This window comes from Mesorhizobium sp. WSM4821, from assembly GCF_055901555.1.
Window position 1 is genome coordinate 5326751 of the sequence record NZ_CM148371.1, and the last position, 109801, is coordinate 5436551.

At 63.5% G+C, this 109801-nt stretch carries 110 protein-coding genes, 2 tRNA genes and 2 pseudogenes (2 of these 114 cut by a window edge); 51 read left to right on the forward strand and 63 right to left on the reverse strand.

The window, feature by feature from the left end; translation table 11 throughout:
* The 3 genes from AC0NID_RS25975 to AC0NID_RS25985 form a co-directional block, all read right to left on the reverse strand.
* Positions 1 to 1058: the 5' portion of a serine hydrolase domain-containing protein gene (locus tag AC0NID_RS25975; protein ID WP_473458299.1), read on the reverse strand. It extends 16 nt beyond the left edge of the window; 1058 of the gene's 1074 nt are visible here — the first part of the coding sequence; its start codon is at positions 1056 to 1058; its stop codon lies beyond the left edge, outside the window.
* 69 nt (positions 1059 to 1127) lie between these two features.
* Complete coding sequence (gene ppx / locus AC0NID_RS25980) at positions 1128 to 2660, reverse strand: exopolyphosphatase (RefSeq protein ID WP_473458300.1); 1533 nt, start codon at positions 2658 to 2660, stop codon at positions 1128 to 1130.
* Positions 2660 to 4861 carry an RNA degradosome polyphosphate kinase gene (locus AC0NID_RS25985; protein ID WP_473458386.1) on the reverse strand — a complete coding sequence of 734 codons (2202 nt, stop codon included), beginning with the start codon at positions 4859 to 4861 and terminating at the stop codon, positions 2660 to 2662. Before AC0NID_RS25985 ends, ppx begins: the two co-directional genes overlap by 1 nt.
* 341 nt (positions 4862 to 5202) lie before the next feature.
* Between AC0NID_RS25985 and AC0NID_RS25990 the strand changes: the two genes are divergently transcribed.
* The gene (locus AC0NID_RS25990) at positions 5203 to 5448 is read left to right on the forward strand and encodes a zinc-finger domain-containing protein (RefSeq protein WP_145720512.1); all 246 of its coding nucleotides are present in this window, start codon (positions 5203 to 5205) and stop codon (positions 5446 to 5448) included.
* A 9-nt stretch (positions 5449 to 5457) separates the two neighbouring features.
* Positions 5458 to 6726: an FAD-dependent monooxygenase gene (locus AC0NID_RS25995; RefSeq protein ID WP_473458301.1), complete on the forward strand. Its 1269-nt coding sequence runs from the start codon at positions 5458 to 5460 to the stop codon at positions 6724 to 6726.
* Between the two features lie 143 nt (positions 6727 to 6869).
* Here the strand turns inward: AC0NID_RS25995 and AC0NID_RS26000 are convergent, their stop codons facing one another.
* From AC0NID_RS26000 to AC0NID_RS26015, 4 genes are all read right to left on the reverse strand, one after another.
* Entirely contained in the window at positions 6870 to 7673 is an 804-nt protein-coding gene (locus AC0NID_RS26000) for an amino acid ABC transporter ATP-binding protein (RefSeq protein WP_473458302.1), read from the reverse strand.
* A 21-nt stretch (positions 7674 to 7694) separates the two neighbouring features.
* Positions 7695 to 8852: an amino acid ABC transporter permease gene (locus AC0NID_RS26005; protein ID WP_473458303.1), complete on the reverse strand. Its 1158-nt coding sequence runs from the start codon at positions 8850 to 8852 to the stop codon at positions 7695 to 7697.
* 4 nt (positions 8853 to 8856) lie between these two features.
* A complete protein-coding gene (locus AC0NID_RS26010; protein WP_473458304.1) occupies positions 8857 to 10044 on the reverse strand; it encodes an amino acid ABC transporter permease in 1188 nt (395 codons plus the stop codon).
* A 63-nt stretch (positions 10045 to 10107) separates the two neighbouring features.
* Positions 10108 to 11136 (reverse strand): amino acid ABC transporter substrate-binding protein, encoded by a 1029-nt coding sequence (locus AC0NID_RS26015; protein ID WP_473458306.1) that lies wholly within the window; start codon positions 11134 to 11136, stop codon positions 10108 to 10110.
* 667 nt (positions 11137 to 11803) lie between these two features.
* Here AC0NID_RS26015 and AC0NID_RS26020 point away from each other — a divergent pair.
* Together AC0NID_RS26020 and AC0NID_RS26025 are read left to right on the forward strand one after the other, a co-directional pair.
* The gene (locus AC0NID_RS26020) at positions 11804 to 12970 is read left to right on the forward strand and encodes a cystathionine beta-lyase (RefSeq protein WP_473458308.1); all 1167 of its coding nucleotides are present in this window, start codon (positions 11804 to 11806) and stop codon (positions 12968 to 12970) included.
* 192 nt (positions 12971 to 13162) lie between these two features.
* Positions 13163 to 13552, forward strand: coding sequence for a YkvA family protein (locus AC0NID_RS26025; protein ID WP_473522338.1), 390 nt, complete (start codon positions 13163 to 13165; stop codon positions 13550 to 13552).
* A gap of 57 nt (positions 13553 to 13609) precedes the next feature.
* Here AC0NID_RS26025 and AC0NID_RS26030 read toward each other — a convergent pair.
* The 4 genes and pseudogenes from AC0NID_RS26030 to AC0NID_RS26045 all read right to left on the reverse strand — a co-directional run bounded on the left by AC0NID_RS26030 (position 13610) and on the right by AC0NID_RS26045 (position 16026).
* Positions 13610 to 14844: pseudogene (locus AC0NID_RS26030) on the reverse strand (anion transporter).
* A gap of 234 nt (positions 14845 to 15078) precedes the next feature.
* Positions 15079 to 15155, reverse strand: a tRNA-Arg gene (locus tag AC0NID_RS26035).
* 62 nt (positions 15156 to 15217) lie between these two features.
* Complete coding sequence (locus AC0NID_RS26040; protein ID WP_145720501.1) at positions 15218 to 15523, reverse strand: ETC complex I subunit; 306 nt, start codon at positions 15521 to 15523, stop codon at positions 15218 to 15220.
* 152 nt (positions 15524 to 15675) lie between these two features.
* Positions 15676 to 16026 carry a hypothetical protein gene (locus tag AC0NID_RS26045; protein ID WP_473458312.1) on the reverse strand — a complete coding sequence of 117 codons (351 nt, stop codon included), beginning with the start codon at positions 16024 to 16026 and terminating at the stop codon, positions 15676 to 15678.
* A 266-nt stretch (positions 16027 to 16292) separates the two neighbouring features.
* Between AC0NID_RS26045 and AC0NID_RS26050 the strand changes: the two genes are divergently transcribed.
* The 3 genes from AC0NID_RS26050 (at position 16293) to AC0NID_RS26060 (ending at position 18816) form a co-directional block, all read left to right on the forward strand.
* Entirely contained in the window at positions 16293 to 17447 is a 1155-nt protein-coding gene (locus AC0NID_RS26050; protein ID WP_473458314.1) for a multicopper oxidase domain-containing protein, read from the forward strand.
* Positions 17444 to 18631, forward strand: coding sequence for a ZIP family metal transporter (locus tag AC0NID_RS26055; protein WP_473458316.1), 1188 nt, complete (start codon positions 17444 to 17446; stop codon positions 18629 to 18631). Before AC0NID_RS26050 ends, AC0NID_RS26055 begins: the two co-directional genes overlap by 4 nt.
* A 108-nt stretch (positions 18632 to 18739) precedes the next feature.
* Positions 18740 to 18816: transfer RNA gene (locus tag AC0NID_RS26060), tRNA-Pro, on the forward strand.
* 651 nt (positions 18817 to 19467) lie between these two features.
* On the opposite strand, the gene hdaA is transcribed toward AC0NID_RS26060, so the two are convergent.
* Genes hdaA through AC0NID_RS26075 form a run of 3 tightly spaced genes read right to left on the reverse strand, consistent with a single transcriptional unit; the run spans position 19468 to position 21889 of the window.
* The gene (gene hdaA / locus AC0NID_RS26065; RefSeq protein ID WP_473458318.1) at positions 19468 to 20172 is read right to left on the reverse strand and encodes a DnaA regulatory inactivator HdaA; all 705 of its coding nucleotides are present in this window, start codon (positions 20170 to 20172) and stop codon (positions 19468 to 19470) included.
* 6 nt (positions 20173 to 20178) lie between these two features.
* Positions 20179 to 21360, reverse strand: coding sequence for an AI-2E family transporter (locus tag AC0NID_RS26070; RefSeq protein ID WP_473458319.1), 1182 nt, complete (start codon positions 21358 to 21360; stop codon positions 20179 to 20181).
* A complete protein-coding gene (locus tag AC0NID_RS26075; RefSeq protein ID WP_473458388.1) occupies positions 21332 to 21889 on the reverse strand; it encodes a CDP-alcohol phosphatidyltransferase family protein in 558 nt (185 codons plus the stop codon). Before AC0NID_RS26075 ends, AC0NID_RS26070 begins: the two co-directional genes overlap by 29 nt.
* A gap of 181 nt (positions 21890 to 22070) precedes the next feature.
* Here AC0NID_RS26075 and purM point away from each other — a divergent pair, with 181 nt between their 5' ends.
* From purM to AC0NID_RS26090, 3 genes are read left to right on the forward strand one after another with little or no spacing between them, the layout of a single operon-like run.
* A complete protein-coding gene (gene purM / locus AC0NID_RS26080) occupies positions 22071 to 23135 on the forward strand; it encodes a phosphoribosylformylglycinamidine cyclo-ligase (RefSeq protein ID WP_473458321.1) in 1065 nt (354 codons plus the stop codon).
* Positions 23132 to 23842 (forward strand): phosphoribosylglycinamide formyltransferase, encoded by a 711-nt coding sequence (gene purN, locus AC0NID_RS26085; protein ID WP_473458323.1) that lies wholly within the window; start codon positions 23132 to 23134, stop codon positions 23840 to 23842. The genes purM and purN overlap by 4 nt, the downstream gene beginning before the upstream one ends.
* A gap of 16 nt (positions 23843 to 23858) precedes the next feature.
* On the forward strand, positions 23859 to 24383 hold the full coding sequence (locus tag AC0NID_RS26090) for a SixA phosphatase family protein (RefSeq protein ID WP_473458325.1): 525 nt from the start codon (positions 23859 to 23861) through the stop codon (positions 24381 to 24383).
* Positions 24384 to 24456: 73 nt separating this feature from the next.
* Here the strand turns inward: AC0NID_RS26090 and AC0NID_RS26095 are convergent, their stop codons facing one another.
* The 8 genes and pseudogenes from AC0NID_RS26095 to AC0NID_RS26130 all read right to left on the reverse strand — a co-directional run bounded on the left by AC0NID_RS26095 (position 24457) and on the right by AC0NID_RS26130 (position 32113).
* Entirely contained in the window at positions 24457 to 24729 is a 273-nt protein-coding gene (locus AC0NID_RS26095) for a DUF680 domain-containing protein (protein ID WP_473458327.1), read from the reverse strand.
* 399 nt (positions 24730 to 25128) lie between these two features.
* Positions 25129 to 25827 (reverse strand): DUF2270 domain-containing protein, encoded by a 699-nt coding sequence (locus tag AC0NID_RS26100; protein WP_473458329.1) that lies wholly within the window; start codon positions 25825 to 25827, stop codon positions 25129 to 25131.
* A gap of 17 nt (positions 25828 to 25844) precedes the next feature.
* The gene (locus AC0NID_RS26105; protein WP_473458331.1) at positions 25845 to 27974 is read right to left on the reverse strand and encodes a molybdopterin-containing oxidoreductase family protein; all 2130 of its coding nucleotides are present in this window, start codon (positions 27972 to 27974) and stop codon (positions 25845 to 25847) included.
* 110 nt (positions 27975 to 28084) lie between these two features.
* Positions 28085 to 28804, reverse strand: coding sequence for a cytochrome c biogenesis CcdA family protein (locus AC0NID_RS26110; RefSeq protein WP_473458333.1), 720 nt, complete (start codon positions 28802 to 28804; stop codon positions 28085 to 28087).
* Between the two features lie 9 nt (positions 28805 to 28813).
* Positions 28814 to 29239, reverse strand: a complete 426-nt coding sequence (locus tag AC0NID_RS26115; RefSeq protein WP_473458335.1) for a thioredoxin family protein — start codon at positions 29237 to 29239, stop codon at positions 28814 to 28816.
* Positions 29240 to 29370: 131 nt separating this feature from the next.
* Positions 29371 to 29610, reverse strand: a pseudogene (locus AC0NID_RS26120) (molybdopterin oxidoreductase family protein); the annotation flags it as partial.
* 96 nt (positions 29611 to 29706) lie between these two features.
* Positions 29707 to 31584: an ABC-F family ATP-binding cassette domain-containing protein gene (locus tag AC0NID_RS26125; protein ID WP_473458337.1), complete on the reverse strand. Its 1878-nt coding sequence runs from the start codon at positions 31582 to 31584 to the stop codon at positions 29707 to 29709.
* A 355-nt stretch (positions 31585 to 31939) separates the two neighbouring features.
* Complete coding sequence (locus tag AC0NID_RS26130; protein WP_473458339.1) at positions 31940 to 32113, reverse strand: hypothetical protein; 174 nt, start codon at positions 32111 to 32113, stop codon at positions 31940 to 31942.
* Positions 32114 to 32249: 136 nt separating this feature from the next.
* Between AC0NID_RS26130 and AC0NID_RS26135 the strand changes: the two genes are divergently transcribed.
* The 3 genes from AC0NID_RS26135 to AC0NID_RS26145 all read left to right on the forward strand — a co-directional run bounded on the left by AC0NID_RS26135 (position 32250) and on the right by AC0NID_RS26145 (position 35060).
* Complete coding sequence (locus AC0NID_RS26135; RefSeq protein WP_473458341.1) at positions 32250 to 32420, forward strand: hypothetical protein; 171 nt, start codon at positions 32250 to 32252, stop codon at positions 32418 to 32420.
* 100 nt (positions 32421 to 32520) lie between these two features.
* Positions 32521 to 34602: an ATP-dependent helicase gene (locus AC0NID_RS26140; RefSeq protein ID WP_473458343.1), complete on the forward strand. Its 2082-nt coding sequence runs from the start codon at positions 32521 to 32523 to the stop codon at positions 34600 to 34602.
* A 155-nt stretch (positions 34603 to 34757) separates the two neighbouring features.
* Positions 34758 to 35060 (forward strand): DUF982 domain-containing protein, encoded by a 303-nt coding sequence (locus AC0NID_RS26145; protein WP_473458345.1) that lies wholly within the window; start codon positions 34758 to 34760, stop codon positions 35058 to 35060.
* Positions 35061 to 35164: 104 nt separating this feature from the next.
* Here the strand turns inward: AC0NID_RS26145 and AC0NID_RS26150 are convergent, their stop codons facing one another.
* A complete protein-coding gene (locus AC0NID_RS26150) occupies positions 35165 to 35677 on the reverse strand; it encodes a DinB family protein (protein ID WP_473458347.1) in 513 nt (170 codons plus the stop codon).
* 171 nt (positions 35678 to 35848) lie between these two features.
* Between AC0NID_RS26150 and AC0NID_RS26155 the strand changes: the two genes are divergently transcribed.
* The 3 genes from AC0NID_RS26155 (at position 35849) to ndk (ending at position 37761) form a co-directional block, all read left to right on the forward strand.
* Positions 35849 to 36541: a glutathione S-transferase family protein gene (locus AC0NID_RS26155; RefSeq protein ID WP_473458349.1), complete on the forward strand. Its 693-nt coding sequence runs from the start codon at positions 35849 to 35851 to the stop codon at positions 36539 to 36541.
* Between the two features lie 72 nt (positions 36542 to 36613).
* Entirely contained in the window at positions 36614 to 37249 is a 636-nt protein-coding gene (bluB, locus tag AC0NID_RS26160; protein WP_473458351.1) for a 5,6-dimethylbenzimidazole synthase, read from the forward strand.
* An 89-nt stretch (positions 37250 to 37338) separates the two neighbouring features.
* Positions 37339 to 37761, forward strand: coding sequence for a nucleoside-diphosphate kinase (ndk, locus tag AC0NID_RS26165; RefSeq protein ID WP_473458353.1), 423 nt, complete (start codon positions 37339 to 37341; stop codon positions 37759 to 37761).
* Between the two features lie 125 nt (positions 37762 to 37886).
* Here ndk and AC0NID_RS26170 read toward each other — a convergent pair whose 3' ends face one another.
* On the reverse strand, positions 37887 to 38654 hold the full coding sequence (locus tag AC0NID_RS26170; protein ID WP_473458355.1) for a YbaY family lipoprotein: 768 nt from the start codon (positions 38652 to 38654) through the stop codon (positions 37887 to 37889).
* A 356-nt stretch (positions 38655 to 39010) separates the two neighbouring features.
* Here AC0NID_RS26170 and AC0NID_RS26175 point away from each other — a divergent pair, with 356 nt between their 5' ends.
* From AC0NID_RS26175 to AC0NID_RS26190, 4 genes are read left to right on the forward strand one after another with little or no spacing between them, the layout of a single operon-like run.
* Complete coding sequence (locus tag AC0NID_RS26175) at positions 39011 to 39334, forward strand: BufA1 family periplasmic bufferin-type metallophore (RefSeq protein ID WP_473458357.1); 324 nt, start codon at positions 39011 to 39013, stop codon at positions 39332 to 39334.
* A gap of 33 nt (positions 39335 to 39367) precedes the next feature.
* Complete coding sequence (bufB, locus tag AC0NID_RS26180; RefSeq protein ID WP_473458359.1) at positions 39368 to 40285, forward strand: MNIO family bufferin maturase; 918 nt, start codon at positions 39368 to 39370, stop codon at positions 40283 to 40285.
* Positions 40272 to 41072 carry an HvfC/BufC N-terminal domain-containing protein gene (locus tag AC0NID_RS26185; protein ID WP_473458361.1) on the forward strand — a complete coding sequence of 267 codons (801 nt, stop codon included), beginning with the start codon at positions 40272 to 40274 and terminating at the stop codon, positions 41070 to 41072. The genes bufB and AC0NID_RS26185 overlap by 14 nt, the downstream gene beginning before the upstream one ends.
* Before the next feature lie 2 nt (positions 41073 to 41074).
* Positions 41075 to 41572 (forward strand): DoxX family protein, encoded by a 498-nt coding sequence (locus tag AC0NID_RS26190; RefSeq protein WP_473458363.1) that lies wholly within the window; start codon positions 41075 to 41077, stop codon positions 41570 to 41572.
* Between the two features lie 34 nt (positions 41573 to 41606).
* Here the strand turns inward: AC0NID_RS26190 and AC0NID_RS26195 are convergent, their stop codons facing one another.
* From AC0NID_RS26195 to AC0NID_RS26215, 5 genes are all read right to left on the reverse strand, one after another.
* Positions 41607 to 42095 carry a molybdenum cofactor biosynthesis protein MoaE gene (locus AC0NID_RS26195; protein WP_473458365.1) on the reverse strand — a complete coding sequence of 163 codons (489 nt, stop codon included), beginning with the start codon at positions 42093 to 42095 and terminating at the stop codon, positions 41607 to 41609.
* A gap of 1 nt (position 42096) precedes the next feature.
* Positions 42097 to 42354, reverse strand: coding sequence for a molybdopterin converting factor subunit 1 (gene moaD, locus AC0NID_RS26200; protein ID WP_473458367.1), 258 nt, complete (start codon positions 42352 to 42354; stop codon positions 42097 to 42099).
* A 1-nt stretch (position 42355) separates the two neighbouring features.
* On the reverse strand, positions 42356 to 42952 hold the full coding sequence (gene pgsA, locus AC0NID_RS26205; protein ID WP_145720476.1) for a CDP-diacylglycerol--glycerol-3-phosphate 3-phosphatidyltransferase: 597 nt from the start codon (positions 42950 to 42952) through the stop codon (positions 42356 to 42358).
* 98 nt (positions 42953 to 43050) lie between these two features.
* Positions 43051 to 45141 carry an excinuclease ABC subunit UvrC gene (gene uvrC, locus AC0NID_RS26210; protein ID WP_473458370.1) on the reverse strand — a complete coding sequence of 697 codons (2091 nt, stop codon included), beginning with the start codon at positions 45139 to 45141 and terminating at the stop codon, positions 43051 to 43053.
* The gene (locus tag AC0NID_RS26215; protein WP_473458372.1) at positions 45138 to 45914 is read right to left on the reverse strand and encodes an SDR family oxidoreductase; all 777 of its coding nucleotides are present in this window, start codon (positions 45912 to 45914) and stop codon (positions 45138 to 45140) included. The genes uvrC and AC0NID_RS26215 overlap by 4 nt, the downstream gene beginning before the upstream one ends.
* A gap of 408 nt (positions 45915 to 46322) precedes the next feature.
* On the opposite strand from AC0NID_RS26215, the gene AC0NID_RS26220 reads away from it, so the two are divergent.
* A complete protein-coding gene (locus AC0NID_RS26220; protein WP_473458374.1) occupies positions 46323 to 46979 on the forward strand; it encodes an outer membrane protein in 657 nt (218 codons plus the stop codon).
* Positions 46980 to 47066: 87 nt separating this feature from the next.
* Here AC0NID_RS26220 and AC0NID_RS26225 read toward each other — a convergent pair whose 3' ends face one another.
* On the reverse strand, positions 47067 to 47663 hold the full coding sequence (locus tag AC0NID_RS26225; RefSeq protein WP_473458376.1) for a glutathione S-transferase family protein: 597 nt from the start codon (positions 47661 to 47663) through the stop codon (positions 47067 to 47069).
* A 453-nt stretch (positions 47664 to 48116) separates the two neighbouring features.
* Between AC0NID_RS26225 and AC0NID_RS26230 the strand changes: the two genes are divergently transcribed.
* Positions 48117 to 48692: a hypothetical protein gene (locus AC0NID_RS26230; RefSeq protein ID WP_474033337.1), complete on the forward strand. Its 576-nt coding sequence runs from the start codon at positions 48117 to 48119 to the stop codon at positions 48690 to 48692.
* Positions 48693 to 49155: 463 nt separating this feature from the next.
* Here AC0NID_RS26230 and AC0NID_RS26235 read toward each other — a convergent pair whose 3' ends face one another.
* Both AC0NID_RS26235 and AC0NID_RS26240 read right to left on the reverse strand, forming a co-directional pair.
* Positions 49156 to 49335, reverse strand: coding sequence for a DinB family protein (locus AC0NID_RS26235; protein ID WP_473458382.1), 180 nt, complete (start codon positions 49333 to 49335; stop codon positions 49156 to 49158).
* A 7-nt stretch (positions 49336 to 49342) separates the two neighbouring features.
* Positions 49343 to 49672: a DinB family protein gene (locus AC0NID_RS26240; RefSeq protein ID WP_473458384.1), complete on the reverse strand. Its 330-nt coding sequence runs from the start codon at positions 49670 to 49672 to the stop codon at positions 49343 to 49345.
* 110 nt (positions 49673 to 49782) lie between these two features.
* Between AC0NID_RS26240 and AC0NID_RS26245 the strand changes: the two genes are divergently transcribed.
* Positions 49783 to 50373: a TetR/AcrR family transcriptional regulator gene (locus AC0NID_RS26245; protein ID WP_473458390.1), complete on the forward strand. Its 591-nt coding sequence runs from the start codon at positions 49783 to 49785 to the stop codon at positions 50371 to 50373.
* Positions 50374 to 50885: 512 nt separating this feature from the next.
* On the opposite strand, the gene AC0NID_RS26250 is transcribed toward AC0NID_RS26245, so the two are convergent.
* Positions 50886 to 51926, reverse strand: coding sequence for an IS110 family RNA-guided transposase (locus AC0NID_RS26250; RefSeq protein WP_473457474.1), 1041 nt, complete (start codon positions 51924 to 51926; stop codon positions 50886 to 50888).
* A 176-nt stretch (positions 51927 to 52102) separates the two neighbouring features.
* Here AC0NID_RS26250 and AC0NID_RS26255 point away from each other — a divergent pair, with 176 nt between their 5' ends.
* Positions 52103 to 53212: an IS110 family RNA-guided transposase gene (locus tag AC0NID_RS26255; protein ID WP_474033338.1), complete on the forward strand. Its 1110-nt coding sequence runs from the start codon at positions 52103 to 52105 to the stop codon at positions 53210 to 53212.
* Positions 53213 to 53542: 330 nt separating this feature from the next.
* Here AC0NID_RS26255 and AC0NID_RS26260 read toward each other — a convergent pair whose 3' ends face one another.
* From AC0NID_RS26260 to AC0NID_RS26300, 9 genes are all read right to left on the reverse strand, one after another.
* A complete protein-coding gene (locus tag AC0NID_RS26260; protein WP_145720468.1) occupies positions 53543 to 53995 on the reverse strand; it encodes a hypothetical protein in 453 nt (150 codons plus the stop codon).
* 130 nt (positions 53996 to 54125) lie between these two features.
* Positions 54126 to 54971, reverse strand: coding sequence for a 23S rRNA (adenine(2030)-N(6))-methyltransferase RlmJ (locus AC0NID_RS26265; RefSeq protein WP_473457471.1), 846 nt, complete (start codon positions 54969 to 54971; stop codon positions 54126 to 54128).
* Positions 54972 to 54974: 3 nt separating this feature from the next.
* On the reverse strand, positions 54975 to 55589 hold the full coding sequence (locus AC0NID_RS26270) for a hypothetical protein (protein WP_473457469.1): 615 nt from the start codon (positions 55587 to 55589) through the stop codon (positions 54975 to 54977).
* 155 nt (positions 55590 to 55744) lie between these two features.
* A complete protein-coding gene (locus AC0NID_RS26275) occupies positions 55745 to 56845 on the reverse strand; it encodes an ABC transporter ATP-binding protein (protein ID WP_473457467.1) in 1101 nt (366 codons plus the stop codon).
* A gap of 10 nt (positions 56846 to 56855) precedes the next feature.
* Complete coding sequence (locus AC0NID_RS26280; RefSeq protein ID WP_473457465.1) at positions 56856 to 57689, reverse strand: carbohydrate ABC transporter permease; 834 nt, start codon at positions 57687 to 57689, stop codon at positions 56856 to 56858.
* Positions 57690 to 57708: 19 nt separating this feature from the next.
* Positions 57709 to 58644, reverse strand: a complete 936-nt coding sequence (locus AC0NID_RS26285; protein WP_473457463.1) for a carbohydrate ABC transporter permease — start codon at positions 58642 to 58644, stop codon at positions 57709 to 57711.
* Between the two features lie 104 nt (positions 58645 to 58748).
* On the reverse strand, positions 58749 to 60008 hold the full coding sequence (locus tag AC0NID_RS26290) for an ABC transporter substrate-binding protein (protein ID WP_473457461.1): 1260 nt from the start codon (positions 60006 to 60008) through the stop codon (positions 58749 to 58751).
* 27 nt (positions 60009 to 60035) lie between these two features.
* Positions 60036 to 61211, reverse strand: a complete 1176-nt coding sequence (locus AC0NID_RS26295; RefSeq protein ID WP_473457459.1) for a PLP-dependent transferase — start codon at positions 61209 to 61211, stop codon at positions 60036 to 60038.
* A complete protein-coding gene (locus AC0NID_RS26300) occupies positions 61208 to 61948 on the reverse strand; it encodes a FadR/GntR family transcriptional regulator (RefSeq protein WP_473457457.1) in 741 nt (246 codons plus the stop codon). Before AC0NID_RS26300 ends, AC0NID_RS26295 begins: the two co-directional genes overlap by 4 nt.
* 708 nt (positions 61949 to 62656) lie before the next feature.
* Between AC0NID_RS26300 and AC0NID_RS26305 the strand changes: the two genes are divergently transcribed.
* Positions 62657 to 62962, forward strand: a complete 306-nt coding sequence (locus AC0NID_RS26305) for a hypothetical protein (protein WP_473457455.1) — start codon at positions 62657 to 62659, stop codon at positions 62960 to 62962.
* A gap of 111 nt (positions 62963 to 63073) precedes the next feature.
* Here the strand turns inward: AC0NID_RS26305 and AC0NID_RS26310 are convergent, their stop codons facing one another.
* A complete protein-coding gene (locus AC0NID_RS26310; protein WP_473457453.1) occupies positions 63074 to 63523 on the reverse strand; it encodes a DNA polymerase III subunit chi in 450 nt (149 codons plus the stop codon).
* A 19-nt stretch (positions 63524 to 63542) separates the two neighbouring features.
* Positions 63543 to 65054, reverse strand: a complete 1512-nt coding sequence (locus AC0NID_RS26315) for a leucyl aminopeptidase (RefSeq protein ID WP_473457451.1) — start codon at positions 65052 to 65054, stop codon at positions 63543 to 63545.
* Between the two features lie 233 nt (positions 65055 to 65287).
* On the opposite strand from AC0NID_RS26315, the gene AC0NID_RS26320 reads away from it, so the two are divergent.
* The 7 genes from AC0NID_RS26320 (at position 65288) to rsmA (ending at position 73473) form a co-directional block, all read left to right on the forward strand.
* The gene (locus AC0NID_RS26320) at positions 65288 to 65509 is read left to right on the forward strand and encodes a hypothetical protein (protein ID WP_473457449.1); all 222 of its coding nucleotides are present in this window, start codon (positions 65288 to 65290) and stop codon (positions 65507 to 65509) included.
* Positions 65510 to 65617: 108 nt separating this feature from the next.
* Entirely contained in the window at positions 65618 to 66820 is a 1203-nt protein-coding gene (lptF, locus tag AC0NID_RS26325) for an LPS export ABC transporter permease LptF (RefSeq protein ID WP_473457447.1), read from the forward strand.
* A gap of 16 nt (positions 66821 to 66836) precedes the next feature.
* Positions 66837 to 67919: an LPS export ABC transporter permease LptG gene (gene lptG / locus AC0NID_RS26330; RefSeq protein ID WP_473457446.1), complete on the forward strand. Its 1083-nt coding sequence runs from the start codon at positions 66837 to 66839 to the stop codon at positions 67917 to 67919.
* Positions 67919 to 70345: an LPS-assembly protein LptD gene (locus AC0NID_RS26335; RefSeq protein ID WP_473457444.1), complete on the forward strand. Its 2427-nt coding sequence runs from the start codon at positions 67919 to 67921 to the stop codon at positions 70343 to 70345. The genes lptG and AC0NID_RS26335 overlap by 1 nt, the downstream gene beginning before the upstream one ends.
* Positions 70346 to 70596: 251 nt before the next feature.
* Positions 70597 to 71532: a peptidylprolyl isomerase gene (locus AC0NID_RS26340; protein ID WP_473457443.1), complete on the forward strand. Its 936-nt coding sequence runs from the start codon at positions 70597 to 70599 to the stop codon at positions 71530 to 71532.
* Entirely contained in the window at positions 71529 to 72563 is a 1035-nt protein-coding gene (gene pdxA, locus AC0NID_RS26345; RefSeq protein WP_473457479.1) for a 4-hydroxythreonine-4-phosphate dehydrogenase PdxA, read from the forward strand. The genes AC0NID_RS26340 and pdxA overlap by 4 nt, the downstream gene beginning before the upstream one ends.
* A gap of 19 nt (positions 72564 to 72582) precedes the next feature.
* The gene (rsmA, locus tag AC0NID_RS26350; protein WP_473457442.1) at positions 72583 to 73473 is read left to right on the forward strand and encodes a 16S rRNA (adenine(1518)-N(6)/adenine(1519)-N(6))-dimethyltransferase RsmA; all 891 of its coding nucleotides are present in this window, start codon (positions 72583 to 72585) and stop codon (positions 73471 to 73473) included.
* On the opposite strand, the gene gmk is transcribed toward rsmA, so the two are convergent.
* The 7 genes from gmk to fabD all read right to left on the reverse strand — a co-directional run bounded on the left by gmk (position 73470) and on the right by fabD (position 80021).
* Positions 73470 to 74144: a guanylate kinase gene (gene gmk / locus AC0NID_RS26355; protein ID WP_473457441.1), complete on the reverse strand. Its 675-nt coding sequence runs from the start codon at positions 74142 to 74144 to the stop codon at positions 73470 to 73472. The genes rsmA and gmk overlap by 4 nt on opposite strands.
* A 5-nt stretch (positions 74145 to 74149) precedes the next feature.
* On the reverse strand, positions 74150 to 75040 hold the full coding sequence (locus tag AC0NID_RS26360) for a YicC/YloC family endoribonuclease (protein ID WP_473457440.1): 891 nt from the start codon (positions 75038 to 75040) through the stop codon (positions 74150 to 74152).
* A gap of 179 nt (positions 75041 to 75219) precedes the next feature.
* Positions 75220 to 76446 carry an endolytic transglycosylase MltG gene (gene mltG / locus AC0NID_RS26365; RefSeq protein WP_473457439.1) on the reverse strand — a complete coding sequence of 409 codons (1227 nt, stop codon included), beginning with the start codon at positions 76444 to 76446 and terminating at the stop codon, positions 75220 to 75222.
* A gap of 102 nt (positions 76447 to 76548) precedes the next feature.
* Positions 76549 to 77811, reverse strand: a complete 1263-nt coding sequence (fabF, locus tag AC0NID_RS26370; protein WP_473457438.1) for a beta-ketoacyl-ACP synthase II — start codon at positions 77809 to 77811, stop codon at positions 76549 to 76551.
* A gap of 34 nt (positions 77812 to 77845) precedes the next feature.
* Entirely contained in the window at positions 77846 to 78082 is a 237-nt protein-coding gene (locus tag AC0NID_RS26375; RefSeq protein ID WP_006203723.1) for an acyl carrier protein, read from the reverse strand.
* 189 nt (positions 78083 to 78271) lie between these two features.
* Complete coding sequence (gene fabG, locus AC0NID_RS26380) at positions 78272 to 79009, reverse strand: 3-oxoacyl-[acyl-carrier-protein] reductase (RefSeq protein ID WP_473457435.1); 738 nt, start codon at positions 79007 to 79009, stop codon at positions 78272 to 78274.
* A 58-nt stretch (positions 79010 to 79067) separates the two neighbouring features.
* Entirely contained in the window at positions 79068 to 80021 is a 954-nt protein-coding gene (gene fabD / locus AC0NID_RS26385; RefSeq protein WP_473457434.1) for an ACP S-malonyltransferase, read from the reverse strand.
* A 265-nt stretch (positions 80022 to 80286) separates the two neighbouring features.
* Between fabD and AC0NID_RS26390 the strand changes: the two genes are divergently transcribed.
* The 14 genes from AC0NID_RS26390 to AC0NID_RS26455 all read left to right on the forward strand — a co-directional run bounded on the left by AC0NID_RS26390 (position 80287) and on the right by AC0NID_RS26455 (position 94535).
* On the forward strand, positions 80287 to 82212 hold the full coding sequence (locus tag AC0NID_RS26390; RefSeq protein ID WP_473457433.1) for an LTA synthase family protein: 1926 nt from the start codon (positions 80287 to 80289) through the stop codon (positions 82210 to 82212).
* A gap of 303 nt (positions 82213 to 82515) precedes the next feature.
* Positions 82516 to 83010: a 30S ribosomal protein S6 gene (rpsF, locus tag AC0NID_RS26395; protein ID WP_473457432.1), complete on the forward strand. Its 495-nt coding sequence runs from the start codon at positions 82516 to 82518 to the stop codon at positions 83008 to 83010.
* Positions 83010 to 83258 (forward strand): 30S ribosomal protein S18, encoded by a 249-nt coding sequence (gene rpsR, locus AC0NID_RS26400; RefSeq protein WP_006203718.1) that lies wholly within the window; start codon positions 83010 to 83012, stop codon positions 83256 to 83258. The genes rpsF and rpsR overlap by 1 nt, the downstream gene beginning before the upstream one ends.
* 210 nt (positions 83259 to 83468) lie before the next feature.
* Positions 83469 to 84053, forward strand: a complete 585-nt coding sequence (gene rplI / locus AC0NID_RS26405) for a 50S ribosomal protein L9 (RefSeq protein WP_473457430.1) — start codon at positions 83469 to 83471, stop codon at positions 84051 to 84053.
* A gap of 175 nt (positions 84054 to 84228) precedes the next feature.
* A complete protein-coding gene (locus AC0NID_RS26410) occupies positions 84229 to 85518 on the forward strand; it encodes a class I SAM-dependent methyltransferase (protein ID WP_473457429.1) in 1290 nt (429 codons plus the stop codon).
* 83 nt (positions 85519 to 85601) lie between these two features.
* Positions 85602 to 85925 (forward strand): YnfA family protein, encoded by a 324-nt coding sequence (locus AC0NID_RS26415; RefSeq protein ID WP_473457428.1) that lies wholly within the window; start codon positions 85602 to 85604, stop codon positions 85923 to 85925.
* Positions 85926 to 85928: 3 nt separating this feature from the next.
* Positions 85929 to 86891, forward strand: coding sequence for a small ribosomal subunit Rsm22 family protein (locus tag AC0NID_RS26420; RefSeq protein WP_473457427.1), 963 nt, complete (start codon positions 85929 to 85931; stop codon positions 86889 to 86891).
* 249 nt (positions 86892 to 87140) lie between these two features.
* The gene (locus AC0NID_RS26425) at positions 87141 to 88631 is read left to right on the forward strand and encodes a replicative DNA helicase (protein WP_473457425.1); all 1491 of its coding nucleotides are present in this window, start codon (positions 87141 to 87143) and stop codon (positions 88629 to 88631) included.
* Positions 88632 to 88881: 250 nt separating this feature from the next.
* Complete coding sequence (radA, locus tag AC0NID_RS26430) at positions 88882 to 90285, forward strand: DNA repair protein RadA (RefSeq protein ID WP_473457424.1); 1404 nt, start codon at positions 88882 to 88884, stop codon at positions 90283 to 90285.
* Positions 90286 to 90332: 47 nt separating this feature from the next.
* A complete protein-coding gene (locus AC0NID_RS26435; RefSeq protein WP_473457423.1) occupies positions 90333 to 91007 on the forward strand; it encodes a CvpA family protein in 675 nt (224 codons plus the stop codon).
* A 78-nt stretch (positions 91008 to 91085) separates the two neighbouring features.
* Positions 91086 to 92555, forward strand: a complete 1470-nt coding sequence (gene purF / locus AC0NID_RS26440) for an amidophosphoribosyltransferase (protein ID WP_473457422.1) — start codon at positions 91086 to 91088, stop codon at positions 92553 to 92555.
* 220 nt (positions 92556 to 92775) lie between these two features.
* Positions 92776 to 93516 (forward strand): SDR family NAD(P)-dependent oxidoreductase, encoded by a 741-nt coding sequence (locus AC0NID_RS26445; RefSeq protein ID WP_473457421.1) that lies wholly within the window; start codon positions 92776 to 92778, stop codon positions 93514 to 93516.
* Between the two features lie 74 nt (positions 93517 to 93590).
* Positions 93591 to 94220, forward strand: a complete 630-nt coding sequence (locus AC0NID_RS26450; protein ID WP_473457420.1) for a hypothetical protein — start codon at positions 93591 to 93593, stop codon at positions 94218 to 94220.
* Positions 94221 to 94328: 108 nt separating this feature from the next.
* Positions 94329 to 94535, forward strand: coding sequence for a hypothetical protein (locus AC0NID_RS26455; protein ID WP_473457419.1), 207 nt, complete (start codon positions 94329 to 94331; stop codon positions 94533 to 94535).
* A 14-nt stretch (positions 94536 to 94549) separates the two neighbouring features.
* On the opposite strand, the gene AC0NID_RS26460 is transcribed toward AC0NID_RS26455, so the two are convergent.
* The 3 genes from AC0NID_RS26460 to AC0NID_RS26470 all read right to left on the reverse strand — a co-directional run bounded on the left by AC0NID_RS26460 (position 94550) and on the right by AC0NID_RS26470 (position 96557).
* A complete protein-coding gene (locus tag AC0NID_RS26460; RefSeq protein ID WP_473457418.1) occupies positions 94550 to 95056 on the reverse strand; it encodes an OsmC family protein in 507 nt (168 codons plus the stop codon).
* A gap of 142 nt (positions 95057 to 95198) precedes the next feature.
* Positions 95199 to 96233 carry a MerR family transcriptional regulator gene (locus AC0NID_RS26465; RefSeq protein WP_473457417.1) on the reverse strand — a complete coding sequence of 345 codons (1035 nt, stop codon included), beginning with the start codon at positions 96231 to 96233 and terminating at the stop codon, positions 95199 to 95201.
* 171 nt (positions 96234 to 96404) lie between these two features.
* A complete protein-coding gene (locus AC0NID_RS26470; RefSeq protein ID WP_473457416.1) occupies positions 96405 to 96557 on the reverse strand; it encodes a hypothetical protein in 153 nt (50 codons plus the stop codon).
* Positions 96558 to 96651: 94 nt separating this feature from the next.
* On the opposite strand from AC0NID_RS26470, the gene AC0NID_RS26475 reads away from it, so the two are divergent.
* Positions 96652 to 97536 (forward strand): DMT family transporter, encoded by an 885-nt coding sequence (locus tag AC0NID_RS26475; protein ID WP_473457415.1) that lies wholly within the window; start codon positions 96652 to 96654, stop codon positions 97534 to 97536.
* Positions 97537 to 97699: 163 nt separating this feature from the next.
* On the opposite strand, the gene AC0NID_RS26480 is transcribed toward AC0NID_RS26475, so the two are convergent.
* Positions 97700 to 98557, reverse strand: coding sequence for a LysR substrate-binding domain-containing protein (locus AC0NID_RS26480; protein ID WP_473457413.1), 858 nt, complete (start codon positions 98555 to 98557; stop codon positions 97700 to 97702).
* A gap of 106 nt (positions 98558 to 98663) precedes the next feature.
* Between AC0NID_RS26480 and AC0NID_RS26485 the strand changes: the two genes are divergently transcribed.
* Positions 98664 to 99071: a tautomerase family protein gene (locus AC0NID_RS26485; RefSeq protein ID WP_473457412.1), complete on the forward strand. Its 408-nt coding sequence runs from the start codon at positions 98664 to 98666 to the stop codon at positions 99069 to 99071.
* Positions 99072 to 99272: 201 nt separating this feature from the next.
* Complete coding sequence (locus AC0NID_RS26490; protein WP_473457410.1) at positions 99273 to 101495, forward strand: AMP-binding protein; 2223 nt, start codon at positions 99273 to 99275, stop codon at positions 101493 to 101495.
* A gap of 102 nt (positions 101496 to 101597) precedes the next feature.
* Here AC0NID_RS26490 and AC0NID_RS26495 read toward each other — a convergent pair whose 3' ends face one another.
* The 3 genes from AC0NID_RS26495 to AC0NID_RS26505 form a co-directional block, all read right to left on the reverse strand.
* On the reverse strand, positions 101598 to 101861 hold the full coding sequence (locus AC0NID_RS26495) for a hypothetical protein (RefSeq protein WP_473457409.1): 264 nt from the start codon (positions 101859 to 101861) through the stop codon (positions 101598 to 101600).
* A 163-nt stretch (positions 101862 to 102024) separates the two neighbouring features.
* Entirely contained in the window at positions 102025 to 102840 is an 816-nt protein-coding gene (gene pssA / locus AC0NID_RS26500) for a CDP-diacylglycerol--serine O-phosphatidyltransferase (protein WP_473457408.1), read from the reverse strand.
* Positions 102841 to 102843: 3 nt separating this feature from the next.
* Positions 102844 to 103542: a phosphatidylserine decarboxylase gene (locus tag AC0NID_RS26505; protein WP_473457407.1), complete on the reverse strand. Its 699-nt coding sequence runs from the start codon at positions 103540 to 103542 to the stop codon at positions 102844 to 102846.
* A gap of 221 nt (positions 103543 to 103763) precedes the next feature.
* On the opposite strand from AC0NID_RS26505, the gene AC0NID_RS26510 reads away from it, so the two are divergent.
* Positions 103764 to 104630 carry an SMP-30/gluconolactonase/LRE family protein gene (locus tag AC0NID_RS26510; RefSeq protein ID WP_473457406.1) on the forward strand — a complete coding sequence of 289 codons (867 nt, stop codon included), beginning with the start codon at positions 103764 to 103766 and terminating at the stop codon, positions 104628 to 104630.
* A gap of 3 nt (positions 104631 to 104633) precedes the next feature.
* Here the strand turns inward: AC0NID_RS26510 and AC0NID_RS26515 are convergent, their stop codons facing one another.
* The 4 genes from AC0NID_RS26515 to AC0NID_RS26530 all read right to left on the reverse strand — a co-directional run bounded on the left by AC0NID_RS26515 (position 104634) and on the right by AC0NID_RS26530 (position 108921).
* Entirely contained in the window at positions 104634 to 104981 is a 348-nt protein-coding gene (locus AC0NID_RS26515) for an antibiotic biosynthesis monooxygenase (protein ID WP_473457405.1), read from the reverse strand.
* Between the two features lie 109 nt (positions 104982 to 105090).
* Positions 105091 to 106977 (reverse strand): ABCB family ABC transporter ATP-binding protein/permease, encoded by a 1887-nt coding sequence (locus AC0NID_RS26520; RefSeq protein WP_473457403.1) that lies wholly within the window; start codon positions 106975 to 106977, stop codon positions 105091 to 105093.
* Between the two features lie 119 nt (positions 106978 to 107096).
* Positions 107097 to 107423, reverse strand: a complete 327-nt coding sequence (locus AC0NID_RS26525; RefSeq protein ID WP_473457402.1) for an ArsR/SmtB family transcription factor — start codon at positions 107421 to 107423, stop codon at positions 107097 to 107099.
* 85 nt (positions 107424 to 107508) lie between these two features.
* Entirely contained in the window at positions 107509 to 108921 is a 1413-nt protein-coding gene (locus AC0NID_RS26530; RefSeq protein WP_473457401.1) for a LysM peptidoglycan-binding domain-containing protein, read from the reverse strand.
* A 147-nt stretch (positions 108922 to 109068) separates the two neighbouring features.
* On the opposite strand from AC0NID_RS26530, the gene AC0NID_RS26535 reads away from it, so the two are divergent.
* Entirely contained in the window at positions 109069 to 109680 is a 612-nt protein-coding gene (locus AC0NID_RS26535; protein WP_473457400.1) for an LOG family protein, read from the forward strand.
* Positions 109681 to 109800: 120 nt separating this feature from the next.
* On the opposite strand, the gene AC0NID_RS26540 is transcribed toward AC0NID_RS26535, so the two are convergent.
* Position 109801, reverse strand: partial view of a PQQ-dependent sugar dehydrogenase gene (locus AC0NID_RS26540; protein ID WP_473457399.1) — a 1-nt sliver only. It continues 1352 nt past the right edge of the window; only 1 of the gene's 1353 nt is visible here; its start codon lies beyond the right edge, outside the window; its stop codon straddles the right edge of the window (only 1 of its three bases is visible, at position 109801).

The window sequence follows — 109801 nt, forward strand, 5'->3', positions numbered from 1 at the left end:
TTGGCCAGAATGATTTCGCGCCAGACGCGGGTCGGCGTCACCCAGGCATCCCAAGCATTGTAGTTGCCGGCATAGATCACGGCCGCGATGTCCGCATCGGGCATCAGCCAAAGCCGCTGTCCGCCATTGCCGAAGCCGGCATGCCATGGTTTGAGCGTGGCGAATGCGGGTGCCGGGGCATCGCCGATGAACCACAGCCGGCCATAGCCCAGACCATCCGGAGTCGAGGTCGCGGCTGTGAACGAATCCTCGATCCAGCCCTCCGACACGATCCTTCGCCCCTTCCACGAGCCCCTACGAAGAAGGAGCATGCCGATCTTCAGAAGGTCAGGGGCGGTCAGCCGCAATCCGGACGCGGCGGAAGCTACGCCGTCGCGACCGGCCGACCAGTGGAAACGGTCGATGCCGAGCGGTGTGAACAGCGCATCGCGGGCAAAGTCGGGAAGCGACTTGCCGCAGCCCCTTTCAATGACGGCGCCAACGAGGGCGACGCTGCCGCCGGAATACATCCAGCCTGTTCCGGGTTCGGCGACGATCGGGCGTTCGAGGATGAAGCGATAGCGATCGGGCGCGTTCTCCATCGCAATCTCGCTGTTTTCCGGATCGCTGTAGGGACGGTTTTCGTCCCACTCCATGCCGAGCGTCATCGTCAACGCATTTCCGATCGTGATCTTCGAGCGGGCAGCATCGGAGGTTAGGTCGGGATATTCCGGGAACTGGGCGAAGAGTGGCGCTTCGGGCGGCGGCACCAGCCCCTTGTCGAGCGCAATGCCGTAGAGCAGGCCGACGATGCTCTTCGTCACCGAACGGAGATCGTGCAGCGTGCCGGCGTCGAACGCGACCCGACCGATCTGGCGCCCCCATTCCTCATCATTGCCCTCGGCATAGTGCTGGAGGAACACCTCTTCAGAGCGGGCGGAGAGAACGACATGCAGGTCACGCAGCAAGCCGGACTCGATGCCGGCAACAAGCTTGCGGTGGATTGCAGGATCAAAACCGAGCGCCTTCGCTTTATCGCCGGTCGGGAATGACGACAGAGGCTCCTGTGCAATGGCCATAGATTTGACTCCGTGTTTGCCCCACCGTCACGAAACTTCAGGCGACAATCCGCCCCCGGGGCCGACTGCTCACTTCGCCGACACACTAAGGCCGCCCTCTACCTCCAGCACCAGCCGGCGATTGGTGACCCTCGCCAGTTGCGCCATGCGCCCGGCAGGCCGCTCGCCGTAAAGATCGGCCAGTGACGCCGGCAGCACCAGCGCTAGCACGCCATTGCCGCGATTCTCCCATCTCAGCCGCGGCATGACGCCCGGCATCGCCGCCGTCAACAGGTAGACGACGCGCATCACCGCGGCCAGCGCGCGGGCGCGCTCGAGGTAGCGCGGCGTCGCCAATCCCCGGATTTCCGGAGCGGCTTCATTGAACAGGCCCTCGTGGCGAAACAGACTGACAAGCGCCAGGAAGGCGCGCCCGGGATGGTCGACGCCGATGAAGGAGGCATGGGCGATGATGTTGAGCGACTGCTTGCCGCGATATTCGGGATGCGCGCGCCAGCCGATGTCGGCAAGCAGGCAGGCGGCCCGGCGATAGCGCGTCTCGTCGTCGGTCTCGTCGATGCCGAAGGCGGCAAAGGTCTTGCCCGTCCATTCGACAAGCTCCTGCGCGTGGGTGACCGAGCGCGAGCGAAGCCGGGCGAGTTCCTCCGCGGCCGAGATCAGCGGATCCGCCTTCTGCTCGGCGGCGTCGAGCAGCGAATAGAGAAAGCCTTCGCGCACGCCAAGCGCCGAGACGATGATCTTGGACGGCTGCATCGCCGCCATGATCTCCTGCAGCACGATGGCGCCATAAGGCAGCAGCGAGCGGCGGTTCTTCGAGACGCCTTCGATACCCCTCACCTTCTCGATCTCGCCCTTGGCCACCTGCTTGAGGAAATTCGCAGCGCTGTCGATGCCGATCTCGTAGTGGTGCATGACGCTTAGCGGATATCTGGTCATTTCCATGTGCAGCCGGGCGAGGTTTCGCCAAGTGCCGCCGACCGCATAGAACGGCCTGCCCCGCCCGCCTTTCAGGAGCTTTGCCCTTGCCAGTTCGTCGCGCGCTATCTTTGCCGCCTGGGGCAGTGAGTTCCTGGCCATGTCCTGCAGACGCAGGCCGCCCAACGGCAGCGTGATGCCGTCGCCGATCGCCTCGCCGTCGACGTCGACCAGTTCGAGGCTGCCGCCACCGAGGTCGCCGGCGATGCCGTTGGCCGGATGGAAGCCGGAAATGACGCCGAGCGCGGAATAATGCGCTTCCTGTCGTCCGCTCAGCACCTGGACTTCGGTCTTGAGCACGTCTTCGGCGCGGTGGATGAAATCGGGACCGTTGACCGCCTCACGGGCGGCGGCGGTCGCCAGCACATACATGTGCTCGGAGCCAGCCTGATCGGAGAGCGCGCGGAAACGGCGAAACTCCTCCATCGAGCGCGTCACCGCCCCGGGGTCGAGCTTTCCGGTCGAAACGATGCCGCGGCCGAGGCCAGCCAGCATCTTTTCATTGAACAGCGTGGTCGGCGAGCGCGCCAACCCCTCATAGACGACAAGGCGGATCGAGTTCGACCCGATGTCGATGATGGACAGCGGTCGGCGGTCCTGAAGCCGGCCCTGGGACGTTGAAATCATCAGCCGGACGCTGCGCCGTTTTTCTTGCGGCGCTTGAACTGCGCGATGCGCTTGGGCGCATGCGATTTCAGCGCATCACCCCGTCCCGAAAGGCTCGGATTGGTCATGAAATATTCCTGCGCGTTGAACGGTTCCTCGCCCTCCTCAAGCACGGCGCGCCGGGAGGTTCCGTCAGCCAATACGTCGAAACTTTGCTGGTTGTCCATGATGTTGCCCAGCATGATCTGGCCGAGGACCTGTTCATGCACAGTTGGATTGGTGATCGGCACCATGGTTTCGACACGGCGGTCGAGGTTGCGCGGCATCAGGTCGGCCGACGAGATGTAGACGACCGCCCCGTCCGAGGGCAGTCCATGGCCGTTGCCGAAACAATAGATGCGGCTGTGTTCGAGGAAGCGGCCAACGATCGACTTGACCCTTATGTTCTCCGACAGGCCGGGCACCTGGGGTCTCAGGCAGCAGATGCCGCGCACGACGAGATCGATCTCGACACCGGCGCGGCTGGCGTCATAGAGCGCGTCGATGATGATCGGATCGACCAGCGAATTCATCTTCATCCAGATGCGCGCCGGCCGTCCCTCGAGCGCGTGCGCAATCTCGTCCGAAATGTGCTTGAGAATGCGTTTGCGCAGCGTGAATGGCGATATGGCCAGCCGCATCTCCTCGGTCGGCTCGGCATAGCCGGTGATGAAGTTGAACAGCTGGGCGACATCGCGGGCGATCGTCGGATCGGTGGTGAAGAAGGACAGGTCGGTGTAGATGCGCGCGGTGACCGGGTGGTAGTTGCCGGTGCCCAGATGCACGTAGTTGCGCAGCTTGCCGTCCTCGCGCCGCACCACAAGCGACATTTTCGCGTGGGTCTTCAGTTCGAGGAAGCCGAACACGACCTGCACGCCGGCGCGCTCGAGGTCGCGCGCCCAGCGGATGTTGGCCTCCTCGTCGAAACGCGCCTTGAGCTCGACCAGCGCCGTCACCGACTTGCCGGCCTCCGCCGCGTCGACCAAAGCGCGTACGATCGGGCTGTCGTTCGAGGTGCGATAGAGCGTCTGCTTGATCGCCACCACTTCAGGGTCAGCCATGGCCTGGCGCAGGAACTGCACCACCACGTCGAAGGATTCATATGGGTGGTGAACGATGATGTCCTTCTCACGAATGGCGGCGAAACAGTCACCGCCATGCTCGCGGATGCGCTCGGGAAAGCGGGGATTGTAGGGCGTGAATTTGAGATCGTCGCGAGCGATGGCGACGATCTCGGAAATCTGGCTGAGCGCCAGGGGACCGGTGAGCACGCTGATGCGGCTCGACGAGACGCCAAGCTCACCGGCGACGAACTCGCGCAGTTCGGCCGGCATCAGCTTGTCGAATTCGATGCGGATGACCGAGCCGCGGCGGCGCCGCTTCAGCGCCGTCTCGAACAGGCGCACGAGATCCTCGGACTCCTCCTCGACCTCGATGTCACTGTCGCGGATGATGCGGAACGTGCCGGAGCCCTTGACCTCATAGCCGGGGAACAGCTTGCCGATATAGAGGCCGACCGCCTCTTCCAGCGGGATGAAGCGGACATGTTGCTTGCGGTCGGGCAGGCGGATGAAGCGCTTCAGCGCCACCGGCAGGCGCAGCAGCGCACTCATCTCCTCGCCATTCTTGCGATGGCGCAATTGCAGGGCCATCGAGAAGCCGAGATTGGGAATGAACGGAAACGGATGCGCCGGGTCGATCGACAGCGGCGTGAGCACCGGAAACACCTGTTCCTGGAAATGATCTTCAAGCCAGGCCTTCTCGTCCTTGGTCAGCGCATCGCGGGTGACGCTCTCGATGCCTTCCTTGTCTAGCAGCAGCATCAGCGCCGAAAGACTTTTCTGCTGGTCTTCCTGCAGACGCTCGACCTCGCGCAGCAACTGTTCCAGCTGTTGTTCGGGGGTGCGGCCGTCCGGGCTCTTCAGCGAGATGCCTTCGCGAACCTGGCCGGCGAGACCGGCGACGCGGACCATGAAGAACTCATCGAGATTGGCGGCCGATATCGACAGGAAGCGGACACGCTCGAGCAGCGGGTGATTGGCGTTCAGCGACTCCTCGAGGACGCGGCGGTTGAATTGCAACCAGGAAAACTCGCGGTTGACGAAGCGGTCCGGGTTGCCGCCTTCCGGGCTCGCCACCTCGACAGTGGTGAATTCGCTCTGCACTGGCTTTAGTTGGTTCATCATTCCTGCTCGTTCCCACCGCTACCGGCCAGAGCGCCACGCGCCCTTTCGGACGCGCAAGGGACGCGCGGCCCATTTTGAAGCTACTCATAATCCGTTCCGAAAACCCGATTTCGGTTTCCGGGCCTATGCCTTAACCGGCTTAACTTATCCTCTGACAGGCTTTTGCGACAGTTTCATTTCATCGATCTTGCAAAGAGAAGGGTTATGATCCAGATGCAGATAGAGACTGAAGCGCCGCGTGTCCTGCCGGATGCGCAAAGGACGCCGCGGAATTTCAATTTGCGCATGACCTCGAAAATGTCGATCTCGAGATCATGCCGGAGCTAAAGGAGAGGACGATGGCAGGCGGTTCCATTCCCCATTTCCAGAACGATGCGGGCTATCCGGCGATCGACATCGGCGTCAAGGAATTCATGTGCACCGGAGCCAACCCGCCTTTCGACCATCCGCACGTATTTCTCGACATGGGCGACGACAATGAAAAGGTCTGCCCCTACTGCTCGACGCTTTATCGCTATTCGCCAAAGCTGAAGGCGACGGAAACGCAGCCTGCCGGGTGCCTGTATATCGGCCAGGCCGCCTGACGCGCACGCATGGACGATACGCGGTCCCGGCAGGTCATCATCGCCGGAGCTGGCATTGCCGGGCTGACCGCGGCGCTGGCATTTTCCGAGCGCGGCTATCTGGTGCGGCTGTTCGAGCAGGCACAGCACCTCGAAGCGGCCGGCGCCGGCATCCAGCTCTCACCCAACGCAACGCGCATCCTTCGGCAACTCGGCGTGCTCGACCGGCTCCTGCCGGCGGCGGTGCGGCCGGAGGCGGTCGTGCTCAAAGACGCCGCCACGCTACGCGAGCTGGCGCGGGTACCGCTTGGCGAAGCAGCCGAAAGGCGCTGGCAGGCGTCCTATCTCGTCGCCCATCGGGCTGATCTGCAGGACGCGCTGATGGCGCGCCTTACGGAACAGCCCGACATCAGCTTCGTCACCGGCGCGCGCGTCGGCAGCATCGCCGCAGGACCGCGCCATATCACGGCAGCGGCCGAGATTGCCGGCAAGGCCGTCGAGACGAGCGGCTTTCTGCTGATCGGGGCCGACGGCGTCTGGTCGACGATCCGCGGCCTCGACCCTTCCGGCAAGAACAGGTCGGGCGGGAACGGGGTTTCCGCCGCTGGGCCGGTTTCGAGCCGGTTTTCGGGCGAGCTTGCCTGGCGCGCCACGATCGGCGCCGACAGCGCCGCGGGAGCGGCCTTTGCGGCGGTCGGCGCCGCCAGTTGCGTGACCGCCTTCCTGCATCCCGGCTTCCACCTCGTCGTCTATCCGGTCAGTGGCGGCACGGCGTTCAACCTTGTTGCCTTCACCAAGGGCGAGATCATCGCCGAGGGCTGGTCGGGCCACGCCGATCCCAACATCCTCACCAGCGCCATGCGGGGCACGGCGGCGGCGCTGGTCCGGCTTGCCGAGGATGCCGGCCCGTGGACCGCATGGCCGGTCCATACGGTCGACCAAAGGCAGCCGTGGACGACGCCCGCGGGCATCGCGCTGATCGGCGATGCGGCGCATGCGATGACGCCGTTTGCGGCACAGGGCGCGGCGATGGCGATCGAAGACGCCGCAACCCTCGCCGGCTTTGTCGCCGCCTCCCCCGCCGACCTCGCAGGCGCGCTTGCCGCCTGGGAAAAGATGCGGCGTCGGCGCGTTTCCCAAGTCGCCCGCCGCGGTGCCGTCAACCACCTCGCCTGGCACGCTTCCGGGCCTGTGGCGGCTGCCCGCAACCTGTTCCTGAAGCTGCGCTCGCCGGAAAAGCTCGCAGCGGATTTGGACTGGCTGTATGGCTGGCGGATGCCGGAAGTTGGCGTGCGATGATACGCTTGACAGGCCGGCAGGACAGAGGGCGCGCGAAGGAATGATACGTTAGCCGATAGCAGACGCGATCGCCGGCCGACAGCCCTGACGCAAGAGAGTCCGGCCGGATTTCGGCCGAGCGCTTTTCATTTGCGTGAGAGCGATCAGTGCAGGATTTGCGACAGGAACAGTTTCGTGCGCTCGTGGCGCGGATGGTCGAAGAATTCGGCCGGCGTATTCTGCTCGACGATCTGGCCCTGATCCATGAAGATCACCCGGTTGGCGACCTTGCGGGCAAAGCCCATTTCGTGGGTGACGCAGAGCATGGTCATCCCTTCTTCGGCGAGGCCAACCATCGTCTCCAGCACTTCCTTGATCATTTCCGGATCGAGCGCCGAGGTCGGCTCGTCGAACAGCATGATGCGTGGGTTCATGCACAGCGAGCGGGCGATGGCGACGCGCTGCTGCTGCCCGCCGGAAAGCTGGCCGGGATATTTGTTGGCCTGTTCCGGGATCTTGACGCGCGTGAGGAAGTGCATGGCGATTTCCTCGGCCTGCTTCTTCGGCGTCTTGCGCACCCAGATAGGCGCCAGCGTGCAGTTTTCCAGGATGGTCAGATGCGGGAACAGGTTGAAGTGCTGGAACACCATGCCGACCTCGCGGCGCACCTCGTCGATCTTCTTGAGATCGTTGGTCAATTCCTTGCCGTCGACGATGATCTTGCCCTTCTGGTGCTCTTCCAGCCGGTTGATACAGCGGATCATCGTCGATTTGCCGGAGCCCGACGGGCCGCAGATTACAATGCGTTCGCCGCGCATCACCTTCAGGTTGATGTCCTTCAGCACATGGAATTCGCCGTACCATTTGTGCATGGCGATGATGTCGATGGCGACATCGGTGGTGGAAACCTGCATCTTGGCGGCATTGACCTTGATCTCTTCCGCGCTGACTGCATTTTCTGTGGTCATGGAAGGTTCCCTTTTTTGTTCTTAGCGTTTGTAACTGGTGTCGAGCCGGCGTTCCGTGAACATCGAATAGCGCGACATACCGAAGCAGAACAGCCAGAAGACGAAGGCGGCGAACACCAGGCCGGACCTGGCCGTCTGCGCCGTCGCCCAGTTGGCGTCGGAGAAATTCTGTTTGACGATGCCCAGCAGGTCGAACATCGAGATAACGATGACCAGGCTGGTGTCCTTGAACATGCCGATGAAGGTGTTGACGATGCCGGGAATGACCAGCTTCAGCGCCTGCGGCATCACGACCAGCCCCATCTTCTGCCAGTACCCAAGGCCAAGCGAATCAGCACCTTCATACTGGCCCTTGGGGATTGCCTGCAGGCCGCCGCGTATTACTTCGGCCATGTAGGCAGCGGCAAACAGCGATACGCCGATCAGAGCCCTGAGAAACTTGTCGAAGCTGACGCCGGCCGGCAGGAACAGCGGCAGCATGACGCTGGCAAAGAACAGCACGGTGATCAGCGGGATGCCGCGCACCGTCTCGATGAAGATCACGCACAGCATCTTGACGATCGGCATCTTCGAGCGCCGGCCGAGCGCCAGCACGATACCGACCGGCAGCGACACGGCGATGCCGACGAAGGACAGGGTGAGCGTCACCAGCAGCCCGCCCCACAGCGAGGTTTCGACAAGCGGCAGGCCGAACATGCCTCCGACCAACAGGATGAAGGCCACGACCGGCAGCGCCCCAAAGAGAAGAATGGCGTTCAGCCCCTTGCGCGGCACCTTCGGGATGAGCAGCGGCACCAGAAGCGCCACGAACAGGATGGCGACCAGGATCGGCCGCCAGCGCTCCTCGATCGGATAGCGGCCGAACATGAACTGGCCGAACTTGGCGTTGACGAAGGCCCAGCAGGCGCCGGACCAGCCGTCCGGCTGGATGCCGCCTTGCGCCACCGTGGCGCAGACCGTGCGGTCCGGTCCCGTCCACTGGGCGTTGATGAAGGCCCAGTTGATCACCTGCGGCAGGATCATCGCGACCAGCACGATGCCGATGACGGTCAGGATGGTGTCGCCGGCCGAAGCGATCAGGTTCTTGCGCACCCAGGCGCCAAGCCCGCGCTCGCTTGGCGGCGCCGGCTCTGCCAGCGCCATTTCGACGCGGACGAAGGAAAGATCGTGTTCCTGCATGATCCTACCTCTCCACTAGAGCCATCCTGGCGTTGACCACGTTCATGACCGCCGAGGTCAGCAAGCTGAGCCCGAGATAGACTGCCATCATGATCACCACGCCCTCGACCGCCTGGCCGGTCTGGTTCAAAACCGTGCCGGCGGTTGCCGTCAGGTCCGGATAGCCGATGGCGATGGCGAGCGAGGAGTTCTTGGTCAGGTTGAGATACTGGCTGGTCAGCGGCGGAATGACGATGCGCATGGCTTGCGGAATGACGACGAGCCGCAGGATCGATCCCGCCCGCAACCCGAGTGCTGCGGCCGCCTCGGTCTGGCCTTTGCTGACGCCCCTGATGCCGGCGCGTACGATTTCGGCGATGAAGGCTGCCGTGTAGCAGGACAGCGCCAGATAGAGCGACAGGAACTCCGGCCTGACCTGGAAGCCGCCAACCAGATTGAACGTCGATTGCTTTGGATAATCGAAGCTCAGCGGGAAGCCGCTCAGCGCGTAGGCCAGCAGCGGCAGGCCGACGATCAGCGCCGCCGATGTCCAGAACACCGGGAATTGCTGGCCGGTCGCCATCTGCCGCTGTCGCGCCTTGCGGGCGACGAACCACGCCATGGCGATGCCGAGTAGCAGAGCAACCAGGATCAGCCAGGAGCCGTCGCCCCACACGGCGCGCGGAAAATAGAAGCCGCGCTGGTTGAGAAAGGAACCGAACGGCAAATAGATGCTCTCGCGTGGCGGCGGCAGCACGGCAAGCACGCCGGAATACCAAAAGAAGATGACCAGCAGCGGGGGGATATTGCGGAAGACTTCGACATAAACCATGCAGATCTTGCGGATCAGCCAGTTGTTCGAAAGCCGGCCGATGCCGATGATGAAGCCGATGATGGTCGCGGTGATAATGCCGGCGACAGCAACGATCACGGTGTTGATAAAGCCGACCAAAATAGCGCGGCCATAGGTCGAATCCGACGAATAGGCGATCGCGCTCTCACTGATGTCGAAGCCGGCGCGGCCGTTGAGAAAACCGAAGCCGGAAGCGATGCGCAGGCGCGTCAGATTGGCAACGACGTTGTGAGCGATCCACCAGACCGCCGCCACCAGCACGATGACGACCAGCACCTGGAAGACGATCCCGCGGATCTTCGGGTCGTTGATGAAGGAACCGCGGCTTGGCTCCTCGCGAAGAATTTCCTGCGATGCCATTCGACCATCCCCTGGAAAGAGAAACCGGAAGGCAGGACAGCTGCCTTCCGGATCACATTTCGATCAGCGGATCGGCGGAGCGTATTGCAGGCCGCCCTTGGTCCACAGCGCGTTGATGCCGCGCGCGATCTTCAACGGGCTGCCCGAACCGACATTGCGTTCGAACATTTCGCCGTAATTGCCGACGGCCTTGACGATGTTGACGACCCAGTCATTGGAAACGCCGAGATCGGTGCCGATCTTGGTGTCAGCCTCCTCGCCGAGCACGCGCTTGATCTCGGGATTGTCCGAGGCCTTCATCTCCTCGACATTGGCCTTGGTGATGCCGAGTTCCTCTGCCTGCAGCAGGGCGAAATAGGTCCACTTGACGATGTGGTACCACTGGTCGTCGCCCTGGCGCACGGCCGGTCCGAGCGGTTCCTTGGAGATGATCTCCGGCAGCACGACGTGGTCGGCCGGCGCGCCGAGCGTCAGGCGAATGCCGTAGAGGCCCGACTGGTCGGTGGTGTAGACGTCGCAGCGGCCAGCGTCATAGGCGGCGTTGACCTCTTCCAGCTTTTCGAAGACGACCGGGTTGTACTCCATCTTGTTCGACTTGAAATAGTCGGCAAGGTTGAGCTCGGTCGTGGTGCCGCTCTGCACGCAGACCGCCGCGCCCGAAAGCTGCAGCGCGGAATTCACGCCTGGCAGCTTCTTGGCGTTGATCATGAAACCCTGGCCGTCATAATAGGTGACGCCGACGAAATTCAGGCCGAGTGCCGTGTCGCGGTTGATGGTCCAGGTGGTGTTGCGCGACAGGATGTCGACCTCGCCGGACTGCAGCGCGGTGAACCGCTCCTTGGCGCTGAGCGGCGTGAACTTGACCTTGGTGCCATCGCCGAAGACGGCCGCCGCGACAGCGCGGCAGAAATCCGCATCGATGCCTTGCCAGTCACCCTTGTCGTCCGGCGCCGAGAAGCCGGCCAGACCGGTCGAGACGCCGCATTGGATGAAGCCCTTCGCCTTGACGTCGTCGAGCGTGGCCGCCGATGCGGCCGAAGCCATCAATCCAAACGCGGCGGCGCCCAGAATGCCGATTGCAATGTGTTTCATAACCCACAGACCCTTTTCTGTTTTTTTCAGGCGAACCTGACTTTTTTCCGTGTGAACGCAGCTTCCCGTTCCGGCCCATTCCCGGTACCCCGCATCGCAACCGACGCGCTGCCTCCCATTCACGGACTGCATCGAAGGCGATTATTCCAATGAGGTCAAGGAAAATGACCGAAACCGAAAGAGTTTGAAAACCAATTGCCGCAAATGCCTGAATTGCAGACAAACGCGCCTGGAAATTAGTCAGCAGTGCGAACAAAGCCGGCAAAGTCCGGTCAACGCAAAACGCGACCGGGCCTGCAAAATTTCGCCCTCGGCTTTACGCAGCGTTACTGACTTTCTCATGGAATGAATTGGTATGGCCCGCGCCTTTTACACGCCCCAGACGGCGCTCGCCAATGGATGCAAGGAACGCTTCAGCGGGGGAACAGCTGGAGTGCCACAGGGATCCGGCATCGATCAGGCAATCGGGCACACATGTTTTGCGGTCGCCTTTACAGCCCCATCGCCCGAGGGCGTGGGCGGCGCACCCTTCGATCGCTGACTACTTGGACCGGCCACTTGGAGTGATTTGGTCCATCCGAAGTCCGCCGGCTGGCGGGGCGCCGGCGGTTGCACGGTCAATGCCGCCGCACTATGGCTAGCGGTTTACGACAGGGCGAAGAGAGCAATGGCAAAAAACGACAGCGAGATGGGCATCAACACGCTGCTTGCCCATTCGGGCAACAATCCGCGCGACTATTTCGGCTTCGTCAATCCGCCCGTCGTGCATGCCTCGACCGTGCTTTATCCCAATGCGGCGACGATGGCTGCGCGCAGCCAGAAATACACTTACGGAACGCGCGGCACGCCGACCACCGACGCGCTGGCTCACGCGATCGACGCACTGGAAGGCTCGGCCGGCACGATCGTGGTGCCCTCGGGGCTGGCGGCGGTGACGGTGCCGCTGCTCGCCTTCATGTCGGCCGGCGACCATGTGCTGATCGTCGATTCCGTCTATCATCCGACGCGCAATTTCGCCGACACGATGCTGAAACGGCTGGGCGTCGAGGTCGAGTATTACGACCCCCATGCCGGCGCCGGGATCGCGGCGCTGATCAAGTCCAGCACCAGGGTCGTGTTCACCGAATCGCCGGCCTCCAACACGTTCGAGGTGCAGGACATACCGGCCATCGCCAAGGCCGCACATGCCGCCGGCGCGGTCGTCATGATGGACAACACCTGGGCGACGCCGCTCTACTTCCGTCCGCTCGACCACGGCGTCGACATCTCGATCCACGCGGCGACGAAATACCCGGCCGGCCATTCCGACGTGCTGCTCGGCACCGTGTCGGCCAACAAGGGCTGCTGGAAGCAGCTTTGCGAGACGTTCTACACGATGGGCTGCTGCCCCGGGCCCGACGACGTCTATCAGGTGCTGCGCGGCCTGCGCACGATGGGCGTGCGCTTGGACCATCATCAGCGCAGCGCGCTGGACATCGCCGGCTGGCTGGAGGGCCAGCCGGGCGTGGCGCGCGTGCTGCATCCCGCTCTCCCCAGCCATCCCGACCACGCTCTCTGGAAGCGCGACTTCTGCGGCTCGAGCGGCATTTTTTCGATTGTGCTCAAGGGCGGCAGCCAGAAACAGCAGCATGCCTTTCTCGACGCGCTCAAGATATTCGGGCTCGGCTATTCCTGGGGCGGCTATGAGAGCCTTGCCGTGCCGGTCTTCCTGGGCGACCGTGTCGTCGCCAAGGGTCCGTATGACGGCCCGCTCGTCCGCCTGCAGATCGGGCTCGAGGACGTCGAGGATTTGAAGGCCGATCTAGCGCGCGGCCTCGCCGCGGCGGCGGCTTGAGCGGCTTACCAAGCTGATTCGAAAAACCGGCATAGTGCTCTGAAAAGACTTGCGAAAAAGCAATTAAAAAAGTCATTTCAGTTGCTGACGGCCTCACCCTGATCGAACCCTGCCGGTGCTGCGTCTACCATGTTTCGGCCATCACCAACCGCCGCTCGAATGCCGGCGAATAATCTGTGCTAAAGTAACCTTATGAAAGCATGGCTGGAAACGGCAAGGAGCCGGGCGCGCGACATCAAGCTCGATATCGTCGCCCTGTGGTTCGCCGCGCGCGATCCTCGGGTGCCCTGGTCCGCGAAACTCGTGGCGGGGATGGTTGCCGCCTATGCGCTATCCCCAATCGACCTGATCCCGGATTTCATTCCGGTGCTCGGCTATCTCGATGACCTGATCATCGTACCGCTCGGCGTAATCCTGGCCATAAGGCTCGTTCCGCCGCCGCTGATGGGCGAGTTTCGAGCGCGGGCTGCCGCGCTCGAAACTCGCCCGCAAAGCAGGACTGGAATGTTCTTTATCGTGGCGCTCTGGCTGGCTTTGGCAGCTTTGCTGATCTGGGCATTCTGGCCTACTCCCTCCGAATAGTCCGATCAGGCTTCTCTGCGATCGAACTGCTCGAATGTTCCCTGAGAATCAACCACTTTATTGACTTGGCATGAAGCCTGCCAGCCATGCCGTCCCAGCAAAAAGCGTCACCAGCGTTAGCGGCAGGCCGACCTTGAAGAAGGCACCGAAAGACAGGGGTGTGCCGGAGACCGCGCGTGCTCGGCGACGATCAGATTGGCGACCGAGCCGAGCAGCGTGAAATTGCCGGCTAGCGTCGAGCTCATGGCGACGACCAGCCAGGCGCGTTCGGGGTCTTCTAGGCCGGGTATGAACGGCCGTAGCGCCAGCACGGCCGGAACGTTGCTCATGATGTTGGACAGCACCGCGGTGAAGCCGGACAGCCGCCACACATCGTCCAGCCCGAGGTCTTTTGCCGAGGCGACGATGTCGGGGGTCAGCAGCGTCTTCTCGGCGCCGGCGACGACGATGAACAGGCCGGCGAACATGAACAGCAGCGGTCCGTCGATCTCGCGGTAGATGCGCGCCGGCTTGATGGCGCGGGTCACCAGAAGAATGGCGCCGCCGATCAGCGCTGCCTTGGCGACCGGAAGCCCGGCGAAGAAGGCGATCGCCAGCCCGACGCAGACGACCACCGCTTTCAGCACCTGGCCCGGCAGCATGCGCCCGCGATAGACTTCGGGGCTGAGCTCGGCCTTGCGGGCGAATTCGGCCCGGTAGACGATGCGCACGATGACGATGACGGCGACGAGGCCGAACAGGGCCACCGGCGCCAGGGCTGCCGAGAAGGCCGGATAGGAAATCCCCGACAGCGCGCCGATGACCATGTTCTGCGGGTTGCCGGTGATGGTGGCGACGCTGCCGCAATTCGAGGCCGTGGCGGTAGCGATCAGGTAGGGAACCGGGTTGCGGTTGATGACGCGGGTAACGTGGACCACGATCGGCGCCATGACCAGGCAGATCGCGTCGTTGACCAGGAAGGCGGATAGCACGCCGGTCAGCAGAGTTACCATCATGAGCAGCATGAACGGCGCGTGCGCGTGCTCGATGGCGATGGCGCCGAGCGCACGGAAGGCGCCCGATACTTTCAGATGCGCGACCACGATCATCATGCCGAGCAGGAGCGTGATGGTGTCGAAATTGATGGCGCGGTAGGCGTCCTCCAGGCTGAGCGCGCCGATGGCGATCATCGCCGCGCCGCCGAGCAGCGCGATGCCTGCCCGGTCGAGGCGCAGGCCGGGGATCCTGCCGATGGCGACGCCGGCATAGGTCAGGATCAGGATCAGCAGCGCCGCCGCGCCCATCAATGTCATTCGTCGAAAAGCCCCATTCAGATCCGCCCTACCCCGACATCGGCGAATCCGCCAACGCCCTCCTTACTGCGGACATGGAATGAACGCAGGCACAAGAGATCCCGCGACCTCCGCGAAATCCTGTCTGCCGAGGTGTGCGGACGATCGGTAATACCGGAAAAAAGACACGGATTCGCGCGCCATGTCTCGGGTATAAACCGCAACCCATGTGTCCGGAACGGACCCTTGAATTACTGGCGATCCCGACAGGATTCGAACCTGTGACCATCGGCTTAGAAGGCCGGTGCTCTATCCAGCTGAGCTACGGGACCGCTGCGCCGACCCCAGGGGCCGGCGGAAACAATGCGCCGGGATCAGTTCCCGGCGTTGCCGGTCAATGTGTCCAGGGCGTCCTGCGGTCATAGCGGAAATTCTCCGCATAGGAAATCTGGCGGCGCTTGGTTTCCTTCGGCTCCTCGACACGGAAGGCCAGCCCCTCTTTCTCGGCATAGGCCACCGCCTCTTCCCTGGTGTCGAAGGTCAGCCTGATCTGGCTGCGCATGTCGCCCGAAGTGGTGTAGCCCATCAGCGGATCGATCTTCTTGCGCATCTCGGGATCGAATTCCAGCACCCAGTAGCCGGTCTTGGCCTTGCCGGACTGCATCGCGGTTTTGGCTGGGCTGAAAATGCGCGCGGACATGAACACCTCGTTGCTACGTGCGAGCGGCACCCGCCGCTTTTACTCCCGTCATTACTTCGCAATGCCGCCGGCGGCAAGGCCGATGCTCGCCGCGGCTTTTGGCACGGCGGGCCACCGACGATGATAGCATGGCGGTAGTGCGTGGCAGAAAATCAACGCCCCGCCATCAGCTTGAGCACTTTGCTATGGTCTGCATTTGGTGAGTCCAGCTTCAGATAGTCGTCATAGGTAATTCGGCCCGAAGCGATGCCACCGAGAAAGCGGCGGCAGTAGGTGGGGGCATAGTCGGCGATATTTCGATTGACGAGCTTTGCGTGTGCCACTTTCTGGCGCGAGCTCAGCCCGCGCTGGCGCGCTATGCAGTCGGCGATAAGCTTATGTGTTGTTTGCGGGCTATCGCGCATCTTCTCGTGCAGGTTATTCCAGGTCCCATAACTCATAGTGGTGCAGCCGGCCAAAACAATTGCCGAAACGGATACAGAAACTATGCTTTGTGAGATCACTGATTTTCTCCAATTGCGATGACACGAGACGATTTGACAGGGTGAAATCGAGAATCCATTGGGTGCGGCCAGCTATGATCCATTGAGACGAGCCACGCACGCGGACATCCAAGGGCTGAGAATTCCTCAACTCAAATGATCTCAGTCGATGAATCGTCAAGACCGTGACACGAGACAGGCATGCCTTGGCCGAAATTAAGCCATTGCTATATTTAACAGCTGACGCTATTCTCGGCCAAAAGAGTGAATTCGAGGACAATCTGAAAATGGTCGATGTCGGAGTATGGTTGCGCGATCGGATAAGCCGCCGTTCCATCCTTACGGGAAGTCTTGCCGCCGTGGGCGGCACGGCGATCGCTGCCCGCGGCGCGCTCGGTCAGTCCGCCCCGCATACCGGTCATGACACGGCGGCAGCCGGTCATGACACGGCGGCGGTGGCTGCCACCGATGCCGCACCTCAGCATATGAATGCGCATGGCGCGATGGTCACGGTCGGCGAGGTGGACAACGCCGCCAACGGCTTTGATCCGATCCCGATGCTGACGGACTGGGAGCGAGGGACGGTCTCGGCTCTGCCCAATGGACGCACGCTCAGGACGTTCGAGATGACGGCCGTCGACAAGACGATCGAAATCGCGCCGGGCGTCACCTTCCCCGCCTGGACGTATAACGGTCGCGTGCCCGGCCCGGCGCTGCGCGCCAAGGAAGGCGAGCGCATTCGCGTTGTCTTCAGGAACAACGGCTCGCATCCGCACTCGATGCATTTCCACGGCATCCATGCCGCCCGCATGGACGGAATTCCCGGCGCCGGGCTGGTCGATCCGGGTGCCGAGTTCGTCTACGAATTCGATGCCAGGCCCTTTGGCTGCCATCTCTATCACTGCCACGCCTTGCCGCTGAAGAGGCACATCCACAAGGGCATGTACGGCGCCTTTGTCATCGATCCGGACCCGGATCGCCATCCCGATCACGCGGAGATCGCCCGGTCACGGCTTCTCGACACGCCGGAGAATGCCGGCTGGCAGGAACTGGTGATGGTGATGAACGGGTTCGACACCAATTTCGACGAGGAGAACGAATTCTACGCCGCCAACACCATCGCCCATGCCTATGCGAAGACGCCGATCCGCATCGTGCGCGGCAAGCCGGTGCGCATCTATCTGGTCAATGTGCTGGAATTCGATCTCATCAATTCGTTTCACCTGCACGGAAATTTCTTCGACTATTTCGATCAGGGCACGACGCTGACGCCGACCTTGAAAACGGTCGACCTCATCATCCAGTGCCAGGCCCAGCGCGGCATCCTGGAATTCACCTTCGCCGAGCACGAACCGGGCCTCTACATGTTCCACGCCCACCAAAGCGAGTTCACCGAACTCGGCTGGATGGGGATGTTCGACGTCGTCGAGGCGCTGGCATGAACAAGATCGTCATCATCGGTTCGCCGGCAAGGTCACGCAACAACTGGCTGTGGATCGGCCTGCCTCTTGCCACACTCGCCATTGCGGTGGCGTGGATCATTGCCGTCAATCCGCTGCAGGGATTGTCGAATGGCGCTCCCGCCGTCGAGAAACTGACTTTCGAGCGTGTCGTGCTCGATACATCAGGCCTTCATCTGCTTGTCAGGGCCGGCGGTTCCGAGCCGATGACAATCGCCCAGGTCCAGGTCGACGGCGCCTACTGGCAATTCACCCAGGATCCGCCAGGCACCATCGCGCGCGCCTCCACGGCGTGGATCAATCTGCCCTTCCCCTGGGTTCTGGGCGAAACGCACACGGTCAACCTGGTAACCAACTCAGGCGTCACCTTCGAACACCTGATCGAAGTCGCGGTGCCGACCCCGACCGCCACCGCGGGACAGCTCAAGCTGCAGGGATTGGTCGGCATCATCGTCGGCGTGCTGCCCGTCGCCATCGGCCTGATGTTCTATCCGGCGCTGCGCGGTGTCGGGCAAAGCGGCATGAACTTCCTGCTGGCGCTGACCATCGGCCTGCTCGCCTTTCTGCTGGTCGACACGGTCGAAGAATCCTTCGAGCTGGTCGGAACGGCAGCCGCCGTATTCCAGGGGCCGGTCATGGTGGTGCTGGCGGGTCTGGCCAGCTTCCTTGTCCTGATGGCGATCGGACGGCGGCGCGGCACGCCGACAGGACTGGCGTTGGCCGGATATATCGCGCTCGGCATCGGCCTTCACAATCTCGGCGAAGGCCTTGCCATCGGCGCTGCCTTCGCGGCCGGCTCGGCAAGCCTCGGAACCTTCCTGGTGCTCGGCTTCGCCTTGCACAACATCACCGAAGGCATCGGCATTGCCGCCCCGATCCTGAAGGAGCGGCCACCGCTGTGGACGTTCGCCGGCTTGGTCCTGCTCGCCGGCGGGCCCGCCGTCCTCGGCATGTGGCTCGGCAGCCTCGCCTATGCGCCACAATGGTCGGCGCTAGCGCTTGCCATCGGCGCCGGCGCGATCCTGCAGGTCATCGTCGAGGTCGGTGCCTATCTGATGCGCCGCAACCAGAAGGGCATCGATGCCTTCTTCACACCGCCCGTCATGGGCGGCCTGGCGGCCGGCGTCGCCTTCATGTATGCGACGGCTGCCTTCATAAAGGTCTGACCGGACAGGAGTGCGGCGTTTCGCTCTCGGCCCGAGCCGGGTTTGTGCTGGTTTCGTCGTTTAAGGGGTTGCCTTCCAAAGCCCGGAACCCTATAGCCCGCAAGGACTCGGAGTGTAGCGCAGCCTGGTAGCGCATCTGGTTTGGGACCAGAGGGTCGGGAGTTCGAATCTCTCCACTCCGACCATCCATTCACCGGAAATCATCGGCCGTGCTGCCGGCGCAGCCGCGCCGGGCCACACCTGCGGCCGACGAAGCATGCCCCAGCGCGCGGCGGGCGAGCCCGGATTCCGCGCTGTCCGCCTAAAGGAGCGGACGTTCCTGCGCCGCTTTACGCCACCGGCCTCAAACCGACCGAGTATTGCCAGCACCTGCGCGTCGGCAAGGCACGCGAGATTCTGGAGCGACGACCCGGTCGATCGACCAGATCGCTTGGGATGTCGACTATGACGTCAAGCACGGGCGGGGGATCCTGTCGGTCGACCCGCACCAGATCGGGATTCCTGAGGACACTGCCGAAATCCAAGCCTTCGCGGGCCGCGGCTCAGCTCCCGCCGCCGGGCAGGGCCGCTCGTTCCACGCCAAAGGGCCTGCGGTAATCGCCCGGCACCAGGCCGGTTATCATATAGAACGTTGCGTGAAGGTAAGCTCGCCGGGAAGAGAACCCCAACCGCCCCGTCTCCCGGCGAGCCTACTACCTGATTTGATACGCAATCAGGACCGGGGTTAGCCGGCAAGGCTGACATTGCAAGACGGATGCCAGGATTATTTCCCGAAACGGGACACCGGCCGAGGCTTTTCCTATCTCCTTGTAGGAGAAGGTAAGTGCTTCCATCGTTTAAATCTCAAACTCGCCCTGGCCCTCATCCATGGCGCTGACGGTTTCGGCGGCGAGCACCCTCGTGATCGGCGTCTTGCGCTCCAGTGCCGTGCGGTCGAGCCGCTCCACCACCCGCATCGCGGTCGCCAGCGAGCGTTCGATGCGGCGCACCAGATATTGCACGACATGCGGCTCGACCTCGACCTGGCGGTCGGCGAACAGTTTTGTGATGACGCCGGCCAGAAGCAGATCGTCGGGCTCGTGGATTTCGACCGTCGCCGCCGCCTTCAGTCGCGAGGCGAGGTCCGGAAGCCTGACGCCCCAGGCGGACGGAAAGCGCCGCGCGGTCAAGAGCAAGGTCGAGCCGGCGCCGCGCACCGCATTGATCAGATGGAACAGCCCCTCTTCGTCGACAGGACCGGTATCGACATCGTCGATCAGGGCCGGTCGAGCGCCGATGCTCGCCATGCAGTCGCCGATGCGCCCGGCGTCGACCCCCACAGCGGCGGCGCGGGAGCGCCAGATCGAGGCCAGATGCGTCTTGCCCGAGCCTGCCGGGCCGGCGAGCACGACCACCGGCGACGGCCAGTCCGGCCAGCGATCGACCAGCGCCACCGCCTGGCTGTTGGTGCCGGAGACGACGAGCTCGTCGCGCGAATAGCCGGTGCCATGACCGAGGTCGAGCGGCAGTTGGCGCGGCGGGTCGATCTTGTTGCCTGGCATCCGTCATCAACCGCGCGGCTCGCCGCCCCCGCGGCGCGCCGGCAGCGGCGGCACCGGCTGGTCGACGTGGCCCTTGTAGAGCGGCGATTCGAGATAGCGGGCAATGGCAAAGCGCACCAGAACGGCGACCGCGGCAGAGGCCGGCACGGCGATCAGCAAGCCGACGAAGCCGAACAGCGCGCCAAATGCAAATAGCGAAAACATCAGCCACACCGGATGCAGGCCGACGCTTTTTCCCACCAGCCTCGGCTGCAGGATGTTGCCCTCGATGAACTGGCCGACGAAGAACACGCCGGCCACCGCCGCGACCATGGTCCAGTCCGGCCAGAACTGAACGAAGGCGACGCCGACGGCCAGCACCAGCCCGGTCAGCGAGCCGACATAGGGAATGAAGGAGATCAGCCCGGCGAACAGGCCGATGAGGATGGCGAAATTCAGCCCGGTCAGCGTCAGGCCGGTGGCATACATAGCGCCCAGAACCAGGCACAGCGTGCCCTGGCCGCGCACGAAGCCGGCGGTGGCGGTGTTGATGTCCTTGGCGATCGCCCTGACGGTCTGGACATAGTCGCGCGGCACCCAGCTGTCGACGATCGCCACCATGCGATCCCAGTCGAGCAGCATGTAGAAGGCGACGACGGGCGTAACGACGAACAGGCTGACCACCGACACCAGCGCCACGCCGGAGCTCCAGACCGAGGTGAACACCGTGGTCAGGAGACCGAAGCCGGAGGTCAGCAGCGAGTTCAACCCTTCGCGCAGGCCATTGGCGTCGACGCCGAATTTCTCTTCCAGCCATCTCGGGTCGAAGCTGGTGATCAGAGTCTGCAGCCGGGTCAGGTATTCCGGCAGCTTGCTGGCGAAATCGGCCATCTGCGTCGCCAGCACCGGAATGAGGATGACGAAGGCCAGCACCAGAACGACGATGAAGGCGATAAGGATGACCACCGTCGCCATGAGCCTGGACAGGCCGAGCCGCTCCAGCCGGTCGGCTACGGGATCGAGGAAATAGGCGAGCACCATGCCGGCCACGAACGGCAGCAGGATGCCGCTGAAGACATAAAGGAAGACCGCGAGGATGATGGCGCTGATCAGCCAGAAGCGGATCTGGCGACGGAACACCGCCGATGCCGCAGCCTCGGCTGCCGCGTCGATATCCTGATCAGTTGCCCGGTGTGGAGCCTTCGCCATAGCCGCTCATATGCCTCAGCCAAGCCACGAGATAGGCCGCGGCCGAAGCCACGGTCAAGACCCCGGACAGCAATATGAGCACCGGCCTGAGCGGGTCGAGATCGATGACGAGGGCCAGTTCACCCAGCACCACCGCCGCCAGCACGATCTGGATGGCGGTGTTGGCCTTCGACACGAACAGCGGCTTCATCTCGACCGGGTGGCCCATGACGGTGGACAAAAGCACGGCGCAGACGATCAGCGCATCGCGCGACACCATGGTGACGACCAGCCACAGCGGCAGCTCGCCGATGAAGCCCAGCACGACGAACACCGACACCAGCAGCAATTTGTCGGCCATCGGGTCGAGATAGGCGCCAAGCGCCGAAAACTGGTTGAAACGGCGGGCGATGAAGCCGTCGACGCCGTCGGAAATGCCGGCGATGAGGAAACCGGCGAAAGCCCAGTCCCAGCGCGCCTGCAACATGGCCAGCACCACGGCCGGCACCAGCACGAAACGCATAATCGTGATGATGTTGGGGATGGTCAAACGCATGTCCCGTCGCTTTTGTTTTGCTGATAGATGATGGAGATAGGAGGCGACGGCAAGTGGGAGCGACGCAGAAGCTGCCTGTCCACTCTTTTGTCGAGCCGAAAAGATCGGCATGCCTCCGTTATCCTTGCGAGGCGCGGCGGTTCATGCGAAGAGCCCCGGAAAGCAGGAACGAGTGATGGGCAAGCGCAAGAACGGGCTCACCTATGCCGAGGCGGGCGTCGACATCGATGCCGGCAATCTGATGGTCGAAAAGATCAAGCCGCTGGTGCGCGCGACGCGCCGGCCGGGCGCCGATGGCGAGATTGGCGGCTTCGGCGGCCTGTTCGACCTCAAGGCCGCCGGCTTCACCGACCCGGTGCTGGTCGCCGCCAATGACGGCGTCGGCACCAAGCTGAAGATCGCCATCGATGCGGGCAAGCACGACACGATCGGCATCGACCTCGTCGCCATGTGCGTCAACGACATCGTCGTGCAAGGCGCCGAGCCATTGTTCTTCCTCGACTATTTCGCCACCGGCAAGCTCGACCCCGACAGGGGTGCTTCGATCGTCGGCGGCATCGCCGAGGGCTGCCGCCAGGCCGGCTGCGCGCTGATCGGCGGCGAGACGGCGGAAATGCCCGGCATGTATCACGGCAAGGACTACGATCTTGCCGGCTTCGCCGTGGGCGCGGCCGAACGCGGCCAGTTGCTGCCGACCGACGACATCGTCGAGGGCGACGTGCTGTTGGGGCTGGCCTCGTCGGGCGTGCATTCGAACGGCTTTTCGCTGGTCCGCCGCATCGTCGCGACAAGCGGCCTTGCGTGGACCGACCCAGCGCCCTTCAACGATGAGGCTACATTGGCGGAAGCGCTGCTCGAGCCGACCCGCATCTACGTCAAGTCGATCCTCAAGGCGATCCGCGGCACGCATGGCATAAAGGCGCTGGCCCACATCACCGGCGGCGGCTTTCCCGAGAACATTCCGCGCGTGCTGCCGAAGGACTTTTCCGCCGAACTCGACCTCGACGCCATCGAGGTGCCGGCCGTATTCTCATGGCTGGCGAAGACCGGCGGCGTGGCGTCGCAAGAGATGATGCGCACCTTCAACTGCGGCGTCGGCATGATCCTCGCCGTCGCCTCCGGCCAGGCGGCGCAGGTCGCCGCCGTGCTGCAGGAGGCCGGGGAGACAGTGACGCCGATCGGCCGCATCGTGCCGCGCCGCGACGCCGGCGTCATTTATCGAGGCTCGATCGACCTATGAGCATGCGCAAACGCACCGTGGTGCTGATTTCGGGACGCGGCTCCAACATGACGGCGCTGATTGCCGCGGCCAGCAACCCGGACTATCCGGCCGAGATCGTCGGCGTCATTTCCGACCGGGCCAATGCCGCCGGTCTTGGAATCGCCGCGGCGCGCGGCATCGCCACCAAGGTGATTTCGCGGTCGGACTACACCAGCAAGGAAGCGCATGACGGGGCGATCGATGCGGCACTTGTCTCGTTCGGCGCCGAGATCGTGGCTCTGGCCGGTTACATGCGCATTCTCGGTGCGCGTTTTGTCGAGAAGTGGCTGGGACGGATGATCAACATCCACCCTGCCCTGTTGCCGGCCTTCAAGGGCCTCGACACCCATGCCCGCGTGCTGCGCGCCGGCACACGCATCCATGGCTGTACGGTGCATTTCGTCACCCTGGACATGGATGACGGCCCGATCATCGCTCAGGCCGCCGTGCCGGTGATGGTCGGCGACAATGAAGACACGCTCGCCGCCCGTGTGCTGAAGGCCGAGCACCGGCTCTATCCGCTGGCGCTCGGGCTGGTCGCCGAAGGCAAGGCGCGGATGGAAGGCGGCCGCACCGTGCTTGCCCGCTTCGCAGATGACGCCGACAACAGCACCTCCGTGGTCATGGCGCCCGATCCGCTACGCGAAGAGACAGACCTCGAGCATCTGGCGCGCATCACGCCCTGAGCGGGAGGAGGCTGGCATGGTGACAACGAAGCAACTCCTTCTTCTGCGTCATGCCAAGTCGAGCTGGGACTACCCTGACCTTATCGACTTCGACCGGCCGCTTTCGGGGCGCGGGCTGAAGGCCGCCCCGCTGGTCGGGCGCGAACTGGCCAGGCAGGGCTGGCTGCCGGATCTGGCGCTGGTGTCGCCGGCGCTGCGCAGCCGCGACACATGGCGGCTGGTCTCGGCGGAATTGCCGGCGCAAACGCCAGCCAAATTTGTCCAGGCGCTCTACGAGGCCAGTGCGGCAGACATTCTCGCCAAGGTACGGCAGGCAAAGGCGGCAACAAGCAGTCTTTTGGTGCTCGGCCATAATCCCGGCCTGGAGGAATTCGCACGCCGGCTTGCCGGCGCCGGATCGGATGCCGTAGCGCTCGAAAGGCTTGAAGAAAAACTCCCGACATCGGCCCTTGCCCGCTTCGTTTTCGACGGCAATTGGGCACGGCTCGCTCTCGGCGAGGCGCGGCTGACGCACTGCGTTCGGCCGAAGGATCTGCGCTAGGTTGTGACTTGATAGGCAAAGGCAAGAACGGCGGGCCAAGCCCGCCGCTCTTTGTGCTCCGGAGTTTGAGGACTTAGCGGCCCCAATTGCCCCGGCCAGATTGAGGCGCGACGGACGGGGCCGTACCGGACTGGGTCGTCGTCGCATCGGTGTTGACGGCGTTGTGCTCCGTCGGGAGCAGCTTGCGGATCGAACCCGTGAACGTGTTGTCGACGTTGTTGGCCTGGCCAGTGGCAACAGGCGCTGCCGGCTGGTTGACACCGTCCGAACCATAGTGGTCGCTGCCGGCAAAAGCGCTGCCCGTGGCAATGAGGATGGCGGCGGCGGTAAGAGCAATCTTGGTCATTTCAGGTACTCCAGTGTCTTCATATCTTCAGTATTCTGTCCGTCAGTAACGTGCCTTGGGAGGATTTCGCGTCGCTCGGACCGCCTCGAAGTGGGTTGGCGCTGCTGCGATTTCCAATCACGAAGATGTTCCGCGCGTACCCTGAACCGGGTGCTTGAAATCCGCTAAAAGGCTTCCTTCGCCACATTTTTTTGAATTCTTTTCAAATCGTTAGGAAAATATGCGCGTAGCGCTGCGCGCGCCTTGTACGAGCCGGCGTTCACCCTGTCCTAGCACGATGCGTCAACGGAAACGAACCGATCGGTTCGATTTCATCCGGCGGCCGGGCAGCGTTACCGCGCTTGCTGCGCTCGCGAGCCGGAAGCACGACCGGGCGTACCCACGTTTGGGTCCGATGCTCTAGACGTGCACCTCACCAAAGGAGAGTTCACCGTCGTCGCCAGCAGCCACGAAGGCCGTGGCCAGCAGCACGGCATAGAGGGCGGCGACCAGCGCGACGATGACCACGCCGGGAATAGGCCCCAGGGCAGCGCCGGCGACGGCCTCGCGCACCGAACCGACGAAGCCGATGCGGACCTCTTCGCTTAGAAGACTGGGAGTCGATAGTTTGAGGATCCAGGCCAGCAGCAGGATCAGCAGCATGTGGATGTAGTTTCGACGCAGCCGGCGCGCCAACGCCACTCGTTGCGAAATGAGGAATTTTGGAGCGCGCAGGCTTTCGCCGACGATCAACAGCCAATCGGACGCGAAGTCCGGCTGCGGCGAGAATATCTGGGCGAAATAGTGCCGTTCGAACTGGCGCACGCGGGCGCGGTAAAAGTCGAAGAAGCGATATCGCCGCGCCTCTATCCACAGCAGCAACAGGACCAACATCATGGCAAACAGCAGCACACCGTGATGCGCGCTGGCCGTCGAAAGCGAGACGGACAACATCGCCGCGACGACTGTTATCGCCCAATTGCTCGTCCGGTCCAGGCGGTCGCGCCACCCCGCCATGCGCAGAATCTCTGCTCGGTGAAAATGCGACATCGTGGTTACAAGTTCGCCGGATGAAAGCGTTCTTCCAATGGGTTCCGGCGCTGCCGATGCATCTGTCATCATCGCGCCTTCATCCGTCACGCAAAGACGTCTGGGTCGACATTGGCCGGCCGCAGCCAGACCTTGTTGTCGTGGAACGCAGCACCGCCATACGGCGCCGGGGCGTCGGCGCCGGTCAGAACGTTGATGCCCTCGCCGCGCTCGTGGGCGCTGTTCGGCCAGATGCCTTCGGCCACCACGACGCCGCGCTTGATGCCGTCGAACAGCCTTGCATGCAGCACGACCTCGCCGCGCGCATTGCCGATCTCGACGCGGTCGCCGTTGGCCAGCCCATAAGCTGCCGCGTCGTCCGGATGCAAAAGCAGTTCCGGTCGGCCCTCCTTGGCCCTCGACACCGGCGTCTCCGAAAAAGTCGAGTTGAGGAAATTGCGCGCCGGCGAGGTGGTCAGCCGGAACGGGTGCGCCTCGTCCGCCACCTCGATCAGGTCGACATGATCGGGAAACTCCGGCAGGCTCGCCACCGGCCCGAACAAGCCCATCCTTTTCGGCGGCCGGTTGGGCGCCGCCTGCCCGGTCCAGTCGGCGTGGAAGTGGAACTTCTTGTCGGCATGGCCGAAGCCAGTGATGAAATGTGCGGCCTCGAAATCGGGCTGCAGATCGACCCACTTGTCTTCCTTCAAACTGTCGAAACTGCCCAGCCCGCGCTTGCCCAGGATGATGTCGATGTGCTGCTTTTCGGTCAGGCCAAAGCCCGGCATGTCGGCGACGCCGAGCCGCTTGCCGAGTTCCTCGATCACAAAATGGTTGGTGCGCGGCCCTTCCGGCGGGTCGATCAGCTTCGGCCCCAGCGTGATATGCTGGTTGCCGCCGCCCTTGTAGATGTCGTCATGCTCGAGGAACATCGTCGCCGGCAGCACGACATCGGCGAGCTTCGCGGTGTCGGTCATGAATTGCTCGTGCACGCAGGAAAACAGGTCGTCGCGCAAAAAACCCTGTTTCACCAGCCGCTGTTCCGGCGCGACATTGACCGGATTGGTGTTCTGGATCAGCAGCGCCGTCACCGGCGGGCCGCCATAGAGCGCATCCGGCGCCCCGGTCAGCACCGGGCCGATGCGCGAATGGTCGAGATGGCGGATCGCAGGGTCACGCATACGCGTGCCTTCCAGCAGTTCCTGATTGAGCTTGAAGATGCCCGAATTGGAATGGAAGGCGCCGCCGCCCTCATACTGCCAGCAGCCGGTAACCACGGCGATCGAGGCCGCGGCATGCATGTTGACCGAGCCGTTGCGCTGGCGCGAGAAGCCGTAGCCGAGGCGGAAATAGGTTTTCCTAGTCGTGCCGACGAGGTGGGCGAAAGCCTCGATCTCGTCGACCGAAAGCCCGGTGATGTCAGCGGCCCATTGCGGGGTCCTCGTCTGAAGATGCGCTTCCAGACCGGGCGGGTCGTCGGTGTATTTTTCCAAATAGGCGCGGTCGGCCATGCCGTCCCGGAACAGCACATGCATCACCGCGCAGGCCAGCGCGCCGTCGGTGCCGGGCTTCAGCACCAGGCCGAGATCGGCCTGGTTCATCGTCGCGTTGTCGTATACGTCGATGACGACGATCCTGGCGCCGCGTTCCTTGCGCGCCTTGATCGCGTGGGTCATGACGTTGACCTGCGTGACCACGGCATTGGTGCCCCAGATCACCACGCAGTCGGACTTGGCCATCTCGCGCGGGTCGGGACCGCGCAGCGCGCCGGCGCCCATCATCCAGCCGGTCCAGGCCAGGTTGGTGCAGATTGAACTGAAGAAGCCGGAGTACTTTTTTGCGTGGCGCAGCCGCTCGATGCCGTCGCGCTGCACCAGCCCCATCGTGCCGGCATAGTAATAGGGCCAGACCGTCTCCGGGCCGTATTTTGCCTCGGCCGCGATGAACTTTTCGGCGACAAGGTCGAGTGCTGTCTCCCAGCTCGCTTCCTTCCAGGCGCCCTCGCCCTTGGCGCCGGCGCGGATCAATGGCTTCAGCAAGCGGTCGGGATGATGGACACGGTCGGCGTAACGGGCGACCTTGGCGCAGATGACGCCTGATGTATACGTATTGGCCTTGGCGCCATGGACGCGGCCGATGCGCTTGTCATCGAGCAGCTCGACCTCGAGCGCGCAGGTCGATGGGCAATCATGCGGACAGGCCGAATGGCCGATCCTGAGCTTGGCGTGCTGGTTCATGAGGGCAGTCTAGTCGGTTGCGAAAGCGGCGTGTAGGGCCAGATGCAGCGCTAACTTGCTTCTCCTTGCTAAGGCAAGCTGAAAATCTGGCGACCACCAGCGCGGAGCCGTTAGAACTGCGTCGTCAACGCCGTCAGCCACTCGGGCGAAGCGTTGACGAGTGCGGTTTCCAACGCCTTGTCGAACCCAGACAGAATCGCGGCGGCGGTCATTACCAGCAAGATGCCGAAGGCGACCTTCAGCCCGCTGCCGGCGCCGGCGATGTGGCTGCGCCAACTCAGCAAGGTCTCGCGGGACAGTAGTCCGAGGATCAGCAACGGCACGGCAGCACCGAGACCAAACAGGACCATGGTGACCCCAACCTGGCCAAGGTCTTGGCCCTGCGCTGCAAGGACGGAAGCGGCACCCAGAGTCGGGCCAACGCAAGGGCTCCACACCCCGCCGAGCAGCAGACCGACGCCGAACTGCCCCCAAAGGCCAACGGAGGAAAAGCCGCCAAACCGCTGCTCGACCCAGTTGCCGGCCGGGCCGGCCGCAAGCGCGATATGCGCCTGGAATGCCGGCACGATCAATATCGTGCCGAGGACGAGCATCAGAACTGCGGCGGCGCTGCGAAAGACACCGCCGTCAAGCCCGACCGAGAACCCGATCGTGGCGACGAAAAGCCCTATGGCCGTGAAGGATATGACAAGTCCTGCGGCCAGCGCGATGGGACCATAGCGATGCTGGCTGACGGCAGCACCGAGCACGACCGGGATCAGCGGCAGCACGCATGGCGACAGCGTCGACAGCACCCCGGCCAGGAACGAAAATATGAAGCCGAGTAGCATCGCCGCCGCTCAGATCGTTTTATCAAGCAATTGCTTGATGGCATCCGCCTCGGTCACGCCAACAAGGCGACCGACTTCCGTTGCGCCCTTGAAGGTGATCAGCGTGCTCTGCATCCGCGCACCAAGAGCCCGAACAACCTCTTTTTGGGAATCGAAATCGACTTCGAAAACGGCCAGGTTTGCGTGCTCGGGCGCAGGCAGCAACTGCCCGAGCACCCGCTTCTGCGCCTTGCAGGTCGGACACCAGCTGGCGGTGATCTCGACCAGGATCGGCTTGCCTGCCTTTTGCGCCTCTTCGAAGGCCTGCCGTGTGTAGGCCATGCGGCTGGCAGCCAGCGCCGCCGGAGCCGTGGCGAGGCCCGATATTGCGGTCAGGCCGATGAGGAAGGTGCGACGGTCTAGCATTTCTTGACTCCTGAAGGTGTCGGCGGGCAAGTAATCCCGCCATGGCGGACATGAGGATACGGTCCGTTGTTCGTGCCAGCGACGGCGAACGTTACAGGCTCGCGGTAATGTTACCGAGGCCGCCCTTCGCTTGTGTCCACGTGCATTCGACGCTGTCAGCAGCCATCAGGTGCTGACGCCAAGCGCACCAGTGGCTTCAGCAAGCGCTCGGGATGATGGACGCGGTCGGCGTAACGGGCGACCTTGGCGCCGATGACGGCTGATGTATACGTATTGGCCTTGGCGCCGTGGAGGAGGCCGATGCGCTTGTAATCGAGAAACTCGACTTCGAGTGCGCAGGTCGAGGGGCAATCATGCGGACAGGCAGAATGGCCGATTCCGTGGTGGGCGTGCAGGTTCATGAGGGCAAACTAGCCGCTTATGGCGGCCTCGTGTAGGGCCAGATGGCGCCCTCCCTTCTCACTTGTTGTTTTGGGAGAAGACAGAGGGCGCCGCCACTACTCCGCCGTGCCTTCCTCGTATTCCGCCGACATCGACAGCCATTTTTCCTCATGAGCAGCCAAAGTCTGGGCAAGCTGCGAGCGCTCCTTGGCCAGCCGCGTCGCCGTCGAGGGGTCCTTTTCATAGACCGCCGGATTGGCGAGCTCGTCCTCGATGCCGTCGATGCGCCTGCGGATGCGGTCCATCAGCGCTTCGGTGGCGCGGATCTCCTTGGCCAGCGGCTCCAAGGCGGCGCGGCGCGCCGCCGCATCGCGGCGGCGGTCGGCCTTCGAGGCTTTTTCCGCCTCGCGCCTGCCGCGGCGGTCGCCGGACACGCCGGTGACCAGCGTCTTGTAGTCATCGAGGTCGCCGTCATAGGGGTTGACCGCGCCGTCCTTGACCAGCCACAGCCGGTCGGCCGTCGCCTCGAGCAGATGGCGGTCGTGCGAGATCAGGATGACGGCGCCGGGAAATTCGTTCAGCGCATGGATCAGCGATTCGCGGCTGTCGATGTCGAGATGGTTGGTCGGCTCGTCGAGGATGAACAGGTTCGGCCCCTCGAAGGCCGACAGGCCCATCAACAGGCGCGCCTTCTCGCCGCCGGACAGGTCTTTGGCGGCAGTGTTCATCTTTTCGGTGGTGAGACCGAACTGGGCGACGCGGCCACGCACCTTCGATTCCGGCGCTTCAGGCATCAGACGGCGGACATGCTCATAGGCGTTTTCGTTCGGCCTGAGATCGTCGAGCTGATGCTGGGCGAAGATCGCCACCTTCAGGCCGGGCGCCACCGTCATGGTGCCGGTTTCCTGCTTCAGCCGGCCGGACAGCAATTTGGCGAAGGTCGACTTGCCGTTGCCGTTGGCGCCAAGCAGCGCGATGCGGTCGTCGGCATCGATGCGCAGCGTCATCTTCTTGAGGATCGGCTCGCCCTCGGTATAGCCGACATTGACGTTGTTGAGCGCAATGATCGGCGAGGCCACGGTCTTCACCGGCTCGGGAAAGGAGAACGGGCGCACCGTGTCGTTGACGATGGCGGCGATCGGCTTCATCCTTTCCAGCGCCTTGATGCGCGACTGCGCCTGCCTCGCCTTGGAAGCCTTGGCGCGGAAGCGCTCGACAAAGGATTCCATGTGCTTGCGCGCGGCTTCCTGCTTGACGCGGCCCTTCTCCTGCAGTTCGCGCTGCTCGGTGTATTGGCGTTCGAACTGGTCGTAGCCGCCGCGCCAGAAGGTCAGCTTCTTCTGGTCGAGATGGACGATCGAGTTGACGGCGCGGTTGAGCAGGTCGCGGTCGTGCGAGATCAGAAGAACCGTGTGCGGATATTTCGACACGTAGTTTTCCAGCCACAGCGTGCCTTCGAGGTCGAGATAGTTGGTCGGCTCGTCGAGCAGCAGAAGATCGGGCTCGGCAAACAGCACTGCCGCCAGCGCCACCCGCATGCGCCAGCCGCCGGAGAAAGACGAAGCCGGCCGCCGCTGCGCCTCATCGCCGAAGCCGAGGCCGGCGAGGATGGTGGCGGCACGCGACTCGGCCGAATGGGAGTCGATGTCGGCCAGCCGCATGTGGATGTCGGCGATGCGGTGCGGATCGGTCGCGGTCTTTTCCTCTTCGAGCAGTGCATTCCGCTCAATATCGGCCTTGAGCACGATCTCGATCAGCGGCTCCTCAGTGCCGGGCGCCTCCTGCGCCACCTGACCGATGCGCGTGTTCTTGGGCAGACTGATCGAGCCGGTCTCGGAGGCGAGATCGCCGGTGATCGCCTTGAACAAGGTGGTCTTGCCGGTACCGTTGCGGCCGACAAGCCCGGCCTTGCTGCCGGCCGGCAAGGTCAGCGAGGCATGGTCGAGAAGCAGGCGCCCGGCCATGCGGAGCGAAAGGTCGTTGATGATCAGCATGGTCGCGCTTTTGCACGGGACATCAACGCTTCGCAAGACCTTGAGCGCCGGTTGGCCCGATAAGGCATGAAAATGGCCGGCGGCGGATCGCCGGCGGCGCCGGATGAGAGGACCACCTACGGGATGGGGTCGGAACCTTGCCGCGACGGCGCAATGACCGCGCCTGCCGAGCAGCGACTTCCCGCATGCGAAAATTGCGCATTTGTAAGTTGATTGCTCGTGCAGGTCAGTCGTCCTCCACGATCGCACCATGACGCGGGGGGAAGACTCAGCTATGTCTAGGTGTGCGGCGGACCTGATACCCGCCTGGCCGGCGCTATAAGCTCTCCTCCCAAGCGGCGCCGGCCATTTTCCTTTACTGTGCCGGCGGCGTGTCGGATTGATCACCGCCTGACGTCGAGTTCGGCGCAGGGTCCACCTGCGTGTTTTGATCGGCCGAGCCAAGCGCCTTCGTCGGCGGGATGTTGTTGTCGCATGCCGCCACAGCCAAGGCTGCGGCTAAAGCCAGCAAGATTGAGAGCTTGTTCATCGCAACCTCCTGTCATCGGGGCAACGAGGCGGTGCCGATTTGGTTGCACGCTCAGGCCCCGCTCGGGCCTTTGGGGAGCGGGGAACAAAACGCGGCCTCTCCGGTTCCTCCATACCAAATTGGATTGGAGAAGATCATGATCCGTCTGCTCATAGCCGGGGCCGCCGTCTACGTGGCCTATCGCATAACCAGGGAAATCATCGACGAGGTCCCCGACGACTTCGATCCACTGCCGCTGCCGCCACCGGACGATCGTAAGCCGCTGCGGCGGCAGTCGGCGGCGATGGGCGTAGAGCCGCAGCGCTAGGTCGGGCTCATCGGCTGATGCGCGCTAGTAGTCGGATATTTCAGTAGCCCTCTCCCGTCGAAACCGTTGCGAACAAAGCGGAAACGATGCTTGATGGGCGATGAACCTCGCTGCCCGTGATTCGACCCTCCGGCCTGCCTATCTCGCAAAGCTGAATGCCGAGCAGTGCCTTGCCGTCGAACATGGCGACGGCAAGGTCGCCGGGCCGCTGCTGGTGATCGCCGGCGCCGGCTCCGGCAAGACCAGCACGCTGGCGCATCGCGTCGCACATCTGATCGTCAGGGGCGCTGATCCCAGGCGCATCCTTTTGATGACGTTTTCGCGGCGCGCCGCGGCGGAAATGGCCAAGCGCGTCGAGCGCATCGCCGGTGAGGTGCTGGGCCGGGACGCTTCCGTCATCACCGACGCGCTGAGCTGGGCCGGGACGTTCCACGGCATCGGCGCCAGGCTGTTGCGCGACTATGCCTTGGAGATCGGCCTTGACCCGGCCTTTACCATCCATGACCGCGAGGATTCGGCCGATTTGATGAACCTTATCAGGCACGAACTCGGCTTCTCTAAGACGCAGGGTCGGTTTCCGACCAAGGGCACTTGCCTGGCGATCTATTCGCGTGCCGTCAACGCGCAGGCACCGCTCGGCGAGGTTCTGGGTTCGGTGTTTCCCTGGTGCGCAGGCTGGGCCGAGCAGCTCAAGGCGCTGTTCGCCCGATATGTCGAGGCCAAGCAGGCGCAAAATGTGCTCGATTACGACGATCTGCTGCTCTACTGGGCGCAGATGGGGAGCGAGCCGGAGATCTCAGCGCATCTGGGTGGGCGATTCGACCATGTGCTGGTTGACGAATACCAGGACACCAACCGGCTGCAGGCCTCGATCCTCACGGCACTCAAGCCGGACGGATCCGGGCTGACGGTGGTCGGCGACGACGCGCAGTCGATCTATTCGTTTCGCGCGGCGGAAGTGCGCAACATCCTCGACTTCCCCAAACAGTTCGCGCGGCCGGCCGAGATCGTCATGCTGGAACGCAACTATCGCTCGACCGAGACCGTCCTGGCCGCCGCCAATGCGGTGATTGGCGAGGCCTCCGAGCGCTTTACCAAGAACCTCTGGTCGGAGCGCAAATCGGCCGAAAGGCCGAAGCTGGTCAGCGTCCGCGACGAGGCCGAGCAGGCGAGCTATGTCTGCCAGGCGATCCTGACCGAGCGCGAGGCCGGCACGGCGCTGAAGGCGCAGGCCGTGCTGTTCCGCGCCTCGCATCACAGCGGGCCGCTCGAGATCGAGCTGACGCGCCGCAACATCCCGTTCGTCAAGTTCGGCGGGCTTAAGTTCCTCGACGCCGCCCATGTCAAGGATGTGCTGGCGGTGCTGCGTTTCGCCGAAAACCCGCGCGACCGCGTCTCCGGTTTTCGCGTGCTGCAGCTTTTGCCCGGTATCGGCCCCTCGGCGGCTGCGCAGATTGTCGACACCATGTCGACGTCGCTCGACGAAACGATGGGACTGGTGCGCTACCGACCGCCGCAACGCGCCGCCGACGACTGGCCGGATTTTGTCTCGCTGTTCTCGCAGCTTCGCGCCGGATCGGGAAAATGGCCTGTTGATCTCGAACAGGTCAGGCTGTGGTACGAGCCGCATCTCGAGCGCATTCATCAGGACGCGACGACGCGCCGGGCCGATATTCTGCAACTCGAACAGATCGCCTCGGGCTATGCCTCGCGCGAGCGTTTCCTCACCGAGCTGACGCTCGATCCGCCGGATGCGACCAGCGATGAGGCCGGGCCGCCGCATCGCGACGAGGACTATCTGATCCTGTCGACCATCCATTCGGCCAAGGGCCAGGAATGGAAGAACGTCTTCGTGCTCAACACCGTCGACGGCTGCATCCCGATCGACCTCGGCGTCGGCTCGAAAGAGGATATCGACGAGGAGCGCCGCCTGCTCTACGTGGCGATGACGCGGGCCAAGGACGGCCTGCACCTGGTCATGCCGCAGCGCTTTTTCGTCCACGGCCAGGCGGCGCGCGGCGACCGCCATGTCTATGCCTCGCGCAGCCGCTTCATCCCGGCCTCGATCCTCGGCGCCTTCGAGCAAACCGCGTGGGCCAGTGTCCAGGCCAAGGACGATCCGCGCCGCCAGCCGCAGGTGCGCGTCGACCTCGGCGCCCGCATGCGCGACATGTGGAAATAGCCGCCTTTTCGGCACGGCGCTCATGCCACGGAACTTGGTGGCGACAATCAAATCCCGGCGCATGGAACCTGATGCCGCAATCCGCGTTTCTGGGCGTCCGATTCAGATCGGAGGGCGGCGTCCGCCGTCACCTCCGCCCAACTCGAGAGGCCAGAATGCACGATAAGACGTTCTTCACCCCGGTCGCCGTAACCGTCGGCGCCGGCCATAAGCGCATGATCGCTTCGCTCTTCGACATGCATGAGTTCCTGACCGAGTTCCCGCCATCACGGCGCCGCCTGAGCTATGGCGCGGCCGTGAAGGCCTGCGAGGCGGCACGTGCCGGCGAGGTCTCGCCCGAAGCGGCGCGCGATGCCTTGATCACTTTCGCGATGACGGCAGGCATTCTCTGGCCTTCGGCCCAGCCGGCGGTATCGGTCAAGCCTGTTGCCCGGGGCCGTGGCGGATACGCCGCCTGAGGCCTGACCAGGCTCCTTTGCGCCCATGACCGTCAAAGATGCGGTTCATCTTCGGCGAGTTTTCCGAACCTGCTTTCAATTCGATCACGATAGACGCGGATAAATCAGGCGAAGGGGCGCCCCTCTTCGCTGCGCTGGAACTGCGTCAGGTCGAGCGGCACCGAAGGCCGGCCAAGAATGGTCAGGATCGCGTGCGCCTGGCCGCGGTGATGGGTCTGGTGGTTGAAGAAATGATCGAGCGCCGGCGCCAGCCGCTGCGAGACGGTGCGCATATCGGAGACGGTCATGTAGGAGAAGCGGCCGGACAAGGCCTTCTCGCTCAAGCTCCCGATCCAGTCGATGATCCTTTTGTCTTCGGCCTCGCGCGCCAATCGCAAGCCCGGCAAGGCGCTGTGCAGGATCGTGTCGAGCCTCGCCGGTGCATCGCCCTCGCCGGTAAAGCGCCTCATCCAGATGCGATCGGCGGTCAAGATATGATTGAGCGTGCCCATCATCGAACCGAAGAAAGCGCCGACATTGCGGCCGAACTCGTCCTCGCCGAGATCGGCGACGGCATCGTAAATGCGGCTATTGGCCCATTGATTGTAGCCCGCAAACATCATGAAGTGTTGTTTCATCTTCTTCTCCCGGCCCGCGAAACCCGTTTCGGGTGCCTACCGCATCGGCCCGAACTACGCTGACCTTCGGTTCGGAAAAACACGATGCGCAGTTTCAAAAGTGCTAGAGCGTATTTTGTGCGTCCAAGCGGATGCACGTCGCTCTGGTAGACCGTAAGGAAGCCGCCGCCAATGACCATTCTGCTCTATGACCTCGTCGGACACGATGCCGCCCGTCCGTTCAGCCCGCATTGCTGGAAGGCGGCGATGGCGCTGGCCCACAAGGGGCTCGACATCTCGACCGTGCCGACACGTTTTCTCGAAGTGCCCACCGTCGAAGGTGGCGTTTCGAAACTCGTTCCGGTGATCCGCGACGGCGAGAAGGTGGTCGCCGATTCCTTCGCCATCGCGCTCTATCTCGACGAAGCCTATCCCGAGCGGCCGACATTGTTTTCCGGCGATGGCGGCAAGGCGATGGCGCGCTTTATCGAACGCTGGTCGCAACTGACCATCCATCCCTATGTCACCACGGCAGCAATCATGGACCTCCATGCCATGCAGGACGAGGCGAACGCCGCCTACTTCCGCCAGAACCGCGAGCAGCGCTTCGGCAAGAAACTGGAAGAGGTGGTGGCGGCACGCGACGCCGGCCTTGACGCCTTCCGCGCCTCGCTGGAACCGTTGCGCTCGATGCTCAGCTATCAGCCGTTCATCGGCGGCCAATCACCGCTATTTGCCGACTACATCGTCTTCGGCGCGCTGCAATGGGCGCGCATCGCCTCGCCCTACCAGTTGCTCGACGACAGCGATCTGGTGGCGCAATGGTTCGAGCGTTGCCTCGACCTGCATGACGGCCTCGGCCGCAAGGTGGCGGCGGCGGCATAGGGCAGTAAGGCAGCGCCCCCACTGCCCTACTCCCTTACCTCCCCACTCCCCTAGCAAAGGCATCACGATACCATGACGTCAGGCCCGGAATTCCCGGACGATTTTCGCGCCGAACTGGTCAACCTCTTCCGGTGGCGGCGGGACGTCAGGCGGTTCAAGCCGACGCCGCTCCCCGAAGGCGCGCTGGAGCGGCTGCTTGACGTCGCCAGCATTGCGCCTTCGGTCGGGCTGAGCCAGCCCTGGCGTTTCGTCATGGTCGAGAGTGCGCAGTGCCGCGCCGCCGTCAGGGCCTGCTTCGAGCGCTGCAATGCGGAGGCGCTCGCATCGTTCGGCCGCGAACGCGCCGCGCTCTATGCGCGCCTGAAGCTCGCCGGTCTGAACGAGGCGCCTTGTCAATTCGCGGTTTTCGCCGACCGCACGACAGAACAGGGGCATGGGCTCGGCCGCCTGACGATGCCCGCCACCATCGAATATTCGGCGGTGATGGCGATCCACACCTTTTGGCTGGCGGCGCGCGCCGAAGGAATAGGCATGGGCTGGGTCTCGATCCTGGATCCGGTCAAGATGGCGACGATCCTGGACGCGCCGCCCGAGTGGACGCTGATCGGCTATTTCTGCGTCGGCTACCCGTGTGAGGACCACAGCGTGCCGGAACTGGAACGGGAGGGCTGGGAGTTTCGGCGCCCGTCGACTGTGATTACGCGCTGACCGGGTCACAGCCTCCCCTTGGCAATGAGCCATACGGCTTGTATAGAGCCCGCCACCTTCAATTCCACTTTCATCACAAGGACGACCCCATGGCGCTCGAACGCACCTTTTCCATGATCAAGCCGGACGCGACCCGGCGCAACCTCACCGGCGCCATCACCCAGATGCTTGAAGAGGCCGGCCTGCGCGTCATCGCCTCGCGCCGGGTGTGGATGAGCCGCCGAGAGGCCGAAGGTTTCTATGCCGTGCACAAGGAGCGTCCGTTCTTCGGCGAGCTGGTCGACTCCATGTCGTCGGGCCCGAGCGTCGTGCAGGTGCTGGAAGGCGAGAACGCCATTGCCAAAAACCGCGACGTGATGGGCGCCACCAACCCGGTCAACGCCGCCGAAGGCACCATCCGCAAGGTGCATGCGCTGTCGATCGGCGAGAATTCGGTGCACGGCTCCGACGCGCCGGAGACCGCCGCGCAGGAAATCAAATACTGGTTCTCGGACACCGAGATCGTTGGCTGATCCGGTAATCCAGATCACCACGTCATATGTTAAAAGGCCGGCGCAATGCTGGCCTTTTCTCGTTGGGTCGATCCGGCACCAGACGCCGAAGCTCTGCAACCTGCGCATGAACCGGTTTTGAGCGATCAGCTCGCGGCGTTGAAGCGCAGGATGACGCGGCCGTCCTTGTCGGCAATGAGGAGCTTGCCGGCGTCGACGTGATACGATGCTGCCTTGGCCAGCGCCTCGAACAGCGCCTTTTCCTCGGCCATGATCTCGGGCGCGCAGGCCTTGAAGGTCGAGCCGATGTCAGAGATGGCGATCGTCGAACCATCGACTTTGGCGGTGGCGAAGTAGACGTTGCAAGGGCCGCTGCCGCCGGCCTTGCCGGCCTCGTCGATCCTGAACGTCGCCTGCGGCTCGGCGATCACACCAATGCCGTCGATATACTCGATCAGCCAGCTCTGCCCGAGCACCGGGGCGGCTGCCGGTTTCTCGCTCGACGTCACCATCTTCAGCATGATGGTTTGCGGCGCGTCGCTCAGCGGATCGACCTGATGGCGCGTATCGGAGACAAACAACAGTCTGTCGTCGACGGTGATGCGCGCCTGCAGCGCATAAGTCATGTCAGGCCGGATCACCTGGGGGTCGAAGCTGATCTCGAACTTGATCGGCACCTGGCCAGCTGGCGTCACCTTGCGCTCGCCGACGACAGCGGCCGGCGCGTCGGCCAGCGAGACATCGGCTAGCTGCACGGAAAGCACGGCGTTGGGCGGCAGCGCGATGCGCTCGCGATACATCACCTCGCCCCTCAGCGTCTTCTCAGCAGCGGTGGACAACCCAGGCATCACCAGCAAGCCGACGACCAGCGGCACGACACCGAAGATGAAGAACTCGGAGATCCTGTCCAGCATGATCCTGCTCCCTAGAGCCTGTTCCATCCCGACGAATCGGGATGGGGCTCTATCTATTTGTTTGAGCATGATCTTTTTCCGAAACCGGTTCGGGATCATGCCCTGGCGCCAAACTGGCCAGACGGTCTCGCAGGATTGCGGTGGTTCCGTGACGCCGGCACGGACTGTTCGCGCGGCGGCTTGCGGCCCTGTTGTCGGCCTGCTTGGCGTGACCCGGCACATCTTGCTCAAGCCAGACCCGAGCCGATCACGAAGTCGTGTTCCCAATCGGAGGTAACACAGCCAGCCTCCGGGCCGAACTGACCAACGCGCGCTTGAGGAATGGCGCGCTCAGCAACCCAATCGGAGGTGAAATCATGTCGACAAGATCAACCATAAGCGCGGCCTTTCTGGCCGGCGCCGTTGCCACGGCTCTTGCTTCTTTTGCGACGGCCGCGCCGCTGACCGAGGCAGAGGCCAAGGCGGCGATGGATGCCGGCAAGGAGAAGTGCTTTGGCGTCGCCCTGAAGGGGCAGAACGACTGCGCGGCAGGACCTGGCACCACCTGCCAAGGCACCTCGACCGTCGATTACCAGGGCAACGCCTGGAAGTTTGTCGACGGCGGCACCTGCACGACGATGGAACTGCCCGGTGACCGCAAGGGCTCGCCGACGGAACTGACCCGCGACATCCCTTCGTAAGCAATGCAACCTGCCGAGAAAGCGGAGGCGAAGATGAACGGACTGGTCCCACCATCCCGCGTGTCGAAAACCTCGCGCTTTCCGGCATACCCGGTCGACGGCCTTACCGGCACCAGTTTCAAGCATGAGCATCTACGCGCGATCCTTGGCGACGACGCAAAGGATCGGTTCTTCGAGGTTCACGCCGAAAACTATATGGGCGCCGGTGGCCCGCCGCACGATGCGCTGACCAGGATCCGCCGCGACTATCCCGTTTCACTGCACGGGGTGTGCATGTCGATCGGCGGACCGCGGCCGCTCGACAAAGCGCATCTCGATCGTTTCAAGGCGCTCGTCGACCGCTATGAGCCGGCGCTCGTTTCCGAGCATCTCGCTTGGTCGACCCACGACACCACCTATTACAACGACCTGCTTCCCCTGCCCTATACGCCGGCAACGGTTTCGCGCGTGGCGGATCACATCGACGAAGTGCAGGAGACGATCGGCCGCCCGATCCTGCTGGAGAATCCCTCGAGCTACGTGCTTTTCCCCGAATCGACGATCAGCGAGACGGGTTTCATCCGCGCGCTGGTGCGGCGTACCGGTTGCGGCTTGCTGCTCGACGTCAACAACGTTTTCGTTTCGGCCACCAATCGCGGCTATTCAGCCCTTTCCTACCTCGCGGATTTCCCGCTCGACCATGTCGGCGAAATCCATCTGGCAGGGCATTCCGAGCAGGAGGACGACGAGGGCGATCTGCTGCTGATCGACAGCCATGACGGCCCGGTCGCCGACGCGGTCTGGAAGCTCTTCGATATCGTCATCGGCCGATGCGGGCCACTGCCGACGCTGATCGAATGGGACAGCGACATTCCCGACTGGCCGGTGCTCAAGGCGGAGGCCGCCGCCGCCCAGGCGATCCTCGACCGCCATGCCGAAAGCTTGTTCGGAAAAGTCCATGCCGCGGAGTGATCTCCAGCCGGGCGATCCCGGCCGCCGGTTTGACTATGCCGCGGCGTTCACCGCCGGCCTGCTCGACCCTGACCGGGTCCCGCCCGACGCTGTCTCGGGGCCGAACGGCAAGGCTGCGGTCAAGCGATATGCCGTCTACCGCAACAACGTCACCGTCAGCCTGATCGATGCACTGACCGCCGCCTTCCCGGCGACGCTGCGCATCACCGGCCCGGACTTCTTTCGCGCGATGGCGCGCTTTCATGTTCGCGAAACACCACCGAACTCGCCACTTCTATTCGAATACGGCCGCGACTTTGCCGATTTCATCGGGCGCTACGAATACGCCCAGTCGATGCCCTGGCTGGCCGACGTGGCGCGCATCGAGCGGGCCTGGCTCGACGCCTATCATGCCGCCGACGCGGAACCGCTGGCGTCCGGAGCACTGGGGTCGATCCCGCCCGAACGACTGGCCGATACGGTGCTCGTGCCGCACCCGGCAACACGCGCCATACGCTCGCGCCATCCGGCCGTGACGATCTTCGCGGCAAACCGGAGCGACGGTCCTGTCGGACGGATCGAGGCGGACGGACCCGAAGATGCGCTGGTCACGCGGCCGGGGCTCGAAGTCTTCGTTCGCCACCTGCCGCCCGGCGGCGCGGTTTTTCTGGATCGTCTCATGGCGGGCGAGCCGCTCGGCGCGGCAGCCGCGGCAGCATTTGCAGAACGTGCCGAGTTCGATCTTTCCGCCAATATCGCCGGCCTGCTGCAAGCGGGCGCCTTCACAGCGGCACACCAGGGAGAGTGAGGATGACGAACCATGGGCGCAACGCGAGCACCGGGCCGCGAGGGATCGCCGCCCTTGCCGAAAGGGTGAACGCCGCCCTGCGCACGATTGCCACACCGTCGCTGACGCAGCTTGTCCTGCGCTGCGCGCTCGCGGTCCCGTTCTGGCGGTCCGGCATCAACAAATGGGACGGCTTTCTGCAGTTGAACGACGTCGCCGTGCTGCTTTTCAGCTCGGAGTTCAAGCTGCATCTGCCCGGCGGGCCTTACGCTTTTCCCGCACCTGGGCTGGTGGCGTTCGCCTCAGGGTCGGCGGAGATCCTGCTGCCAATTCTCCTGGTTCTCGGCCTGGCGACGCGACTGGCGGCATTCGGGATGCTCCTGATGACGCTGGTCATACAACTCACCGTGCCGGACGGCTGGCCGCTCCACTTCACCTGGGCGGCGATGGCGCTTGGCATCATGGCGTGGGGACCCGGCCGGATTGCGCTCGATCACTGGATCGGCAGCGACAAGGGCTGACGTGTTTCCTCGCCTCCGGCGGTGACGCGAAGCCTCAATTTGGTTTCGGCACGGCCTGCTTCCAGCGGCTTGCGGCCTCGTCGTCGGCCTCCTTGGCGTCGACCCAGCCGCCTTGCGAGCCGTCGGCATGGTGTTCCTTCTTCCAAAACGGCGCGCGCGATTTCAGGTAGTCCATCAGGAAGTTCGCCGCCTCGAACGCCGCCCGCCGGTGCGCGGAGGCCGCGATCACCAGCACGATGTTCTCGCCGGGCGCGATCCTGCCATGGCGATGGATGGCGGTGAGGCCCTGCAGCGGCCAACGGGCGACCGCTTCGGCGGCGATGCGGCCGATCTCGGCTTCCGCCATGCCGGGATAATGTTCGAGTTCGAGTGCTGCGAGTCTGCCCGCCTCGTCGCGACAGAGGCCCGAGAACGTCACCACGGCGCCGATGTCGGCGCGGCCCTGCGTCATCCTGGCGATCTCGGCGGCGACATCGAAATCCTCCGCCTGGATGCGCACGACAGGCACCACCGCGCCGGGCATTTCAGCCACCCGTCATCGGCGGGAATAGCGCAATCTCGCGGGCGCCGGCGATCTTTGCGCGATGCTCGACATGTTCCTGGTCGATGGCGACGCGGATCACATCGGGATATTGCAGCGCATGCTCGTATTCCTCGCCGCGCGATTTTAGCCAGCGCAGCAGGTCGGCCACGGTCTCGATGCCGGCGGGCAGCTCGACCTCCTCTTGCGGCTTGCCGATCCGCTCGCGCACCCAGGCGAAATAGATGAGCCGCGTCGACATGCTACTCGTCCATGATGTGCTTGAGGCCGGCGCGGAAATAGTCGTAACCGGTGTAGAGCGTCACCAAGGCGGCGATCCACAACAGCACCAGCCCGGTCTGCGTGGTCAGCGGGAATATCTTGTCGCCGGCGGGGCCCGCGAGCAGGAAGGCGATTGCGACCATCTGGATGGTGGTCTTCCACTTTGCCAGTTGCGTCACCGGCACCGAGACCTTCAGCGCCGCCAGATATTCGCGCAGGCCCGAAACCAGGATTTCGCGGCACAGGATGATGATCGCCGCCCACAGCGACCAGCCGGCGATGCCGGCATGGCGATCGGTGTCGGCGGCGAGCAGCAGCAGGCACGTGGCGACCAGCAGTTTGTCGGCGATCGGGTCGAGCATCTTGCCGATGTTGGAGGTCTGCTGCCAGGCGCGGGCCAGATAGCCGTCGAAATAATCGGTGATCGAGGCGAGTAGGAAAATGACCAGCGCCGACCAGCGGGCGAAGTCGCTCGACTTCAGATGTCCTTCGAGAAAAAAACACAGCACAACCAGCGGCACCGCGAGAATACGGGCGTAGGTGAGCATGTTGGGCAGGTTGAACGCGCGCTGGGCCATATTTTTGGGAACTCTCTCTGCCTGCGTACTCAAATCAGAAGCGAATGTGGGGGGTCAACAGGCGATAGTCGATGGACCAACCGAAAATAGCCGAATCATCAGCTCTCGTGAAAATGGTTGTAGACGAGTTTCGCCACCTGCTCGGAAATGCCGCCGACCTTGACCAAATCCTCGATCGCGGCGCGGCTGACCGCCTTGGCGGTGCCAAAATGCATGAGCAGCGCGCGCTTGCGACCCGGGCCGATGCCGCTGATCTCGTCGAGCGGGCTCTTGATCATCTCCTTCTTGCGGCGGGCGCGGTGCGATCCGATGGCGAAGCGGTGGACCTCGTCACGCAGCCGCTGGACGAAATAGAGCACCGGATCGCGAACGGGGAGCGAAAAGGAGTCCCTGCCCCTCACGAAGAAGCGTTCGCGGCCGGCGTCACGGTCCTGGCCCTTGGCGATGCCGATGGCCTCCACGCGGCCCTCGATGCCGAGATCGGCGAGGATTTTGCGCACCGCCGTCATCTGGCCCTGGCCGCCGTCGATGAGGATGACGTCTGGCCAGGCCGGGAAGCTGCCGGTGTCCTCGATATCGTCGCCCTGTTCGGCCAGGGTCGTGCCGTCTGCCGCATCTCCACTTTGCGGCACGTCGCCATGTTCCTTCAGCAGCCGCGAAAAACGCCGCTCCATCACCTCGCGCATCATGCCGAAATCGTCTCCCGGCGTGATCTCGGTCGAGCGGATGTTGAATTTGCGGTACTGATTCTTCACGAAACCTTCCGGCCCGGCGACAACCATGGCGCCGACGGCGTTCGTGCCCATGATGTGCGAGTTGTCGTATACCTCGATGCGCACCGGCGGCTTGTTCAGGCCGAAGGTCTCGGCAAAGCCGGCGAGCAGCCGCCCTTGCGTCGAGGTCTCGGCCAGCCGGCGGCCGAGCGCCTCGCGGGCATTCTGAAGTGCGTTGTCGGTCAGATCCTTCTTCTCGCCGCGCTGCGGCACCGAGATCGACACCTTGCGGCCGGCGCGGGTGGAGAGAGCCTCCGCCAGCAATTCCTGATCCTCGACGCCATGCGACAACAGGATGGCGCGCGGCGTCGGCTTGTCGTCATAGAACTGCGCCAGGAACGAGCCCAGCACTTCCGATCCCTCCAGCGCCGGATCGGCCTTGGGGAAATAGGCGCGGTTGCCCCAGTTCTGGCCGGTGCGGAAAAAGAACACCTGGATGCAGACCTGGCCGCCTTCCTGATGGATGGCGAAGACATCGGCCTCGTCGACGGTCTGCGGGTTGATGCCCTGGTGGCTCTGCACATGCGACAGAGCCGCCAGCCGGTCGCGATAGATCGCGGCCCGCTCGAAATCGAGGTTTTCCGATGCCTGCTGCATGGCGGCGGAGATTTCCGTTTTCACCTTCTGGCTGCGGCCGGACAGGAAGTCCTTGGCCTCGGCGACCAGTTCGGCATAATCGCCATGCGAGATTTCGCCGGTGCATGGGGCCGCGCAGCGCTTGATCTGGAACAGCAGGCAGGGCCGGGTGCGGTTCTCGTAGAAGGAGTTGGTGCAGCTCCTGAGCAGGAATGCACGCTGCAGCGAATTGATGGTGCGGCCGACGGCGCCGGCCGAGGCGAAGGGACCGAAATAGTCGCCCTTGCGCGACCGCGCGCCGCGATGCTTGTAGATGCCGGGCGAGACATGGTCGCCGGTCAGCAGAATATAGGGGAACGACTTGTCGTCCCGCATCAGAACATTGAATCGCGGCCGCAGGCGCTTGATAAGGTTGGCTTCCAGCAGCAGCGCTTCGATCTCGGTGCGGGTGACGACGAACTCCATCGTCGCCGTTTCGCGCACCATGCGGCCGATGCGGCTGGTGTGGAAACGGCCTTGCGCGTAGTTGGTCACGCGCTTCTTCAGGCTGCGCGCCTTGCCGACATAGAGCACGTCGCCGGCGGCATTCATCATGCGGTAGACGCCGGGCGCGTTGGGCAGCCGCTTGACCAGCGTCTGGATGACCTCGGCGCCAACCATGCCGTCGGCATCGCCGGCATGCGGCGTCCAGTCGATAGCCGTGAAGGCGACGTCCGGGCCACTGGGACTAAGAACTGAAGATTCGACGATCTCCTCCGCCGCCTCGTCCTCGAGGTCGACATCGGGGGGCAGGTCGTCGGCGGCGCCGCCTCGTTTGTGTTTCTGGTCCATGGAACTCATTCCACCATGCCTGTCACATCCGGCGTCTGCCATGCAAGGTGCTGGCCGCCGTCGAGCGCGATCATCTGGCCGGTGATCGAGCGCGCTCCCCAGAGATAGCGGATGGTGGCGCCGAATTCAGGCAATTCCGGGCCGCGCTTCAGGATCAGGCCGTCGACCTGCGCGGCAAAATCGCTGTCGTCCTGGCGCGCGCTCTTCAGCGTCGGCCCTGGACCGATGGCGTTGACGCGAATGCGGGGTCCCAGAGCCTGCGCCATCATCTGGGTCTGCGTCCACAATGTCGATTTCGACAGCGCATAAGAGAAATAGCGCGGCGTCGGGCGCCAGACGCGCTGGTCGATCATATTGACGATCAAGCCTTCCCGGCCTTCCGGCAGCGCGCGGGCGAATTCTTGCGCCAAAAGTGCCGGCGCCTTCACATGGACGGCGAAGTGATGGTCCCAGGCGAGCCAGTCGAAGTCCTGAACCGTGTCGTCCACGAACAGCGAGGCGTTGTTGACCAGCAGTGTAACGGGTCCGAGCGCGGCCTGGGCCTGGCCGACCAGGTCGCCGACCGTGGCCATGTCGGTCAGGTCGGCGGCGACCACGGCGGCGCGGCCATCCTTGCCAAAATAGCCGCCGTTGATCCGCACGGCCAACGCTTCCGCCTCGGCCCGCGAGCGGTTGCAATGGATGGCGACGGCAAAACCGTTCGCGGCAAGATCCTCGACGATCGCCTTGCCAATCCGCTTTCCCCCGCCCGTCACCAACGCCGTTCCAGCGGCCTTGCTCATCATGTCAATCCTCAATGGGCCTCGATTCCAGCCGCCGGCAAAATATGGCCGGCCAAGCGTTAAATGCCGTTCGCACGTTGGGCAGCATTGTGGCAAAGCGGCCGGATCGGTCTTTCGACGCTGGCCGGGACTCGGCCTGCCAGACCGCAATATAGGGCGCTGGACCCCTTGCTCCAAGCGATGTTCAGCGCGGCATGGCAAAGCCTCCTGACACCATCTGTTGCGCAGATGCAACGTCAAGGTTCGGCCTCATTCGTGCCAGGGAATGACCCAAGTTCAGGTTCGCTTCAGCCGCATTTTGACACGACATTTGGAACCGTTGAGCGCCAGACCCGTTTATCCCCCCGGCGGGTTGAGGGTGCTCGTGAAAAAGCAAGCCTGTGCCTGTGGCTTAAGGAGTAAAGAACAATGCAAGCCAATCTTAAATTTGCGCGACCGCTGGCGGTGGCGTTCGGGCTCTTCGCCCTCGGCGGAACCGCCTATGCTGCTGACGTGATCCAGGAAGAGCCGCCGGCACCTGCCCCGATCGCCGAACTTCCAGTGGCGTCCTGGGCCGGCCCCTATGCCGGTGTGAGCGTCGGCTACGGCTTCAGCGGCCATGCCGATGCCGAGGATATCGGCGTAGACGTCAGCACCGATGGATTCGTCGGCGGCCTCTTCGGCGGCTACCAGTGGCAGCAGGAGAACTTCGTGTACGGTGCTGAAGCCGATATCGGCTATAGCGGCATCGAGGGTGACGATGGTGACATCGAGGCCAAGGGCGGCGTCGAAGGCTCGCTGCGCGCCCGCCTCGGCTACGCCGTCACCCCGGAGATCCTGCTCTACGGCACCGCCGGCGGCGCGCTGAAGAACCAGGAGATGGAAGACCATTTGGCTGGTACCAGCGACAGCAACACCATGCTCGGCTGGACGGCCGGCGTCGGCACCGACATCAAGATCACCGACAATGTGTTCGGCCGTGTTGAATATCGTTACACCGACTTCGGCGACGAAGACTTCGGCAATATTGGCAAGGTCAAGTCCACCGACAACCGCGTCACCTTCGGCGTCGGTATGAAGTTCTAATTCGTCCAAGCCACGACACGAAAAAGCCGGGCCTCGCGCCCGGCTTTTTTTTGCGACCCCTTCCCGGGCCTGGCTGCGTCAACCAGCTCACGCCGGAACGCAGGGCTTCAGCTCCGGAAACTTCTCGTCGAAGCGCGCTGCCCAACGGACCAGCCGGCTGCGGCCCTTTTCCCATTTTCCGGCAAATCGCAGTGAGAGATAGCCAAGGCAAGCGCGCAGCGCCAGCTGGCCGGCGGTGACCTTCTTCGGCAGTTTTGGCGGATTGGCGTTGAGCATATCGAGCGCACCGGTGATCTTCGCCCACTGCCGGTCGAGCCACGGCTGGTAGACCATGTCTTCGGGGCGTGTACGCCGCTCATAGACCATCGACAGCGCGCAGTCGCAGATGCCGTCGGCCAGCGCCTCCAGCACTTCGGCCTCGAGGCGCTTGTCGGGATTGCGCGGAAACAGCGTGTTCTTCGACATGCGGTTGAGATGCTGGGTAATGGCACGGCTGTCGTGAATCGTGCGGCCGTCATCGAGCACCAGAACCGGGATCTTGCCGAGCGGATTGGCCCCGATCAGCTCGGCCGGCTTGTCTTCGGTTTTTACCGGCACGAGATCGACGGCGATGCCGGCATAAAGCGCAGCCATACGCACCTTGGAACTGTAGGGGGACGTTGAAGCGTAGAGCAGTCTGGGCATGATCGGGTTCCTGTTTGCCGACTATAGCGCCGCGCGTCCACTTGGACGTACAAAGGACGTTGCAGCACTCTGATCTTTGACGCGCGGCACTGTTGACTGGGCATGCCAGCATGATCAACAGCCACAAGCGGAAAAACCAGGCGCCACGGAGAACGGCTGTTTCCTCCGCGATCTTGAGGCGAATGAGCGGTACGGCGTTGCAGCCGCAAGAGAATCCGAACAGGCCGGACAGATGCAAACCTGATCAAACGCCGGCCTTGCGCCGAGGATTTCCTTCCAGGCACAAAGTAATATCCCACCGGACCTCGCCGTAACGGCGAAGTCCTGGGAGCTGCGAAAAGCTGTCTTCCCTCCGCCTCTGTTCTTGCCCGAGCACCGACCCTGAGGGCGAAGCATCCTGCCTCGACCGTTTTCGGCACTGTCCTCCGCGAGCGACGAAGACGCGATTACTTCTTGGCCTTCGCCTTTGCGGGCGCTGCCTTCGGCTTGGCCGCCGGCGCTGCTTTCTTCACTGCTGCAGAAGACTTCGCTGCCGCCGCCTTCGCTGCCGGTGCAGCCTTCTTTGCCGGTGCGGCTTTGGCCTTGGCAGGTGCTGCTTTCTTCGCTGCCGGCTTCGCCGCGGCCTTTGCAGCCGGCTTCTTGGCGGGTGCTGCTTTCGCCTTGCCGGGCGCAGCCTTGGCAGGTGCCGCCTTGGCCGGTGCCGCTTTCTTCACTGCCGGTTTTGCCGCGGCTTTCGCGGCCGGCTTCTTTGCCGGCGCTTTTGCCTTGGCCGCAGCGGCCTTCGGCTTGGCAGCAGATGCTGCCTTCTTCACAGCGGTCACTTTTGCTGGCGCTGCTTTTGCCTTGGCCACGGCGGCCTTGGGCTTGGCGGCAGGTGCCGCTTTCTTCACGGCGGTTGCGACCTTTGCCGCCGCCGCTTTTACCGGTGCCTTCTTTGCCGGTGCCTTTTTTGCCGGTGACTTGGATGCCGGCGCTTTGGATGACTGTTTAGCCATATCATGCCCCTTCCGTTGTGCCGACGGCCGTTAGTGGCCCGGCGTGCAATGCATATCTGACTCGCGCTTGTCTAGCCAGCGAAGCATCAGCATGAATTTTGCAGTTTAAGTTTTGGTTACAGCGATCGCGCGACCATGCTGCCGCCGCAAAAATCGACCGCGAATCTTCGCTCCTCGCGGCAAAGTTCTGACACGAGAATTCTGCGCACTCTATCTCGGCCGGTCTTCTCGTCAAGCTCAGGACTTTTTCGAGCGGCTCTGCGCTTCAACGCCCAATGCTCGTCGCGAAGATCAGCAAGAGCTGAGGCGTCTCCCAGTTCATCTTGTCCAGCACAACGAACTGCAGGCGAAGGCGAAAGCAATCGGATGAGCGCACCGCTGCACATCTTGCGCGAAGCGACGAACATGAGCTGATAGCTCGCATTTATGAAAAACAGGATATCGGCTCGACAGGCCCGGTCGAGCCGGCATCGCGAATCGAAAAAATCTTCGGCCCATCAGGCGCCGAGCGGCTCGTGCCGCATCTGCAGTCGGCGAGAAGGCTCGGCCCGGTGGAGATGGACGGCGAACGTATCCCATGGCGGGGTGATGGAGATCTGCGCCAGCATGCGCCCGACTTCACCACGATGATAGCTGCCGTGCAGAACGACGTGGGTCAGGATTTCCTGTCGTAACATCAATGCCTTATCCCCATCGGTGAAGACGAATGCGACGGGCTCGGGAAAGCAGCTGCGACGAAAAGGTTTCCAGATAGTCGAGGTACCAGCGATCGGTCGCCGTGACCGCCGTGCGTAATTCGCCGAGCGCCGGCGTCTCCTCGGTGTTGTCGGCGGAGTAGCCGTGACTTGCGCCAAGCAGGTGCGCCGAGAAAATCCGTGACACCACATGGCAGTGATTGACGAGCCGTATTGCGGCGTGCCGTTCCTTGTCGTGCACGCGCACGTCGAGGCTCGCGAGCTTCTCCAGCAGTTCGCCATTGGCCCAGGCCTGATAGGCAAAGAGGTCGCGAAGCAAGGAGAGAGCGCTGATAGTCGATGTCCTTCTTTTGAAAATGTGAGTATACTGCTTACATTTTCACGGGATGGGCGGGCGTGTCTACTCGCATTGCAAAATCGCGTCCGCGCATGCGCAAGCTGCCACGCCAGGCGCGCTCGATCGCGACAGTCGAAGCAATCATCGAAGCCGGTGCTCATATTCTGAGCGAGCTTGGGTGGGCCGGCTTCACCACCAACAAGGTGGCCGAGGCGGCCGGCGTCAGCATCGGCTCGCTCTATCAGTATTTCCCCGACAAGCTCGCATTGATCGAGGCGATCCGGCGCCGCCACTTCGATCACGTGCTGTCGGTCATCAGCGAAGCGGCAGCGGAGGAAAAGCCGCTCAAGCGATTCGCGCGCGAGCTGGTGCGCGGCATGATCGCGGCGCACAGCATCCACCCGAAGCTGCACCAGGTGCTGCTCGACGAGGCGCCGGGCGATCGCGGCTCGCGGGCCGCCCATGCCGCGTTCCAGTCGCGCTATCTCGACAACTACGCAGCCGCCGTGGCGCAGTATCGCAGACGCAGGAAAGACACCGAGACGGTCGCACGCGTGCTTTCCTCCGCGGTCGAGGGCGTGATCCACAATGCGGCTCGGCGAGGCATGCTGGAGGCACCAGAGTTGCAGAAACAACTGGTCGAGCTGATCTGCGCCTACCTGTCAGGCGTCAAATCGGTGTGAAGCTAGACGTCATGTTCCAGGGCTGAGATCGGTGGCCCGCCCTTTCGTGCGATTAAGAGACGAGGGTTGCTTCTCTATTCGGCGTGTTGAAGTCAAGCGCTTGTCGAGCTTTCCGCTTCGCCGGTGCAACGTCTTTCGCGGGGTCATGCTTCTCTGCGGGATCGGCGCTCGGCCGTCGCCTTGATGGGGATCAGAAGAATGAGGCGGAACAATCTCGGAAGCGTCCTGATCGTTTTGATGCGACCGGTACTGCAACCCTCGCGAACTCACCTCATTCATCGTCCCGCGAAGGACGCTCTTTCCACCCGGCTGGTGGAACCTTATGGGGTGATCCTTGTCACGCTCGCTCTGCGCTCATGTTTTCATCTCCGTGTTTGGCCGTCCCCGACCTGGTTTCGGCTCGGCCGGCGCGCGCAGTGGTCGGTCAAGGGTGGCCGAAGGTCAGCGCGCCGCGACTTGCCCTTGACGGGCCCACTGCGCGCGCCGGCAGGCTGCAATGGTCGGGCGCACAATCAGGCGGCCTTCGGCATGATGTCTTGTCGCGTCCAACGAAACTCTGTGCCGTCGCGCCACATGCGATGCATGATCACCGCCAGCCGGCGAGCCAATGCGACAATGGCCCTCTGTCGGCCGCGCCGCCTAGCGACATTCATCGCCCACGCCCTCAGCCACGACCATTTCGTCACGCGCGTTAGCAGGGTCTGCGCGGCTTCGTAAAGCAGCGTTCGCATCATGCCATCGCCGCAGCGGGAGATCCGGCCGATGCGGCGGCTTTCGCCCGACTCATGGAGCACCGGCGTCAGCCCCAAGATCTGTCCGACCGCCTTGGAGTTGCGGAAGCGGGCCGGAATGTCGATGGTCGCGGTATAGGCCAGCGCCACCACCGGACCGACGCCCGGTATCGTCGTCAGCCGCCGGCAGACCTCGTTATCCTGGACGATCGCCAGAAGCTTGCGGTGAAGCGCGGCAAAATTCTCGCGCAGCTTGCTGCGCGCCTCGAGCAGCGGCTCGACGATTTCGGCCAGATCGGGCATCCCTTCGGTGAGCTCGCGGATGCGGGGCTCGAACTTGACGGCGCCGACCATCCCAACCTTGAGACCGAAGTTGCGCAACAGCCCGCGGATGTCGTTTTCGATGGCGATCGCCTTATCCTGCAAGAGTTTGCGCGCCATCAGCAGGGCCCGGCGCTTCTGGCTCGTCAGCGTCTTGACATGGACCGGGCGGAACAGGTTGACCCGCATCATCTGGGCAATGCCACGGGCGTCAATGCGGTCGGATTTGTTCGGCTGCGCCTCCAGGAAGGCCTTGGTGTGGCGGGTCTCGATGCAGATCACCGGCAGGCCGGCTTCGGCCAGGCCGCTGAACAGCCATTGCGACAGCGGCCCGGCCTCGAGGCCGATCCGCTCAAAGGTCCAGGCAGGATCCGAGAGCACCCGCACAAGATCCTCGGGATGGCTCGGCACCTTCATCTCCCGGCAGATCTTGCCTGTTTCGTCGACAATGCAAATTGCGGTCTCTTTTACGGAGACATCCAATCCGGCATAATGTTTCATGCTGCGCTTCTCCTTCTGATGCTTGTGGCTGTTCCAACAGACCCACGTCTTAACCATCAGCTCGAAGCGCAGCACCTTCAACCTATCCACCATGCATTGTCGCCCGAAGATGAGGCTCAAGCCGAATACCCCATCTCGGATGGGCCGAGCCGATCCTCACGCACGGAGGGCGAGCCATGGGAGAGTATAGCGAAGCGTTTGTCGCGTTTGATGTAGCCAAGAAGAAGCACGCGGTGGCGATCGCGGAGGGCGGCCGCACCGGCGAGGTCCGGTTTGTCGGCGAGGTCGAAAATAGTCCTGCAGCGATAGAGCGGACGATCAAGAAGCTGGGAAAGAAGTATGATCGACTGCACGTCTGCTTCGAGGCCGGGCCGACGGGTTACGGGTTGTGCCGGCAGGTTCGCGATCTTGGTCACGACTGCATGGTGGTTGCGCCGGCCCTGATCCCGAAGCGGTCGGGCGAGCGGATCAAGACGAACCGACGGGACGCGGTCACGCTGGCGCGGCTGCATCGGGCGGGCGAGCTGACTGGAGTATGGGTGCCGGACGTCGTCCATGAGGCTGTCCGCGATCTGGTTCGGGCTCGGGAAACTGCAGGCGACGATCTGCGCCGTAAACGCCAGCAACTGCTCTCCTTCCTTCTGCGCCATGGCCGGATCTACGAGGGCGGCGGTCATTGGACATTGGCGCACCGGCGCTGGCTTGCCCGCCAGAGCTTCGAGCATATGGCGCAGCAGATTGTCTTCCAGGAGAAGATCGACGCGATCGAGGACGCCGCTCAGCGGCTACGCCGCCTGGACGAGCAGTTGCGCACCATCGTGCCGACCTGGTCCATGGCACGGGTCGTCGAGGCCTATCAGGCGATGCGCGGCGCCTCGTTCCTGGTCGCAGTGATCTTCGCGGCAGAGATCGGGGATGTGCGCCGCTTCGATACGCCGCCGCAGTTGATGGCCTTCCTCGGCCTGGTTCCGGGAGAGCGCTCGACTGGCGATACGGTCCGCCGGTCGAGCCTTACGCTCGCCGGCAATCGACGCGCCCGCCGCGCCTTTGTCGAAGCGGCTTGGACTTACCGCTACCCCGCCAGAGTCAGCGAAGCGCTGAGGCTCCGGCTCGAGGGTCTGCCGAAGGCTGTCCGCGACATCGCCTGGAAGGCGCAAATCAGGCTCTGCACTCGCTATCGCCGCCTGAACGCCGCCGGCAAGAAGCCACCGGTGGTCGTGGCCGCGATCGCACGCGAGATGGCCGCCTTCTTGTGGGCTATCGGTCGGGAGGTCGCACCGTCATAGACAGGTCTCGACCCGACCCGCTGCACAGCGTTGGGGGTGGGGCCACGGTGGGGAACTCCCGTCGCTAGTTATGTGGCCGAGCCAACCCGCTCGACGCCCGCCCTCTAGACAGAGGACAGCCCCGAGACGAAGACACGGAAGGCGGTATCCAACCCGCGGATGAGAGTCTGATCAACCGTCGTCTCTGAGCTCCACCCCCAGCCCTGTGCAGCTTCAGCCGATCCAACTGCTTCGCCCACGCCGAGCAGACCATCCGTCTTGTGCTCAGCCTTGACAGGGAACATGAGAGACTAGCTGAGAGCGCAGGAGTCCACTTGGCTGCAAAATGCTCTAGCGTAGGACGCGACAGCGGCCGTTGTAGACCATCCAACGGTCGAAGCCCGAGACGCAGAACTCGACATTGTCGCCGATCGAGGCAAAGCCCTGCCCCTCCTCGATCAGATACCAGATGGTGCGGGCGTTGCCGTCGGACAGGCTGACGGTGGCGCCGCAATAACGGCGGCCGATCGGCCAGGTGTCGTTGGCCGGGAAATAGCGATGCTGGTGGATGCGCTGGAAATCGGTGATCTCTACATCGGGCAGATTCGGCACGTGGTGCACCTGGTAGGAGAAGCGGCTGGTGATCTTGTTCAGCACCCAGGCTTCGCCGCAAACGCCGCTGTCTTCGTCGGAATAGACGGCAAGGTCGGCCGCCTTTGCTGCCTGGGTGACAGCGAGGGATGTGCCGAGCGGCGTGCAAAGGGCGATCAGTGCGGCAAGGGCGGATTGGGCGAAGCGAGTCATGGCAGCCTCTTATGGTCGATTGCGCGCACTGTGCGGATTCGCTCGCGCGCGGTCAAGCGGTTGTAGAGACGATGGTTTCCTAGTTTGAAATTGCTTGGACCAAGGCAGGCACGTGGACACCTCCGCCGCCCTATGCCGCCAGCCACTCCAGCGTCCAGTGCGATGGCTTTTCAACGACAAGCAATTTGTGCAGGGCCGGCAGCAGCCTCCGCAACTCACCTTCCAGCGTGAACGGCGGATTGACCACCACCATGCCGCTGCCGTCAAGGCTGGGTTCGGCCGATGGCGGCCTGATCTCGAAGCCGATGTCGAGCAGCTTCGGGACGCCTGACTGCACCAGCGCCTTCCTGAAGGCAGCGACCGCCTTGCGGTCCTTGACCGGATACCACAACGCATAGATGCCGCCCTGCCAGCGCTTGTGCGCCTTGCGCAGCCCGTCGACGAGGCGGTCGAACTCGCCCTGCTCCTCGAATGGCGGATCGACCAGCACGAGACCGCGCTTTTCCTTCGGCGGCAGATGTGCGCCGAGCGCCAGCCAGCCGTCGAGCTCGATCACCCGAGTCTGGAAATCGCCTTGGAACAGCGTCCTCAGCTTCCCGGCATCCTGGCGATGCAACTCAATTGCCGACAGCCGATCCTGCTTGCGCATGAGATGACGCACGATCAGCGGCGAGCCCGGATATTTTTTCACGCCGCCTTGGGGATTGAGCGAACGCACGGCTTCCAGATAGGGCGCCAGAAGTGCTGCCGCCGGCGGGTCGAGCGCGGCATCGACCAGCCGGCCGATGCCACCTCGCCATTCGCCGGTCTTTTGCGCTTCAGTCGACGACAGGTCGTAGCGGCCAATGCCGGCATGGGTGTCGATGACGCGAAACGCCTTGTCCTTCTGTTTCAGATATTCGACGAGCCGGCTCAGCACGACATGCTTGACGACATCGGCAAAGTTTCCGGCGTGATAGGCGTGACGGTAGTTCACGACTTAATTCGAGCCCCTGCCCCAACGCGGCGGTGGCGGCTGCGAATTCGGATCCTGCGGCCGCCGGCCGCCGAAACGCAAAGCCAAAACCAGCCCGACCAGGCCAACCACCATCAGCGAGAAGCCAACCGGCTGCGCACGGCTGTCGATCTCGCCGACGCCGGAGCGCAGGACAAGATCCACCGCCCGCATCTCGATGCCTTCGGCGTCGCCGGGGCCGACGGTGAAGATGTAGGGGCCGGCATTGACCGACGGGATCAGGCCTGCCTCGTCGCGAAAGATCTTGTCGGGCAGTTGCGGGCTGACCTGGCGCGGATTCTCGGAATGGATGAACTGCAGCGTCGAGGCGAGCACCGTCCTGCCGCCGGTGGCGGCGGTCAGCGTCAGCACGGTGCGCTGTTGCGAGACGACGATGCGTTCGGCCCTGGTGGTGAGGTCGACCAGTACCCGCACCGGCGCGTCGCGGCCGGCCAGCGGCACCGTCACCGGCTTGAACCGGCCCTGCTCGTAGACCCGCCAGGTGCCGATCTCATGGCCGGAGAAATTGGTCATCGCCCAGGGATAGACGACACCGATGCCGATGCCAGCGAGCAGGATCAGGAGAAACAGAAAGCGCATGCGCACAACTACCTAGCATTAGCGCCGTCGCTGGCGCGTTCCACCTCGTCCAAGAACGTGTCGAGGCCGGGAGGGTATGTCGTATCGAATTCGGCGGCGCCAAGATAGACAATAGCATCGGACCCAAAGGGGGAACCGGATGGCCGAAAGGAGGGTCAGTTCTTCCCCTGCTGAAGGTTCGACCTCAATGCGCGTTTTCCAGTCTCATCGAACAAATGCAGATGTTGCGGCGGGAAAGCCACCGTAACAGTCGGGCCGGCCGTCAGCGCGGCCCGGTCGAGCGTGAAGACGTTGAATGGCAGGCCATGCAGGCCGAGATGCAGGATGATACCGAAGCCGGTCGGCTCGATCAGGTCGACCGTCGCCCCCAGGCTGCCCTCCGATGCCGGCGACATCTCGACATGCTCCGGCCGGATGCCGAGCGTCACTGCCGCGCCTTCCTCGAGTTGATAGGCTGACGAAAGCGCAATCAACGTTCCATCTGGCAGTCGCGCGCCCGCCGTGCCTGCGCTGACCTCGTAGCGTGCCGACAGAAAATTCATGGCCGGCGATCCGATGAAGCCGGCGACGAACAGGTTGGCCGGGCGGTCGTAAAGCTCCAGCGGGCTGCCGACCTGCTGCACCACCCCCTCATGCATTGCGACGATCCGGTCGGCCAGCGTCATCGCCTCGATCTGGTCGTGGGTGACATAGATCGATGTCGCGCCGAGATCACGGTGCAGCTTCTTGATCTCCGCCCGCATCTGCTCGCGCAAGCGAGCGTCAAGATTGGACAACGGCTCGTCGAACAGGAATGCCTTGGGTTGTCGCACGATCGCGCGGCCCATCGCCACGCGCTGGCGCTGGCCGCCCGACAGTGCCTTCGGCCGCCGCGCGAGCAGCGGCTGCAGTTCAAGCTTCCTGGCAGCATTGCCGACAGCGGCTGCGATCTTCTCGCGAGCAGCCTTCCGGATCCTCAGGCCGTAGCTCATGTTCTCGGCGACATTCATGTGCGGGTAGAGCGCATAGGACTGAAAAACCATGGCGATGTCGCGGTCCTTGGGTGCCCGCTCATTGACGCGCATGCCGTCGATCCGGATCTCGCCTTCGGTGACCTCCTCGAGCCCGGCGATCATGCGCAGCAGCGTGCTCTTGCCGCAGCCGGACGGACCCACCAGCACCACGAACTCGCCGTTCTCTATCGCCAGATCGACGCCGTGCAGCACGGAGACGATGCCGAAACTCTTGCGAACGTTGCGGATGTCGATCGATGCCATGAAACCTCACTCAGCCCTTGACCGCGCCGGCCGTCAGGCCCTGGACCAGATAGCGCTGGATGAACAGGAAGAAGAGGCAGGCCGGGATCAGAGCCAGCACGCCGGCAGCCATCATCTGTCCGAAATCGACTGAAAACTTCGACACGAAGGTGAGCAGGCCGACCGGAAACGTAGCGGCGCTGTTGCCCGAAATCAGCATCAGCGCGAACAGCAGTTCGCTCCAAGCGGCGGTGAATACAAAACCCAGGGTCGCGGCAATACCCGGCAGCGTCAGCGGCAGGATGATCTGGCGGAACGCCATGAACTGCGTGGCCCCGTCGATCTTGGCCGCCTCCTCCAGCTCCTTGGGAATGCCGTCGAAGAACGACTGCATCAGGAATGTCGCGAAGGGAATGTTGAAGGCCGTGTAGACGACCACCAGCCCGGTCAGGCTGTTGGTCAGCCCGAGCGGCGAAAGCATCCTGAAGATCGGCGCGACCAGCATCACCAACGGAAACATCTGGGTGAGCAGCATCAGTGCGACCAGCCAGTATTTGCCGCGGAAGGCGAAGCGCGACAGCGCATAGCCGGAAAGGGACGCGAGCAACGTCACGATCGCGGCCGTCGCGCCGGCAACGATCATGCTGTTCCTGAAGAAGACCGGGAACGCACTGTGGGCCAGCACGAAGCGGAAATGCTCGAAGCTCATCCGCGACGGCCACATCCGCACGCCCTCGGAATAGAGCAGGTCGTTCGGCGTGACCGACACTTTCAACAGCCAGAACAGCGGGAACATCGCAAAGCCCACGTAGCAGAGGATCGCCAGGCGGTGCAGCGCGGTGCCGAGGATCGAATATCTGTTCATCCGGTCATTCCTCGATCCATCAGGCCCGGTCCATCAGGACTTGCCGCAGCATGACGATCAGCATCGAATAGGCGAGCAGCAGGACGAGCAGCACCAGCGCGATGGCCGAGGCGTAGCCGAAATCAAGCGCCCTGAAAGCCTGCGTGAAGATATAGCTCGCGACGATCTGCGTACGGTCGGCGGGCCCGCCACTGGTCATCACGATGATCAGGTCGGCGAAGTTCGAGATCCAGACGGTGCGCAAAAGCACGGTGATCGCAATGGTCGGCGCAAGGAACGGCAACGTGATCGACGTGAACCGCTTGACCGCGCCGGCGCCGTCGATCGCCGCCGCCTCGTAGAGGTCGCGCGGGATTGCCTGGAGCGCGGCCAGCAGCGTGATGGCGAAGAAGGGAATGCCCCACCAGACGTTGGCGATGATCGGTCCCCACATGGCAAGCTGCGGGTTGGAAAGGATGTTGGCCGGCTCGCTCATGAGGCCGAGCGCATAAAGCCAATGCGGCAGTGGCCCGATGACGGGATTGAGCAACCACGCCCAGTTGAGCCCGGTGAGAAAGGTCGGCACCGCCCAGGGCAGGAACACCAGCGCCTGCGCGATGGCGCGGCCGGCAAACGGCCGGTCGAGCAGCAGCGCCAGGATCAGGCCGAACACGAATTGCAGGAAGACGGACGCACCGGTCCACCACAGCGTGTTGCGCAGCGCCCGATAGAAATTGTCGTCGCCATAAAGGGTGCGAAAATGATCGAGCCCGACATACCCACCGGAGAAGGGGTTTAGCAACTGCACGTCGCGGAAGGCGTAGGACAGGCCAAGCACCAGTGGCGCCAGCATGATGGTGACGATCAGGATCAGCGCCGGCGCGGTGTAAAGATATGGCTCGGCATGGCGCGTGATCCGGCCGATCAGCGACCGGCGGCGCGATTCCGGTAGGCCGGCGGTGGCATCAAAAACCATCAGCTAACGCTTTCATTCCAATTGGCCATCCTTCCAATCGACCACGGACGACACCTGCCGGAGCCACCCGCGATGGGCGGCTCCGATGCTCGCGATCCGTCGTTTCACTTCTTGGCCAGGAATTTCTGCTGCGCCTTGGTCAGATAGCCGGCCCACTGGTTGGCCATTTCCTCAGGCGTGATGTCGCCGAGCAGCGCCTGTTGACTGGTCTTGATGACCATCGAATCCTTGAAGAAGGCGAACTCCTCGAGATAGGTCGGCATGACCGTCGGCACCGCATCCTTGTCCTCGAGTTCGGTGAACCAGCCCTTGAACTGCTCGCTTGCGTAGAAGGGATCCTTTTCGGCCGATTTGTGGACCGGCAGCGCTCCGGTGCGCTTGTTCCACTCGACATTGCCCTCGGGTCCTTCGAGCGTTTCGATCAGCTTCCAGGAGAGGTCCTTGTTCTGGCTGGCCGCCATCATGGACCAACCGGCGTAGCCGATGGTCGGGAACGTCTTGCCGGACGGCCCCTTTGGCATGGTCATGACGCCGTAGTCTTCCGGCTTCATCCGCTCGGCGATTGCGATCAACGCGTCCGGATCCTGATCGAGCATCGCGCAGGTGCCGGTGTAGAAACCGGCGACGATTTCGTTGAAGCCCCAGTTGACGCTGTCCTTCGGCGCCAATCCCTTCTTGTAGAGATCGACGACCCAGGTCAGTCCCTTGACCCAGCCTTCGCTGTTCATGGTCGAGGTGCCGTCGTCGTTGAAGAATTTGTTGGATCCGGCCATGGTTGCGCCGAACATCATCCAGCCGTTCAGCCCGCCCGGCCCGCCGCGCAGGCAGTAGCCATATTTGCCCGGAAGCTTGGAGACTTTCTCCGATGCAGCCACGAACTCGTCCATCGTCTTTGGCGGCTCGGCTACACCAGCCTCCTGGAACAGCTTCTTGTTGTAGAACATCGCCCGGAGATAGAAGCCATAGGGCAACATGTAGGCGGTGTTGTTCACGTCGCGGCCGAGCTCGAGCGCGCGATCGGTGAGGCCCGAAGTGTGCTCCCATTTGGCAAGATAGGGCTCGAGGCTTTCGAGAAGGCCATTGTTGGCATACAGCGAAAGCCACGTGTCCGGCATCTCCATGACGTCGGGGATTTCGCCGGCGGACACCATGGTCGCGAATTTCTGGAACGCCTCACCCCAGGGAAGCGAGATGACCTCGACCTTCGTGCCCGGGTTGGCAGCCTCGAATTTGGAGACGATCGACTTCAGCGTTTCGGTGCGCTCGGGGCTGGTGATCACCTCCACGAGCTTCAGCGTCGTGTCGGCGAGTGCAGTGCCCGACATCAGTACGGTGGCGAATGCGGCGATAAGAAGCTTCTTCATTTTCCGTTCCCTTCTTGTCTGGTTGCTTCAGGTCTTTTCTTCGCAAGCGGCTGTGATCGCCGCTTCCAGGTCTCTCCACAACGCCTCGGTTCCCTCGAGGCCGACATGGAGACGCACGGACCGCGGATGGACGCCGAACGCCAGCGCGGAATTGGGTTGGGCCTTCTGCTGCAGCACGACCTCGCCCGGCACGATGAGGCTTTCATGGCCACCCCACGACACGCCAAGCTTGAACAGCTTGAGGCGGTCGGCAAACGTCCGGATGTCGATGCCGTCGCGGAAGACGAACGAGAACAGGCCAGACGTGCCGGTGAGCCCCGCGGGAAGCCGGTTGGCCAGCCCCGGATGGCAGACTTTTTCGACGATCGGATGGTCCTGCAGGCGTCGTGCGATTTCGAGGCCGGAGGCCTGATGCGCGCGCATGCGGATCGGCAGTGTGCGCAGGCCGCGGATCAGGAGCCAGGCATCGAATGGCGACAGCTTGCCGCCGAGATATGGATAGGCTTCGCCGCGGATCCGGCCGATCAAGTCCTTCGAGCCCGCGACCACGCCGGCCACGACATCGCTGTGGCCACCCAGATACTTGGACGCGGAATGGACCACAATGTCGACGCCGAGCGACAGCGGCCGCTGGAAGACCGGGCTGGCCCAGCTGTTGTCGATGATGGTCGGGATGCCACGGGACTTCGCCAGCGCAGCAAGCGCACCGATGTCATGGGTTTCCATGACCCAGCTGGTCGGGCTTTCCATGTAGAACAGCTTGGCGCCAGGCAGGGCGCCTGCGACGGCCGCTTCATCGCGCCCGTCGACATAGGTCACCTCGATGCGCATGCGCGCGAGCAGCGTCCCGAACAGCCGGAACGCGTCCGGGTAGATATGCCTGACCGCGACAATGCGATCGCCCGGCTCGACGAAGCTCAGCACCGCTGACGAGATGGCGGACATGCCGCTCGCGAAACCGATGGCGTCCTCGGCGCCCTCCAGCTTTGCCAGCATTTCCTCGAACATGCGCACGGTCGGGTTCAGCCCGCGCGTGTAGGTCGGCCGCACTTTTTCGCCGCGATATGTCTCGAGCATCTCGTCGTAGTTCGGGAAGGTGAAGAGCGAGGTCTGCACGATCGGCGGCACGACGGCATCGAAGGCGTTGCCCTCATCATGCGCGGCGATCAGCGATGCCTGGTCGAAAAAATCCGGGCCGTTCATTTCGACATTTCCTCGATATCCTCTTCCACGATCTCGAGGATCTTCAGCGTTCTTCCGCGCGCCAGCTCCGCATCCCTGGCGACGATGGCGTCGAACAGCTCGCGGTGATGCGGGAACGATCGCCGCGCGAAATCCTGGCGGTCGAAAGGATGGTCCCAGAAGCGCTCGAACGCTTCGCGCATCTGGCCCAGGAGCTGCCGGAAAAGCGGGTTGTGCGTGGCGTCGTAGATGGCCAGGTGAAAGGCCAGGTCTTCGGGGCCCGACGTGCCGGTAGCGAGATGGACGCGTTCCATCTCGATGAGCTTCTCTTCGATCGTCCGCAGATCGTCGGCTGTCCGCCGCCGCGCCGCAACCATGCTTGCCTCGGCCTCGATGCCGCGACGCACCTCGAGAGTATGCAAGAGACCGTCGCGCAGCTCCGCCGTATCGAGCGACAGCGGCAAATGGATCGTGCCGGCGGATATCGGCTTGAGCAGATAGGTGCCGCTGCCTTTGCGGGTCTCGGTGACGCCGAGCGCTTCGAAACGCCCCATCGCCTCCCGTATCGTCGAGCGCCCGACGGAAAGCGCGGCCATCAATTCGCGTTCGGTCGGAAGCCGGTCACCGCTTTTCAGCGCGGCGCGTTCGACATAGTCGGCCAGCGCTTCCATGACCTGTTTGCCGCGATCCAGCGGCGGGAGCGTGGCGATTGCCACACGCGTGGCAGGTGCCCCGGGCAGTTCGCCGCGCGTTCGCATGAGTACCTATATCCAAAATTGGTCTGACATCTTAGCAGTTTTGCGCGCGGTCGACCTTTCGTCAAGTAGCGGGGTAGCGCCTTCGTTGAGTTCCTTCGTTCGGAGGGCTTCCAAGGCAAGCCCTGACCCCAAGCGAAAATTCGCTCAGCCTCGGCTGTTCGGAGACGGTCGGCTACAAGCAAAAGGGCAGGAATAACTTGGGAGGTAGATGTCTCTTACACGGTCTATGCATTGATAGGATTTGTCGCTGCCGATTTTCGGCGGGTTGCTGGCGATTGCGATTATGACATCAAGAACGGGAATTACGGACCCTTTGGCGTCCTGGTTCCTTGGCGCGCGAATCGTGCAGTCGATTATCCATCTCGTTTCGACCAGTCCGACAGCGGTTAGTCTCCGCTTCACCGCTTCACCATCCAGATGGCGATAGGCGTCTATTGGTCGTGGAAGCTTATGACCTGAGGACCGTGCGAGCAACCTTTGGCAGGGGGCTCGGCGGCGCATGGTCTGAAGGTGGCGCGAAGGGGACCTCTTGCGACCTGACCTTGGTTTCTGGATGGTTCACAAACCCATGCGAGATTCATAGGAAGGGTCGAGGGTGCCTAGCCAGTTCTTTATCAATACTTCACCATAGGGACAACGGTTCCGGAACCTTTCTGATTGCTGTGGGCTTGTGAGATTCAATGTGAATCCCAGATGAAGGGGCCTCCGATGAAAGTCACAGCAGCAGGCATAGACCGCATCAAGATCGGCAATGCGGACGCGAGCGGCCATGGCGCGCATTTCGTCGTTTGGCTCTATCTTCAGGTCGACGAAGGCGGCACACAGACCGGTCAGGAACTGGTAGTGTCCATTCCGTACGACGCGCAGATGACGTTCGACGATCTCGCTACCCAGGCTTTCGAGAAGGCGCACGCCATGCTTCGCGCCTGCTGCGAGATAGACGAGTCCATGTGGTGGAAGCAGTTCAACCGTAGCCTGGCGCCGCTGCCCGAATGGACGCCCGGCGCGCAGTAGTTGGCAGACGCCCGAACTGGGCATCGCCGCTGCGCTGCGATCCTCTCTTCGGCATCGCGACCCAACTGCTCAGCGAGATGATCCCAGGTTGATGGATGAGCAAGGAAAGGTTTACGCCTTGCGTTCCCAGCGCCGATCTGCTGTCTGCTGCCAGTAGGTGACCGCGTGGCCGGCTTCCTTCATCGTCTTCCAGTGCGTGCGCGCCGCCTCGACCTGGGCCGTATCGTGGCCGTCGAACAGGAACACGGCCCGCTCATAACTACCAAGCTCCGGCGGCACCGCGCCGTCGACCAGGAAGCGGATCTGCGCCTCGTTCAGATTGTCCTGGCCGGTGGTCAAAAGGATCGGCTGTTCGGCCGGATAGGATTCGCGGTCCGTCGCATGCGCCAGGAACGAATCGTCCCTGAAGGTCCACAGATGCTGGTCCAGCGCATCGCGCCGCTCTTCGGTGCCGGTCTGCACCACGGCGCGCCAGCCGCGATCGACACTGCGCTCGAGCAGGCCGGGCAGCGCATCCTCCAGCGTCGATTCGGTCAGGTGGTAGAACAGGACGTCGGCCATGATCGCAGCTTGAAAGGCCTCACCCCTCGTAATTGTCGCGCACCAGCCGGTCGAGCAGCCTGACGCCGAAGCCGGAGCCCCATGACTGGTTGATCTCGCTGGACGGCGCGCCCAGCGCGGTGCCGGCGATGTCGAGATGTGCCCAGGGCGTATCCTTGACGAAGCGCTGCAGGAACTGCGCCGCGATGATCGCGCCGCCGTAGCGGCCGCCGATGTTCTTCATGTCGGCATTTTTCGAATCGATCAGCTTGTCGTATTCGGTGCCGAGCGGCATCCGCCACAGCCGTTCCTGCGTCGCCTGGCCGGCGCTCGTCAGCCTTTCCGCCAATTCGTCATTGTTGGAGAACAGGCCGGCATAGTGCTGACCGAGCGCGACCATGATGGCGCCGGTCAGCGTCGCCAGATTGATCATCAGTTTCGGCTGAAACCGATCGTTGCAATACCACAGCGCATCGGCGAGAACGAGGCGGCCTTCAGCATCGGTGTTGAGCACCTCGATGGTTTGGCCCGACATCGAGGTGACGATGTCGCCGGGGCGCTGCGCATGGCCGTCGACGGAATTTTCCACCAGCCCGATGATGCCGACGACGTTCGCCTTGGCCTTGCGAGCGGCCAGCGCGTGCATCAGCCCGGTCACGGCGGCCGCGCCTCCCATGTCGCCTTTCATATCCTCCATGCCGGAGGCCGTCTTTATCGAATTGCCACCGGTGTCGAACGTGACGCCTTTGCCGACGAAGGCAACCGGGCTGTCCTTGGCCTTGCCGCCGTTCCAGCGCATGACGGCGATGCGGGCGCCACGCGGCGAGCCTTGCGCGACGCCGAGCAACGAGCCCATGCCGAGTTTCTTCATCTCCTTCTCGACCAGGATCTCGACCGTGACGCCAAGCGCTTCCAGTTCGCCGGCGCGGGCGGCGAATTCCACCGGGCCCAGTACATTGGCCGGTTCGTTGACCAGATCGCGCGCCAGGAACACCCCGTCGATCACCGCCACTTCGTCGGCGAAGGCCTTTTTCGCCGACGCCGGATCGGTGGTGTGGATGGTCACCTTGGCCGGCTTCTTGGGCTCGACCTTCTTGCCGTCGCGCTGGCCGTCACTATTGTCCTTTTTCGTCTTGTACTTGTCGAAGACATAGCTGCGCAGAAGGATGCCGGCGGCAAGCTGTGCCGCTTGCCTGCCGCCGACATCAGCACCCGGCAGGTCGAGCACGACGGCCACCTCGGCCGCCTTGCGCAAGGATGCAGCAATGGTACCGCCGAGTTTGAGCCAGGCATGATCATCGAGCCCCGAGACCTTGCCGACACCGACCGCCACCAGCCGGTCGAGCGATGTGCCCTCCGGCGCCAGCACTTCGACCAGGCTGGCGAACTTGCCGGAAAAGTCGGCCACGGGAAACGCCCGCTCCAGGGTCTTTGCGGGATCGCAAGCCTTTGCCGCGTCGCCGAGGCCGCCGTCGTCGGCCGCCAGCACGAAAACACCGCCCTTTTTGGGCGCTGCGAATTTGGCGAAGGCGATCGAAGGTCTCGAAGTCATCATGTCCTGCTTTCGGGAACGGCTTTGGGGGTTTTTGGGAGAGTGCCTTGACGAAACCCGATATTTGGCCGTTTCCGACCGGAAGCACCACCCTATTTTTCAACCTCTGTATAATTGGCCTTTTGGCCGGTTCGCGCCCGTTGCGGATCACCAGATGGGACCGCATTGTCTTTTCGGTCGATGTGCGGCGCCATCACCCTTACCTTTCAGTTTGAGGCGGCCTTTCAGGCGAGGTGGCCTTTCAGTTCGACATGCGTATAACCGTGATCGGCGCGACATTTGGTCGTTTTCCGGCATTTGGCAAGACTTTGCCGGAATCAGACCCCATATGGCGTATGGAATCGAAGGCGATTCGTCGCGGCACGGCCCCGCATTCCTGCCGCAACCTGTTGTTAACCATTGATGTTCGCCCTTTCTTATCCATTGCCGCCGACACTGCGGCCCACCGGGAATGATGCGGGACGGGCCGGATCGACCGCCAAACGGCCGGTTGTACAGGTGTCGCCGGACGACTAACTTGTCTGGAGGCATGATGCCGTTCGGCAAAATCGAGAATAGCCTTCATGAAGGTCGTTGAACGCTACATCATGCGTCGCGCATTGGCGGTCTTCCTGGCTGCGCTCACCTGGACGCTGGCGATCGTATGGACGACGCAGGTGCTCGCCCGCATCGACCTCGTCACCGACAGCGGCCAGTCGGCGCTGACTTTCTTCGAGGTCGCTGCCCTGATCATTCCGTCGATCGTTCCGATCGTCGTGCCTTTCGCCCTGGTGGTCGCGGTCGCTCAGACGCTGAGCGCGATGAATTCCGATTCCGAGCTTGCCGTCTTGAACGCTGCGGGCGCCTCGCGCTGGACCATCGTCAGGCCGATCATGCTCCTGGCGCTGGCGGCCAGCGTTCTTTCATTCGCCGTCGATAACGGCATTGACCCCTATGCACGCCAGAAGAACCGCCAACTGGTGGCGTCGTCGCGTGCCGATCTGTTGTCGCTGATCATCCAGGAAGGCACCTTCCGCAAGGTCGACGACGGCCTTTTCCTGCAGATCGGCGAGCGCCTTCCAGACAACCGCCTCGGAGGCATCTTCGTCGCCGATTCGCGCGAAGAAGGCGTCAACCTCATCTACTACGCCAAGACCGGAGCCATCATTGAAAGCGGCGACGAGAAGGTGCTGATGATGAACGACGGCGTCATCCATCGCGAAACGCTGACAGGCGACCTTTCGGTCATCCGGTTTACCTCCTATGCCTTCGATCTGTCCGCCTTCATGTCGGCCTCATCGGACGTATTGCTTTTGCCGAAGGACCGGACGACCCAGTACCTGCTCAATCCTAGTCCCAACGACAAGATGTTCCAGAGGGCGCCGAACAGGTACCTGGCCGAGCTCAACCAGCGTTTTTCCGAATGGTCCTATTCACTCGTGTTCGCGCTGATCGCGCTTGCGGTAGCGGGAGACGCGCGCTCCCATCGCGAGGCGCGCATTCACCCGCTGATAACGGCCATCGCGCTTGCGCTTTTCGTACGCTGGCTTGGTTTCTTTGCCGCCGGCAAAGCCGACAAGATTCCGCAATACGTCTATATGGTCTACGGCGTTCCGATCGTGGCGTCCGCGGTAGCGACATGGTTCATCGTTTCCAACCGGACCATGGAACTGCCGGTCGCCTGGGCCGACTGGATGACGAATTTCGCAGGCCGCTTCGGCGAGGGCTGGAGCGCCATCAAGCTCCGCTTCGCCAGGCGTGGCGCTTCTGGCCAAGGGGCCGGCTAATGGGCTGGACACGCTAATGGGCTGGACTCTGGGCCGATACTTCTTCTTCCGTTACGTGACGATCACCATCTGGTTCTTCGTCGGTCTTCTGGCGCTTGTGTTCCTGATCGACTTCACAGAGCTTTCCAGCCGCACGACCGGTGTGCCCGGCTTCACCTACGGCACAGCGTTCGCCATTTCAGGGCTGAGGATGCCGATGATCATGCTGCAGACAGTGCCGTTCGTCGGGCTGTTCTCGGCGATGGCAACGCTGGTCTCGCTCAACCGCAGATATGAACTGGTCATCGCACGTTCCGCCGGCGTGTCCGCGTGGCAGTTCCTGCTGCCGTGCTGCATCGGGGCGCTGCTGTTCGGCGTGCTGTCGGTCGGCGTCATCAATCCGATCGCCGCGCATGCGTTTACCTGGTCCGAAAGAATCGAGACCCAGCTCCGCTCCGGCAAGTCGAACGCCGCCTCGGCCGATGCCGCGCCCTGGATCCGGCAGAAAACCAGTTCCGGCGATACCATCATCGGCGCGCGCGCCATTCTCAACCAGGGCATGGAGATGGCCAACGCCGTCTTCTTCGTTCTCAGCCCGAAAGGCGACATCGTCGAACGCAAGGATGCGGTGCACGCCTTCTTGCGGGATGGCTACTGGGAGCTGCAGGACGTCAAGGTTTTCCGGGACGGCAAGATCCAACCGATGGCAAGCGACCGGGTGCCGACCAATCTCAAGCCCGAATTCGTGCAAGAGCGGCTGGCGCGCCCGGAGACCATTCCCTTCTATGATCTGCCCAGCAAGATCGAGGTTGCCCGCTCCTTCGGCCTCAAGGCAAATGCCTTTGCCATGCAGTTTGATTCGCTGGTGGCGCTACCGTTTCTCCTCGTCGCCATGACGCTGATCGCCGCAACGGTGTCGATGCGATTTGCAAGGATGGGACAATCCGCGACGATGATTCTGGGTGGCGTCCTGGCCGGGTTTCTGCTTTATGTCGTGACGGTGCTGGTCAAGGCATTCGGCGTGGCGGGATTCGTACCCACAGTCGTCGCTGCATGGGTTCCGGTTGTCGTGGCTATGTTCTTCGGGGTGACTTTCTTGCTGTACAAGGAAGACGGCTAGTGAGGGGGGCTGTTTTGCGTAGCCATAGGCAGGCCGGTCTGGCACGCCTCTATGGGGCGAGCGCCTTGGCATGCCTGCTCGCTTGCGTCGTCCCGACTGTTCCGGCTTCCGCCCAGAATGTCAGCGATATGGCGCCGGACGTTCCCGCCGGCTCGCAAATGCTGCTGGCGGCAGATACGCTGGTTTACGACAACGACAAACAGACGGTAACGGCGGTCGGCGGGGTCCAGATCGATTATGGCGGCAACCGCCTCGTTGCCCAGCGGGTGGAATACAACCGCAACACCCAGCGCCTCGTCGCCAGCGGCAATGTCGAGGTCATCAACAGCGACGGCACCAAGATCTATTCGCAGCATGTCGACATCACCGACGATTTCGCCGACGGCTTCGTCAACGCGCTGCGTGTCGAAACCGTCGACAAGGCGTATTTCGCCGCCGAAAGCGCGGAGCGCATGGGCGGCGTGCTGACGACGTTCCACAATGGCGTCTACACGGCGTGCGAGCCCTGCGCGGACAAACCCGACAAGGCCCCGACCTGGCGCATCAAGGCCAGGAAGATCATCTGGAACGGCGAGAAGAAGACGGTCCGTTTCGAGAATGCGAATTTCGAATTCTTCGGCTTTCCGCTCGCCTATCTGCCGGCCTTCGAGATTGCCGACCCTACCGTCAAGCGCAAGAGCGGCTTCCTGAACCCCAGCATTGCCTATAAGAGCGACCTCGGGGCCGGCATAAAGGTGCCCTATTATTTCGCGCTTTCGCCGACCTATGACCTCACCGTCGCCGGCAGCGGCTATACCAAGCAAGGCTTCCTAGGCGAGGCCGAATGGCGCCAGCGCTTCAACAACGGCCAGTACAGCCTGAAGATCGCCGGTATCTACCAACAAAACCCCGATGAGTTCATCGACAGCTACGGCCCCACCGTCGATTCAGGTGCGGCAGGCGACCCGAACAAGTTTCGCGGAATGATGGGCACCAAGGGGCAGTTCGCTATCAATCCGCGCTGGGACTTCGGCTGGAATGTCCTGTTGCAGACCGACAAGAACTTCTCGCGCACCTACGCCATCGAAGACTTCAACGATAGCGTGCATCGCTCGGAGATCTATCTGACCGGCCTCAACGGCCGCAACTATTTCGACGTGCGCGCCATGCGCTTCGAGGTCCAGGAAAAGACGCTCCCTGACGATCCGACCGCACGCGCCGGCAAGCAGCCCTGGGTGCTGCCCTCGCTCGACTACGCCTACATCCCCGACATGGCGGTGGCCGGCGGGCAATTGTCGTTCAATGTCAATGCACAGGCCATCAGCCGCGACAGGCTGGATGTAGTCTACGCCATCCCTGACGATCCTACCTCGGACGTCCAGCGCGTGCGCGGCATCGAAGGCCAATCGGGCCGCCTTACCGCCGAAGCCGAATGGAAGCGCACCTTCACCACCGATGGCGGGCTGCTGCTGACGCCATTGCTGGCGCTGCGCGGCGACGCCGGCTATGTCAATGCCTCTTCGCCCTCGCTCACCGCCATCAACGAGATGGCAATGAACCCGGATATAAACACCAGCGCTGACATGCGCACCTCGCTCACCCGCTACATGGCGACCGCCGGACTGGAGATGCGCTGGCCGGTGCTGTTTTCGTCGATCAATTCCAGCCATATCTTCGAGCCGATGGCGCAGGTCTTCGTGCGTCCGAACGAGCAATATGTCGGTGGCCTCGCTGTCCCCAACGAGGACGCTCAGAGCCTCGTCTTCGACGCCACGACATTGTTCGAGCGCGACAAGTTCTCCGGTTACGATCGCATGGAGGGTGGCTCGCGCGCCAATGTCGGGGTGCGCTATTCCGGCGCCTACGACAATGGGTGGAGCACGAACGCCCTGTTCGGCCAATCCTATCAACTGGGCGGCCACAACTCGTTCGATTCACCGGACCTGGTCAATGTCGGCGCCTATTCCGGTCTTGAGACCGAGACCTCCGACTATGTTGGCCTTGTCGGCTTCAGCAGCCCCAGCGGGCTTTCCGGTTCGGTCAGTGGGCGTTTCGACGAACAGAGCTTCGAGGTCCGCCGCGCCGAGGTGAAGGCAGCCTATTCCGGCCTGCCGATTTCGTTCAGCGCCAAATACGCCTTCATACAGGCACAGCCGCTCTATGGCTTCACGACCGATCGCCACGAGGTCACGCTCGGCGCCTCGACGCAACTTGCCGAGAACTGGCGTGTTTTCGGCACCGGCACCTATGATCTGGAGCAAAGTCTCCTGGTCAAGGACGGGATCGGTTTTGCCTATAGTGATTCATGCTTCACTTACTTGATGACATTCTCGGAAACCCGCGACCTGAACACCAGGGAAGTGTCGCAGAATGTCGGCTTCAATCTGTCGTTTCGCACGCTGGGCGATTTCGGCTCGTCACAAAGCTCCTTCGGAGCTATCCAGTAGCAGACGACCGGCCAGCAGCAGACGACCGGCCAAAAACAGACGGCCGGGACGGACAGACGGCCAACGCATCGGCCTGAGATCGGAATCAGATTTTAAGAAGACACGATGCGTAGATTCAAAATGCTGGAGCGCACCTTGCGCGCCCAAGTGGACGCAGGTCGCTTAGCGACATCGTTTCGCCGCATAAGGCAGGCACGGGTTAGCTCCCTCAAAATAAGATAGAATTGGGCCGGAACCGGGATAAAATTGGGATGCTTTCGATGAGGAAATACCTCTTTTCGGCAGGGTTCGCGCTGCTGGTGGCGACGACCTCGGCCTCGATCACCATGACGACGCCGCCGGCTTTCGCCAGCCAGATCAAATACGTCGTCAACAACGTACCGATCACCACCGGTGACATCCAGCATCGTGCGGCTTTCCTGCGCCTGCAGCGCAGGAAAGGCGACGCCGCAAATGAAATGATCGAGCAGACGCTGCGCCTCGCCGAAGCCAAGCGTCTCGGCATCCGCATCGGCGACGCCCAGGTCGACGCCGCCTACCAACGCTTCGCCACGACCAACAAGATGCAGCTCAAGCAGCTCGATGGCGTCATGGCGCAGTCCGGCGTCGGCAAGGAGCATTTCAAGGAGTTCATCCGCGCCCAGATGGCCTGGAACCAGGCGCTGACCGCGCGCCATCGCTCCGAGAGCGGCGGCGGTGCCATGAGCGAGCAGGACGCGGTCAGGCGCATGCTCGACAAGGGCGGCGCCAAGCCGACCGCGATGGAGTACATGCTGCAGCAGGTCATCTTCGTAATTCCGGCGGCCGAGCGCAGCGCAACGCTTGCCAAGCGCAAGCGGGAGGCCGACGCCATGCGCGCCCGCTTCAACGGCTGCGACACCTCGCGCCAATTTGCCAAGGGCCTGATCGACGTCACCGTTCGCGATCTCGGCCGGGTGCTGGCGCCGCAATTGCCGCCGGAATGGGCCGACCAGATCAAGGCCACCAAGGTCGGAGGCGCCACCCCGACGCGCCAGACGGACCGCGGCGTCGAGTTCATCGGCATCTGCTCGTCGCGCGAAGTGTCCGACGACAAGGCCGCCCAGATGGTGTTCCAGAGCGAAGGCTCGACCGGCAAGGACGCCGACGAGCTCTCCAAGAAGTATGTCGAGGAGTTGCGGAAGAAAGCCCGCATCGTCGAGCGCTGAAGTCGCCAGAGGCAGCGCTCCCGCTGGCGCTGAGCGTCGGCGACCCGTCCGGCGTCGGGCCTGAAATCGCCATTGCCGCCTGGCAGGCGCGCGACAGCGCCGGTGTGCCGCCCTTCTATCTTATCGCCGATCCGGCGCTGATTGCCGCACGGGCGCGCCGGCTCGGCGCCGATGTGCCAATCACGGAGATAGCGCCGGCCGAAGCGGCGCGCGTCTTTACACGCGCCCTGCCAGTCGTGCCGCTTGTCGCCCGCTTCGTCGACGGCCCCGGCCGGCCGGACCCGGCCAACGCCGCCGGCATCATCGAGGCCATCGACCGCGCTGTTGATGATTGCCTTGGCAGCCGCGCCGCGGCGGTCGTCACGTGCCCGATCGCCAAGAAGCCGCTCTACGATGCCGGGTTCCGTTTCCCCGGTCACACCGAGTATCTGGCGCATCTGGCGACGCTCCACACCGGTGCCGAAGCGATGCCGGTGATGATGCTTGCAGGTCCCGAGTTGCGCACGGTTCCGGTTACCATCCACATTGCGCTATGCGAGGTGCCGAGGGCGCTGACGACGGACTTGATCGTCGCGACCGCCCGCATCACCGCCGCCGACCTCGAACACCGCTTCGGCATCGTCAAGCCGCGGCTTGCCATTGCCGGCCTCAATCCGCATGCCGGCGAAGGCGGCGCGATGGGTACGGAGGACGAGCACATCATCCGGCCGGCGGTCGACAGACTGAGGGCGGAGGGCATCGACGCCTTCGGTCCGCTGCCGGCCGACACGCTGTTCCATGCCCGCGCCCGAGCCGGCTACGATGTGGCGCTGTGCATGTATCACGACCAGGCGCTGATCCCGGCCAAGGCGCTTGCCTTCGACGAGGCTGTCAACGTCACGCTCGGCCTGCCGTTCATCCGCACCTCACCGGATCACGGCACCGCCTTCGATATCGCCGGCAAGGGCACGGCCTGGGCCGACAGCCTGATCGCGGCGCTAAGGCTCGCCCGCAGGCTCGCCGACACCGGGGCGAAGGCTACCGCCGCATGAGCGCCCCGAGGCCGGCCGCATGAGCGCCGACGGGCTGCCGCCGTTGCGCGCGGTGATCGAACGCCACGGACTGCAAGCGAAAAAGGCGCTTGGCCAGAATTTCCTGCTCGACCTCAACCTTACCGGCAGGATCGCACGCGCCGCCGGCGACCTGACCGACGCCATGGTGATCGAGGTCGGTCCGGGTCCCGGCGGCCTGACCCGGGCGTTGCTTTCCCACGGCGCAGGTCGGGTCATCGCCATCGAGCGCGACGAGCGCTGCCTGGCGGCACTAGCGGAAGTGTCGGACCATTACCCTGGCCGGTTGGAGATCATTGCCGGCGATGCGCTGAAGACGGATTTCGCAGCGCTTGCAAAAAAGGCGCATCAGGGTGGTGGATCCGTGAAGATCGTCGCCAACCTGCCCTACAATATCGGCACCGAACTTTTGGTACGCTGGCTCACCGTCGCCGAGTGGCCGCCCTTCTACGCATCGATGACGCTGATGTTCCAGCGCGAGGTGGCCGAGCGCATCGTCGCCCGCCCCGGCAGCGATGCCTATGGCCGGCTGGGCGTGCTGGCAGGCTGGCGGACGGAGGCGAGAATCGCTTTCGACGTGCCGCCGCAAGCGTTCACGCCGCCGCCCAAGGTGACCTCCTCGGTGGTGCATCTGGTGCCGCGGGCAAGCCCACTGCCCGCCGAGGTCAAGAAGCTCAGCCGCGTCACCGAAGCAGCCTTCGGCCAGCGCCGCAAGATGCTGCGGCAGAGCGTCAAGAGCCTCGGCGGCGAAGCCCTGCTTACCCGCGCCGGCATCGATCCGACACGGCGGGCCGAAACCTTGAGCGTCGAAGAATTCGTGCGGCTGACGAATGCGATTGGAGAAGTTGCCGATCTCCCCCTCGTGGGTAAGATTGGCGCTCCACCGCACTAATCTGTCTTCTCGTCCAACAGCCCTGAGACGAAATCGAACAGGCCGGGCCGGCGGTCGCGCCTCAGCCGCTCGGCGGTGACGATGCCGCGGACCTCGGCGAAGGCACGGTCGAGATCGTCGTTGACGATGACGAAATCATATTCCTTCCAGTGCTCGATTTCGTTGCGGGCGTTCTTCAGCCGCGTCTCGATCACCTGCTCCTGGTCCTCGGCGCGGCGCTTCAACCGCGCCTTCAACTCCTTCATCGAAGGCGGCAGGATGAAGATCGAGACGATGTCGGCGCGCATCTTCTCCTTGAGCTGCTGGGCGCCCTGCCAGTCGATGTCGAACAGCATGTCGCGGCCTTGCGCCAGCGCCAGTTCCGCCGGCTCGCGCGGCGTCGCGTAGCAATTGCCATGCACTTCGGCCCATTCGAGTAGTTCGTCGGAATCGCGCAGTCGTTCGAACTCGCGCATGGTGCGGAAATGATAATGGACGCCCTCAATCTCGCTGCCGCGGCGTGGCCGCGTCGTGACGGAGACCGACAGTTCGAGACTGGAATCGCTTTCCAGAAGATTGCGCGCGATCGTCGACTTGCCGGCGCCGGACGGCGACGACAGCACGAGCATCAGGCCTCGGCGACGAATCCGGGAACCCAGATCCTTGGCAACCATCGGCTCCTTGGCGACCATCAGGGCTACTCCAGATTCTGGACCTGTTCGCGGAACTGGTCGACGACCGCCTTCAGCTCCAGCCCTATGGCAGTGACCGTAGCGGCGTTCGACTTCGAACACAGCGTATTCGATTCGCGGTTGAATTCCTGCGCCAGAAAATCGAGCTTGCGGCCGATGGCGCCGCCGCCTGCCAGCAGCACCCGGCCGGACGCGACATGCGTCTTAAGCCTGTCGATCTCCTCGCGGATGTCGGCCTTGGTGGCCAGGAACGCAGCTTCCATATGCAGCCGGCTGGCGTCGAGGGCGGCGGAAGCATCCATAAGCAGCCGGACCTGCTCGGCAATCCGTTCGCGGATCACGGCCGGCTCGCGCGACGGATCGGCCTCGGCGCGCAGCGTCAGCGCCTCGATGGCATCGATGTGGCCAGACAGCAGCGAACGCAGGGCGGCGCCCTCGCCCTGGCGTGCCTGCTCCAGCCCGCTCAGCGCCACGTCGAGCGCCGCCAGGATCGCGCCTTCGAGCGCCGCCCGCGCCTCTTCGGTCTCGGTGGTTTCGGGGATATCGAGCACGCCGCGCAGCGAAAGCAGCCCGTCAGCGGTCGCAGGCGCCACGCCGAACTGCTCCTGCAGCCGCTTGGCCAGCCCCGCCAGATCCCTCAGGAAGGCCTCGTTGACAATGGGCTGCGCCTGTTGGCCGGCGGCGCGGCCGACGGTCAGCGTGGCCTGGAAATTGCCGCGCGCAAAACGCTTCTGCACCGTCTGCCTGACAGACGGCTCCAGTCGCTCAAGGCCCTGCGGCAGCCGCAGCCTGACCTCGACGCTCTTGCCGTTGACCGACTTGACCTCCCAGGCGATCGACGTGCCGTCATGTTCGGCAACGGCCCGTGCAAAACCGGTCATGCTCTGCAAATTCATGATGCCCTTGCGTCCCCTGGCGCATGATCCCGGAAGCGGTTCCGGGCCAGATCATGCGCGACTTCAAAAATGCCGGAGCGTCTCTTCGCGCGAATCGGACGCAAGGTGCTCCTGATCAAAAAAATAGCACATCGCTGCCGTCAAACGGATCGGAGGGACGATCTCGGAACCCTCCGGCGCTACTGCGCCGCCCCCGCGTCACCGTCCACCGGCGCATCGGTCTGGCCTTCTACCTTGGCGGCTTCGGCCTTGGCGGCATCCGCCTTGGTGGCCTCATCGGCCAGCTTCCTCTGCAGCGCCCGGTAGCGGGCGACGTTTTCGTTGTGCTCGGCGAGCGTCGCGGCAAAGACGTGACCGCCGGTGCCGTCTGCGACGAAATAAAGGTCGTCGGTCTTCGATGGGTTGGCAACGGCTTCCAGCGCGGCACGGCCGGGATTGGCGATCGGCGTCGGCGGCAGGCCGTTGATCAGGTAGGTGTTGTAGGGCGTCGGCTTCTGGATGTCCGACTGGTAGATCGGGCGGTCCGCGGGTTTGCCTTTGCCGCCGAACAGGCCGTAGATAATGGTCGGGTCGGACTGCAGCCGCATGCCCTTAGCCAGCCGGTTGAGGAAGACGGCGGCAACGCGCGAGCGTTCATCGCCTCTGCCTGTCTCCTTCTCGACGATCGAAGCCAGAATGACGAAGTCGTCGACACTGGCCAGCGGCAGGTCGGGCGCACGCCGCTGCCAGACATCCTCGACCAGCTTCTTCTGGTCCGCCAAAAGCTTCTCGACCATCTGCTGGCGCGTCGCGCCGCGGGTGAAGCGCAGCGTGTCGGTAGCGAGGCTACCCTCGGGTGGAATGGTCGCCGGCATATCGCCGTCGAGCGCTGCCTGATCGGCAATGCGCTGCAGCGCCTGCTCGACGGTCAGCCCCTCTGGGACGGTCAGCGAATACATCACCGACTTGCCGCTCTTCAGCAACTCCATGATGTCGCGCATGGAGGCCTGCGGCTTGATCTCGTATTCGCCTGCCTTCAGTGCGGCATCATTGCCAAAGGCGCGCACGCCAAGGCGGAAGATGCGCGCGTCGCTGATCAGTCCGCGCCGCTCGAGTTGCTCGGCAATTTCCTGGACTCCGGTGTTCGGCTTGACCAGGAAGGTGTCGGCATTGGCCGACGGGCCAGGCCCGTTGAATTCCTGCTTGCCGAAATACAATGCAAAGCCGGCCGCCAGAACCATCAGCATCACCAAGGAGATGACGAAGTTCATGAACACGACGAACTGGCTGCGCGAAGCGCGCGAGCGCTTGGGTGGCGGGGTGCCGGCTTCAGGCCGCAGCGCCTCGCTGGCCGTCTTCGGCATGATCGGGCTCGACGGTGCGGGCCGTTGCCCGAATTCCCCGTTGTCCGCCGAATTTGTGTTCATGGCGCCCTGCCGTTTGATCTTGCAACGAATCCCCGTGGGCAGAGTAGGGCCGAATATGGCAAAATTGACGGCACGCGCAAACCGTGCCGATCGGCGGACCGGTCAGCCATTGTAGCGCTGGAAGACCAGCGAGGCGTTGGTGCCGCCGAAGCCGAAGGAATTGGACAGCGCCACGTCGACCTGGCGGGCGCGCGGCTTGTGCGGCACCAGGTCGATCGCCGTTTCGCGCTCCGGATTGTCGAGATTGATGGTGGCCGGCGCGATGTTGTCGCGAATGGCGAGGATCGAAAAGATCGCCTCGGCAGCGCCCGCCGCGCCCAGAAGGTGACCTATCGACGACTTGGTCGACGACATCGATATTTTCGATGCGGCGTTGCCGACCAGCCGCTCGACAGCGCCAAGCTCGATCGTGTCGGCCATGGTCGAGGTGCCATGCGCGTTGATGTAGTCGACGTCTGCCGGCGTCAGCTTGGCCCGGTTCAGCGCCGCTACCATGCAGCGGAAGGCGCCGTCGCCGTCCTCAGCCGGCGCGGTGATGTGATAGGCATCGCCGGTCAGTCCGTAACCGGTGACCTCGGCATAAATCCTGGCGCCGCGCGCCTTGGCGTGTTCCAGCTCCTCCAGAATGACCACGCCGGCGCCCTCGCCCATGACGAAGCCGTCCCGGTTGCGATCATAAGGGCGCGAGGCCGTTTCCGGGGCGTCGTTGCGGTCGGTGGACAGCGCCCGGCAGGCGGCGAACCCGGCGATCGACAGCCGCGTCACCGGCGCCTCGGTGCCACCTGCGACCATCACATCGGCATCGCCCCACATGATCAGCCGGGCGGCATCGCCGATGGCGTGCGCGCCGGTGGAGCAAGCGGTGACTACGGCGTGGTTGGGGCCTTTCAGCCCATGCCGGATCGAGACCTGGCCGGAGACGAGGTTGATGATCTGGCCGGGGATGAAGAACGGGCTGATGCGGCGCGGACCGCGCTCCTTCAGGATCATCGCGTTCTCGGCAATGCCTTCGATGCCGCCGATGCCCGAGCCGATCAGCACGCCGGTGGCGCACTGCTCCTCATGCGTCTTCGGCGCCCACCCCGAATCCTTCAAGGCTTCGTCGGCCGCCGCGATGCCGTAGAGAATAAAGTCGCCGATCTTGCGCAGTTCCTTCGGCTCGAGAACGGCCTCGGGATTGAAGGTAGCGTTCTCGCCGTTGCCGCGCGGAACGACGTGAGCGATCTTGCAGGCAAGATCCTCCACTTCGAACTCGGTGATGCGCTTGGCTGCGCTGCGGCCGGTCAGAAGCTCCTTCCAGCTATGCTCGAAGCCCATGCCGAACGGCGACAGCAGCCCAAGGCCCGTGACGACGACACGCCTCATCGCAGGTCCTCCCAGGTGGTGACTGCAAATAGCGTCAGGCCGAAGCCTTGTCGATGTACTTCACCGCATCGCCAACAGTCAGGATGGTTTCGGCCGCATCGTCCGGAATCTCGACGCCGAACTCTTCTTCGAACGCCATGACGAGTTCGACCGTGTCGAGGCTGTCCGCGCCCAGATCATCGATGAAGCTCGCCTGCTCCGTCACCTTGTCGGCATCGACACCAAGGTGCTCGATAACGATCTTCTTGACGCGCTCTGCGGTGTCACTCATTTGGGCATCCTCGTCTTTTGGTTGTCTGTCTTCGTTAGCGGGCAGAATGCCGCTAATCAAGCTGAAAGATGGTCCTGCCGGAAACGCAACGGCACCGGACCGGTTTTTGCCCGAACCGCCGGGTTGCGGGCCGCATTACACGAAAATCGGCTTGGGTCCAAGGCGAAAACGGGTCTTTTCCCGCAACTGTCAAATCATCGCCATGCCGCCATTCACGTGGATGGTCTGGCCGGTGACATAGGCAGCTTCGTTGGAAGCGAGGTAGGCGACGGCGGAAGCGACTTCGGCGGTGGTGCCCATGCGCCGTGTCGGAATCGCCGCCATGATCGCTTCTTTCTGCTTGTCGTTGAGCTTATCGGTCATCGCCGATTCAATGAAGCCCGGGGCGACGCAGTTGACCGTGATGTTGCGGGTGGCGATCTCTTGCGCCAGCGATTTGGAAAAACCGATCATGCCGGCCTTGGAGGCGCAGTAATTGGTCTGGCCCGGATTGCCGGTAACGCCGACCACCGAGGTGATGTTGATGATGCGGCCGTGACGGCGCCGCATCATCGGATGGGTGAGCTCGCGGGTCAGCCGGAACACGGCGGTCAGATTGACCTCGAGCACCGTATCCCAGTCGGCGTCCGCCATGCGCACGAACAGCCCGTCCTTGGTGATGCCGGCATTGTTGACGAGAATGTCGACGCCGTCGAGATCAGCCTCTACCTTCTGGCCGAGCGCCTTGACCTCGTCGCGATTGGAAAGATTGGCCGGGAACAGCTTGACCCGGTCGCCGAGTTCAGCCGCCAGTGTTTCCAGCTTTTCGACGCGGGTGCCGTGCAGGCCGACGATTGCGCCCTGCGCATGCAGCACCCGGGCGATCGCCTCGCCGATGCCTCCCGATGCGCCTGTGACGAGCGCCTTGCGACCGGTCAATTCGAACATTCTTGTCTCCTGAGTCCTAAGAACACCCTTTCATACGGGTGGATCAAATCGCGGTTGATTATGCAAGCGCCACCAGCGCCGCTTCGACATCGGCGGCGGTGCCGACGGCGCCTGTGGTGATGTCGCGGTCGATGCGCCTCGCCAGTCCTGACAGCACCTTGCCGGCGCCCACCTCGTAGAGCGTCGCAACGCCGTTCGCGCCGAACCATTCCACCGTTTCGCGCCAGCGCACGCGGCCGGTCACCTGTTCGACCAGGCGGCGGGCGATTGCGTCCGGATCGCTGGACGGGGTGACCGACACGTTGGAGACCACGGGCACGAACGGCGCGTTCTTCGTTACCCCGGCCAGCGCCTCGCGCATGATCTCGGCCGCCGGTGCCATCAGTGCCGAATGGAAAGGTGCCGAAACCTGCAGCATCAGCGCCCGCTTGGCGCCCTTTTCCGTGCACAGCGTCGCCGCAAGTTCGACAGCCGCCCTGGCGCCCGAGATTACCAGCTGGCCGCCGCCATTGTCGTTGGCGATCTGGCAAACCGAGCCTTTGGCCGAAACTTTAGCAGCTTCAGCGCAGGCAGCTTCGACATCGGCCTGCTCCAACCCGATGATCGCCGCCATGGCGCCCTCACCGGCCGGCACTGCCGCCTGCATGGCATTGCCGCGGATACGCAAGAGCCGGGCGGCATCGGCGATCGAAACGAAACCGGCGGCGGCAAGTGCCGAATATTCGCCGAGCGAATGACCGGCGACATAAGCAATCTTGTCCTTCAGCGAGAAGCCGCGCGATTCCAGCGCCCGGATCGCGGCAAGCGACACAGCCATCAGCGCCGGCTGGGCGTTGGCGGTCAGTGTCAGCGTCTCTTCCGGCCCATCCCAGATCAGCTTCGACAGGTTTTCGCCGAGCGCGTCATCGACCTCTTCGAAGATCTTCCGCGATTCCGGAAAGGTGTCGGCAAGTTCCTTGCCCATGCCGACAGCCTGGCTGCCCTGTCCGGGAAAGGTGAATGCAACGGCCATATGTGCTCCCAAGCGGCTGATTTTTCCTGCCTGTGACGCAAGGCGGGCGGGCAAGTCAAGTCCGCCATCGACCCACTCCAGCTCGCTCTAGCTCGGCATCACTGGCCGAGTGCCTGTTCCAAAAGGCTTTTTGGCGATCACTCCTGATGAAAATCGCTCACGATTCGTTTGCTGGCTCTTCTTATTTCAGCCACAGACGCTAGCTTTTCGTGACAGATCGATGACAGTTCAGTGACGTTTTGTTAGTGGTCGGGGGAATTGTAAGGTGGCAAGGACTAGGAAAGGCGCAGGCAATGCCGCGCCACAGTTTCTGGAAGGCGATCCGGCCACCGGCTATCTGCCGGGCCGGAAATGGCCTGTTATCCGTTACGGCCTCGTCAGCCTGCTCGCCGCCGCCATTCTGGTGTTTGCGATCGAACTGATCGTGCGCGGCAGCTTTGCCGGCACCGTCACCTTCTTCCTGCAGCCCCTCAAGCCGGGCTGGACTACCATCATCATCTTCGCGCTGATCCTGATCGGCCTCGACGCCGTGCTCGGCCGCAGCCACCAGAGCCTGATGATCGTCGCGCCGCTGACGCTGGCGCTGGCCTTTATCGGCCATCAGAAATCGCTCTATCTCGGGGATCCGCTCTATCCAACCGACTTCTTGTACTCACGCCAGATCGTGGCGCTGATGCCGCTTCTGGTGCGCGATCGCCCGGGAACCGCCCTCGCCCTGGCGGTAGGCATTGTCGTCGGGCTGTCGCTGCTCCTCCATGGCTGGCGCCAGTGGCGCCGCCGGGTGCCGGCGCTCAGCCGCAAGGGCCGCCTTGCCCGGCTGACATTGACCGTGCCGCTGCTCGCCTTCTTCGTCTCGATCATGGATTACGCGACTTTCTCGTGGACCCGCGACCGGTTGCAGATCATTCCGATAATGTGGGACCAAAAGGAAAACTACGCCTCCAACGGATTCGCGCTTGCCTTCGCGCTCAACGTGCCGATGGCCCATGTCAAGGCGCCCGCCGGGTACTCCGACAAATCGATCGCGGCGATCGACAGGCCTGGCGTGACGGCCTCTGTACCGGCAAAAAAGCCCGACATCATCATCGTCATGAGCGAATCTTTCTGGGATCCGACCGGGCTGCCCGGCGTCACCATCACGCCCGACCCGATTCCCAACGTGCGGGCGCTGCGCTCGGGCTACATGTTCTCGCCCGAATTCGGCGGCATGACAGCCAATGTCGAGTTCGAGGCGCTGACTGGCTTTTCCAACGCCTTCCTGCCGGCCGGAAGCATCCCCTACCAGCAATATGTCCGCGCGCCCGTGCCGTCGATGGCGACGTTCCTGAAGAGCCAGGGCTACGAGACGCGCGCCATCCATCCGGGCACGAACTGGTTCTGGAACCGCACGCCAGTCTATAAGGATTTCGGCTTCGACGACTTCAAGTCGGAAGAGAACATGCCATACCTCGAAAAACGCGGACCGCTGGCCTCGGATGCGGCAATGACCGACGAGATCATCCGCGAAGCCGACGCCGCTGACGATCCGTTCTTCTTCTTCGCCGTCAGCCTGCAGAACCACGGACCCTATGAGCCGAACCGCTACTACAATCCGACCCACAAGGTGCAGGCGCCGACCAGCCAGTGGGCGAAGGATTCGCTGCTGAGCTTCACAGAGGGTGCATCCGACGCCGACAAGGGCCTCGGGCGCCTTGTCGAATGGGCGAAGAACCGCAAACGGCCGACGGTCATCGCCTTCTTCGGCGACCATCTGCCGCCGCTCGGTCCGGTCTACGTCGAGACCGGCTTCCTCAAGGACAATGTCGCGCCGCGCAAGGAGCCGCCTGACCAGATGCTGCTGCATCACCAAACGCCGCTGATCGTATGGTCGAACCGCACCGGCCCGGCCGAGGACATGGGTGCGGTGAGCCCGGCCTTCCTGCCCTACCATATCCTGACCACGGCCGGGATAAGCCACCCCTATTACACTGGCTTTCTTGGCCAGATGCGCGAGCATTTCCGTGTCGTCGACCGCAATCTGCTGTTGACGCCGGCGGGCGAGGCTACGCCGGACTGGGCGCGCAAGAAGGAAATCGACCCGGCCATTCGCGATTTCCGTCTGCTGCAATACGACATGATGTTCGGCAAGCGCCGTGCAGCGCCCGATTTCTTCCCGGAAACGGTGAACAAGCTCGTTCCCCATACAAGTTGACCCTGCCACGGCGCGACACGTCGCCCTTGCAGCGGCGAGTTTTCGCCTTGCCCTTGCCTTGCGGCCAAATTGCTGTATAGACGCCCGCAATCTGCCGGTCCTTGCTGGGGGCTGAACGGAGGGCCGGAGGTTTTTCGAAACCTTCGTGTGAAGCCAGAAGTGCTTCCGCCTCCCGTGTCTCCGCTCTCGACCGTCTCGTCATGCTCCTTTCTTCCCCGCACCTTCGGGACTAGCGGGTCAGAGAAGTTGCAGAGGCTTTTGCCGCCGGGACCGGGAGAGAAACGAAGAAAGGCAAATAACAATATGGCTCTTTACGAACATGTGTTTCTTGCCCGGCAGGACCTCTCGCAGCAGCAGGTCGATGCGCTTGTCGAACAGTACAAGGGTGTCATCTCCGCCAATGGCGGGTCCGTCGGCCGAGTCGAGAACTGGGGACTGAAGTCCCTTACCTACCGGGTCAACAAGAACCGGAAGGCATACTACACGCTGATGGACATCACCTGCCCGCCGGCGGCGCTCAACGAGATGGAGCGCCAGATGGGCCTGTCCGAGGATGTGCTGCGTTTCCTCACCGTCAAGGTCGATGCGCATGAGGAAGGCCCGTCGGCGATGATGCAGAAGCGCGAAGAGCGCTCGGAGCGAGGCAGCTTCGGCGACCGCGATCGCGGTCCGCGCTCGTTCGGCGACCGCGATCGCGGCGACCGTGGCGATCGTCCGCCGCGCAGCTTCGGTGGCGACGCCGGTGCAGACCGTGGTCCGCGCCGTCCGCGCGAAGGTGTTGAAGGGGGTGCAGAATAATGGTCGACATCAATCAGATCCCGACCCGGCGCCCCTTCCATCGCCGCCGCAAGACCTGCCCGTTCTCCGGCGCCAACGCGCCCAAGATCGACTACAAGGACGTGCGTCTTCTGCAGCGCTACATCTCCGAGCGCGGCAAGATCGTGCCGTCGCGCATCACCGCCGTCAGCCAGAAGAAGCAGCGCGAACTCGCAAAGGCGATCAAGCGCGCCCGCTTCCTCGGCCTGCTGCCCTACGTGGTTCGCTAACACTCGTGAGCGGGCGGTTCGCCGCCCGCTTCTCCCACGGCGACGGGCGCCGCAGGGTTTGCCATCAAATCCCGGGTTGAGGTGAAGACCTCTAACTGCCGCGACAGGCAGGACAGCGACATAGGCGGCGACGCCCTCAGCTTCCTGACCTGTTCCAGACAATTCGGCGTCGATGCCCAGTGATTGGCGCCCAAACGAAGGAACAAAACCATGGAAGTCATTCTTCTCGAACGCGTTTCCCGTCTCGGCCAGATGGGCGATACCGTCAAGGTCAAGGACGGATTCGCCCGCAACTTCCTGCTGCCGCAGGGCAAGGCGCTTCGCGCCAACGAAGCCAACAAGAAGAAATTCGAAGGCCAGCGCGCCCAGCTCGAAGCCCGCAACCTCGAGCGCAAGTCCGAGGCTATGCAGATTTCGGAAAAACTCGACGGCAAGAGCTTCATCGCCGTGCGTTCGGCCGGCGAAACCGGTCAGCTCTACGGCTCGGTGTCGACTCGCGACATCGCCGAGCTGCTGATCGCAGAAGGCTTTTCCGTCAACCGCAACCAGATACTGCTCAACCAGCCGATCAAGACCATCGGTCTTACCAATGTGGCGATCGCGCTGCATCCGGAAGTCGAGGTTACCATCACGCTCAACATCGCCCGCACGGCCGACGAAGCCGAGCGCCAGGCCCAGGGCGAGACGCTGACCACCGCCGAAGCCATCTATGGCGAAGATATCAACGACAATGCGCGCCCGGAGAACTTCTTCGACCCCAATGCCGAGTTCGAGGGCGGCGAAGACAACGCCTGATCACATACGGCCGGGCGTCGGCACGGCGTTCCGGTCACTTAGTCGGCTCCAATCGTTTGTGGACCAATGCCCGGGCCTCTCGCCCGGGCATTTTTGTGCCAAAAGGAACTTTTCGAAACCCTATATGTTGATGCAGAATAGGACAGCGTGTCTGACCGAGAGGGGACGTTTGGTCATGAATATTCTGTTGAAGCGCGTTCTCGACCGCCTGGTGCGCACCGGCAATCTCAAAGTCACCGGACCGAAAGGCCGGTCGGTTATGTTCGGCGACGGCAGCGGCGAGCCGGTGCACATGCACATCAAGACGGCGCATGCCGAGCGTGCCATCACCTTCGATCCGATGCTGGCGGTGCCGGAAGCCTATATGGACGGAGAGCTCGACATACTCGAGGGCGGCGTGCTGGGAGTGATGCGCATCGCCTTCCAGAACATGGGCAGCGGCGGGATCGACGCGACCTGGTCGAAGGCGATAGAGGGCCTGCGCCACGCCTTCCGCCGCCTGCAGCAAATCAACACGGCGGCGCGCGCCCGCCGCAACGTGCAGCGCCACTATGATCTGTCGGGCGACCTCTACCGGCTCTTTCTCGACGAGGACATGCAGTATTCCTGCGCCTATTTCGAGCAGCCGGACATGACGCTCGACGAGGCGCAGGCCGCCAAGAAGCGCCACATCGCCGCCAAGCTCAGGCTGAAAGCCGGCCAGACGGTGCTCGATATCGGCTCCGGCTGGGGCGGGCTCGGCCTCTATCTCGCCAAGTCCTTCGACGTGGACGTGCAAGGTGTCACGTTGTCGACCGAGCAGCATGGCGTCGCCACCGACCGCGCCCATGCGCAAGGTCTGGAAAACCGCGTGCATTTCGAGTTGAGGGATTACCGCGAGCTCAACGAGCGCTTCGACCGCATCGTCTCGGTCGGCATGTTCGAGCATGTCGGCGTCAACCACTTCCGCATCTTCTTCGACAAGTCGGCGACGCTGCTCAAGCCGGACGGCGTCATGCTGCTGCACACGATCGGCCGCTCCGGCGTGCCGTGGGCAACCAGCGCCTTCATCCGCAAATACATTTTCCCCGGCGGCTACATCCCCTCGCTCTCGGAAGTGATGCCGGCGATCGAAAAGTCGGGCCTCATCGTCACCGATATCGAGATCCTGCGGCTGCACTATGCCGACACGTTGAAGCACTGGGGCGAGCGCTTCGCCGCAAATCGCAACAAGGCCAAGGCGATCTATGACGAGCGCTTCTGCCGCATGTGGGAGTTCTATCTGGCAGCATCGGAAGCAGCCTTCCGCTGGCAGGATCTGGTGATCTTCCAGATCCAGATCGCCAAAAAGAACGACACGCTGCCGATGTCTCGAGACTATATGGCCAAATGCGAGAAGGCGCTGGAGATGCGCGACATGGGGCATCGCCTAAAAGCCCCTGCCGCCAAGCCCGTGCGGCGGCGCAAGGTGGCGGATCCGGAATAACTGCCGGCCGCCACGCCATTGCCGCTTGCCATTGCCTGCCTGCATGCCGAAAAAGGTCTCGCCGTCGCCACGAGACCCTCTTCATGACCTATCTCATCTACATCATCGCTGCCCTTGCCGAGATCGCCGGCTGCTTTTCGATCTGGGCATGGTGGCGACTGGAAAAGTCGCCGCTGTGGCTGGCGCCAGGCATAGTCTCGCTCGCCCTGTTCGGCTTTCTGCTGGCGCTGGTGGACATCAGTGCGGCGGGCCGCGCCTATGCCGCCTATGGCGGCGTTTACATCGCCGCCTCGCTCGGATGGCTTTGGCTGGTGGAAGGCGTGCGCCCCGACCGCTGGGACCTTGCCGGTTCCGCGCTCTGCATCGTTGGCGCCTCGATCATCCTGCTCGCGCCTAGGGGGGCGTGAGCCATGGAACTGCCGATCCCGCTTCGACAGGGTGTCGAGAGTCTCCTCGAAAAGGTGCCGCTGCCGACGTTGAAGCAAGCGGCAAAAACGCTGTCCGACCGTTACCGCGCCGAACTGCGCGATGGTCGCCTGCATATGGCCGAAGAGATGGCGGTCAAGGCCTATCTGGCGACCCGGCTGCCGGCGACCTATGCCGCCATCCGTGCCAGCCTTGATGCGCTCAGCGAGGCAAGGCCCGATTATGCTCCGAAAACCCTGCTCGATGTCGGCGCCGGCCCCGGTACGGTGCTTTGGGCCACGATCGATCTCTGGCCCGACCTCGAACAGGCGGTGTTGCTCGAGGCGGGCGCCGCGGTGCGCCGTGTCGGGGAAACCCTTGCCGCAGACGCGATGACGGCCAAAATCGCCTGGCTGGCCGGGGATGTCACCATCGACCTTGGCAATCTCAAACCAGCCGAGCTGGTTACCTGTGCCTATGTGCTGGACGAGATCGCGCCGGCGTCGCTGCCAAAGCTCATCGACCGGCTCTGGCAGCTGACAGGCGACACGCTTCTGGTCGTCGAGCCGGGCACGCCGGCCGGATGGCAGCGCATCCTTGCCGTGCGCCGGCACCTCATCGAGGCAGGCGCGCATGTGCTTGCCCCTTGCCCGCATGAGGCACCCTGCCCGCTCACAGCCCCCAACTGGTGCCATTTTTCGCGCCGTGTCGCACGCTCGCGCCTGCACCGGCTGGCCAAGGACGCCGACGTGCCATGGGAGGACGAGAAATTCATTTTCGTGGCTGCCTCGCGGCAAGCTGCCTCGTCACGTGCCGCGCGGGTGATCGCGCCGCCGAAATCCGGTTCAGGCAAGGTTCTGCTCAAGCTTTGCCAAAAGGACGGCAGCGCTAGCGAAAAACTGTTCACCAAGCGCGATGGAGATGCATTCAGGCTGGTGCGACGGCTCGACTGGGGCGACACAATCTAGTCTCGCGCCGATTCCTGGTGCAGCTTCCTCCTCTTCGATTTTGTTCTTGATTTGTTCAATGCATCGCGTAGAATCGCGACCTTGCAGAGTCAACTGGAATCGGGGCACGGGAATTCTGTCCTGTGGACGGTTTGCCGTTCCTGTGAACAGCGGGCATCAAGGCAAGTTCCACGCGCAGTGATGCAGATAAGTCAGCACCGGCTTTTTCTCGTTCTGATATCGAGAACCGGGATCGGATTCGGGGACATCATGGCAGAGGCAGCGCGAAAATTCGGCGTGGCGGAGCAACCGCTTTATCGTGAGGCGCCGAATAACATCGAGGCCGAGCAGGCGCTGCTCGGCGCCATCCTGGTCAACAACGATGCCTTCTACCGCGTCTCGGACTTCCTCAAGTCGGGCCATTTCTACGAGCCGCTGCATAGAAAAATCTTCGAGGTCGCCGCCGAACTCATCCGCATGGGCAAGATAGCGACACCGATCACGCTGAAGACCTTCCTGCCGGCCGACGAGAAGGTCGGCGACATGACGGTTGCGCAATATATCGTGCGATTGGCCGTCGAGGCGGTCACCGTCGTCAACGCCGCCGACTACGGCCGGGCCATCTACGATCTCGCCACGCGGCGCGCGCTGATCACCGTCGGCGAAGACATGGTCAACATCGCCTATGATGCGCCGGTCGACATGTCGCCGTCCGAGCAGATCGAGGATGCCGAACGGCGCCTGTTCGAACTGGCCGAGACCGGCCGCTACGACGGTGGCTTCGAGAGCTTCACCGACGCGGTGAAGACCGCCGTCGACATGGCCAACGCCGCCTATATGCGCGACGGGCATTTGTCGGGCGTCGCAACGGGCCTGCGCGATCTCGATCGCCGCATGGGCGGCCTGCAGCCGTCCGACCTGATCATCATCGCCGGCCGCCCCGGCATGGGCAAGACCTCGCTCGCCACCAACATGGCTTTCAACATCGCCGAGGCCTATGTGCCGGCGCAGCAGGCCGACGGTTCGTTCAAGGCGGCCAATGGCGGCGTGGTCGGTTTCTTCTCGCTCGAAATGTCGTCGGAACAGCTCGCCACCCGCATCATTTCCGAGCAGACCGAAATCCCGTCGTCGAAGATCCGCCGCGGCGAGATCAGCGAGATGGATTTCGAAAAGCTGGTCGCCTGCTCACAGACCATGCAGAAGATCCCGCTGTTCATCGACCAGACCGGCGGTATCTCGATCGCGCAGCTTTCTGCCCGCGCGCGGCGGCTGAAGCGGCAGCGCGGCCTCGACGTCATCGTCATCGACTATATCCAGCTGATGCAAGGGTCGAGCGCGAAATCCTCGCAGAACCGCGTGCAGGAGATCACCGAGATCACCACCGGCTTGAAGGCGCTGGCCAAGGAGCTTGCCGTGCCGATCATCGCGCTGTCGCAGCTCTCGCGTCAGGTTGAAAGCCGCGACGACAAGCGCCCACAGCTCTCGGATCTGCGCGAATCGGGTTCGATCGAGCAGGACGCCGACGTGGTGCTGTTCGTCTACCGGGAGGAATACTACCTGAAGAACCGCGAGCCGAAACCCGGCACCGACGAATACATCAAATGGGAAAACGAGATGAACGAGATGCGCGGCAAGGCCGAGGTCATCGTAGCCAAGCAGCGCCATGGGCCGACCGGCTCGGTCAGCCTCGCCTTCCAGGGCGAGTTCACCCGCTTCTCCGACCTTGCGGAAGAGCATCATATCGCGGAGAGGTTTGAGTAGCGTTTGACGGACGACGCACCAAAAATGCGGGACGGCGGCGCTCTACGGCGTCCCCCTCTGTCCTGCCGGACATCTCCCCCACGAGGGGGGAGATTGGCCGTCATCTACGCCAGCCCTTTTTTCTGCAACGCCGAAAATTGGCGAAACCCGAAGCGCAATCCGATCTCCCCCCTCGTGGGGGAGATGTCCGGCAGGACAGAGGGGGGCGCGAAAGATCACGGCGCTCGCCAGTTGGCGGGAAGGTAGCAGCTTGGCCAAATCCCGCGTCCAGTTCATCTGCCAGAATTGCGGTTCGGTGCATCAGCGCTGGGCGGGCAAATGCGATGCCTGCGGCGAGTGGAACACGCTGGTCGAGGAAGGTACGTCCGGCGGTATCGGCTCGGGTCCGGCCAACTCCCGCAATGCGCGCAAGGGCCGCGCGGTGGTGCTCACGACTTTGTCCGGCGATATCGAGGACGCGCCGCGCATCGTGTCCGGCATCGGCGAACTTGACCGCGCCACCGGTGGCGGCTTCGTGCGGGGCTCTGCCCTTCTGGTCGGCGGCGATCCCGGCATCGGCAAGTCGACGCTACTGACCCAGGCAGCCGCCGCACTGGCGGCAAAGGGCCACCGCATCGTCTATGTCTCCGGCGAGGAGGCCGTTGCCCAGATCCGGCTGCGCGCGCAACGGCTCGGCGTCGCCTCGACCCCGGTCGAACTGGCCGCCGAGACCAATGTCGAGGACATCCTCGCCACCATCGCCGACGGCAAGCGGCCGGACCTGGTGATTCTCGATTCGATCCAGACCTTGTGGACCGACATGGCCGATTCTGCGCCCGGCACCGTCACCCAGGTGCGCGCCTCCGCCCAGGCGATGATCCGCTATGCGAAATCCACAGGGGCGGCGATCGTGCTGGTCGGCCACGTCACCAAGGACGGCCAGATCGCCGGGCCGCGCGTCGTCGAGCACATGGTCGACGCGGTGCTTTATTTCGAGGGCGAAGGCGGCCACCACTACCGCATCCTGCGCACGGTCAAGAACCGCTTCGGGCCGACCGACGAGATCGGCGTCTTCGAAATGTCTGACATGGGCCTGCGCGAGGTCGCCAATCCGTCCGAGCTTTTTCTCGGCGAACGGCATGCAAAAGCGCCGGGTGCGGCGGTTTTCGCCGGCATGGAGGGAACCCGCCCGGTGCTGGTCGAGATCCAGGCACTCGTGGCGCCGTCGTCTCTGGGCACCCCCCGCCGCGCTGTCGTGGGCTGGGACGGCGCCCGGCTGTCGATGATCCTCGCCGTCCTCGAAGCCCATTGCGGGGTCCGCTTCGGTACCCACGACGTCTATCTCAATGTTGCCGGCGGCTACCGCATTTCGGAGCCGGCCGCCGATCTAGCGGTGGCGGCCGCGCTGGTTTCCTCGCTCACCGGTCTTGCCCTTCCGGCCGATTGCGTCTATTTCGGCGAAATCAGCCTTTCGGGCGCCGTAAGGCCGGTTGCGCATGCGCAGCAGCGCCTGAAGGAAGCCGAAAAGCTGGGTTTCGGAAGCGCGGTTCTGCCCTTGGGCAGCGAGGAACTTGCCGGGGGGATAGGGGCCGGCGCTTTCCAGCCCACCGAGCTTGCCGATCTCGTGGCGCGCATAGCCGGCTCACGGCGCAGCCGCGCCGACGAGCAAGAGTGACGCGGCTCGCCGAGTCGTGAAAAAGAGACCGGAGTGGGGCAAAAGACATGCCGATTACGCTGCTTGACGGAATTCTCGTCGGCTTCACCTTGGTCTCGGCGATGCTCGCCATGGTTCGCGGCTTTTCGCGCGAGGTCCTCTCCATCATCTCCTGGATAGCGGCGGCAGCAGCGGCGTTCTTCTTCTACAAACCGGTCCTGCCTTATGTTCAGCCCTATGTCGACAATGAGAAGGTTGCCATGGTGGCCTCCGCGGGCATCGTCTTCATCATCGCGCTGATTGTCGTTTCCGTCATCACCATGAAGCTCGCCGACTGGATCATCGATTCCAGGATCGGCGCGCTCGACCGCACGCTCGGTTTCCTCTATGGCGCGGCGCGCGGCATCCTGGTCGTCGCGGTAGCCCTGCTGTTCTTCAACTGGCTGGCCGGCGAGAAGGCTCCGGGCTGGGTCGCCAACGCCAAGTCGCGACCGCTGCTCGAATCGATCGGCGCCAAGCTCGAAAGCCTCCTGCCCGAGGATCCGGAAAACGCGATCCTCAACAGGCTCAACCCGAATCAGCCGGCACCCGAGACCGGTGCCGAGACACCCCCGGCGGCGGACGCACCCGCGGCGGACGCGCCGGCAACCGGCGACGAGACCGACGCTCCGGCGCCCGACGACAGCGGAACCGACGCTCCGCCGGCCGACAATGCGCCGACCAATCCGGCGCCGGCAAACTGACGATCATGTGAGCGCTGCAAACTCTACGTTGCTCTCGAGCAGGCATCACACTATATAGCGACTTTAGCGGAGCTGAAGATGGCAGACGCAGACGACGTGCTTTCCGCCGAAGCCGACGATCATTTCCATGACGAATGCGGTGTGTTCGGTATTTTCGGCCGGCAGGACGCCGCAGCTATCGTGACGCTTGGCCTGCATGCGTTGCAGCATCGCGGCCAGGAGGCGGCCGGCATCGTTTCCTACGACGGCACCCAGTTTCATGTCGAACATCATGTCGGCCTGATCGGCGACACCTTCACCAAGCAGCGCGTCATCGACAGCCTGCAGGGCAACCGCGCCATCGGCCACACGCGCTACGCCACCACCGGTGGCGCCGGCCAACGCAACATCCAGCCGTTTTTCGCCGAGCTCGCCGAGGGTGGTTTCGCGGTCGCCCACAACGGCAACCTCACCAACGCCATGACCGTGCAGCGCGCACTGCAGAAACAAGGCGCGATCTTCTCATCGACCTCCGACACCGAGACGATCCTGCATCTGGTCGCCACCAGCAGGGAACGCGATCTCAACTCGCGCTTCATCGATGCGGTGCGCCAGGTCGAGGGTGCCTTCTCGCTGGTGGCGATGACGGCAAAGAAGATGATCGGTTGCCGCGATCCGCTCGGCATCCGCCCGCTGGTGCTCGGCGATCTCGATGGCGCCTGGATCCTGGCTTCCGAGACCTGCGCGCTCGATATCATCGGTGCGCGTTTCGTGCGCGACCTGAAGCCCGGCGAGATGGTCGTCGTCACCACCAAGGGCATCGAGAGCCTGTTTCCCTTCGAGCCGCAGAAAACCCGCTTCTGCATCTTCGAATATGTTTATTTCGCGCGTCCGGATTCGTCGGTCGAAGGCCGCAACGTCTACGAGGTGCGCAAGCGCATCGGCGCCGAATTGGCGCTCGAAAGCCCGGTCGAGGCCGATATCGTCGTGCCGGTACCGGATAGCGGCACACCGGCGGCGATCGGCTTTTCGCAGGCCGCGGGCATCCCGTTCGAGCTCGGCATCATCCGCAATCACTATGTCGGCCGCACCTTCATCCAGCCCGGCGATTCGATCCGCCACATGGGTGTCAAGCTCAAGCACAACGCCAACCGCCGCATGATCGAAGGCAAGCGCGTGGTGCTGGTCGACGATTCGATCGTACGCGGCACCACCAGCCAGAAGATCGTGCAGATGGTGCGCGATGCCGGCGCCAAGGAAGTGCACATGCGCATCGCATCGCCGCCGACGCGGGCTTCCTGCTTCTACGGTGTCGACACGCCGGAGAAGTCGAAGCTGCTGGCGTCGCGCATGTCGGTGGAAGAGATGGCCGAGTTCATCCGCGTCGATTCGCTCGGTTTCCTCAGTATCGACGGGCTCTACCGCGCCGTCGGCGAGGCCAGTCGCGACAATGAGCAGCCGCAATTCTGCGACGCCTGCTTCACCGGGCAATATCCGACTCGCCTTGCCGACTTCGAAGGCTCCGACAATGTGCGCACCCTGTCGCTCTTGGCGGCGGGCGGGTCGTAGGGCTGTCGGATCGCCATTTGCCTTCGCCAGTTTACCCCCCTCTGTCCTGCCGGACATCTCCCCCTCAAGGGGGGAGATCGGCTGAACGCAAGGGTTTCGTCAATCGCCGAGGTAAAAGGACAATCGCCAGCCTCGATGACGCCCAATCTCCCCCCTTGAGGGGGAGATGCCCGGCAGGGCAGAGGGGCGTGTTTCACGCCAACTTCACGGAAATTCCCGCATGACCCTCGACCTTTCCGGCCGCATCGCGGTCGTCACCGGCGCCTCGCGCGGCATCGGCTACTTCATCGCCAAGGAACTTGCCGCCGCCGGTGCCCATGTCATCGCCGTCGCCCGCACGGTCGGCGGGCTGGAAGAGCTTGACGACGAGATCAAGTCGGCCGGCGGGCAGGCGACGCTGGTGCCGCTCGACCTCGCCGACATGGCCGGCATCGACCGGCTGGGCGGCGCCATCCACGAACGCTGGGGCAAGCTCGACGTCCTCGTCGCCAATGCGGGGGTGCTCGGCGTCATCTCGCCGATCGGCCATGTCGAGGCCAAGACCTTCGAGAAGGTGATGACCATCAACGTCACCTCGACATGGCGGCTGATCCGTTCGGTCGACCCGCTGCTCAGGCTCTCCGATGCCGGCCGCGCCATCGTGCTTTCCTCCAACGCCGCCCATTCGGCGCGAGCCTTCTGGGCGCCTTATGCGGCATCGAAGGCTGCGGTCGAGACGATGATGCGTTCCTGGGCGCATGAGACGCAAAACTTGGCCCTCAGGGTCAATGCCGCCGACCCCGGCGCCACCCGCACCGCCATGCGGGCACAGGCCGTGCCCGGCGAGGATCCGGAAACGCTGCCGCATCCCTCGGAGATCGCCAAACGTATCGCGCCGCTGGCCAGCCCCGCGCTCAAGGAAACCGGACTGATCTTCCAGGCCAAGCACAACCGCTTTGTCGCCTACAGGCAGCCGGAGTAGACGCATCGAGCATTTTGGCGGAAGAATTGCGCCGCAACCGACGTTGTTGGAATATTCGCAAACGGAGGACCACCATGCGCAGACTGCTTCTCGTCACCGCCGCTGCATCGCTGACAGCCATCGGCGTCGCATCCTCGCAGGATGCGACGATGAGTTTCTTCGTCACCAGCGTGGGATCTGGCAAGGGCGCCGATCTCGGCGGCCTCAAGGGTGCGGACGCCCATTGCGCCTCGCTGGCTGAAGCCGCCGGCGTTACCGGCAAGACTTGGGCTGCCTATCTCTCGACCAGCACCGAGGATGCGCGCGACCGCATCGGAAAGGGGCCGTGGTTCAACGCAAAGGGCGTCAAGATCGCTGACGATGTCGCTTCGCTGCACGGCGAGGCCAATGCCATCACCAAGCAGACGGCGCTCGACGAAAAGGGTGAAGTGGTCAACGGCCGCGGCGACAAGCCCAACCGGCACGACGTGCTGACCGGCTCCACGCCCGAAGGCACGAAAATCGCCGACCAGACCTGCGGCGACTGGACGCTCAGCGGAGCTGAGGGTGCGGCGATGACGGGCCATCACGACCGCACCGGTCTCGACGATTCGGCCGCCGCCAAGTCTTGGAATTCCTCGCACGCTTCACGCGGCGGCTGCAGTCAGGAGGCGCTGAAGAGCACCGGCGGCGACGGCCTCTTCTACTGCTTTGCCGTGAACTGAGCTGTTCCGGCATTAACGCGGCTGCAATGCCGCGGCCGGCGGACGCTTTCGTCGATTGGCCGCAGTTGATAGGATTGCCTGATTCCCACAACAACCGAGGAAATTTCCATGGCGGCTTCGAGCGTAGCGTTGGTCTGGTATCTGGTAGTCGCCGGCCCGCAAGGCGGCATGGTGGTACTGCCCAGCACGTTCGACACTCGCGAACAGTGCACCTCCGCCGTCACCGAATACCAGAAGCAGCCGACGCCGGCCGGCTGGGCGGTGCAGTGCGTGCCGAGCGCCTCGCCGTTCGCCGACGAAGGCGAAAGCGAGTAGCCGACGGCGCGTTTTCAGCGCTGCGCGGTCACCGTCAGTTCCGGCTTCTGATTGATGGTCTGGAACACCACGCAATAGCGTTCGGTCAGCTTGAGCAGCGTGTCGATGCGCTCTTGTGGCTCGTCACTGTCGAGGCTGAAATTCAAACGGATCGCGCGGAAGCCGACCGGCGCATCCCTTGCCACACCTAAGGTGCCACGAAAATCGAGATCGCCTTCGGCCTCCACCGTAGCAGTGCCGAGCTTGAACTCCAGCGCCGTCGCCACCGCCTTCAGCGTTACGCCGGCGCAAGCGACCAGCGCCTCCAGCAGCATGTCGCCCGAGCACAGTTCGAGCCCGGAACCACCGGTAGCCGGATGGAGACCGGCAACGGCCAGCGCCCTGCCCGTTTCCACCTTGCAGGCGATCGATTGGTCGTCGATCGAGCCCCTGGCCCTGAGCGTGATCAGCGCACTCGACGCGTCGTCGCGATAGGCCTCCTTGAGCGGCGCCTGCATGGCCTTCAGTCCGATGGCGTCCATATCCAACCTCTTCGGCAGTTATTTTCATCGCCCGCCGCGATACTCGATGGAACCGGGTACGGCCTCAGCTTCGATTTCACGACATTTGGATCGCAGTGACAAGCTGTCCAGGCATGGCTGCGTCATTTGACCTGGTGCCTTTTCATACCACCTGGGGCCGCCAGGCGATGACGCCGTCCGTCCGAGCCCGTACCTCGGGTGAGGCCAGGCAGGTGGCGACGGCCTCGTAGCCGGGCGTGCCGGGGTACGGGGCGACATGCGTTGGCGGGCTGTGATTGGCGGGGCAGAGGATGATCGCTTCGTCGGTGCCGACGGCCGCCAGGTCCAGTATCGCGCAGGAGCGTGTGAGCAGAAAAAGTGGTCGACCACCGGGGCCACGGCGCCGCAGATGGGCAATCAGGACATCTTGCGAAGCCTGGTCCAGCCCCTGTTCGATCATGTCGACGACCAGCATCGCCGGGCCTTCGGCTTCCAGTCCAACGAGAAGGGCGATCAGTGCGTCCGATACAGTGGCGCCGTCCTCGACGAGCCAGGCCAGCGTCTGATCGACCCGCGACCTCAGAGCTGGATCCGCGTCCATGCGAGCCGGAGCCATCGCACCGCCATCCGCCAACCGGTCTAGGCCAAGGAAGGCGGTGTTGGGCAAGGTCTCGGCCAGGCGCTGCGCCAGCCGGGTCTTGCCGCTGCCTAGCGGACCGATGATGTAGTTCAGTGATCGGATAGGTCCTAGTTCGAAGCGCTCGCCGCCCCAAGGCCAGGGAAGGTCGAAAGCGACGCTGGGCGTGACATCTGGCGCCATCAGGCGCGCCAGTTCCCCGGCGGTTGGCGCCTCGCCTCGAGCGAGATCATCCCGTAGGCTACCGACCTTCTCTATAGTGCCGACAAGCTGACGCAGCCGGTCTTCGAGTACTGCCTGGTGCGCGGCCAAGACCGGCTCCAAGCCCCGCGAGTCGCCCTCCAACACCCGCGCCACCTGGGCGAGGCTGAAGCCAAGCGCGCGCAGGGCCGCGATCTCGGCTGCGCGGCCCATCTCGACAGGACCGTAGGCCCGCCATCCGGCCGCGGTGCGGATTGGAGCGATCAGGCCACGCCGCTCATAGAGCCGCAGGGCTTTGGTCGACACCCCAAGCCGGCAGGCGGCTTCGGAAGCATTCAGGAACTGGGCGGAAGAGCTCATGAATCACCTCGTTGCGGTTGACCGCCTTTCTATCGGGGCTGACCCAGGGGCCGAGTCAACAGGGAGGTTCACGGCGTGCTCCGCAGGAGCCGTGCGATACGGATGGTCACTTCGTGTCGAGCTCACGCATCGGCTCCGATGAGATGAATCAGTTGCGCAACTAAGTCCTGTTCAGCCGAATGGGCCGGACTGGATAGCCGAGCCGCCAGACCTGCCCCAACGCAAGCTCGCCGCTGGCGCAGCGTCCAGCAGGGGTTCGCCCGTATAGCGTATGCCGTGGCCGTCATCGTCGCCGCCGGCCTGCTGATCATCGGCAACGGACATTTTCGCAAGCGGCTGTAGGATGGGGCAATCCCTGCTGACAGTACGGCGTCAGGACAAGGCAGCGTAGTCTGGTGACATGACGGGATCCCTAAGCATGCCAGGCATCACCGACACCGCCGCCGAGCGCACCCTTGGCATTATCCTGGTTTCGGCGTCGGCGGCGGTCTTCGGCCTCACCGGTGTGTTGACCAAGTCGATCCATGCCGACCCGCTGACCATCACCTGCTGGCGCGGCTTCGTCGGCTCGATCCTGATCACGCTCTATGTGCTTTGGCGGCGCCGCCGCTCCGGCGGGCGTGAAAGCCTGCGCCTCGGCTGGCGCGGCTGGCTGCTGGCGATCGAGGGCGCGCTCGCCAGCATCGCCTTCATCTCGGCGTTCAAGTTCACCTTCGTCGCCAATGTCGCGATTATCTATGCCACCGCGCCCTTCGTCACCGCGCTGCTTGCCTTCATGCTGGTCCGTGAGCGCTTCCGACTGCAGACGCTTGCCGCCGCCGCCGTGTCGCTCAGCGGCGTGGCGATCATGGTCTGGTCCGGCTTCGGTGCCGGCCACCTGTTCGGCGACGGGCTGGCGCTGCTGATGACCATCGGCGCCGCGCTCTACATGATCATGGTGCGCGCCTTCCGCGACACGCCTGTGGTGTGGGCCGGCGCGGTGTCGGCGTTTCTTTTGTTCGTGCTCGGCTGGTTCGTCACCGACCCGTTGGCGGTCTCGGCCAGGGACGCCGTTCTGCTCGTCGCTTTCGGGATGTCCTTCGCGCTGGCCTCTATTCTGTGGACGGAGGGTGCGCGGCTCATCCCGGCCGCCGAATCCGGCCTGCTGGGCTCGGCTGAAGTACCGTTTGCGATCCTGTTCGCCTTTCTGTTCCTGGCCGAGATCCCGCCGGCCGCCAGCATGATCGGAGGCATCATCGTGCTTTGCGCAGTGTTCGCCCATGCCGGGCGCGACTGGCAAGCGGCGAGGCAGCGCTCTGCCTGAGAAATCTGTCCCTGAGGTAAATTTGCTCCAAATAAATTTGCAAAGTCACGGAACCATCATTGGGTTCAGGCATTGTTGGATCGACGGGTCACCCCCAAGTCCCCCCAAACCCCTCGACCCGTCAACCTATAGCCGACCGCAAGGTCGGCTTTTTCTTTGGGCATCAGGCTAGGGCCAAGGGAAGGCTGCCGCTGATCAACGCGGCCAGGTCCTGCGCTGGCCGGTCGGCCCCCTCGCGCAACCGGATGGCGAATTCTGCAGCGGGGACCGACGGCAGGCCAAGATCGCGCGGCGCCTCGACGATGCCGGAATGAGCGAACCGCGCCGTCCTCAGCGTCAGCGCGATGCCGGCATTCACCGCTGTGCGCAGTCCAGCCAGGCTGGCGCTGCCGGCGGCGATGCGGTAGCGGCGGCCAGCCGCATCAAGCGCCGCGATTGCCGCGTCGCGAAAGCCGCAATGCGGGTCGAGCAGTGCCAACGGCACCTCGTTCTGGTGCGAGACCAGCCCCTTTTGCGAACAGAGCCAGACCATCGTCTCGCGGAGCACGCCGACTTCGTCGGGCGCCGGCGCCTGGCGCATGGCGATCGCCAGATCGAGGGTGCCGGATTGCAGCGCCTGCGCCAATTCGGCGGAGCGGCCGACGCGCAACTCGATCCTGACGCGTGGATGACTCATGGCGAAGGCCCTGAGCAAATCCGGCAGGCCGCTGTCGGCGAAATCCTGCGTCGTGCCGATGGCGATGCGCCCATCGGCACGCGCGCCGTTGAGCGCCAGCCACGCCTCGCGATGGGCGGCCAGGATGCGCCGCGCATGTCCGACAAGATCCTCGCCGGCCGGCGTCAAGCCGCGCCCTCGCCCCTGCGGCACCAAAAGCGGTTCGCCGACAATGTCCTCCAGCCGCTGCATCTGCGCCGTCACCGCCGAAGGCGATCGGCCAACGATCGATGCCGCCTGTGCCAGCGAGCCGCCATCGACGAAGGCGAGAAAAGTTTTGAGGAGATCGGGATCGAGCGTCTGCATAATTCAATATTATCGAAGTGTTACTCAAAAACAATTCGATTTTTTCGATTATAGAACCGTGACATGGTTTTCTCTACCGCGCGAGACAAAACCCAGGAGAAGAGATATGCCGATCATCAATGTCAGCGTCACCGGCAGGCCCGATGCCGCTCTGTCCGCCACCATAGCGCGGGAGGTAAGCGAACTGACCGCGACGCATCTGCGCAAGGATCCCACCATCACGGCAGTCGCCATATCCTATCTCGACCCGCAGCACTGGTTCGCCAGCGGCAAGTCAATGGCCGAGCACGGCGTGAAGACCTTCTGGCTCGACATAAAGGTGGTCGACGGTACTAACACCAAGCTCGAACTGGAAGGCTATCTCAAGGCGATCTTCACCGCCTTTGGCCGCATGCTGGGTCAGATGCACGAGGAAAGCTACGCCTTTGTGCATGAGGTGCCGGCCGCTGCCTATGGCTATGGCGGCAAGACGCAGGAATTCCGCTTCATCAGCGGGAGGTTGAAAGCGGCGTGAGCCGCTCCGTCGATCCACACTCATCCCGCAGGCGCTTTCTCTGCCGCAAGGACAGATTGGCACGCACTTTTACTGGCGGGTTAGCCCAGCAAGGCTAAGGAACCGCACCTCCGCATTGACGTTGAGCCCACTTCGGCTAGGTTCTCACCGAAGCGCCCGCCAAAGAGGCGCGACGTGAAGAACGTTGGGAGAGATGCGGCCATGATCCTGACACTGGCGCTGCTTGCGGGCCTCGTTGCGGCCTGGCTGCTGATCGGCGTGGTGGAGAAATTCCGCCTCGGCCTGCGCTTCATCCAGGCGCTGCTGTATGTGCCGTTCAAGCTCGCCTACCGGATTGCCGACGGTCGTATCAGGATCGCCCGCAACGCAGCCACCCCGGTCATCTATGTCATTTCGCATCAGTCGCGCCTCGAACCGGCGCTGATGCTGTCACTGCTGCCGGAAGACACGTTGCACATCCTCGATCAGGCCTCGGCGCGGTCGCCCTGGCTCGAACCCTGGCGCGAGCTTGGCCGCACAATCGCCTTCAACGCCGAGCACGTCTTCGTCAGCCGTCGGCTGGTGCGGGTGCTGAAGGGCAAGGGCCGCCTCGCCGTCTACCTGCCTGATGCGGTCGAGCCTGATGTCAGAACGTTTCGCCTGTTTCGCGCCGTCACCCGCATCGCGATGCAGGCCGACGCCCGCATCGTGCCGATCTTCGTCGCTGGAGCACGAACGCTGCCGGCATCGCTGACGCCGGCGAACAAGGCGCCGCGGCACTGGTTTCCGCGCCTGTCGATCAGTGTGCTGGAGCCGATGACCATCGCCGAGCTTTTGGCGCGAAACCCTGATCAGTCCTCGAACACCAATGCGCTGTTCGACCGTTTCGCCGAGGCCCGGCTGTTCGGCAGCGATCTTGATCGCGGCCTGTTTCTCGCCATACGCGACGCCGCCGACCGGGTCGGCGCCTCACATCCTATCGTCGAAGACGTGATCAGCGGCGCGCTGAGCTACAGAAAGCTGTTCATCGGCGCGCGGGTGTTGGGCCGCCGCTTCGAGGCCGTGACGGCGCCGGGCGAAGCGGTTGGACTGCTGCTGCCCAACGCCAACGGCGTTGTGCTGTCGTTCATTGGCCTGTTGTCGGCGAGCCGGGTGGCCGCGATGATCAACTACACCGCAGGCCCGGCCAGCGTCACCGCAGCCGTGCGCACTGCGGAGATCCGCACGGTGGTCTCGTCGCGAGCCTTTGTCGACAAGGCCAGCCTCGCTGACATCGTCGAGGCAGTGGAAGAAGGCGGCGCCCGGCTGCTGTGGCTGGAGGATGTGCGGGCCAGCGTAACCGTGCTGGACAAGCTCGCCGCCGCGCTGCTGTGGCGCCTGCCGCTGCAGCGGCAGAATGCAGCCAAGCCTGCGGTGATCCTGTTCACCTCAGGCTCTGAGGGCACGCCCAAGGCGGTGGTGCTGTCGCATAGGAACCTTCTCGCCAACGCCATGCAGGCCGAAGCCCGCATCACCATCTCGCCAGCCGACATCCTGCTCAACGTGCTGCCGGTGTTCCACTCGTTCGGGCTCACCGGCGGCACCATCCTGCCGCTGGTCACCGGGGTAAAATTGTTCCTCTACCCCTCGCCGCTCCACTACAAGCTGATCCCCGAAGTCGCGCGCAAGGCAAGGCCGACCGTCATGTTCGGCACGGACACCTTCCTCGCCAATTATGCGCGCACCGCCAAGGACGGCGATTTCTCCAGCCTGCGCTTCATCGTCGCCGGCGCCGAGGCGGTGAGAACGGAGACGCGCCGTGTCTACCGTGAACGCTTCCAGGCCGAGATCATCGAAGGTTTCGGGCTGACCGAGGCAGCGCCCGTTGTTGCCGTCAACACAGCCATCCACGGCCGCGACGGCACGGTCGGCCGGCTGTTGCCGGCCATACGGATGAAACTCGAACCGGTCGAGGGCATCAGCAGCGCCGGACAGTTGTGGCTCGATGGGCCGAACCTGATGATGGGCTACATGACAGCAGATCGACCCGGCGAATTGCAGCCGCGCGACGGCTGGCACGATACCGGCGACATCGTTTCAGTCGACCGCGAGGGCTTCCTCACCATCCGCGGCCGGGCCAAGCGCTTCGCCAAGATCGCCGGCGAGATGGTGTCGCTGGGCGCGGTCGAGATGCTGGTGCAGTCGCTATGGCCGGAAGAGCACCACGCCGTGGTGGCGGTTCCGGACAAACGCCGCGGCGAGCGCATCGTGCTGGTCACCACCGCCAATGACGCCGACCCCAACGAATTGCGCACGTTCGGAAAAAAAGCCGGTGCCGCCGACCTCATGGTGCCGAACGACATCGTCAAGGTCGAGGAAATCCCGGTGCTGGGCTCGGGCAAGACCGATTACGTCTCGACCCGCAGGCTGGCAATCAGCCGCCTGGGACTCAGCGAGGCAGCTTAAAGCCATGCTTGTCGTCCAAAAGTGCGCAGCGGTTTTGGGATAACGGCATGCGTAACAATAAGAACTTAAAGCGCGTCACGTGAATCCTTCAGACGCGACGCTTTAAAGGACCACCACCGACAACAGCAGGATAACGCCGACCGCCATCATTAGCAGGCCCGGCCAGTTCTGCGACAGGCCCAGGAAACCAAGGCCGCGCCGCCGCGGCTCAAGTGTCGGGCCTGGCGTTGCGAGCTTTGGGGTCGGGCGATCAGGCGCCGTGTGAACAGGCTCCGGATCGCTGAGCCGCCCGCGCCCGAGGGCTGCGCCAGCCATGTACACAACGCCAGCGACAATGAGCAACGCACCGATGAGAACGACAGCCATTTCTCCTCACTCTTCTCCAGGTCCTGCACCTGGGACAGCAGCTTGAGAGATCGGTGGCGAGGCATTTCGCGAGGCCGCGCCTCGCCCGCTGAGACAGAACGGTCAACATGCCCGGCAGGTTCCCGCGCCAGGTGACTGCCGGAGCGAATTGGCGACAGGCCTGTCAGCCGATGTCTGAAGGCGGCACCTTCTCGCCTTCGCGCTTGGCGCGCCTCGAATAGGCGCGGACGCTGAACGGAAGGAAGATCAGATAGCCGGCGACCGACGCCGTCAGCGTGTACCAGGGGTAGGTCATCAACAGCAGGATGTAGAGGACGACGCCGAGGATGATCGGCAGCACCTTGTCGCCCGGGACTTTCAGGCTTTTGCCGGAATAGACCGGCAGCCGACTGACCAGCAGGAAGGCGACCAGGATGGTAAAGCCGGTAGCCACGTAGGCCGCAGGGCGGGACGGCTCCAGGCCAAGCCGCAGAAAGTACAGATAGAGCGGCAGCATCACCAGCACGGCACCCGCCGGCGCTGGCACACCGACGAAATACTCGACCTGCCACTGCGGCCGGTCGGTCTCTTCGTCGAGCACGTTGAAGCGGGCAAGCCTCAGCCCACAGGCGATGGTGAACAGGAGCGCGGCAATCCAGCCCGGCGATCCGGCCCGGTCGAGCAGGAAGGCATAGAGCACCAGTGCGGGTGCTACGCCGAAATTGACGATGTCGGCCAGCGAATCCATCTGCGCGCCGAATTTGGACGTCGCCTTCAGCATTCGCGCCAGGCGGCCGTCGATGCCGTCGAGGAAGGCGGCGAGCAGCACCATCACCACTGCCGGTTCGAAACGGCCTTCGAAGCCGAAGCGGATGCCGGAGAGGCCGGCGCAGATGGCGAGCACGGTGACGAGATTGGGCAGCACCATGCGCATCGGGATTTCACGGATGCGCGGGCCGCCGCCGCCATGCGCCTCGAATTTCTTGAATGGCGCGCCCACGGCTCAGGACACCCGCACGAGCGGCGTTGCGGCGACACCGCCGAATTCGGCCAGTATGGTCTCACCGCCAACCGCGGTCTGGCCGACGGCGACACGCGGTGTCGCCGTCGAGGGCAGGAACACGTCGACGCGCGAGCCGAAGCGGATCAGCCCGAAGCGCTCGCCGATGCCGATCGTCCCGCCGGCCTCTGCCCAGCAGACGATGCGCCGTGCCACCAGGCCGGCGATCTGCACCGCGGCCACCGTGCCGTTCGGGCTTTCGATGACCAGGCCGTTGCGCTCATTGTCGGCACTCGCCTTGTCGAGTGCCGCGTTGAGGAATGCACCCGGCCGATGCTCGATCCTTGTGATGCGGCCGCGCACCGGAGCGCGGTTCACATGGCAGGAGAAGACGTCCATGAACACCGAGATGCGGGTCATTTCGGCGCCGCCGAGTCCGAGTTCGCGCGGCGGCACGGCCGGACCGACCGCGGTGATGATGCCGTCGGCCGGGCTGACCACCAGCCGATCGTCGACAGGCGTGACGCGCTCCGGATCGCGGAAGAAATAGACGCACCACGCCGTCAGGATCAGGCAGATCCAGAACAGGATGGAAGAGAAATAGCCGAGGAAAAGCGTCACCGCGGCGAACGCCGCTATGAACGGATAGCCTTCGCGATGGATCGGAACGAACGTTTTCTTGATCGTGTCGACGAGGTCCATGGAATGGAAACAGCCCTAATTTCAGGTCCGGCCTCAATAGCGGAAAGGCCCCGTCGTCGCAACGCAACAATGGGGAAGGCCATGCTTAGCATCAACGCGGTTGATCCAGCCTATTCGAAAAAAGGCGCTATCGCTGTCGGCGCGGGACACCCTCGCCCGTCCTTGGCAAGACAGCGCTTCTCATCGGCGTATGACACGCGCAACCCGGAGGTTCTCTGTCCATGCAGAAATCAGCAGCCAAAAAAGCACGCGTGGTGACGAACGGCCTTGCCTTCGGCGAGTCGCCGCGCTGGCATGAGGGTCGGCTGTGGTTCTGCAACTGGGGAACCGGCCAGATCATCGCCGTCGATGCCGACGGCAGCAGCGACATCATGCTCACCGTGCCGGCCACCCTGCCCTATTCGATCGACTGGCTGCCGGACGGTCGCCTGCTCGTCGTCTGCGGACGTGAGGGGCTGGTGCTGCGGCAGGAAGTAGAGGGAACGCTGGTCACCCATGCTGATCTGGGAGGTCTTTCAAGTTGCCCGTGGAATGAGATCGTCGTCGATGGACGCGGCAACATCTACGTCAATGGCGGCGGGCCGGCGCCTGCTCCCGTTCAGCATTTCGGCCCCGGCACCATCGTGCTGATTGCTCCGGACGGCTCGGCGCGGCAGGAGGCTGAGAACATCGCCTTCGCCAACGGGATGGCGGTAACGCCTGACAACAAGACGCTGATCGTCGCCGAATCCCACGCCAACAGGCTGACTGCCTTCGATATCGCCGCCGATGGCAGTCTTGCCAACCGGCGGCTTTGGGCCAACCTCGGCAACGGCTTTCCCGACGGCATCTGTCTCGATGCCGAGGGTGCCGTCTGGTATGCCGACGTTCCCAATCGGCATTGCGTGCGGGTGCTCGAGGGCGGCGCGATGCTCGAGAACGTCGATGCCGATCGCGGCTGCTTTGCCTGCATGCTCGGCGGCGTCGACGGCAAGACGCTGTTCATTGTCGCCGCGGAATGGCGCGGCTTCGAAAACATGATTAGCGATGCCCGCACCGGCCAGTTGCTCAGCATCGAGGCTCCCGCACCGGGTGCCGGCTGGCCGTAGAAACTACACGCCGGGAATCCGCTGATAGGTGGCGATGTCGGCCTTGACGCCAAGTCGCGCGATCGTCTCCTGCGGGTTGAAGGCAATGCGCTCATGCGCAGCCTTGACGATCGGCACCACCTTGTCGACGGCAACCTGGCTTTCCCATTCGACAATGGTGACGAGGTTGAACTCGCCCGGCCCAGAGAATTGTTCGAGCAGGAAATCCTGTACGAAGCCTTGCTGCCGGCGCAGCAATTCATGCGTCATCCTAACCTTGGCGATGATTTCTTGGCGTGCCTCGCCAGGGACGACGAACTTGTCGACCCTGAACACACTACCACTGCCATGCTGTTGATTTAGCTTATCCATTTCCAGTATCTCCGATCGCGAACAGGTGCACAAACGCACCTTCGATCGGTGGTCTACGATCTCAACTTAAGTTGAGGTCAAGCGGATAAATGAACCCATTCTCAAAACGTCAATTCACCTCCGAAGGTCGGCGGCGGACGACGACGCCGAGTTCGTCGCTCTCACGCGCAATGCGCAACCGCTCCTCGGCCTCCGTCGCTTCGCGCTGGCGGTCCCACATCGAGGCGTAGAGGCCAGCCTTGCGCATCAAGGCGGCATGAGTGCCGCGCTCGGCGATCTGGCCATCCTGCAGCACGATGATCTCGTCGGCCGAAATTACCGTCGACAGCCGGTGAGCGATGACGATGGTGGTGCGGCCCTGGCTGACGAGATCGAGCGCCGCCTGTATTTCCTGTTCGGTATGGCTGTCCAGCGCCGAGGTCGCCTCGTCGAGCATCAGGATCGGCGGCGCCTTCAAAATGGTGCGGGCAATCGCCACGCGCTGCTTCTCGCCGCCGGAGAGTTTCAGCCCCCGCTCGCCGACCATCGACCGGTAGCCGTCGGGCAGCCGCTCGATGAACGGCCCGATCTGAGCGAGTTCGGCCGCCTTGCGGACGTCCTCCTCGCCGGCATCGATGCGGCCATAGCGGATGTTGTAGGCGATGGTGTCGTTGAACAGCACGGTGTCCTGCGGCACCATGCCGATCGCCGCGCGCAGGCTCTCCTGCGTTACGTCGCGAATATCCTCGCCGTCGATCAGGATCTTGCCGCCCTGAATGTCGTAAAAGCGGAACAGGAGCCGCGAAATGGTCGACTTGCCGGCGCCCGACGGTCCGACAATGGCAACCGTTTTGCCGGCCGGCACCTCGAAGCTGATTCCTTTCAGGATCTTGCGGTTCGGGTCGTAGGAAAAGTGCACGTCGCGGAACTCGACCTTGCCGGCGCCGACGACCAGCGGCTTGGCACCTGCTTTGTCGACGATCTCCTGCGGCACGTCGAGCAGGTCGAACATCTGCTCGATATCGGTCAAGCCCTGGCGGATTTCACGGTAGATGAAGCCGATGAAATTGAGCGGCACCGATAGCTGCATCAGCATGGCGTTGATGAAGACGAAGTCGCCGACGGTTTGTGTGCCAGCCTGTACTTCCAGCGCCGAAAGGCACATGACGATGACCGTGCCGAGGCCGAAGATGACGCCCTGGCCGAAGTTCAGCCAGCCAAGCGAAGTCCAGATCTTGGTCGCGGCGATCTCGTAGCGCGCCATCGAACGGTCGAAGCGCTGGGCCTCCATGACCTCGTTGTTGAAATACTTGACCGTCTCGAAGTTGAGCAGCGAGTCGATCGCCTTGGTGTTGGCGTCGGTGTCGCTGTCGTTCATGTCGCGGCGGATGCCGATGCGCCAGTCGCTTGCCCTGACCGTGAACCATACGTACAGCCAGACCGTGACCGCGACGACCGCGACATATTTCCAGCCATAGGCATAAGCGAAAATGCCGGCCGTCAGCGCGAACTCGAGGATGGTCGGCAAGGTGTTGAGCACGGTGAAGCGAACGATCGTCTCGATACCCTTGGTGCCGCGCTCGATAATGCGCGACAGGCCGCCGGTGCGGCGTTCGAGATGGAAGCGCAGCGACAGTTGATGCATGTGGATGAAAGTACGGAAGGCGAGCTGGCGCACCGCATACTGCCCAACGCGGGCAAACAGCGCGTCGCGGAGCTGGTTGAAGCCGAGCTGCAGCAGCCGCACGACATTGTAGGCTACGACCAGCATGACCGGCGCCAGCAGGAAAGCCGGCAGCGGCGGCGCCGACCTGGCGTCGCCGGCCAGCGCATCTGTCGCCCATTTGAAGAAATAGGGACCGGCAACCAGCGTCAGCTTGGCGACGACCAGAAGCACGGTCGCCCACACCACCCGTGCCCTGAGGTCGGCGCGGTCGGCCGGCCACATGTAGGGCCAAAGGTTGCGCAATGTCTTGAAAGTCGAGCCGGAGTCGGCGGACACGGTTTTTTCGGCCATTTTTATTGCCTTTTTCTTATCTCTTATTGCCTGACCATGATCTTTTCAGAACCGTAGGTCAGCGCAGCAAACCGGATTCCATTTTTCGCCGACGCTGCCCTTCAGTTCGGGATCATGGTCTAGCGGCCGGAGCAGCAGGAATTGACAAGCGCGGCCAGCGATGCGGAAACATCGGCGAGCGCAGCACCGTCGACTTCATAGCGCGAGCGCTGCCGGTCCGGTTCGTAGCGGACGAGCCCGGCGTCGACCAGTATCTTCAGGTGCTGCGAAACGGTGGACTGCGCCAGGTCGAGATGGTCGACGACCTCGCGGCAGCAGCAGGAGCGGCTGGCCGAAAGATGCCTGAGGATCTCGATCCGCGCCGGATGCGAAAGCGCGGCAAGCTTCGCGGCAACGGACTGGCTGTCGGCGAAGCCGCAGGTCTTCTCGGTCAACGGGGCGTTCATCGTCTATCGGCGATAAACGATGAACAAACCTTCCGCAAGAGCACCCAAATGAGAAAAAGGAATTCTACTACTGGACCTTGGACTGCTAGTTGGCCTTGGCAGGGGCTGTCGTCAACTGGTCGCCCATCGCCTTGAGGTCGGCCGCTTCGCCTTCCTGCGTTTTTTCCGGGACCTTGAACACCTGCCCCGGCCAGATACGGTCGGGATCGCTGATCTGATCCTGGTTGGCGAGATAGATGGTCGAGTAGCGCACGCCGTGGCCATAGACCCGCCGCGAGATCCGCCACAGCGTGTCGTGGCGGCGGATGATAACGGCGCCATCGGCATGCTCGAGCTGAGGCGCCGTCATCTCGGGAATTTTGGCCGGAGGCGTCGCCGCCGCCGCTCCGGCCGGCGCTTCGGCAGCAGGCGCGGTCGCGTCAGCGGCGGGCGGCGTGGCAGGCTGTACCTCGGCTGGCTTCGGCTCGGTGGGCGCAACGGCAGCGACCGACTCGCCCGGTTCCCGCTCGAACGGCACCGCGGCACGGGCCGCCACCTTGACCCCGTCGGCATCGAGTGCGTCGACATGAATCGTATAGGTGCCGACGGGAATGTCGCGCGTCGCCTCAACCAGGAAGTGGCCATCGGGCGAGGTTTTGGCTTCGCCGAGCAAGATATCGTTGGCATAGGCGCGCACCTTGCGGCCGGGGTCGGCGAGGCCGGCGACGAAGATCTTGTTGCCGTCGATCTCGACTGCCTCCACGATGATTTTGGGTCCCGCCGCTGGCGCGGCAGGTGCCGGAGATGTTGCCGGAGCCGGCGCGGGCGCGGCTTCCTCGACAGCCGGCGCAGTAGCAGCGGGTGCCGGAGCGGGTGGCGTCGCTTCTGCGGTGTCGGGGGTCGGAGCGGCCGCCTTGTCACCGGCAGGCGGCACTTCAGGCTTCTTTTCGGCGGTAGGAACGGTGAGCAATTCGGACGGCTTGCCAGGCTCTTCAATCATCGCCAGCACCTGGCCAGCCGGATTCTGGGGAATAGACACCACGGCAGTCTGCACAGAGGGGGTCACGACATTGTCGGTCGTCGAGCGCAGCGCGATCGTGTAATCGCCGGGTTTCAGTGGATCGTCGAGAACGATGGCAAAAGCGCCATCGACACCGGCGACGGTCGAGCCGAGAACCGTCGAACCGTTGAGTATCTCCACCTTGGCGTTGGGTGCGGCATTGCCGGCGACGACGATAGAGCCCTTGATTTCGACCCGAACGATATCGAAGGTGGGCGCGATCGCATCAGCCACGGCCGGTGCTGCCGGTGCCATCGCATCTGTGGCAGGCGCGGGCGGCAGTGATCCCTCGGCCGCCGGCTCGGCCGGCTTCTCTGCCGGCGGGGTCAGCGAAGCGACTTCCGCCGCCGGGGTGCGATTGAGATATGGGTCGAGCGCGCCCGACACATAGGCGGTTCCCGCAGCGGCGACGGAGCCGCCGGCGGCGAACAAAAACGCCTTCAATGGATTAATTGCCATATTTCCCTGCCCCTTAGCCACCTAATGCCGGTCTAGCCTGTTTTGCCCAAACCGACAAGAAAAAGGGGACCGACTGGAAAAGGGGCCAGCAAGAAAAAGTCCACCCCGGACTTGACCACGAATAAAGACCCAATCACCAATCATCCCATGAACACGATTCGATCCGTCTGCGTCTATTGCGGCTCGTCTCCGGGCCACGATGCGACCTATGCCAAGGCCGGACACCTGCTTGGGCGTTCGATCGCCAAAACCGGCCTGCGTCTGATCTATGGCGGCGGCACCAGGGGTATCATGGGAGCCGTCGCCGAAGGCGCGTTGCGGGCTGGCGGCAAGGTTACCGGCATCATTCCGCGCTTCCTGATCAACAGGGAGGCCACCGAAACCGCGCTTGACCGGCTCGACGAGCTCGTGATCACCGACAACATGCACGAGCGCAAGCACAGCATGTTCGAGAAATCCGACGCCTTTGTGGCGCTGCCCGGTGGCATCGGTACGGTCGAGGAAATCATCGAGATCATGACCTGGGCGCAGCTCGGCCATCATCGCAAGCCGATCGTCTTCGGCAATGTCGGCGGATTTTGGGATCCGATGCTGGCGCTGCTCGACCATATGATGGCCGAAGGCTTCATCCACACCGCGCAACGGGTCAAGCCGCTGGTGGTCGAAGACCCGGAAGCGATCGTCGCCGCCATCATGGTCGCTGGATCGTCGGTCGATGCGCCGACCGAGGGTGTGCAGTCGCTGATCGACAAACTTTAGGGGAGTAAAGCAGTAAGGGAGGAGGGCATTGCATGCCGCGCTCATGAGGCGCTTCCCTACCGCCCTACCGCCCTACCGCCCTACCGCCCTACCGCCCTACCGCCCTACCGCCCTACCGCCC

What these genes read in the sequence shown, in the direction of transcription:
- ppx (WP_473458300.1), bottom strand. Translation starts at nt 2,660, where the DNA reads ATGATTTCAACGTCCCAGGGCCGGCTTCAGGACCGCCGACCGCTGTCC.
- AC0NID_RS25985 (WP_473458386.1), bottom strand. Translation starts at nt 4,861, where the DNA reads ATGAACCAACTAAAGCCAGTGCAGAGCGAATTCACCACTGTCGAGGTG.
- AC0NID_RS25990 (WP_145720512.1), top strand. Translation starts at nt 5,203, where the DNA reads ATGGCAGGCGGTTCCATTCCCCATTTCCAGAACGATGCGGGCTATCCG.
- AC0NID_RS25995 (WP_473458301.1), top strand. Translation starts at nt 5,458, where the DNA reads ATGGACGATACGCGGTCCCGGCAGGTCATCATCGCCGGAGCTGGCATT.
- AC0NID_RS26000 (WP_473458302.1), bottom strand. Translation starts at nt 7,673, where the DNA reads ATGACCACAGAAAATGCAGTCAGCGCGGAAGAGATCAAGGTCAATGCC.
- AC0NID_RS26005 (WP_473458303.1), bottom strand. Translation starts at nt 8,852, where the DNA reads ATGCAGGAACACGATCTTTCCTTCGTCCGCGTCGAAATGGCGCTGGCA.
- AC0NID_RS26010 (WP_473458304.1), bottom strand. Translation starts at nt 10,044, where the DNA reads ATGGCATCGCAGGAAATTCTTCGCGAGGAGCCAAGCCGCGGTTCCTTC.
- AC0NID_RS26015 (WP_473458306.1), bottom strand. Translation starts at nt 11,136, where the DNA reads ATGAAACACATTGCAATCGGCATTCTGGGCGCCGCCGCGTTTGGATTG.
- AC0NID_RS26020 (WP_473458308.1), top strand. Translation starts at nt 11,804, where the DNA reads ATGGCAAAAAACGACAGCGAGATGGGCATCAACACGCTGCTTGCCCAT.
- AC0NID_RS26025 (WP_473522338.1), top strand. Translation starts at nt 13,163, where the DNA reads ATGAAAGCATGGCTGGAAACGGCAAGGAGCCGGGCGCGCGACATCAAG.
- AC0NID_RS26040 (WP_145720501.1), bottom strand. Translation starts at nt 15,523, where the DNA reads ATGTCCGCGCGCATTTTCAGCCCAGCCAAAACCGCGATGCAGTCCGGC.
- AC0NID_RS26050 (WP_473458314.1), top strand. Translation starts at nt 16,293, where the DNA reads ATGGTCGATGTCGGAGTATGGTTGCGCGATCGGATAAGCCGCCGTTCC.
- AC0NID_RS26055 (WP_473458316.1), top strand. Translation starts at nt 17,444, where the DNA reads ATGAACAAGATCGTCATCATCGGTTCGCCGGCAAGGTCACGCAACAAC.
- hdaA (WP_473458318.1), bottom strand. Translation starts at nt 20,172, where the DNA reads ATGCCAGGCAACAAGATCGACCCGCCGCGCCAACTGCCGCTCGACCTC.
- AC0NID_RS26070 (WP_473458319.1), bottom strand. Translation starts at nt 21,360, where the DNA reads ATGGCGAAGGCTCCACACCGGGCAACTGATCAGGATATCGACGCGGCA.
- purM (WP_473458321.1), top strand. Translation starts at nt 22,071, where the DNA reads ATGGGCAAGCGCAAGAACGGGCTCACCTATGCCGAGGCGGGCGTCGAC.
- purN (WP_473458323.1), top strand. Translation starts at nt 23,132, where the DNA reads ATGAGCATGCGCAAACGCACCGTGGTGCTGATTTCGGGACGCGGCTCC.
- AC0NID_RS26090 (WP_473458325.1), top strand. Translation starts at nt 23,859, where the DNA reads ATGGTGACAACGAAGCAACTCCTTCTTCTGCGTCATGCCAAGTCGAGC.
- AC0NID_RS26095 (WP_473458327.1), bottom strand. Translation starts at nt 24,729, where the DNA reads ATGACCAAGATTGCTCTTACCGCCGCCGCCATCCTCATTGCCACGGGC.
- AC0NID_RS26100 (WP_473458329.1), bottom strand. Translation starts at nt 25,827, where the DNA reads ATGACAGATGCATCGGCAGCGCCGGAACCCATTGGAAGAACGCTTTCA.
- AC0NID_RS26105 (WP_473458331.1), bottom strand. Translation starts at nt 27,974, where the DNA reads ATGAACCAGCACGCCAAGCTCAGGATCGGCCATTCGGCCTGTCCGCAT.
- AC0NID_RS26110 (WP_473458333.1), bottom strand. Translation starts at nt 28,804, where the DNA reads ATGCTACTCGGCTTCATATTTTCGTTCCTGGCCGGGGTGCTGTCGACG.
- AC0NID_RS26125 (WP_473458337.1), bottom strand. Translation starts at nt 31,584, where the DNA reads ATGCTGATCATCAACGACCTTTCGCTCCGCATGGCCGGGCGCCTGCTT.
- AC0NID_RS26130 (WP_473458339.1), bottom strand. Translation starts at nt 32,113, where the DNA reads ATGAACAAGCTCTCAATCTTGCTGGCTTTAGCCGCAGCCTTGGCTGTG.
- AC0NID_RS26135 (WP_473458341.1), top strand. Translation starts at nt 32,250, where the DNA reads ATGATCCGTCTGCTCATAGCCGGGGCCGCCGTCTACGTGGCCTATCGC.
- AC0NID_RS26140 (WP_473458343.1), top strand. Translation starts at nt 32,521, where the DNA reads ATGAACCTCGCTGCCCGTGATTCGACCCTCCGGCCTGCCTATCTCGCA.
- AC0NID_RS26145 (WP_473458345.1), top strand. Translation starts at nt 34,758, where the DNA reads ATGCACGATAAGACGTTCTTCACCCCGGTCGCCGTAACCGTCGGCGCC.
- AC0NID_RS26150 (WP_473458347.1), bottom strand. Translation starts at nt 35,677, where the DNA reads ATGAAACAACACTTCATGATGTTTGCGGGCTACAATCAATGGGCCAAT.
- AC0NID_RS26155 (WP_473458349.1), top strand. Translation starts at nt 35,849, where the DNA reads ATGACCATTCTGCTCTATGACCTCGTCGGACACGATGCCGCCCGTCCG.
- bluB (WP_473458351.1), top strand. Translation starts at nt 36,614, where the DNA reads ATGACGTCAGGCCCGGAATTCCCGGACGATTTTCGCGCCGAACTGGTC.
- ndk (WP_473458353.1), top strand. Translation starts at nt 37,339, where the DNA reads ATGGCGCTCGAACGCACCTTTTCCATGATCAAGCCGGACGCGACCCGG.
- AC0NID_RS26170 (WP_473458355.1), bottom strand. Translation starts at nt 38,654, where the DNA reads ATGCTGGACAGGATCTCCGAGTTCTTCATCTTCGGTGTCGTGCCGCTG.
- AC0NID_RS26175 (WP_473458357.1), top strand. Translation starts at nt 39,011, where the DNA reads ATGTCGACAAGATCAACCATAAGCGCGGCCTTTCTGGCCGGCGCCGTT.
- bufB (WP_473458359.1), top strand. Translation starts at nt 39,368, where the DNA reads ATGAACGGACTGGTCCCACCATCCCGCGTGTCGAAAACCTCGCGCTTT.
- AC0NID_RS26185 (WP_473458361.1), top strand. Translation starts at nt 40,272, where the DNA reads ATGCCGCGGAGTGATCTCCAGCCGGGCGATCCCGGCCGCCGGTTTGAC.
- AC0NID_RS26190 (WP_473458363.1), top strand. Translation starts at nt 41,075, where the DNA reads ATGACGAACCATGGGCGCAACGCGAGCACCGGGCCGCGAGGGATCGCC.
- AC0NID_RS26195 (WP_473458365.1), bottom strand. Translation starts at nt 42,095, where the DNA reads ATGCCCGGCGCGGTGGTGCCTGTCGTGCGCATCCAGGCGGAGGATTTC.
- moaD (WP_473458367.1), bottom strand. Translation starts at nt 42,354, where the DNA reads ATGTCGACGCGGCTCATCTATTTCGCCTGGGTGCGCGAGCGGATCGGC.
- pgsA (WP_145720476.1), bottom strand. Translation starts at nt 42,952, where the DNA reads ATGGCCCAGCGCGCGTTCAACCTGCCCAACATGCTCACCTACGCCCGT.
- uvrC (WP_473458370.1), bottom strand. Translation starts at nt 45,141, where the DNA reads ATGAGTTCCATGGACCAGAAACACAAACGAGGCGGCGCCGCCGACGAC.
- AC0NID_RS26215 (WP_473458372.1), bottom strand. Translation starts at nt 45,914, where the DNA reads ATGAGCAAGGCCGCTGGAACGGCGTTGGTGACGGGCGGGGGAAAGCGG.
- AC0NID_RS26220 (WP_473458374.1), top strand. Translation starts at nt 46,323, where the DNA reads ATGCAAGCCAATCTTAAATTTGCGCGACCGCTGGCGGTGGCGTTCGGG.
- AC0NID_RS26225 (WP_473458376.1), bottom strand. Translation starts at nt 47,663, where the DNA reads ATGCCCAGACTGCTCTACGCTTCAACGTCCCCCTACAGTTCCAAGGTG.
- AC0NID_RS26235 (WP_473458382.1), bottom strand. Translation starts at nt 49,335, where the DNA reads ATGTTACGACAGGAAATCCTGACCCACGTCGTTCTGCACGGCAGCTAT.
- AC0NID_RS26245 (WP_473458390.1), top strand. Translation starts at nt 49,783, where the DNA reads ATGCGCAAGCTGCCACGCCAGGCGCGCTCGATCGCGACAGTCGAAGCA.
- AC0NID_RS26250 (WP_473457474.1), bottom strand. Translation starts at nt 51,926, where the DNA reads ATGAAACATTATGCCGGATTGGATGTCTCCGTAAAAGAGACCGCAATT.
- AC0NID_RS26255 (WP_474033338.1), top strand. Translation starts at nt 52,103, where the DNA reads ATGGGAGAGTATAGCGAAGCGTTTGTCGCGTTTGATGTAGCCAAGAAG.
- AC0NID_RS26260 (WP_145720468.1), bottom strand. Translation starts at nt 53,995, where the DNA reads ATGACTCGCTTCGCCCAATCCGCCCTTGCCGCACTGATCGCCCTTTGC.
- AC0NID_RS26270 (WP_473457469.1), bottom strand. Translation starts at nt 55,589, where the DNA reads ATGCGCTTTCTGTTTCTCCTGATCCTGCTCGCTGGCATCGGCATCGGT.
- AC0NID_RS26275 (WP_473457467.1), bottom strand. Translation starts at nt 56,845, where the DNA reads ATGGCATCGATCGACATCCGCAACGTTCGCAAGAGTTTCGGCATCGTC.
- AC0NID_RS26280 (WP_473457465.1), bottom strand. Translation starts at nt 57,689, where the DNA reads ATGAACAGATATTCGATCCTCGGCACCGCGCTGCACCGCCTGGCGATC.
- AC0NID_RS26285 (WP_473457463.1), bottom strand. Translation starts at nt 58,644, where the DNA reads ATGGTTTTTGATGCCACCGCCGGCCTACCGGAATCGCGCCGCCGGTCG.
- AC0NID_RS26290 (WP_473457461.1), bottom strand. Translation starts at nt 60,008, where the DNA reads ATGAAGAAGCTTCTTATCGCCGCATTCGCCACCGTACTGATGTCGGGC.
- AC0NID_RS26295 (WP_473457459.1), bottom strand. Translation starts at nt 61,211, where the DNA reads ATGAACGGCCCGGATTTTTTCGACCAGGCATCGCTGATCGCCGCGCAT.
- AC0NID_RS26300 (WP_473457457.1), bottom strand. Translation starts at nt 61,948, where the DNA reads ATGCGAACGCGCGGCGAACTGCCCGGGGCACCTGCCACGCGTGTGGCA.
- AC0NID_RS26305 (WP_473457455.1), top strand. Translation starts at nt 62,657, where the DNA reads ATGAAAGTCACAGCAGCAGGCATAGACCGCATCAAGATCGGCAATGCG.
- AC0NID_RS26310 (WP_473457453.1), bottom strand. Translation starts at nt 63,523, where the DNA reads ATGGCCGACGTCCTGTTCTACCACCTGACCGAATCGACGCTGGAGGAT.
- AC0NID_RS26315 (WP_473457451.1), bottom strand. Translation starts at nt 65,054, where the DNA reads ATGACTTCGAGACCTTCGATCGCCTTCGCCAAATTCGCAGCGCCCAAA.
- lptF (WP_473457447.1), top strand. Translation starts at nt 65,618, where the DNA reads ATGAAGGTCGTTGAACGCTACATCATGCGTCGCGCATTGGCGGTCTTC.
- lptG (WP_473457446.1), top strand. Translation starts at nt 66,837, where the DNA reads ATGGGCTGGACTCTGGGCCGATACTTCTTCTTCCGTTACGTGACGATC.
- AC0NID_RS26340 (WP_473457443.1), top strand. Translation starts at nt 70,597, where the DNA reads ATGCTTTCGATGAGGAAATACCTCTTTTCGGCAGGGTTCGCGCTGCTG.
- rsmA (WP_473457442.1), top strand. Translation starts at nt 72,583, where the DNA reads ATGAGCGCCGACGGGCTGCCGCCGTTGCGCGCGGTGATCGAACGCCAC.
- gmk (WP_473457441.1), bottom strand. Translation starts at nt 74,144, where the DNA reads ATGGTCGCCAAGGAGCCGATGGTTGCCAAGGATCTGGGTTCCCGGATT.
- AC0NID_RS26360 (WP_473457440.1), bottom strand. Translation starts at nt 75,040, where the DNA reads ATGAATTTGCAGAGCATGACCGGTTTTGCACGGGCCGTTGCCGAACAT.
- mltG (WP_473457439.1), bottom strand. Translation starts at nt 76,446, where the DNA reads ATGAACACAAATTCGGCGGACAACGGGGAATTCGGGCAACGGCCCGCA.
- fabF (WP_473457438.1), bottom strand. Translation starts at nt 77,811, where the DNA reads ATGAGGCGTGTCGTCGTCACGGGCCTTGGGCTGCTGTCGCCGTTCGGC.
- AC0NID_RS26375 (WP_006203723.1), bottom strand. Translation starts at nt 78,082, where the DNA reads ATGAGTGACACCGCAGAGCGCGTCAAGAAGATCGTTATCGAGCACCTT.
- fabG (WP_473457435.1), bottom strand. Translation starts at nt 79,009, where the DNA reads ATGTTCGAATTGACCGGTCGCAAGGCGCTCGTCACAGGCGCATCGGGA.
- fabD (WP_473457434.1), bottom strand. Translation starts at nt 80,021, where the DNA reads ATGGCCGTTGCATTCACCTTTCCCGGACAGGGCAGCCAGGCTGTCGGC.
- rpsF (WP_473457432.1), top strand. Translation starts at nt 82,516, where the DNA reads ATGGCTCTTTACGAACATGTGTTTCTTGCCCGGCAGGACCTCTCGCAG.
- rpsR (WP_006203718.1), top strand. Translation starts at nt 83,010, where the DNA reads ATGGTCGACATCAATCAGATCCCGACCCGGCGCCCCTTCCATCGCCGC.
- rplI (WP_473457430.1), top strand. Translation starts at nt 83,469, where the DNA reads ATGGAAGTCATTCTTCTCGAACGCGTTTCCCGTCTCGGCCAGATGGGC.
- AC0NID_RS26410 (WP_473457429.1), top strand. Translation starts at nt 84,229, where the DNA reads ATGAATATTCTGTTGAAGCGCGTTCTCGACCGCCTGGTGCGCACCGGC.
- AC0NID_RS26415 (WP_473457428.1), top strand. Translation starts at nt 85,602, where the DNA reads ATGACCTATCTCATCTACATCATCGCTGCCCTTGCCGAGATCGCCGGC.
- AC0NID_RS26420 (WP_473457427.1), top strand. Translation starts at nt 85,929, where the DNA reads ATGGAACTGCCGATCCCGCTTCGACAGGGTGTCGAGAGTCTCCTCGAA.
- AC0NID_RS26425 (WP_473457425.1), top strand. Translation starts at nt 87,141, where the DNA reads ATGGCAGAGGCAGCGCGAAAATTCGGCGTGGCGGAGCAACCGCTTTAT.
- AC0NID_RS26435 (WP_473457423.1), top strand. Translation starts at nt 90,333, where the DNA reads ATGCCGATTACGCTGCTTGACGGAATTCTCGTCGGCTTCACCTTGGTC.
- purF (WP_473457422.1), top strand. Translation starts at nt 91,086, where the DNA reads ATGGCAGACGCAGACGACGTGCTTTCCGCCGAAGCCGACGATCATTTC.
- AC0NID_RS26445 (WP_473457421.1), top strand. Translation starts at nt 92,776, where the DNA reads ATGACCCTCGACCTTTCCGGCCGCATCGCGGTCGTCACCGGCGCCTCG.
- AC0NID_RS26450 (WP_473457420.1), top strand. Translation starts at nt 93,591, where the DNA reads ATGCGCAGACTGCTTCTCGTCACCGCCGCTGCATCGCTGACAGCCATC.
- AC0NID_RS26455 (WP_473457419.1), top strand. Translation starts at nt 94,329, where the DNA reads ATGGCGGCTTCGAGCGTAGCGTTGGTCTGGTATCTGGTAGTCGCCGGC.
- AC0NID_RS26460 (WP_473457418.1), bottom strand. Translation starts at nt 95,056, where the DNA reads ATGGACGCCATCGGACTGAAGGCCATGCAGGCGCCGCTCAAGGAGGCC.
- AC0NID_RS26465 (WP_473457417.1), bottom strand. Translation starts at nt 96,233, where the DNA reads ATGAGCTCTTCCGCCCAGTTCCTGAATGCTTCCGAAGCCGCCTGCCGG.
- AC0NID_RS26470 (WP_473457416.1), bottom strand. Translation starts at nt 96,557, where the DNA reads ATGTCCGTTGCCGATGATCAGCAGGCCGGCGGCGACGATGACGGCCAC.
- AC0NID_RS26475 (WP_473457415.1), top strand. Translation starts at nt 96,652, where the DNA reads ATGCCAGGCATCACCGACACCGCCGCCGAGCGCACCCTTGGCATTATC.
- AC0NID_RS26480 (WP_473457413.1), bottom strand. Translation starts at nt 98,557, where the DNA reads ATGCAGACGCTCGATCCCGATCTCCTCAAAACTTTTCTCGCCTTCGTC.
- AC0NID_RS26485 (WP_473457412.1), top strand. Translation starts at nt 98,664, where the DNA reads ATGCCGATCATCAATGTCAGCGTCACCGGCAGGCCCGATGCCGCTCTG.
- AC0NID_RS26490 (WP_473457410.1), top strand. Translation starts at nt 99,273, where the DNA reads ATGATCCTGACACTGGCGCTGCTTGCGGGCCTCGTTGCGGCCTGGCTG.
- AC0NID_RS26495 (WP_473457409.1), bottom strand. Translation starts at nt 101,861, where the DNA reads ATGGCTGTCGTTCTCATCGGTGCGTTGCTCATTGTCGCTGGCGTTGTG.
- AC0NID_RS26505 (WP_473457407.1), bottom strand. Translation starts at nt 103,542, where the DNA reads ATGGACCTCGTCGACACGATCAAGAAAACGTTCGTTCCGATCCATCGC.
- AC0NID_RS26510 (WP_473457406.1), top strand. Translation starts at nt 103,764, where the DNA reads ATGCAGAAATCAGCAGCCAAAAAAGCACGCGTGGTGACGAACGGCCTT.
- AC0NID_RS26515 (WP_473457405.1), bottom strand. Translation starts at nt 104,981, where the DNA reads ATGGATAAGCTAAATCAACAGCATGGCAGTGGTAGTGTGTTCAGGGTC.
- AC0NID_RS26520 (WP_473457403.1), bottom strand. Translation starts at nt 106,977, where the DNA reads ATGGCCGAAAAAACCGTGTCCGCCGACTCCGGCTCGACTTTCAAGACA.
- AC0NID_RS26525 (WP_473457402.1), bottom strand. Translation starts at nt 107,423, where the DNA reads ATGAACGCCCCGTTGACCGAGAAGACCTGCGGCTTCGCCGACAGCCAG.
- AC0NID_RS26530 (WP_473457401.1), bottom strand. Translation starts at nt 108,921, where the DNA reads ATGGCAATTAATCCATTGAAGGCGTTTTTGTTCGCCGCCGGCGGCTCC.
- AC0NID_RS26535 (WP_473457400.1), top strand. Translation starts at nt 109,069, where the DNA reads ATGAACACGATTCGATCCGTCTGCGTCTATTGCGGCTCGTCTCCGGGC.